The following is a 112,447-nucleotide window of genomic DNA, read 5'->3' on the forward strand; positions in this document are numbered from 1 at the left end:
GTCACTGGTGCAGACACAGACGCGGTGTACACGACGATGCCGCCCTCGGCGACGCTCGGCGTGGCTGTCAGGGAAACGGTGCTGGTATCGATAGTGTCAGTGACATCAGTCACAGCTGGCGCTGGATTGGTGACCAGGTTCTCGAAGTTGCCACCGTCCGCTTTGGTAATGGTGGTTTCGACTTTGCCAGCGTCTTTATAGACGTCATCGGCCGGTGCAGCCACGGTAGTGGAGCCAGAGGTGGCGCCAGCGGCAATGGTGATTACCGCGCCATTGCTCAAGGTCACGGTGACCGGCGTACCTGCCGCATTACTCAGTGTCGCGGTATAGACAATGGAGCCGCCTTCAGCCACGGAGTCGGTGGCCGAAAGGCTCAGTGTGGTTGTATCCGGAGTATCGGTAACGCTGGTTTCAGCGGGCTTGTCGCTGATCTCCAGCTTCTCGTAGTTACCGCCGTCGGCTTTGGTGATGGTGGTGCTCAGGGAGCTACCGCCAGCCAGGGCATCGTTCGGTGCGGTGAAGTTCACGCTGCCGGACGATTCGCCAACCGGAATAGTGATGGTCTGGCCATTGGACAGGGTCACCACAACCGGCGAACCGGTCACCGGAGCGGTGACCGAAGCGGTGTAAACGACAATACCGCCTTCGGCCACGCTTGGAGTCGCGGTCAACGAAACGGTGCTGGTATCGATAGTGTCGGTGATGTCAGTCACAGCAGGAGCTGGATTGGTAACCAGGTTTTCGAAGTTGCCGCCGTCCGCTTTGGTGATAGTGACTTCAACCTTGCCGGCGTCCTTATAGACGTCATCAGCAGGTGCAGCGACGGTGACGGAACCTGTGGTTTTACCGGCCTCAATGGTGATAACTGCACCGTTGGACAGGGTCACGGTGACGGGAGTACCGGCAGCGTTGGTCAAGGTAGCGGTGTAAACAATCGAGCCGCCCTCGGCCACAGTATCGGTAGCGGTCACGCTGAGGGTGGTGGTGTCTGGTGTATCGGTAACCGAGGTTTCAGCCGGCTTGTCGTTGATCTCCAGCTTCTCGTAATTACCACCGTCAGCCTTGGTGATGGTGGTGCTCAGGGAGCTGCCGCCAGCCAGTGCATCGTTAGGCGCGGTGAAGTTCACAGTGCCGGAGGACTCACCGACTGGAATGGTGATGGTCTGGCCATTGGACAGGGTTACTACGACTGGCGAACCAGTGACTGGTGCAGACACCGAAGCGGTGTAAACGACAATACCGCCTTCGGCCACGCTCGGCGTGGCGGTCAACGAAACGGTGCTGGTATCGATAGTGTCGGTGACGTCAGTCACAGCAGGAGCTGGATTGGTAACCAGGTTCTCGAAGTTGCCACCGTCAGCCTTGGTGATAGTGACTTCAACCTTACCGGCGTCTTTATAGACGTCATCGGCTGGGGCCGCGACGGTGGTGGTGCCGGAGGTGGCACCTGCTGCGATGGTGATCACCGCACCGTTGCTCAAGGTCACGGTGACGGGGGTGCCAGCAGCATTGGTCAAGGTCGCGGTGTAAACTATCGAACCACCTTCGGCCACCGAGTCGGTAGCGCTCAAGCTCAGAGTGGTGGTGTCTGGTGTATCGGTAACCGAGGTTTCAGCCGGCTTATCGTTGATCTCCAGCTTCTCGTAATTACCGCCGTCCGCTTTGGTGATGGTGGTACTCAGGGAGCTGCCGCCAGCCAGTGCGTCGTTGGGCGCAGTGAAGTTCACTGTGCCGGAGGACTCGCCAACCGGAATGGTGATGGTCTGGCCATTGGATAAGGTCACCACAACTGGTGAACCGGTCACAGGTGCCGAAACCGAAGCGGTGTAAACGACAATGCCGCCTTCCGCGACGCTTGGCGTAGCGGTCAGGCTGACAGTCGAAGTATCGATAGTGTCGGTGACGTCAGTCACAGCAGGAGCTGGATTGGTGACCAGGTTCTCGAAATTGCCACCGTCAGCCTTGGTGATAGTGACTTCAACCTTACCGGCGTCTTTATAGACGTCATCGGCTGGGGCCGCGACGGTGGTGGTGCCGGAGGTGGCACCCGCTGCGATGGTGATTACCGCACCGTTGGAGAGGGTCACGGTCACTGGTGTGCCAGCAGCATTGGTCAGCGTGGCGGTGTAAACGATGGACCCGCCCTCAGCCACGGTATCGGTGGCCGTTACGCTCAGAGTCGTGGTGTCTGGTGTATCGGTAACCGAGGTTTCAGCTGGTTTGTCATTGATCTCCAGCTTCTCGTAATTACCACCGTCAGCTTTGGTAATGGTGGTGCTCAGAGAGCTGCCGCCTGCCAGAGCATCATTGGGTGCAGTGAAGTTCACCGAACCATGGCTTTCGCCAACTGGAATAGTGATGGTCTGGCCATTGGACAAGGTCACCACAACTGGCGAACCGGTCACTGGTGCAGACACAGACGCGGTGTACACGACGATGCCGCCCTCGGCGACGCTCGGCGTGGCTGTCAGGGAAACGGTGCTGGTATCGATAGTGTCAGTGACATCAGTCACAGCTGGCGCTGGATTGGTGACCAGGTTTTCGAAGTTGCCACCGTCCGCTTTGGTGATGGTGACTTCAACCTTGCCGGCGTCCTTATAGACGTCATCAGCAGGTGCAGCGACGGTGACGGAACCTGTGGTTTTACCGGCCTCAATGGTGATGACTGCACCGTTGCTCAAGGTCACGGTGACGGGGGTGCCAGCAGCATTGGTCAAGGTCGCGGTGTAAACAATCGAGCCGCCCTCAGCCACTGTATCGGTAGCGGTTACGCTCAGAGTCGTGGTGTCTGGTGTATCGGTAACCGAGGTTTCAGCAGGCTTGTCGTTGATCTCCAGCTTCTCGTAATTACCGCCGTCCGCTTTGGTGATGGTGGTGCTCAGGGAACTGCCGCCAGCCAGTGCGTCGTTTGGCGCGGTGAAGTTCACAGTGCCGGAGGATTCACCAACCGGGATGGTGATGGTTTGACCGTTGGACAAGGTCACCACAACTGGCGAACCGGTCACAGGTGCGGATACCGAAGCGGTGTAAACGACGATGCCGCCTTCGGCGACGCTTGGCGTAGCGGTCAGGCTGACAGTCGACGTGTCGATAGTGTCAGTCACATCGGTGACCGCAGGAGCTGGGTTGGTAACTAGATTCTCGAAGTTGCCACCGTCAGCCTTGGTGATGGTGACTTCAACCTTGCCGGCGTCCTTATAGACATCATCAGCAGGTGCAGCGACGGTAGCGGTACCGGAAGTGGCGCCCGCTGCGATGGTGATTACCGCACCGTTGGAGAGGGTCACGGTGACGGGAGTGCCAGCAGCATTGGTCAGCGTGGCGGTGTAAACGATGGAACCGCCCTCAGCCACGGTATCGGTGGCCGTTACGCTCAGCGTCGTGGTGTCCGGCGTATCGGTAACGCTGGTTTCAGCCGGCTTGTCGTTGATCTCCAGCTTCTCGTAATTACCACCGTCAGCCTTGGTGATGGTGGTGCTCAAGGAGCTACCGCCAGCCAGTGCATCGTTAGGCGCGGTGAAGTTCACGGTGCCGGAGGACTCGCCAACCGGAATGGTGATGGTCTGGCCGTTGGACAGGGTCACTACGACCGGGGAACCGGTGACAGGTGCAGACACTGAAGCGGTGTACACCACGATGCCGCCTTCAGCGACGCTTGGCGTAGCGGTCAGGCTGACAGTCGAAGTATCGATAGTGTCAGTCACATCGGTGACCGCTGGCGCTGGATTGGTGACCAGGTTCTCGAAATTGCCACCGTCAGCCTTGGTGATAGTGACTTCAACCTTACCGGCGTCTTTATAGACGTCATCGGCTGGGGCCGCGACGGTGGTGGTGCCGGAAGTGGCACCTGCTGCGATGGTGATCACGGCACCGTTGCTCAAGGTCACGGTGACGGGAGTACCGGCAGCGTTGGTCAAGGTAGCGGTGTAAACAATCGAGCCGCCCTCAGCCACAATATCGGTAGCGGTCACGCTGAGGGTGGTGGTGTCTGGTGTATCGGTAACCGAGGTTTCAGCCGGCTTGTCGTTGATCTCCAGCTTCTCGTAATTACCACCGTCAGCTTTGGTAATGGTGGTGCTCAAGGAGCTGCCGCCTGCCAGGGCGTCGTTTGGCGCGGTGAAATTCACGGTGCCGGAGGACTCGCCAACCGGGATGGTGATGGTTTGACCGTTGGACAAGGTCACCACAACTGGCGAACCGGTCACAGGTGCAGATACCGAAGCGGTGTAAACGACGATGCCGCCTTCAGCGACGCTTGGAGTCGCGGTCAACGAAACGGTGCTGGTATCGATAGTGTCGGTGACGTCAGTCACAGCAGGAGCTGGGTTGGTAACCAGGTTCTCGAAATTGCCACCGTCAGCCTTGGTGATAGTGACTTCAACCTTACCGGCGTCTTTATAGACGTCATCGGCTGGGGCCGCGACGGTGGTGGTGCCGGAAGTGGCACCTGCTGCGATGGTGATCACGGCACCGTTGCTCAAGGTCACGGTGACGGGAGTACCGGCAGCGTTGGTCAAGTTAGCGGTGTAAACAATCGAGCCGCCCTCAGCCACAGTATCGGTAGCGGTCACGCTGAGGGTGGTGGTGTCTGGTGTATCGGTAACCGAGGTTTCAGCTGGTTTGTCATTGATCTCCAGCTTCTCGTAATTACCACCGTCAGCTTTGGTGATGGTGGTGCTCAGGGAGCTACCGCCAGCCAGTGCATCGTTGGGCGCGGTGAAGTTCACGGTGCCGGACGATTCACCAACCGGAATGGTGATGGTCTGGCCGTTGGACAGGGTTACTACGACTGGCGAACCAGTGACTGGTGCAGACACCGAAGCGGTGTAAACGACGATGCCGCCTTCAGCGACGCTTGGAGTCGCGGTCAACGAAACGGTGCTGGTATCGATAGTGTCGGTGACGTCAGTCACAGCAGGAGCAGGGTTGGTAACCAGGTTCTCGAAGTTGCCACCGTCCGCTTTGGTGATAGTGACTTCAACCTTGCCTGCATCTTTATAGACGTCATCGGCTGGGGCCGCGACGGTGGCAGTGCCGGATGTGGCGCCGGCGGCGATGGTGATCACCGCGCCATTGGACAGGGTGACGGTCAACGGCGTACCGGCCGGGTTGGTCAAGGTCGCGGTATAGACGATGGAGCCGCCCTCGGCCACGGTGCCGGTGGCCGACAGGCTCAGGCCGGTGTCGTCGATCGTGTCGGTGACCGTGGTGACCGCTTTGTCGGCGCTCGGCTGCAGGTTCTCGAAGTTGCCGCCTTCGGCTTTGGTTATGCCGACCTCGATGGTGCTGCCGTTCTTGTAGACGTCATTGGCCGGAGCCGCTACGTCGACCGAGCCGCTGGACTTGCCCGCTTCAATGGTGATCACCGCGCCGTTGGACAGGGTGATGGTCACAGGCGTCTGTGCCGGATTGGTCAGGTTGGCGGTGTAGGTGATCTGCCCGCCTTCGGAGACGCTGGCATCGGCGGTCAGGGTGACGGTGGTGGTGTCGATGGTGTCGGTGATCTGAGTCACCGCCGGAGTGGGATCTACCGTGACCACCAGGCCGCTGCCGCCGGTGGTGCCGGTTACGCTCACACTGATCTGACCAGGGTCGATATAGACGTTGTCCTGGGGCGCCAGAGGGACTTGCACGCTGCCAGTGGTCTGGCCTGCGCTGATCACGATGACCGCGCCATTGGACAGGGTGACGGTCAGGTCGGTCAGCGGAGCCTGGGTCAGGGTGGCGGTGTACACCAGCACACCACCGGCCTCGGTAATGGTCGGAGTGGCGCCCAGGGTCAGGGTTGCCGGGCGCAGCGAATCACTGCCGTTGCCGTTGGTGGTGGCCAGGCCGTTGTTGGTCAGTCCACCAAGGTTGTTGTCCACGGCCGAGGTGGCTTGACCCAAGCCGGCCGTCGGGAAGCCGATGGTCGGGTCTACCCGGGCTGCGGTTTCTTCCAACTGGACGAAGCTGTGGCCGCCGCCCGCGGCGCCTCCGGTGCCGGCAGCGGTCGGGCCGGCTGCGGTGGCTTCCATATCGGTGGTCGGGTCGGCACCGGCGGCGATCGCCTGCTGCAACTCTGCCACCGAAGGGGCGGCTTGCGCGCTGGCCTGAGCCAGATCGGTGCCGGAATCCGGCGCGGCGCCGCTCCACTGAGTGTCACGACCAAGATCGAGTGTGCGCCCGTCGGTCAATTCCAGGGTGACCGCACCGGCCGGGCCGGTATCGACCTGGTCACCCACGAACAGGCGGTCGCCTTCGATGAGTACGCGCCGGATTCCTTCCGGGGAAACTACGAAAACCTGACCGACAATGCTTTTGACGATGGCAACAACACTGCTCATTGGGGACTCTCCGATGTACCGCTTAATCGACTTCCATGTACCGGCTTGGGCTCGGGCCGCAACTCAGTCAGGAGGTACATTGCTGTGTAATTGAAAACGGGTATTTGACAGTATAGCTGTCAATATATTGGCTAGTTTTTTTCGAAATTAACTTTATGCCAAACTATTGACCTTATGGGTGCCATCCTAAACAATCGCTGAATTAATGTCACATTGATATTCGTGCAGTAACCTGACTTGAAGTATGTGAACCAGTTCTTAGTTTGAACTTTCCGACGGACGGTCGTTAATGGTTGTAATCAATCAATGTGGCGCCACGTTTTGACGTGTTTCTGGACATGCTGTCCGAGGGAAATTTCTATCATGCGTTTTCACCTGTTAAAGGCCCTGCCGTTCGCCTTGGCCGCGAGTTTCGTGCAGGCACAGACACTCCCCGAAGCCATGCAGAAAGCACTGGATGTGCACCCGGAAATTCAAGCCGGGGTCAACAGCCGTCTAGCCGCTGACTATCAACTCAAAGCCGCCAAAGGTGGCTATCTGCCACGTGTCGACATGCTCGCCGGCTATGGTCGCGAGGGTACCGATAACCCCAGTACTCGTGCGGGTACTGGCAGCAATCACTGGGAGACGCTGAATCGCGGAGAGTCAAGTTTACGTCTCCAGCAGATGGTTTTTGACGGTTTTGCCACGTCCAGTGAAGTTGGGCGTCAACAAGCCACCGTCAATTCCCGGGCCTATTCCCTGCTCGGCACCTCCGAGCGCACGGCGTTGACCGTCGCCCAGGTGTACCTGGACGTGCTGACCCGCCGTCAATTCGTACAGTTGGCAGAAGACAATCTGCGCAATCACGAACGCATCTACGACCAGATCAAGCTGCGCACCCAGCGTGGCGTGGGCAGCGGCGCCGACCTCGATCAGGCCGAAGCGCGCATGGCCCAGGCCCGCAACAACCTGATCACCGAGCAGACCAACCTGGCCGACGCCCAGACCAACTACCTGAGTGCGGTAGGGCAGATGCCGGATCAGTTGGAGCGTCCTGCCAGTTTTATGGCGATGATGCCGGCCAACCTCGATGAGGCCCGCCGCCAGATGCTGGAAAACAGCCCGATCCTGCGCTCCGCCGAATCCGACATCGTGGCTGCCGAGAAGCAGTACGACGCCGCCAAGTCGGCGTTCTACCCACGTTTCGACGCGGAGCTGGGCCGTACTGCAGACAACGACCTGGACGGCCAGAACGGCCACAACAATGAATGGCAGGCCATGCTGCGCATGCGCTTCAATCTGTTCGCCGGCGGCAGCAACAAGGCCGACCTGGAGTCCAAGGCCTACCAGTCGAACCAGGCCCTGGATATCCGCAACAACGCCCTGCGGGTGCTGAACGAAGAACTGGGCCTGGCCTGGAACGCCTTGAACAATGCCAACGCCCAGGTGCCGATCGCCCAGCAATATGTTGATCGCAGCACTGCGGTGCGCACCGCCTATCAGAAGCAGTTCAGCCTGGGCGAACGTACCCTGCTGGACTTGCTCGACAGCGAAAACGAGTTGTTCACCGCGTCCCGGCGTTTGGCCGAGATCAAGAACATTCAGTTATTTACTCAGTATCGAATCAAGGCGACCATGGGCGAGTTGCTCAAGAGCCAGGGAGTGGTCGCACCTATGGCTTCCGTCGTGCAGAACGATGCGAAGCCCAAGGTCCAGCTGCCTGGGATGAATTGAGCTATTTTCATCCAACAGCCAGCCAAGAGTGTCCAGCGTGGAATCAGAAGCCAGTCGAGCGCAATTCAGTCATGATCCACGCGGTATGCATGACGACCCCTTGCTGGATGGATTGCTGACCCTTTGTTTCCTGCATCAAAAGCCCGCGAGTGCGGCAATGCTGACCACCGGTCTGCCATTGCCGTCACAGCGCCTGAGCGCCGAGTTGCTGCCCCGCGCAGCGGCCCGGGCGGGGCTGCAGGGGCGCGTGTTGCGCCGCAAGCTCGAGCAGATTCCGAGCATCGCCATGCCCGCCCTGTTGTTGCTCAAGGACGGTCGCAGCGCCGTGCTCCTGGGCTGGCAAGGTGAAGACCAGGCGCGCCTGCTGCTCAGCGAGAGCGATGGCGGCGAGGTGTGCGTCGATCGCCAATTGGTGGCCGAGGACTACAGCGGGCGGGTGTTCTTCGCCCAGCCCCAGCACAAGTTCGACGTCAACCACGGTTCGCTGATTCCCCGGGCCCGCTCCTGGTTCCGCGACACCCTCAAGCGCTCGCGCTGGCTGTATGCCGACGCCATCGCCGCCAGCCTGTTGATCAACATCATCGCCATGGCCGCGCCGCTGTTCGTGATGAACGTCTACGACCGGGTGGTGCCCAACCAGGCCACCTCGACCCTGTGGGTGCTGTCCATCGGCATCATGGGCGCCTATATCTTCGACCTGATCCTCAAGAGCCTGCGCAGCCTGTGCCTGGATCTGGCAGGGAAAAAGACCGACCTGATCATTTCCGCCACGCTGTTCGAGCGCATCGTCGGCATGGCCATGAAGTACCGCCCGGCCCGGGTCGGCAGCTTCGCCCAGAACATCCATGAGTTTCAGAGCCTGCGGGACTTCCTCGCGTCCCTGACCCTCACCAGCCTCATCGACCTGCCCTTCACCCTGCTGATCTTCCTGGTGATCGCCATCCTTGGCGGCCACCTGGTGTGGATCCCGGTGCTGGCCTTCCCGATTGCCCTGGGCATCGGCTACGCCTTGCAGAAGCCCCTGGTGGCGACCATGGAAAAAACCATGGCCCTGGGCGCCGAGCGCCAGTCGAGCCTGATCGAAACCCTGGCCGGGCTGGACGCCGTGAAGGTCAACAACGCCGAGAGCGAGCGTCAGTACCAGTGGGAGCAGACCATCGGCACCCTCAGCCGTCTGGAGCTGCGGGTGAAGATGCTCTCCAGCCTGGCGATGAACATCACCTTGCTGATCCAGCAACTGGCCGGGGTGACCATGATCGTCTTCGGTGTGTACCAGATCATCGACGGCAACCTCAGCATGGGCGGCCTGATCGCCTGCTACATGCTCAGCGGCCGGGCCCTGAGCCCGCTGGCTTCGCTGTCCGGCTTGCTGACCCGTTACCAGCAGGCGCGCGTCACCATGACCTCGGTGGACCAGATGATGGAGCTGCCCCAGGAGCGCAATTTCGATGAGCGCCCCCTGAGCCGCAGCGTGCTGCAGGGCGCTATCGAATGCCGGCTGCTGAATTTCACCTACCCGGGGCAGCAGAACCCGGCGCTGAAGAACATCAACCTGGTGATCAAGCCGGGCGAGAAGGTCGGCATCATCGGCCGCAGCGGCTCCGGCAAGAGCTCCCTGGCCAAGCTGCTGGTGGGGCTCTACCAGCCTGACTCCGGGGCCTTGCTGGTGGATGGTGTGGACATCCGCCAGATCGACGTCAGCGAATTGCGCCACAACATCGGCTACGTGCCCCAGGACATCCAACTGCTGGCCGGCACCCTGCGTGACAACCTGACCTCCGGTGCCCGTTACGTCGAAGACGAACTGGTGCTGCAAGCCTCCGAACTGGCAGGAGTGCATGAATTCGCCCGGCTGCATCCACAGGGCTATGAACTGCAGGTCGGCGAGCGCGGGCAAAACCTCTCCGGTGGTCAGCGCCAGAACGTCGCCCTGGCCCGTGCCCTGCTGCTCAATCCGCAGGTCCTGCTGCTCGACGAGCCCACCAGCGCCATGGACAACACCGGCGAAGAGCGCCTCAAGCAGCGCCTGGAGTCGGTGGTGCAGAACAAGACCGTGGTCCTGGTGACGCACCGGGCGTCGCTGTTGTCCCTGGTGGACCGGTTGTTGGTGGTGGACCGTGGACAGATCCTGGCCGATGGCCCGAAAGCGGTGGTGATGGAAGCGTTGAAGAAGGGGCAGATCAGTGTTGCTTAAGCCGGGATTCAAGGACTCGATCCGCCGCTATTTCAAAGGCAGCGATTCCCTCAAGGGGCAGCCACTGCCCGAAGTCAACAAGGCCCTGATCGAGGATGCGCCGCGGGTCATTCGCCTGACCATCTGGGGCATCATCGCCTTCTTCCTGTTCCTGCTGCTGTGGGCCAACTTCGCGGTGATCGACGAAGTGACCAAGGGCGAGGGCAAGGCCATTCCGTCGTCCAAGGTGCAGAAGATCCAGAACCTGGAGGGCGGGATCGTCTCCGAGCTGTACGTCAAGGAAGGCCAGGTGGTGGAGGCCGGTGCGCCGCTGATTCGCCTGGACGACACGCGCTTCCAGTCCAACGTCGGCGAAACCGAGACCGTGCGCCTGTCGATGCTGCTGCGGGTCGAGCGCCTGAGCGCCGAAGTGGATGAGCGCGAACTGAACTTCCCCGCCGACGCGGTCAAGGAAGCGCCCGGCCAGGCGGCCAGCGAAAAATCCCTGTACCAGAGCCGTCGCCAGCAACTGCATGACGAAATCGGCGGCCTTCAGGAACAGCTGATCCAGAAGCAGCAGGAACTGCGCGAGTTCACCTCCAAGCAGGCCCAATACCGCCAGCAACTGGGCCTGCAGCGCCAGGAAATCGCCATGTCCGAGCCCCTGGTGGCCCAGGGCGCGGTGTCGCCGGTGGAAGTGCTGCGGCTCAAGCGCGCCGAAGTGGAAACCCGTGGCCAGCTGGACGCCACCACCCTGGCCATTCCCCGTGCCGAGTCGGCGATCAAGGAAGTGCAGCGCAAGATCGATGAAACCCGCGGCAAGTTCCGCAGCGAAGCCCTGACCCAACTCAACGAGGCGCGCACCGAACTGAACAAGGCCAGCGCCACCGGCAAGGCCCTGGAAGACCGGGTCAGCCGGACCCTGGTGACCTCGCCGGTGCGCGGTATCGTCAAGCAGCTGATGGTCAACACCATCGGCGGGGTGATCCAGCCGGGCAGCGACATGGTGGAAATCGTGCCGCTGGACGACACCCTGCTGGTGGAAGCCAAGATCCGTCCCCAGGACATCGCCTTCCTGCACCCGGGGCAGGAAGCGGTGGTCAAGTTCAGCGCCTATGACTACACCATCTATGGCGGTCTCAAGGCCCGCCTGGAGCAGATCGGCGCCGACACCATCACCGACGAAGACAAGAAGACCACCTACTACATGATCAAGCTGCGCACCGACCGCAGCCACCTGGGCACCGATGAGAAACCGCTGCTGATCATCCCCGGGATGGTGGCCTCGGTGGACATCATCACCGGCAAGAAAAGCATCCTCAGCTACCTGCTCAAGCCGATCATCCGCGCCCGCGCCGAAGCCCTGCACGAGCGCTGATACCGGGTAAAGGCCTTGTAGGAGCTGGCTTGCCAGCGAAGGGGCCCGTGAGAGCGCCTTCGCCGGCAAGCCGGCTCCTGCAGTTCGTCCCATCGAACCGTCGACAGCGCAGCGTCCCCAGGCATCGCGTCGCCCGATTCAACATATCGTTATTCACTAACGGTATTTAAATTCGATTTCTTATACCTATAAAGTCGACTCCCTGCGTACCTGCCGACCAATCGGCGCGCCGCACGAAATGAACCCACACGGGATCTCCGTGAGTTTCTGATCGACGCGCGCGCCCTTGGCGCGCCTGCGCGGGAGTTTCAGTCATGTCTGCATCAGCCAGTGCCGCGCCCATCGCCGCACAAGCCTTCGAAATCCGTCCATTCAACGACGCTGTCGGCGCCGAAATCATCGGCCTGGACCTGTCCCGGCCGGTCAACGACCAGGACTTCGCCCGCATCCATCGCGCCCACCTGGATCATCATGTGGTGGTGTTCCGCGACCAGCGCATCAGCCCCGAACAACAGATCGCCTTCAGCCGTCGCTTCGGTGTGCTGCAGATCCATGTGCTCAAGCAGTTCCTGCTGGCCGGGCACCCGGAAATCCTCATCGTTTCCAACATCATCGAGAACGGCCAGTCCATCGGCCTGGGAGATGCCGGCAAGTTCTGGCACTCGGACCTGTCCTACAAGGAACTGCCAAGCCTGGGCTCGATGCTGCACGCCCAGGAACTGCCGGCCGAAGGCGGCGACACCCTGTTCGCCGACATGCACAAGGCCTGGGACAACCTGCCCGAGGCGCTGCGCAAGGCGGTCGAGGGCCGCAGTGCCGCGCATTCCTACACGGCGCGCTACAGCGAGACCAAGTTCGAGGGCAACTGGCGTCCGACCCTGACCCCGGAGCAACTGGCCCAGGTCGCCGAGGTGGTGCACCCGATCGTCCGCACCCACCCGGAAAACGGCCGCAAGGCGTTGTTTGTCAGCGAAGGCTTCACCACCCGCATCATCGGCCTGCCGGAGGACGAAAGTGCCCAGGTGCTGGCCGAGCTGTACGCCCACAGCGTGCTGCCGGACAACGTCTACCGCCATCAATGGCAGCCCCATGACCTGGTGTTCTGGGACAACCGCTCGCTGATCCACCTGGCCGCCGGTTGCCCGAGCCACCTGCGCCGCAAGCTGTATCGCACCACCATCCAGGGCGACGCCCCTTACTGATCGGCCGGCACGGCAGGAGAATCACCATGTCCTTATCCATTCCCTTCATTCCCCGTCTCGGCAAACTGGCCACGGCCGTTGGCCTGGGTTTCAGCCTGCTGGCCGGCAGCCTGGTGGCGCCCGCAGCCGCCCAGGCCGAAGGCCAGATCCGCATCGCCGAACAGTTCGGCATCGTCTACCTGTTGCTCAACGTGGTACGCGACCAGAACCTGATCGAAAAACACGGCAAGCAAGAGGGCATCGACATCCAGGTCGACTGGACCCAGCTGTCCGGTGGCGCAGCGGTCAACGACGCCTTGCTGTCGGGCTCCATCGACATTGCCGGGGCCGGCGTCGGCCCGCTGCTGACCATCTGGGATCGCACCCACGGCCGACAGAACGTCAAGGCCGTGGCCTCCCTGGGTAACTTCCCCTACTACCTGGTGAGCAACAATCCCCAGGTCAAGACCATCGCCGACTTCACCGAGAAGGACCGCATCGCGGTGCCGGCGGTGGGGGTCTCGGTGCAGTCGCGCTTCCTGCAATACGCCGCGGCCAAGCAGTGGGGCGACCAGGAATTCAATCGCCTGGACAAATACACCATCGCCGTACCGCACCCGGACGCCACGGCGGCGCTGATTGCCGGTGGCACCGAGCTGACCGGGCACTTCTCCAACCCGCCGTTCCAGGACCAGGCCCTGGAGAACCCCAACGTGCACGTGGTGCTCAACACCTACGACCTCTTGGGCCCGAACTCGCCGACGGTGCTGTTCGCCACCGAGAAATTCCGCAACGACAACCCCAAGACCTACAAGGCCTTCGTCGAAGCCCTGGCCGAGGCGGCCGAGTTCGCCCAGAACGACAAGGGCGCGGCCGCCGATACCTACATCCGCGTGACCAAGGCCAAGATCGACCGCGCCGCCTTGCTCAAGATCATCGACAACCCGCAGTTCGAATTCAGCGTGACGCCGAAAAACACCTATCCGCTGGCAGAGTTCCTGTACCGGGTCGGCGCCATCAAGAACAAGCCGCAATCGTGGAAGGACTACTTCTTCCAGGACGCCAAGCCGCTGCAAGGGAGCTGATAGCCATGAATGCCCCCTTGCCAGGCCACACGGCCAGCAACTCCACCGCCACCGCCGAAGCGCTGCTGGCGGTGGATCGAGTCAGTTTGGAATACCGCACCCCGCAGCGCGTGGTGCGGGCCACCCACCAGGTCAGTTTTGAAATCGATCCGGCTGATCGTTTTGTCCTGCTGGGGCCTTCGGGCTGCGGCAAGTCGACCCTGCTCAAGGCCGTGGCCGGGTTCATCCAGCCCTGCGAGGGCGAGATCCGCCTGCAAGGCCAGCGCGTCAGCCAGCCCGGGCCGGACCGCATCGTGGTGTTTCAGGAGTTCGACCAGTTGCCGCCCTGGAAAACCGTGAAGCAGAACGTGATGTTTCCCCTGCTGGCGTCGAACACCCTCGGCCGTCGCGCAGCCGAGGAGCGCGCCCTGCATTACCTGGAGAAAGTCGGACTGGCGGCCTTTGCCGATGCCTACCCGCACACACTGTCCGGTGGCATGAAGGCCCGGGTGGCGATCGCCCGGGCCCTGGCCATGCAGCCGAAGATCCTGCTGATGGACGAACCCTTCGCCGCCCTCGACGCCCTGACCCGGCGCAAGATGCAGGAAGAGTTGCTGCTGCTCTGGGAAGAGGTGCGCTTCACCTTGCTGTTCGTCACCCACTCCATCGAGGAGGCACTGGTGGTGGGCAACCGCATCCTCTTGCTGTCGCCGCATCCGGGGCGGGTGCGGGCGGAGGTCCACAGCCACCAGTACGACCTGCAAAGCCTCGGTGGTGTGGACTTTCAGCAGACCGCGCGGCGTATCCACCGTCTGCTGTTCGATGAAGGCCAATCGCCGGAAACTGAAACCGAGCTGGATTTCGCCGATATCCGCATTGCCTATTGAGCCGTCAGGCCACCGTTGAACGAGGAACGCCCGATGAGCCATTCATCTCCCGCGCGCGAAGAATACGAAGTTGTCCTGCAGCCCCTGTTGCAAGTCCCCCTGGAACGGGAACTGCCCCTGGCCCAGCGACTCTGGCAACAGGGCTGGCTGCGCAAGGGCCTGATCCTGGTCCTGCTGGCGCTGCTCTGGGAAGCCGTGGCCCGCTACCAGAACAACGACCTGCTGCTGCCGAGTTTCCTGCAGACCGCCAGCGCGCTTTACCAGGGCCTGCTCAGCGGCGAATTGCTGGGCAAGGTGGGCATTTCCCTGGTGGTGCTGCTCAAGGGCTACCTCATCGGCATTGTCCTGGCCTTTGCCCTGACCACTCTGGCGGTGTCGACTCAGTTCGGCCGCGACCTGCTGAGCACCCTGACCTCGATTTTCAACCCGTTGCCGGCCATTGCCCTGTTGCCCCTGGCACTGCTGTGGTTCGGCCTGGGGCAGAACAGCCTGATCTTCGTGCTGGTGCATTCGGTGCTCTGGGCCCTGGCCCTGAACACTTACGCCGGGTTTCTCGGCGTCTCGGAAACCCTGCGCATGGCCGGGCGCAACTACGGCCTCAAGGGCCTGCGCCTGGTGCTGTTCATCCTGATCCCGGCGGCGCTGCCGTCGATCCTTGCCGGGTTGAAGATCGGCTGGGCCTTCGCCTGGCGCACCCTGATCGCCGCCGAACTGGTGTTCGGCGCCACCAGCGGCAAGGGCGGCCTGGGCTGGTACATCTTCCAGAACCGCAACGAGCTGTACACCGACAAGGTATTTGCCGGGCTGGCGGTGGTGATCCTCATCGGCCTGCTGGTGGAGAACCTGATCTTCGACACCCTGGAGCGGATCACGGTGAAACGCTGGGGCATGCAGCGCTGAGCTGCCTCGTCCGCCAGAACCACCCCCGACCGTAGGAGCTGGCTTGCCAGCGAAGGCGTCCTCAAGGGCGATGCAAGGTTCGAGGGCCCATTCGCCGGCAAGTCGGCTCCTACGCGGCTAGTGGGTTCATGGGTCAGGATTGATCTCCCTCATTTTCCTCGGCGCCAAGCCTGCTAGCATTGCGTCCGGATCAATCCTGATCAGCCATGAGTGCTCAGCATGCAACTTCCGGACATGAACCTTCTGGTGGCCCTCGACGCCCTGCTCGACGAGGGCAGCGTGGTCGGCGCGGCGCGGCGCATGAACCTCAGCCCGGCGGCCATGAGCCGGACCCTGACGCGAATTCGCGACGCCCTGGGCGACCCGGTGCTGGTGCGCGCCGGGCGCGGCCTGGTGCCCACCCCCAAGGCGCTGGAGCTGCGCAGCCAGGTGCGTGATCTGGTGGAGCAGGCGGCGCTGCTGTTTCGCTCGGCGGATCAGGTCGACCTGCTGGCGTTGCGCCGGCGCTTCAACGTGCGCGCCAACGACTTTTTCATCGGTGTCTACGGCGGACGCCTGATCGACACGCTGGAGCGGCAGGCGCCGTTGTGCGAACTGCGTTTCGTGCCCGAAGGCGACGGCGACGACGAGGCCCTGCGCGAAGGGCGGATCGATTTGCGCATCAGCAACACCCGGCCGCTGACCCCGGAAGTGAAGGTGCAGAACCTGTTCACCACCGCCTTTGTCGGCCTGGTGAGGGAAGACCATCCGCTGCTCGATGACGAGATCACCGCCGAGCGCTTTGCCGCGTTCCCCCATATCAGCATGTCGCGCCGCGGCATTGCCCGCGGACCGATCGACGTGGCCCTGGCGGAGCAGGGCCTGGAGCGGCGGGTATCGCTGATTGCCCCGAGCTTTCATGCGGCCATGTTCATGCTGCCGGATTCGGACCTGATCCTGCCGGTGCCCCAGGAAACCCTGCTCAGTGTTTCGCGCCTGGGCTTGCGCCTGCGTTCGTTCGTGCTGCCGATTTCTCTACCGACCCTGGTCCTGACCCAGGCCTGGCACCCGCGCTACGACAAGGATCCGGCGCACAAATGGTTCCGTGAAACCCTGCGCAGTTCCTGCCAGGCCACCTGGCGTGAAGCCCAGCCAGCCGCCTCGTAGGAGCCGGCTTGCCGGCGAATGCGTTCTTGAGGCCCCTTCGCTGGCAAGCCAAGGCCTGCGATCAATAGCTCTAATCGTTGCGTCTGGCGCACTTATAACCTGTCGATAAGTCAATTTTCGTCAGTACTGGCTGTTCATAAACTGCTCTGGTTTTCTTGTCTGGAGCAGTACTTCCATGAGTTCCCTCGCTGTCGCTGCGCCTGCTTCGGTTGAAGCCGCCAGCAAGCCGGCAGCCATTGCCCCACCGCTGTTCGGACCGCGAATCATCATCGGCCTGGTGGGGGTGCTGCTGGCGGTGCTGGTTTCCGGTCTGAACGAGATGGTGACCAAGATCGCCCTGGCAGATATCCGCGGTGCGTTGTTCATCGGATTCGACGAGGGCACCTGGCTGGTGGCGTGCTACACCGCTACTTCTGTGGCGGCCATGGCCTTTGCGCCCTGGTGTTCGGTGACCTTTTCCCTGCGCCGTTTCACCCTGTTTGCCATTGCGCTGTTCACCCTGCTGGGGGTGCTGTGTCCCTTCGCCCCGAACTACGAAAGCCTGTTGCTGCTGCGCACCCTGCAAGGCCTGGCCGGGGGCGCGCTGCCGCCGATGCTGATGACCGTGGCCCTGCGCTTCCTGCCGGCCAACGTCAAGCTCTACGGCCTGGCCGGCTACGCCCTGACCGCCACCTTCGGCCCCAGCCTGGGCACGCCCCTGGCGGCGCTCTGGACCGAATACGTGGGTTGGCAGTGGGCCTTCTGGCAAGTGGTGGCGCCCTGCCTGCTGGCGATGGCGGCGGTGGCCTACGGCCTGCCTCAGGATCCGCTGCGTCTGGAGCGCTTGAAACAGTTCAATTGGCGGGGCCTGCTGCTGGGCTTCCCGGCGATCTGCATGCTGGTGATCGGCACCCTTCAGGGCAATCGCCTGGACTGGTTCCAGTCGCCTTTGATCAGCGGGCTGCTGGGGGGCGGGCTGGTGCTGCTGGTGCTGTTTCTGATCAACGAATGGACGCAGCCGGTTCCCTTTTTCAAGCTGCAGATGCTCGGCATCCGCAACCTGTCCTTCGCCTTGCTGACCCTGGCCGGGGTGCTGGTGGTGCTGACCGCGGTGATCATCATCCCCTCTGCCTACCTGACCCAGGTCCAGGGCTATCGCCCATTGCAGACGGCGCCGGTGATGCTGGTGATGGCCCTGCCGCAACTGCTGGCGCTGCCCCTGGTGGCGGCCCTGTGCAACCTGCGCTGGGTGGATTGCCGCTGGGTGCTGGGGATCGGCCTGGGCATGCTGGTGCTGTCCTGCCTGGGCGGCACGCACCTGACCGCGGCCTGGATTCGCGACGACTTCTATGTGCTGCAACTGCTGCAGATCTTCGGTCAGCCCATGGCGGTGCTGCCGTTGCTGATGCTTTCCACCGGCAGCATCACCCCGCTGGATGGTCCCTTTGCCTCGGCCTGGTTCAACACCGTGAAAGGCCTGGCGGCGGTGATCGCTACCGGGGTGCTGGATGTGCTGACCACCCACCGCCTGCATTTCCACTCGACGATGCTGGTGGACAGCCTGGGCAACTCGCCCCTGGTGGACGACCGGCTGGCCGGGCTGGCCCAGCGCCTGCACCAGCAAGCCGTGGTGCTGACGTCCGCCGATCTCTACTTCTGCATGGCGGGAGTGGCCGCTGCGCTGATCCTGCTGATTTTCTGGATGCCGACGCGGATCTATCCACCGCGGGCAGCCACTTGAACGAGAAGGTTTTTATGACGATCCAGAGCAAAGACAAAATCGCCATCACCGTGGTGGCGGTGGCCGCCCTCGGTGCGCTGGCCTATGTGGCCGCGCCGGGCCTGTTCGGCCGTGGCAGCGAACAGAGCACCAACGATGCCTTCATCGCCGCCGACTACACCCTGGTGGCGCCGCGGGTGGCCGGGTTCATCAAGGAGGTGCTGGTGGAGGACAACCAGCAGGTCAAGGCCGGGCAACTGCTGGCGCTGATCGACGACCGCGACCTGCGGGCCGCAGCCCAGGCGGCGGATGCCGAAACCCTGGTGGCCCAGGCCCAGTTGCAGAATGCCCGGGCGACCCTGGACCGGCAGAGCTCGGTGATTGCCCAGGCCCAGGCGGCCTTGAGCGCGGCCCAGGCCGAGCGCGCCTTTGCCGAGCATGAGTTGAACCGCTACAACCACCTGGCCGGGGTCGGCGCCGGCACGGTGCAGAATGCCCAGCAAGCCAGGACCCGCATCGACCAGGCCAACGCTCGCTTGGCCACCGCCACCGCGGCCCTGGCGGCGGAGCGCAAGCAGGTGGAGATCCTCACGGCCCAGCGCGACGCCGCCGAAGGTGGCCTGAAGCGGGCCCAGGCAGCCCTGGAAATGGCCAGCTACGAGCTGTCCTACACCCGCATCGTGGCACCGGTGGACGGCATGGTCGGCGAGCGCGCGGTACGGGTCGGCGCCTATGTCACTCCGGGCAGCAAGATCCTCGCTGTGGTGCCCTTGCAGCAGGCCTACGTGCTGGCCAACTTCCAGGAAACCCAGCTGACCGCCATGCACGCTGGGCAGAGGGTCGAGGTGCGGGTCGACAGCCTGGGTGGTGAAACCCTGCATGGCCGGGTCGAGAGTCTGGCCCCGGCCACCGGTGTGACCTTCGCCGCGGTGAAACCGGACAATGCCACCGGCAACTTCACCAAGGTGGTGCAGCGCATTCCGGTGAAAATTGTCCTGGAGCCCAACCAGCCCATGGCCGAGCGCCTGCGGGTCGGCATGTCGGTGGAGGCCAGCGTCGACACCCACAGCTCGGCCACCAATGCGCGCGAGGTGACCCAGCGATGAGCACCTTACGCCGCCAGTACACAGGCTTCTCGTGGCGAGGGAGCTTGCTCCCGCTGGGTAGCGCAGCTACCCCGGAACCGCTCGCCGCGGTGGCCCAGGCCGCCGACCAAGGCTGCCTGGCGAGTGCTCCGCACTCGAACTGGAGCAAGCTCCCTGGCCACGGGCTCCGCACCCTGCTGGCGCTGAGCCTGCTGGCACTGGCCGCCTGCAACGTCGGTCCGGATTTCCAGCGGCCCCGGGCGACCCAGGTCCAGGCCTGGTCGGTGCCTGCGCAAGGCGCCGCCAGCCGGGCGGTGGACAGCCCCATACAGGAGCACTGGTGGGAGGTGTTCAACGATCCGCAACTGTCGGCCCTGAGTCGGCGGGCCCTGAGCGACAACCTAGACCTGCAGCTGGCCAGCAGTCGCCTGCAACAGAGCCGGGCGGCACGTCAGGTGATCAGCGCCGAGCGCTACCCGAGCACCTCCGCCAATGGCGGCTACGCACGCAAACGCAACAGCGCCGAAGGCCTGAACGACCCTTCGGGGAACAGCGGCAAGTCGGCGTTCAATCTCTGGGAAGCGGGTTTCTCCGCGGCTTGGGAGCTGGATCTGTGGGGCCGGGTCCGGCGCGAAGCCGAGGCCGCCGACGCGACCCTGGAGGCGGCGGAAAACGATCGCCGCGGGGTGCTGCTGTCGGTGCTGGCGGAAGTCGCCCAGGACTACATTCAGTTGCGCGGTGTACAGAACATCCTGGCCGTCACCGAGCAGAACCTGGAGGTTGCCCGGCACAGCCTGAAGCTCTCGCAATTGCGCCTGGCCGATGGCGTGGCCACCGACCTTGACGTGGCCGAGGCCGCCGCCCAGGTCGCCACCATCGAGGCGCAACGGCCTGCGCTGCAACAGCGTCAGGCGCAGTTGATCAATGCCCTGAGCCTGCTGCTCGGGGAGCCGCCCCAGGCCCTGCACCAGCAGCTGGCCAGCGCCGCACCCGTGCCGCAGCCGCCGTCTCGTGTGGCTATCGGCCTGCCTTCGCAACTGGCCGAGCGACGCCCGGATATCCGTCAGGCCGAGGCCCGGCTGCACGCGGCCACGGCCAGCATCGGCGTGGCCAAGGGCGATTTCTATCCGCGGATTACCCTGTCCGGCAACGTTGGCTCCCAGGCCCTGCAACTGGCGGATTTCGGCACCTGGGGTTCGCGCCAGTTCGGCATCGGGCCGCAGTTCAGCCTGCCGCTGTTCGACGCTGGTCGCCTGCGGGGCATGCTCCAGTTGCGCGAGGCCCAGCAGCAGGAAGCGGCCCTGGCCTACCAGCAGACCGTGCTGCGGGCCTGGCATGAAATCGACGACCAGCTGACCCGCTACAACGCCAGCCAGTTGCGGCGCGACAGCCTGGCCGAGGCGGTGCGGCAGAACCAGATTGCCCTGCGTACCGCGCAGCAGCAGTACGTCGAGGGCGTGGTGGATTTCGTCAACGTCCTGACCGTGCAGGGCGCCTTGCTGGCCACCCAGGAGCAGTGGGTGGAAAGCTCCGCCGGGGTGTCCCTGGCCATGGTCGGGCTGTACAAGGCGCTGGGCGGCGGCTGGGAGTCGGTGTACCCGTTGCAGGTCGCCAGCCAACCGCACTGAAAAGCGTTTTGCCTGGATTGAGAAAAAAGTGTAATGATAATTGCTCTCAATCATGTGCGCAGTTTCATTCATGCCAGCCACCACTGACGGCAACGCTCAGCTCCATCGTCTGTATCAGGATCACCACGGCTGGTTGCAGGGCTGGTTGCGCAAGCGCCTGGGCGATCGCGAGCATGCGGCGGATGTGGCGCAGGACACTTTTCTGCGCCTGCTGCTGTCGGGACGCTTTCCCGGGCAGCAGGAAAGCCGCAGTTACCTGGCGCAGATCGCGCGCAATCTGGTGATCGACCAGTGGCGCCGCGCGCGCATCGAGCGCGCCTACCTGGACAGCATCGCCCACTTGCCGGAGCCGCAGACCCCTTCCCTGGAAAGCCGCGCGCTGATCCTGGAAACCCTGATGCAGATCGACACCATGCTCGATCGCATGCCGGACAAGGTGCGCCAGGCCTTTGTCATGTCGCAGTTCGAAGGTCTGGGTTATGCGCAAATCGCCGAGCGCCTGGAGGTGTCCGTCAGTTCGGTGCAGAAGTACATGACCCGCGCGATCCAGGCCTGCTATCAGGTGCTCTACGCAGAATGAAAGCCCATCAGGCCCCCATTGCCCCCAGCATCGTCGAGCAGGCCAGCGAGTGGCTGATGCTGCATTGGGGCGGCCAATTGAGCCCGCAGCAGCGCGCGGCCTTCGAGGCCTGGCAACAGGCTGATCCCGAGCACCTGCGGGCCTGGCAACGCTTGCAGCAATTGCAGCAGACCTTGCAAGGCGTACCGGAGCAGGGCGCCCATGTGCTGCTGGCCAAGGCCCCGGACCGGCAGCGCCGGGCGGCGCTGAAGCTGCTCGGCTTGCTGCTGGTGGCGGGCGGCAGTGGCTATCTGCTGCAAGGCAGCCAGCCCTGGCGCGCGACCTTTGCCGGGGAGCGCAGCGCCACCGGGCAGGTGCGTCACCTGACCCTGAGCGACGGCAGTCGCCTGGACCTCAACAGCGCTAGCGCCGTCGATGTGCTGTTTACCGCCAGCGAACGGCGGATTCGCCTGATCGAGGGCGAGATCCTGCTCACCAGCGGGCATGACCCGTCGCGGCCGTTGATCGTTGAAACCGCCGCCGGCGATATCCAGGCCCTGGGTACGCGCTTTGCCGTGCGCGAGCTGGCGGGCGGCACCCGGGTCGATCTTTACCAGGGCGCGCTGCGGGTCAGCCCACGGCATGCCCAGGCCCTGCAACTCAAGGCCGGCGAGCGCCTGTGGTTCAGCGCTGAGCGGGTGGCCCCGCGGCAAGTGGCCGAGATCAACGCCAGCAGCTGGAGCGAGGGCCGGCTGATAGCCGAGCGCCAGCCCCTGGGGCAGTTCATCGCCGAGCTGGCGCGCTATCGACCAGGGGTGCTGCGCTGCGACGAGCAGGTGGCGGGCCTGTTGCTCACCGGCGTCTTTCCCCTGGCGGACAGTGACGCGGTGCTTGCGGCGCTGGAGCGTTCGTTGCCGGTGCGGGCGCACGCGGTGACGCGCTACTGGGTGACCCTCAAGCCACGCGCGTGAATAAAAATTCGCCAGGCCGTTGTCGGTTCTGCCGAGTTGTTCGGGATACCCCATGAAAGCCGATCAAGACGCATTCTCATGGGGAGTTCAGGAATGCCTTACCAGACCACAGCATCCATTTTGACCTTGGGCACCGCTGCCCGCCGCCATGCCCTTGTCGCGCTGCTGGCCATGGCCCCGGTGTGCCCGGGCCTTGCCCAGGCCGCCGGTGACAGCCTCAGCCAGGCGCGGGACTACCAGATTGCCGCCGGCAATCTGGATCAGGTCCTGAACCGTTTTGCCGGTGCCGCGGGGATTCTCCTGTCGGTGGATGCGAGCCTGACCGCCGGTAAGCACAGTGCCGGTCTGCAGGGACGCTACGAGGTGGCGCAGGGCCTGCAGACCCTGCTCGCCGGCAGTGGCCTGCAGGCGGTACAAACGGGTGCCAGCTGGGGCCTGCAAGCGGTGCCCCAGGACGGCGTCCTGCAACTGGCTCCGACCCGGATCGGCGTTACTCAAATCGATGAGAATGCCTGGGGCGCCGTGCCGGGCATCGTCGCCAAGCGCAGCGCCACCGGGAGCAAGACCGACTCGGCGCTGGTGGAGATTCCGCAGACCATCAACGTGATCGGCGCCAAGGAAATCAAGGCCCGCGGCGCCCAGAGCGTGACCGAGGCGCTGCTCTATACCCCGGGCATGACCGGCGGTGGCTTTTCCGACCGGGTGAAGATTTTCGACGAGCCCACCTCCCGTGGTTTCTCCCCGACGCCGATGTACCTCGATGGCCTGCATTTGCCCTACGGCGGCGGCAGTACCGGCGGCGCCCTGCAGATCGATCCCTATGCCCTGGAGCGCATCGAAGTGCTCAAGGGCCCGGCCTCGGTGCTCTACGGGCAGAACCAGCCGGGCGGGATCGTCAACATGGTCAGCAAGCGGCCCACCGAAACCCCCTTGCATCAACTGGTGCTGGAAGCCGGCAGCTATGACCACAAGAGCATCGGCCTGGACCTGGGCGGGCCGCTGGATGAGCAGGGGCAGTTCCTCTATCGCCTGACCGGGTTGGCCAGCGACAGCCAGGACGCTGTCGACTACGTGCAGCGTCAGCGCCAGTTCATCGCCCCGAGCCTGACCTGGCGGCCCGATGACGACACCCAGCTGACGCTGTTCGCCCAGTTCCAGAAGGACAACGACGTGCCCGAGGCCCAGGGCCTGCCCAGCGTCGGCACGGTGTTCGCCAACCCCAACGGCAAGATCGATCGCGACCTGTTCCTCGGCGAGCCTGGGGTCAATGCCTACGATCGTGACCAGTTTGTCCTCGGCTACGAGTTGTCCCATCGCCTGAGCGATGTCTGGACCCTGAAGCAGAACGCCCGTTACGCCGACGTCGATGACCGCTACCGCGCGCCGCTGCACGGCTACAAGTTCGTCAGCAACCCCAAGACCGGGCTCAACGACCAGCGCTACATGACCCGCTACGGCGTCGACTGGAAGCAGCACAACAAGGTCTATGGTGTGGATAACATCGCCCAGGCCCAGTTCGACACTGGGCCGTTCAGCCATACCCTGCTGGTGGGTCTGGACTACTACCACTTCAATTCCAAGTTCGACGGCAAGTACGACTTCAACCCGCCGATCCTCGACATGTTCACTCCCACTTACGGTCAGTCGCTGAATTTCGCCAACCCTTACCGGTGGGACAACACCATCACTCAGACCGGCCTGTATGTGCAGGACCAGATCAAGTACGAAAAATGGGTGCTGGTGCTGGGCGGTCGCAACGACTGGGCGGAAACCGATAACAAGACGCCGCTCAACGGAGGGCATACCAACGCCAAGCGTCAGTCCTTTACCGGGCGCGGTGGGCTGGTGTACCTGTTCGACAACGGGCTGGCGCCCTTTGTCAGCTATTCGGAATCCTTCTTGCCGTTGAGTGGCACCAGTGTCCAGCGCAGCGCTTTCGAGCCGTCCACGGGCAAACAGTACGAAGTGGGGGTGAAGTTCCAGCCACCGGACCAGGAGAGTTTCGTTCAGGTGTCGGCCTACCAGCTGGACCAGGAAAACATCCTGACCTCCGACCTGGCCAACCCCGGGTTCAGTATCCAGAGTGGCGCGGTGCGCTCCCGTGGCATCGAGCTGGAAGCCAAGGCCAGCCTCGGCGAGTCGCTGGACGTGATCGCCTCGGCATCGCGCAACGACATCAAGTACACCAAGGACAATGACGGTCGCCAGGGTCGGCATCCTGCCGGCATGCCGCCGTTGACCGCGTCGCTGTGGCTCAACTACACCCTGCTTGGCGACACGCCGCTGGCGGGCCTGGGCGCGGGTATCGGCACCCGCTACGTCAAGGGCAGCTACGGCACCGATTACGACGGCGCTTTCCAGATCCCGTCCTACACCGTGTACGACGCCAGCCTGACCTACGACCTGGAAAAATCGCCATTGCAGTTCAAGGGCGTGAAGCTGGCGCTGAACGTGAAGAACCTCACCGACAAGACCTACGTCGCCAACTGCACCAGCATCTGGGACTGCTACTACGGCGAAGGCCGGACCATGGTGTCGAGTTTGACCTATGACTGGTAAGGGGACGCCTTGCTCTTAAGGATTCTGCAAGAACACCACATAGCCCCTGAACCAGGGGCTGTCGCGCAGGGCCTGGGGTTCCTGCCAGTCGCCACCCTGGATCAGGCCGACCTTGTAGGGCAGGCCCATGCGGTCCAGGCGCGGCAGGTAGGCGGTGTAGTTGGAAATGCTCCGGCGGCCCTGATAGGTCTGCACCACCACCTCGTCCACCACGCCTTTGAGCTGGCCGATGGCTTGCGGGTCGGCGTTGCTGCTCCAGTCCATCAGGCCAGTGATGCTCAGGCGGTACTGCGCGGGCAGGCGCTGGCGTAGATCGCGGAGGAAATGGCCGTAGCGTTCGAGATCGTGGGTGCTGCTGTCGAAGTCGATCTGGATGCCCACCACCGCGCTGCCCGTGGCCTGCCAGCGCTGCACCTGGTCGAGCAACTGGCGATACACCGGCTCGGTCCAGGCCAGGGTGTGGGCGCGGTATACCACCCACACCTGTTCCTGGGGCAGGCGCGACACTGGCAGGCCCTGGGCGATGAGCTCGACACCGCGCCCGGGATGGCGCCGTGAGCGGCTGATCTGGCCCTGGAGGATGTACAGGGTCTTGGCCTGGCCCAGCACCGGCTGGGTTTTGACCCCGCTCCACAACCAGAAGGCGTTGTATTCGGCGGCGTCCACCACGGCGTTCGCCGGTGTTGCCCAGCACAGCCATAACGGCAGCAGGCCAAAGCCCAGGCGCCTCATGCCTACCAGTAGTAACGCTGTGACTGGCCCCATTGGGTATCTCCCAGCTTGGTCTTCAACTGACGGAACCAGGCCTTGCGCACCGCCGGTTCGACCCCGGCGCCGCCACAGTTGTTGTGGCCCGAGGAGGCATAGCAGTTGATGGCCCGGTACAAGGCGTAGGCACGATCATCACGGCTGGCCTTGGGGTTGTTGATGACCACCTGATAGCCGTCGAGCCGCGAGAACGGCTTGCCCGGAAACGCATCCGGGGTACCACCCAGGTTCTGGGCCGGTGGCGGGGTATCCAGGGGCATGCGGTCGAAGCCACTGAAGCGCATGAACTCGCCGAGGCAGAGCAGCCCGGCCGGGGCCTTGGGGTCACGCTGCAGGAGGGCGGCCGTCTCCACCAGGCTCGGGCAGCGGTAGTCGGGGTTTTCCTCTTCGGGCTGTGGGCCATTCCAGTGGAAATCCTGCAATGGCGGGGTACTGAGGTAGATGTAGCCCAGGCTGGCGGGAAGACTGGCGTCGGGCAAGGTGGGCGGCAGTTGCTCGTAGTCTTGGCCGAAGGCCGCGTACTGGCCGCGGGTCAGGTCCTTGTACAGCAGGATAAAGCGTGCGGCGTTGCGTTCCGCTGCCGAGTCGGCCTTCTGTGCCTGTTGGCGCAGCAGTTTGGGCGAGGCCACCTGGCGCAGGAGAATGGCCCGCACTTGGGCGGTCTTGATCGGCGAGTCGGCGGCGAACACCTTGGCTAGCTGGCCGCTGCGCTCGTAGGTGTAGGCCAGGGCCAGTTCCAGCTGTTCCCGTTGCAGCGGTTGCTGGGCCAGGGGCAGCAATTGCAGCCACAGCGCCTCGGCGCCTTTCCAGTCCTGCTGGGCCTGCAGGGCCAGGCCGCGCAGGGTCTGCTGGCTGAAGCTCAGGTAGTCCAGTTGCGCCGGCAACTGGCTGGGCAGTTGCTTGAGCGCCGCGGCCGGTTGCTGTTCGACATACAGGCTGAAAGCGGCCTGGAGGTAGTCGAACAGCGCCGGTTGGCTGGCGAACAGGGCCTTTTGCTGCTGCAGGGTGTCGCGGGTCAATGCCGCCGGCGTGGTGCCGCGCATGTGCATCAGGTCCTTGACTGCCAGCAGCAGCGGGGCCTTGAAGTGGTCTTCGGGCAGGCTCAGCAGTTTGTAGTCGACTTCTTCCACCAGATCGTCCAGCGGCATGTTGCGCGGGGTGCCCGGCGCCTCGGTCAGTTGCCGGGCATAGTCATCGGCCAGGGCCTGGGTGTCGCCCGTCAGCCAGTGCACACGGCGGATCAGGCCTCTGGCGGACACGGTGTAACGGCCCTGTGGATAAGCCTTCAGGTAGGCCTCGAAACCGGCCTCGGCCTGTTGCAGGACGGTTTTGTCCACATGCTCCAGATTGACCATGCTCCATTCATCGAAGGCGTTCTGCTGGGCCAGGTTGAGCGTGGTACGCGGGCTCATATAGGCCGCGGTTTCGGCCAGCCAGGGCTGGGGATTGTCCTTGAGCGCGGCAAAACCGTTGCCGGCTTCGCTGAAGCGACCGCTGTAGAAGTCGGCGGCGGCCTGCAGGTAGCTGGCGAACGCCTTGGCCGTTGCCGAGTTCAGGTTGCCCGGCAGCAGCCGGCTCATTTCGCTGGCGTTCCAGCTGCAACTGGCCAGCAGCTGCACCCGGGCTTCGGCCAGGGCCTGGCGTTCTTCCGGGCTCAGTGACGCCTGGTTGAGCTGCTCGACAAAGGCCAGGGCGCTGGGGTCCGAGTTGCTGCGGCAGCGGCTGCCCTCCCCGGATAGAAAGGCGTCTCCGGCGGTTTCCTTGCTGTCGCGTCGCAGGCCCACGGCCTGCAGCAGGCTGTCGAGCTGCTCGGTGGCGGGCGAGGGGCCGGGCTTGGGTGGGTTGCCGGTGTCGGGGTCGAGCTTGGGTTCCGCTGGGTGCAGGCGATAGTGCATGAAGGGCACGGGACCGTACCCCATGCCCAGCTCGTCCTGGCTCAGGGGCTGAGGCGTCAGGGGCAGGCTGCCCTGGTCGGCCAGCAGCAGCCGCAGGTTGACCCGGCTATCGTTGCCCGGGCTGAGAAAGGGCAGGTTGCTGCAACCGTCCAGCTGATTGGTGTACAGCTTCCAGGTCGGTGAGCAGATGTCGTCCGAGCTGGCTTGAGCCTGGCCGGCGCAGAGCGCCGCGAGGGCCAGGGGCAATGACGGGAGCAGAAGCTTGCGCATGAATTGTCCTTAATTCAGAAAAGCCGGGAGGGCAGGTTCCGAGTGTGGCGAAAATCATACAGAAGGCGCCGGCTGGCACCTACGTCGCTGATTAGAAAATCTGCCGTTCTGTGACGCGACTTTGCTGTCCTCCGGTCTATGTTCATCCATGGCCGGTGATGGCCGGGCCTGGCTCCGGACCACGGTGCCCGAGGGCAATCGGCAGGAGTCGCGCATGACATTCGATGAGCGGCTTTTTGCCCGCGTGTCTGAGCTTTGCGGTTTTCCAGGCAAAGGACGATGCTGTCGGGGTTTGAGCGACCAGATCATGCGAATTTATGGGGAGCAAGGAATGGATTTTCGCAGAGCGCCGGAGTTGATCGGGCGTTTGCAAGAGCAGGCCGTCGTGCCTCGGGAGCAGGGTGCGCAGCGGCTGATGCGCCGGGTGCTTGAGTACTGGTTGCTGCCGGTGTTGCTGTTGGCGACGGCCGTCCGCTTTTATGACCTGACCGCGGCGGCCATCTGGGGCGATGAAGGCTCCAGCCTGGTGCTCAGTCAGTATTCGCTGAGCGATATCTGGGTTCATGCGGCCCGCGACGTGCATCCCCCGCTGTATTTCATGCTGTTGCGCGGCTGGATCGAACTGTTTGGCGACGGGATCTTTTCCATTCGCACCTTCAGCGCGCTGCCGGGGATCGTTACCGTGGGGCTGGGCGTCTGGCTGGTGGCGCTCATGGCGACCCGTCGCGCGGCGATTCTCGCCGGTGTGTTGCTGGCGCTGCTGCCCACGGCCGTGCGCTACAGCCAGGAAGTGCGCATGTATGCGCTGCTCGGCCTGTTGCTGTTGGGGGCGACCCTGGCCCTGGTGTACTGGCTACGCCAACCCTCGCGCCGGGGCTATCTGGTCAGCTACGCGCTGCTGATGACCCTGGCCTTCTACACCCATTACTTCACGGCCTTCTGCGTGCTGGCGCACTGGTTGTACCTGGCCGTATCGGGCGTACGCGGCGAGGGCGACGGCCGTCTGATCGTCCGTCCGGCCTGGTGGCTGGCGAATGCGGCGATCGTGCTGCTGTACCTGCCCTGGGTGCCGGAGTTGCTGGACCTGCTGCGGCATATGGACGAATTGAAGGCCAACGGCGATGTCGGCTGGGAGCCTCCGGTGACCTGGTCGTCGCTGCCGGCGATGGTCTGGCAGTTGCTGATCCAGGACGAGGGCGACGACCTGCCCGGGGCGCTGTTCGTGGGCATGCCGCTGCTGTTGCTGGCGCTCTGCAGCGTACCGGCCTGGCGTAAGTGGGCACCGGTCCGCTTCGGCGGGCTGCTGGCGAGTTTCACCCTGCTGCCGTTGTTGCTGGTGTTTGCGGTGTCGTTTGCCTCCCCGGTGTTTATCGAGCGCTACCTGACCGCCTATGCCCTGGGTATGCCGATGATCATCGCGGTGCTCGTCGATCGCTGGCTGAAGTCGGCCCGGCTGGCGGCGCTGGCGCTGTTGTTGGGGTTTGTCGGGCTGGAAGCGGTGGGGCTGAAAAACAACGTCGATGTCGACGCCAATGACCAGATCAGCGTGATGGTCGACTACGTCAACCGGCACTACGTGGCCGGCGATCGCATCGTGATCAGCGACATGCTCTGGTACCTGAGCTACATCTACTACAACCGCACCGATGCCCAGCCGATGCTCTACACGCCGCCGCTGCCGGGAGGCGCCTCCAGCAGGCCGAACGCCTACGGCTTCGGCACCCTGATCGACCACCCGGAGCAGGTCTACCTGGATCAGTTGAGCGCCTTGCCAGTGGGCAACGGGCGCTACTGGCTGGTGGGTTCGGACGATCAGTCCGAGGAGTTCGCGCCGTTGCCACAGGGCTGGCACAAGATCGTTCAGTTCGCCGCAGGCGGTACCCGGGCGCGGCTGTTTGTCCTCTGTGGCCCTGCAACGGGCGCGCCCTGCGCCGGGCAATGAGTGCGCAGGGTGCCGTTCGGAAGTTCGGGGCATTGAGTTCCGCGGCGCGACCTAGACTTGCATCAGGAGTCACAGTCCTGTCCCCGTTCGCGGGGCACCGAGGTGCATCATGCGTATGGCAAGAACCGTGCAGCGCAGTCTGGAACAGGCCGCGTGCGAGTTTGATCTGGTGACCCACCCCCATTCCGCCAGCAGCCTGGAAACGGCGCGGGTGGCGGGGGTGCCGGCGGAACGGGTGGCCAAGTCGGTGATTCTCGATGATCACCACGGCCACTACCTGATGGCGGTGTTGCCGGCCAGTCGTCACCTGGACCTTGGCAAGGTGCGCGGCAGCGGCGAATGGCAGATCACCCGGGAAAGCACCCTGGCTCACCTGTTCAACGATTGCGAGCGCGGCGCCGTGCCGGCCCTGGGCGAGTCCTATGGGCTGGACGTGGTGATCGATCCGCTGCTGACCCGGCAGAAAGACATCTACCTGGAAGCCGGCAACCACCACAACCTGGTGCACTTGAGCATGGCCCAGTACCTGAAGCTGGTGCCTCACGCCGAAGTCTGCGAAGTCTCGCGCTGATCAGGAGCCCGACCATGGAAGCACCGACCCACAATCTGCCGGCGTTGTTCAAGCAGCTGGGGCTGGCCGATGACCCGGAGAGTATCGATCGTTTCATCGCCACCCATTCGCCGCTGAAACCGGAGCTGCACCTGGCGGATGCGTTCTTCTGGAGCAAGAGCCAGGCGGATTTCCTGCGCGATGAAGTGCTCGATGATGCGGACTGGGCGGAGGTGGTGGATCAGTTGGATGTGTTGTTGAGGAAGGGGCGTGGGGGCTAGGTCGGTGGCGGCCATTGGCGAGCGGTGTGGACCAGGGCCAGGATCCAGACGTGGTCCTGGCTTATCTGATAGACCAGGCGATAGCTCGGGTGGGGAATCAGTTCACGGGTTCCTGCCACCAGTCCCGTGGAGCCGATCTGCGGGTTGAGGATCAGATGACCGACGCATTCGCTGAAGCGCCTGTCCATGTCGACCGCAGCCCTCGGGTTGAGTGCATGCAGGTAGTCCCAGATATCCATGCGGTCCTGTACGGCTTCGGGAACCCAGACAACCTTCATTCCAGCCTCGATGCCCGAGCGCGACGGGCAGCGAACTCTGCCTCTACCTCTTCATGGTTGTGCCCGCGTTGAGCGTCTACGGAGGCTCGAGCCAGCAGGACTTTCTGTTGCAGGAAGGCCTCGTACTCTCGGGATTCGTGCTGTTTTTGCACGAATTCGCGCATCAACTCACGCACGATCTGTGAGGCTGGGCGATGTGCGGCCTGTGCCTCCGCCATAAACTGATCCCGCAGTTCAGTTTCCAGTTTCATCGTAAAGATGGCGTGCTTGGGCATGAGCCTGCTCCTCAAAAAGTACTGAAAAAGTATATACCATTTCAGTACTTTCTCTGTCTTGTAGGCGCTGGATCCAAGGCTTGGCCGAGGTATTTGTTACAAAACTTGACTGGATTTATTCGTCGATGCCATATTGATAGTTAGCAAACTAACAGTGTGCGAACAGTCTTGTGCCCAACTCCCTTGAATCACTCCACATGAACATCAGCAGTGGCATGGTGGTCGCGTCGCGGCATTGGCGGCGGATCTGCCAGAGCACCCTGGTCAATTTCGGCATTTCCGAAGCCTGCGCGGTGCCCCTGCTGATGATCGGGCGCCTGGGCGAGGGCGTGCGCCAAGTCACCGTGGCCCAGGCCGCGGGGATGGAAAGCCCGTCGCTGGTGCGCCTGCTGGACCAGTTGTGCAGCGCCGGCTACGTGTGCCGCAGTGAAGACCCCAACGATCGTCGGGCCAAGTGCCTGAGCCTGACCGACAGCGGCCGCGAGTTGGTGCAGGCGGTGGAAAGCGAGCTGGTGCGCCTGCGTCATGAAGTCCTGGAAGGCATCAGCAGCACCGACCTGGAAGCCGCGCTGCGGGTGATCCGCGCCTTCGAGTCCGCCAGCCATGGGCCGGTGCTGCCATCTTGAAAGGCTTCTTTACCGGCATGCCCCCCGCACGGGACTGGTTCTACGGCGTGCGCACCTTCGCCGCCTCGATGATCGCCCTGTACATCGCCATGCTGATGCAGATGCCTCGTCCCTATTGGGCCATGGCCACGGTGTACATCGTTTCCAGCCCCTTTGTCGGCCCCACCAGCTCCAAGGCGCTGTACCGGGCGATCGGTACTTTTATTGGTGCGGCCGCCGCCGTGCTGCTGGTGCCGATGTTCGTGCAGAGTCCCTATGTGCTGGTGCTGATCATTGCCCTGTGGACCGGGATCCTGCTGTTCCTGTCCATGCACCTGCGCACCGCCAACAACTACGCCCTGATGCTGGCCGGCTACACCCTGCCGCTGATTGCCCTGCCGGTGGTGGACAACCCCCTGGCGGTGTGGGACGTGGCCGAGGCGCGGACCGAGGAAATCTTCCTCGGCATCATTTGCGCCGCGGTCATCGGCAGCCTGTTCTGGCCCCGGCGGCTGGCCCCGGTGTTCGTCGACTCCGCCGGCAAGTGGTTCGCCGATGCCGCGCTCTACAGCCAGCGCTTCCTGGCTCGCAACGTCCAGCCTGAGGAAGTCAGCGCCTTGCGTGCATCGATGGTGGGCACCTTCAACACCCTGGAGCTGATGATTGGCCAGTTGCCCCACGAAGGCGCCCGGCCACAGACGGTACGCAACACCAAGGAGTTGCGCGGGCGGATGATCCACCTGCTGCCCGTGGTGGATGCCCTGGATGACGCCCTGTATGCCCTGGAACGACGGACCCCGGAACTGGTGGCGCAGTTCGCCCCCTTGCTGGCCAAGGCCGAGGCCTGGTTGCAAGGCACTGCCCGGGACGCCTCAGTGGAGCACTGGCAAGCCCTGCGCAGCGAACTCGAAGCCCTGCAGCCCAGCGCCGAAGCCCTGGATGACCGGCGCCAGTTGCTGTTCTCCAATGCCCTGTATCGCCTCGGCGAGTGGATCGACCTCTGGCAGGACTGCCGTAGCCTGCAGCACGCCATCCAGTGCGAAAGCCAGGACACCTGGCGCGCGGTCTACCGGCATTGGCGGCTGGGCCGGCTGACGCCGTTTCTCGACCGCGGGCTGATGCTGTATTCGGCGGGCTCGACGGTGCTGGCGATCATCGTCGCCTCGGTGCTGTGGATCCTCCTGGGCTGGACCGACGGCGGCAGCGCAGTGATTCTCGCGGCGGTGGCCTGCAGCTTCTTCGCCTCGATGGACGACCCGGCGCCGCAGATCTACCGGTTCTTCTTCTGGACCGCGATGTCGGTGCTGTTCGCCAGCCTCTACCTGTTTTTGATCCTGCCCAACCTGCACGACTTTCCGATGCTGGTGCTGGCCTTCGCCGTACCTTTTATCTGCGTCGGCACCCTGACGGTGCAGCCGCGGTTCTACCTGGGCATGCTCCTGACCATCGTCAACACCTCGTCTTTCATCAGCATCCAGGGTGCCTACGACGCGGACTTCCTGAGCTTTGCCAACTCCAACCTGGCCGGGCCCATGGGCCTGCTGTTCGCCTTTGTCTGGACCCTGATCGCCCGGCCGTTCGGCTCGGAGCTGGCGGCCAAGCGCCTGACCCGCTTCAGCTGGCGCGACATTGTCAGCCTTTCCGAGCCGGCGACCCTGGCCGAGCACCGGCACATGGCCGCGCAGATGCTCGACCGGCTGATGCAGCACCTGCCGCGCCTGGCCATTACCGGCCAGGACACCGGCGCCGCCCTGCGCGAGCTGCGGGTGGCGCTCAACGTGCTGGACCTGCTGGCCTACGCGCCGCGGGTGCAGGGCGCGGCCCAGGCCCTGCTGCGCCAGGTAGTGGCCGAGGTCGGCGACTACTTCAAGGCCTGCCTCAAGGCCGGCGAGCGCCTGCCGGCTCCCGGCGGCCTGTTGATGACGCTGGATCGCACCCGCCGGGCCTTGGGCAGCCAGGGCCTGCAAGGCGACGACGAAACCCGCCTGCACCTGTTGCACGCCCTCAGCGGCCTGCGCCTGGCGCTGCTGCCGGGGGTGGAATTCGTCGCCACCGGCGAGCTTGAACAACCCTTTCCCCATGGCATCGATGGAGCGCCCTTGTGATCGGTGATCTGGATATCAGCGGGGTGTTCCTGCCCACGCTGCTGGTGCTGATGGGCATCACTTATGGCTTGTACCTGCTGGTGCACGGGGTGCTGACGCGCTTGCACTTTTATCGTCTGGTCTGGCACCGGGCGCTGTTCAACGTCGGTCTTTACGCGCTGCTGCTGGGCGCGGTGGACTCTCTCAGTCGATACCTGATGACATGAAAAAACCCTTATTGACCATTGGCCGTGTGGTCCTGACGTTATTGGTGGTGACCTTCGCGGTCGTGGTGGTCTGGCGCATGGTGATGTACTACATGTTCGCGCCCTGGACCCGGGACGGGCACATCCGCGCCGATATCGTGCAGATCGCCCCGGACGTGTCCGGGCTGATCCAGCAAGTGGAGGTGCGCGACAACCAGTTGGTCAAGCGCGGCCAGGTGCTGTTCAGCATCGACCAGGACCGCTTCAAGCTGGCCCTGCGCCAAGCCAGGGCGGCCCTGGCCGACCGTCAGGAAACCCTGGCCCAGGCCCAGCGCGAGGCCAAGCGCAACCGTGGCCTGGGCAACCTGGTGCCGCGCGAGCAACTGGAAGAAAGCCAGTCCCGCGAGGCCCGCGCCCAGTCGGCCCTGGCCGAGGCCCAGGTGGCGGTGGACAGCGCCCAGCTCAACCTCGATCGTTCGGTGGTGCGCAGCCCGGTGGACGGCTACGTCAACGACCGTGCGCCGCGCACTCAGGAATTCGTCACCGCCGGCCGCCCGGTGCTGTCGGTGGTGGACAGCAATTCCTTCCATATCGATGGCTACTTCGAAGAAACCAAGCTCGATGGCATCCATCTCGGCCAGGCGGTGGATATTCGCGTGATCGGCGACCGGGCGCGGCTGCGCGGGCATGTGGAAAGCATCGTCGCCGGGATCGAGGACCGTGATCGCAGTAGCGGCTCCAACCTGTTGCCCAACGTCAATCCGGCCTTCAGCTGGGTGCGCCTGGCGCAACGGATTCCGGTGCGGATCGCCTTCGATGAGGTGCCGGCGGACTTTCGCATGATCGCCGGGCGTACCGCCACGGTGTCGATCCTCGACGATCAGGCCAAGCGGGAGCCCGGCCAATGAACTATGGCGCACGTTTGGCCCTGGCCGGGCTCGGCCTGCTGCTTTCGGCCTGCCAGATGGTCGGGCCGGACTACCGGCTGCCCAAGGATGCGGCGCTGCAACGCCAGGACCTGCAGGGCGCATTGAGCGCCAAGGGCGCCAATGTGGTGTCGGCGCCGGTGCCCGCCGACTGGTGGCGGCTGTACCAGGACCCGCGCCTGGACCAGCTGGTGCAGCAGGCCCTGGCGTCCAACACCGACTTGCGGGTGGCCGCGGCCAACCTGGCTCGCGCTCGGGCCCAGGTGGATGAAGCCCAGGCCGCCGGCGGCTGGAGCGGCGGGGTCAAGGCCGGGGTCGAGCGCCTGCAGGAGTCCGGCGAAGCCTTCCTGCTGCCGGAAAAGGTGCCGGTGGCCAACGTCGGCAACCTGTCCATCAGCACCTCTTACCAATTCGACCTGTTCGGCACCCTGCAGCGCGGCATCGAGGCGGCCCAGGCCAATGCCGACGCGACCCAGGCCGCGGCCGACACCGCGCGCATCACCCTGGTGGCGGATGTGGTGCGGGCCTACACCCAGGTCTGCGCGGCCAACGAAGAACGGGAAATCGCCGAGCACTCCCTGAGCCTGCAAGCCCAGAGCACCGAACTGACCCAGCGTCTGCGCGACGCCGGGCGTGGCGACGAAACCCAGGTCACCCGCTCCCAGACCCAGTTCAAGTCCCTGCGCGCCGAGCTGCCGCGCTATGAAGCCGCGCGCCAGTCGGGGCTGTTTCGCCTGTCGATGCTGCTGGCCAGGCCGGTGGATCAGTTGCCCGCTGGCACCAGCAGTTGCGCCGAGTTACCGCACATTGCCCAACTGTTGCCGGTGGGCGACGGCGCGGCGCTGCTCAAGCGCCGTCCCGATGTACGCCAGGCCGAGCGCCAGCTGGCCGCGGCCACCGCACGCATCGGCGTGGCGACCGGGGCCCTGTACCCGGACATCAGCATCGGCGCGACGGTCGGCACCGTGGGCATTCTCGACAACCTAGGCAAGCCGTCCACCAACCGCTGGGGCTTCGGCCCGCTGATCAGCTGGACGGTGCCGGCCAACGGCGCCCGCGAGCGCATTCATGAGGCCGAGGTCGCGAGCCAGGGCGCCCTGGCGCATTTCGACGGGGTGGTGCTCAACGCCATTCGCGAAACCCAGACCGGCCTGGCCCAGTACAGTGCGCAACTGCAACGCCGCGAGGCCCTGGCAGACGCCGAGCAGTCGGCGCAACGGGCGGCGGACCAGACCCACCGCTTCTTCCAGGCCGGGCGCGCGTCCTTCCTCGCCGACTTGCAAGCCACCCGCACCTACACCGACATGCGCGCGCAACTGGCGGCAGCCAATACCCAGGTGGCAATGAGTCAGATCGATCTGTTCCTGGCCCTGGGTGGTGGCTGGGAAAGCGGACGAACGCAAGCCTCGCAGCCGATCAAACCCTGAGGCCGTTGCTATGCTTTGAACAGTTGCAAAGCCCGCGGTGCAACGGGGTTTGCAACCGATCAAAGCATGTGATGGTCATGGGGATTCCAATAATGAAAAACCCTTATGCTCCGGGCTTCTGGTGCGCGCTCTGTGCGCTGGTGCTGCTCTCTGCCACCTATTTCTACGGCATCATGCTGGCCCATCAGATCGACAAGGCCATGGTCTTTCTCGACAGCGCCAGCGCGCTGATCGCGGTGATGGCCATCGGCGTAGTGGCCTGGGCCTCCTGGCAGAATCAGAAAATCAAGAAGCGACAGCTCGAACAGAGCAAGACCCTGGTGGTGATCTGGGACACCAAAGTGGCCCTGCGCCGGGTCGAAACCGTGTTCGACCGCTATTTCTGGGGCAGCTACTGGCAACCGGGGCGGACCTTCGCCGAAGTCATGGGCGAGCTGACCGGCACCCCGCTGGAAAAGAGCCTGGAGGCCTTGAAGAAGCAGTGCATCCTGCTCGACAAGCAGGCCGACGACGGCCACCACTGGCTGAGCAATGCCCGCGAGCTGTCGGACGTCGCCACCGCCATGGCCCGGGAACGCTATCAGCTGGACTTCTGCGACCCCCGGGGCGAGTCCCGGGGCAACAGCATGGTGATCGACCGGGATTTCGAGGTCCTGGTGTACACCTGGAGCGCGCGTCTCAAAAGCTTCGACCATCAACTCGATGCCCTGGAAGTCCAATACTCCTGAGCCGCAAGTCGCAAGTCGCAAGCCGCAAGCCGCAAGCCGCAAGCCGCAAGCCGCAAGCCGCAAGCCACAAGCCACAAGCCACAAGCCACAGGCTACCTGCTGCCTCTGGCTTGCAACTTGAGGCTTGCAGCTTGCAGCTGGTTTAGCTTTGGCCGCCAATGGTAATCTGCGCCGGTTTTACGCGGAGTCGAGCCGCGACCCGTCATGGGTTCAGGGAAGACCAGCACACCTTCAAACAACGGATATTGATCGGGTCAGACATGAATAAATCAGCAGGCGTACTGTTAGGAATCGTCGTCGCAATAGGTGCAATCAGTGCGGGCGGCGCCTGGTACACCGGCACCAAGCTGGAAGGGGTCCTGCAGCAACAGGTGATCGAAAGCAACAAGGAGCTGCAAGCGGCGCTGATCGGCTACGACGCCACCGCCACTCTGGAGCTGGTATCCCTGGAGCGTGGCGTGTTCAGCAGCAACGCCCGCTACCGCCTCAAGGGCCAGGGCGAAGTGTTTCGTGGCGATCTGGAACTTCTGATCGCCGATCATATCGAGCACGGCCCGCTGCCTTTCTCGCGCCTGATCCGTCTCAAGTTGCTGCCGGTCATGGCTGCCAGCCATTACGAGCTGGAGAAGAGCCCGCAGACCGACAAATGGTTCGCGGCGACCAAGGGCGTTGCGCCGTTCAAGGGCGTGGTCAACGTTGGCTACGACCTGTCCGCCGAAGGCACCCTGGATTTCGCGCCGATGGAGCTGGCCCTGGATGAGCAGAACAGCCTCAAGTTCTCCGGCCTGAACTCCACCTTCAGCGTCAGCGACAACCGCCAGAAGGCCAAGGTCGATGGCTACATGGACAGCCTGAGCCTCTCGTTCAACTCGCCGGACAAGGCCCCGGGCAAGCTGGAAATCAACGGCCTGACCCTGGCCAGCAACCTGCAAAAGAGCAGCTTTGGCTACTACCTGGGGCAGAACACCCTGGAACTGACCGGCACCAAGGCCACCTTTGGTGACAAGCAGTCGGTGCTGACCCTGAAGAACTTCGAACAGAAGACCTTCAGTGAAGAAACCGGCAGCACCGTGGCCGGTCGTGCGGACTACCGGGTGGGCGAGATCACCTTCGACGGCAAGGCCGTGGGTTCGGCCGAGATGCTCTGGAGCATGAAGAACCTCGACAGCCAGGGCATGCTCGATCTGCTGCAGATCTACCAGACCGTGCTGCAGCCGTATCAGCAGGCTGCCACCGCGGCCACTGCCGAGGGTGAGCCGGCGCCGGAACTGCAGATGAGCGAAGCTCAAGAGGTCAAGGTACGTGCGGCGGTGAACAAGGTCCTGGAGGCCAAGCCGCAGATCGCCCTGGAAAGCCTGGCGTTCAAGACCGCTGGCGGTGAAAGCCGTTTCAGCCTGAGCCTGGACCTGGCCAAACCGCAGAACCTGGAGCTGCCGCCGGCCGAGCTGGGCAAGCAACTGATCAGCCAGCTGGATGCCAAGCTGTCGCTGTCCAAGCCAATGGTGGCGGACGTAGCGGCCTTGCAGGCCCAGGCCGAGGGCCTGACCGATGCCAAGCAGATTGCCGAGCAGAGCGCGGCCACCGCGGAAATGCTCAGCGCCATGGCCCTGGCCACTCAACTGGCCAAGCTGGAAGGCAATAACGTGGTGTCGGCGCTGCACTACGCCAACAACGAGGTGAATTTCAACGGCCAGAAGATGAGCGTTGAACAGTTCGTTGGTTTTGTCATGAGCAAGATGGGCGGTGCTGGCGCCCTGCAATAAGTTCGTACAGGGCGGCTTGGCCCGCCTCCTGCCCCTCAACGCCCGGTGCTGTGTGACACAGCCCGGGCGTTGTGCTGTCTGCAGCCCCGTGCCTGCGACCGGTGAACACCGATTGCTCTGGCGCGGGGGTTGCACAGGCCCTAAAAACTGATTCTGAACAAATATGGTGTTTCAAATTCTCGACTACCCTTCGTGGAAGAATTTCCCGGACAGCTTTGCCGGGTCATGCGTTCCCGTTACCTGACGTCTACAAGGGCGAGGGTCCGGGCAGAGCTTTGGCTTGCTATGTAAGGATGCTGACGAAATGCCACGTACTGCTCATCCCGCTCGCCGTTGTAATCTGCGCCCGCTGTTTGGTCTGGCGTTGTGCGGCCAACTGCTCTGGTCCGGTGGGGCCTGGGCCGATGCGGCCTATGACCAGTTGATCATCCAGGCTCGGGCCGGCAGTTATGCCCCGGCACTCGACCATCTGCGGCAGGTGCCAGACAGTGCCTTGAACAATGGGCTGGTCAGTGATCACTTGCAGATCGCCAGCTGGGCCGGGCTCGATGCCGAAGTGGTGAAGGTCTATGAAACCCAGGGGCGCAATCGCGTGCTGCCGTTGCAGGCGCTGACGGCCACGGCCCGGGCCTATCGCAACCTCAAGCAGTTTGACAATGCCACCCGGCTTTATCGCCTGGCCCTGGAGCGCGAGCCGCAGAATGCCGACCTGCAACTGGGCCTGGCCCTGACCCAGGCCGATGCCGGTCTGCCGGCCCAGGCGGTGGCCCAGGCCCGGGCGTTGGTGGCGGCCAAGCCCGATGATCCGTCGCGGCGCCTGGCGCTGGGCTATGCACTGACCCGGGCCAATCAGCCCTACGAAGCCCTGGCCGAGTACGACCAGGCCTTTGTTCGCGCCGGCGACAAGCCCGAGGTCCTGCGTGAATACATCTACGCCCTGCAACGGGCGCGCTTGCCAGAACCGGCCCTGCGCCTGGCCCAGCAGCATCCCGGGTTGATCGATCCGGTCATCCAGCGGCGGATCCAGGCTGATCTTGCGGCCGAACGGGTGCGTTTGTCGGAGCTGGCCAGCCGTGGCGAAAAGGAACGGTTCGTGGTGGCCGACCGCGCCCTGGCCGACTACGACGCCCTGTTCGCGGCCTGGGGCCAGGACCCCAAGGCCCAAGACGAGTTGACCCGCTGGCGCATCGACCGGCTGGGGGCGCTCAAGTCCCGGGCGCGTACCGCAGAGGTGATCAGCGAATATGAGCAACTCACCGCTGCCGGTGCGGCCATTCCTCCCTATGCCCTGCGCTGGGTGGCGGCTTCCTACCTCGACCAGCGCCAGCCGGAAATGGCCGCGGATCTGTATCGGCGCGTACTGTCGGCCCCGGATGGCGATGCCGCGTACCGTCTGGAAGACACCACCGCCCTGTACTACGCGCTGTTGGAGAGCGAACGGCCGGAAGAGGCGTTGAAGCTCGCCAATGACTTGGCCGACAGCACGCCGCGGCGGATTCAACTCACCGGGCAAATCGTCGGCGACCCCAATGACGATTGGGTCGATGCCCAATTGCTGGCGGCCCAGGCCGGTGCTGCCGGCGCTTCGGGGGCCGACCTGCCGGGCACCGAGCAACGCCTGGAGGACCTGGCCGCGCAGGCGCCCGGCAATATCAGCGTGCGCCTGGCCCAGGCCGACCTGTACCGGGTACGCGACTGGCCGCGGCGGTCGGAAAGCCTGCTCAAGGAAACCGAAAGCGTGGCGCCCCGCGATGTCAGCCTGGAAGTGTCCCAGGCGCACACTGCCCTGGATCTGCAGGAATGGCGGCAACTGGATGCCTTGACCGACGATGTGCTTGAGCGCTTCCCGGAAAGCCGTCAGGTGCAGCGCCTGGCCCGTGAGCGCGAAGTGCATGACATGGCCGAGTTACGCGTCTCGACCTACGGCGGCAAGAGCTATGGCGGCGGCAGCAGCGGTGCCGGCGCAGTGGCCGGAAGTCGGGATTTCGGTATCGAAAGCCGGCTCTACACACCGCCCATTGCCGAGGACTGGCGCCTGTTCGGCGGGCTTGGCTACGCCATGGGCGATTTCCCCGAAGGCATCGGCCACCACCGCTGGCAGGTCCTGGGGGTGGAGCGGCGCACCCGCGACATGACCCTGGAAGCCGAAGTCTCCAACCACTCCTACGGCTACGGCGACAAGACCGGTGCCCGGGTGTCCCTGGCCCGCGACATCGACGATCACTGGCAATACGGCGGCAGCCTCGACTATTTATCGGCCAACACCCCGCTGCGGGCGCTGAACAGTGACATCAGCGCCAATGGCGGCAGCGCCTTCCTGCGCTGGCGGGCCAATGAAAGCCGGGAATGGAAACTGTCCCTCAGCCCGTCGCATTTCAGCGACGGCAACAACCGTTTCGAGGCGCTGCTCACTGGCCGTGAAGGGGTCTACCGCTCACCCAAGGTGCAGGTCGACCTTGGCCTGGAAGTGGGCGCCAGCCACAACACCCTGAAAGACACCCCCTATTACAACCCCGAGGCGGATCTCAGCGTGCTGCCCACGGTTACCGTCAACCACGTGCTCTATCACCGCTATCAAACCGCCTGGAGCCAGCAGTTCCAGGCCGGCGCCGGGACTTACAGCGAACGCGGCTACGCCACCGGAGCGGTGGGGCTGCTCAGCTACGGCCAGCGCTACAGCTGGAATGACGTGTTCGATATCGCTGGGGTCTTGAGCGTAATCAACCGGCCCTACGACGGCGATCGGGAAACCGATCTGCGTCTGGCGGTCGACCTTACCTATCGTTTCTAGAGACGAGCGTGATGATGCGCCTGATCAACCGTTGCATCTTCCTGCTGGGAGTCCTGATTCTCAGCGCCTGTTCCCGGCCCGCGGCGGAATTTGTCGTCCCGGCGCAGCGCCCCTTGCCTCATAGCGAGGCGCCGTGGCCGAAAAACCACGTGCTGGGCATTGCCTACCACGACATCGAGGATCGCGACCCGGACCAGCGGGTGGTGGCGGTGCGCACCGAGCGGATGATCGAGCAACTGGCCTGGCTGCGGGAGAACGGCTACCGGCCGGTGACCGTGGACCAGATCCTGGCGGCGCGCAAAGGTGGGCCGGAACTGCCGGCCAAGGCCATCTTGCTGACTTTCGACGATGGCTATTCGAGCTTCTACACCCGTGTGCTGCCGGTGCTGCGCGCCTACCACTGGCCTGCGGTGCTGGCGCCGGTGGGCGTGTGGATCGACACCCCGGCCAACCAGCCGGTGGATTTCGCCGGTGACCTGCGGCCCCGTTCGCAGTTCCTGACCTGGGCACAGGTGCGTGAGATTTCCCGTTCCGGGCTGGTGGAAATTGCCGCCCATACCGACCACAGCCACCTGGGCATTCTCGCCAACCCCCAGGGCAACCTGCAGCCGGCGGCGGCCACCCGACGCTATGACGCTGCCACCGGTCGTTATGAAAGCGAGGCGGATTTCCAGGCGCGGATGCGCCAGGACGTGACCAGCATCTCGGACAAGATCCTGGCGGTGGCCGGCTATCGCCCGCGGATCTGGGTCTGGCCTTACGGCACGGCCGACGGCTCGACCCTGCAAGTGGTCGACAGCCAGGGTTTCAAGATGGCCCTGACCCTGGACGATGGCCTTGGCACCCTCGATAACCTGATGAGCAGCCCGCGCTTCCTGGTGGTTTCCGACCCGGACGGCATGCACTTCTCCAACAGCATCGTCGGCACCGAGGCCAGCGCCCCGATGCGCGTGGCCCACGTGGACCTGGACAATGTCTACGACCCGGACCCCAAACAGCAGGAAATCAACCTCGGCAAGCTGGTCCAGCGCATGGCCGATCTGGGGGTCAATACCATATTCCTCCAGGCGTTCGCCGATCCCAAGGGCGACGGCCTGGTGCAGTCGCTGTACTTCCCCAACCGCCACCTGCCCATGCGCGCCGACCTGTTCGACCGGGTCGCCTGGCAATTGCGCACCCGGGCCCACGTCAAGGTCTACGCCTGGATGCCGGTGCTCAGCTTTGCCCTGGATGCCCACCTGCCGCGTGTCACGCGCTGGGACCCGGCCACCGGCCAGAGCACAATCGACCCGAAACAGTATCAGCGCCTTTCGCCCTTCGACCCGCAGGTACGGCGCCTGATCGGCGACCTGTACCAGGACCTGGCGCGGCTGACCTCGGTGGACGGCATCCTGTTCCACGATGATGCCGTGCTCTCGGACTTCGAAGACGCCAGCCCCGAGGCCTTGCGCGCCTATGCCGCCCAGGGGCTGCCGGATTCCATCGCCGGCCTGCGCAATGACCCGGCGACCCTGCAGCGCTGGAGCCGTTTCAAGAGTCGCTACCTGATCGATTTCACCCATGAGCTGACGACCAAGGTCCGGGCGATCCGCGGGCCCCAGGTACAGACTGCGCGCAACCTGTTTGCCGAACCGATCATCAATCCGCAGAGCGAAGCCTGGTTCGCCCAGAACCTCGACGACTTCCTGGTCAGCTACGACTGGACCGCGCCCATGGCCATGCCACTGATGGAAGGGCAGAGCCTGAAGCAGTCCGGGCCCTGGCTGGAGGCCCTGGTGGATCAGGTGCGGACCCGCCCCGGTGCCCTGCAGCGCACGGTGTTCGAGCTCCAGGCCCGGGACTGGCGACACAAACCCGCCAGCGAGCTGTCGGCCCAGCAGATGGCTGACTGGATGGGCCGGCTCAAGCGCCAGGGGGCGACCCACTTCGGTTACTACCCGGACAACTTCCTCGAGAACTCACCGGACCTGAAAACCCTGCGGCCCGCGCTCTCCAACAAATGGAGCCCATGAATCATGATGGATCGTATATTCGCCCTGGTGGTGCTGGCGCTGGTCCTCGGGGTGCCCCTGGGGCTGATCTTCCTGGTGACCGGCGAGTTCCTCATGGACTTCGTCTTCTATTACCCGCTGTTCATGTCGGCGCTGTGGATCGCCGGCGGCCTGTATTTCTGGCTGCACTGGGAGCGCCACTGGCCCTGGTCCGATGACACATTGCCGCCGCCGCTGGCCGGTGAGCCGCTGATCAGCATCCTCATCCCCTGCTACAACGAAGGGGACAACGTCACCGATACCATCCACGCGGCCCTGGCCCAGCACTACCCGAACATCGAAGTGATCGCCATCAACGATGGTTCCAAGGACAACACCGCCGAGATCCTCGACGCGATCGCAGTCCAGGACCCGCGCCTGCGGGTGTTGCACCTGGCGCAGAACCAGGGCAAGGCCGTGGCCTTGCGCATGGGCGCGGTGGCGGCACGCAGCGAGTACCTGGTGTGCATCGATGGCGATGCCTTGCTGGCGCCCAACACCGCCGCCTACCTGGTGGCGCCGATGCTGGACAACCCGCGCCTGGGCGCGGTCACCGGCAACCCGCGGATCCGCACCCGCTCGACCCTGGTGGGCCGGGTCCAGGTAGGCGAATTCTCCTCGATCATCGGCCTGATCAAACGCACCCAGCGGGTGTTCGGCAAAGTCTTCACCGTCTCCGGAGTGATCGTCGCCTTTCGCCGCACGGCCTTGCACCGGGTGGGCTACTGGAGCCCGGACATGATCACCGAAGACATCGACATCAGCTGGAAGCTGCAACTGGATCACTGGTACGTGTTCTACGAGCCCCGGGCGTTGTGCTGGATTCTCATGCCGGAAACCTTGCGCGGCTTGTGGAAGCAGCGACTGCGCTGGGCCCAGGGCGGCGCCGAAGTGCTGTTCAAGAACATCCGCGGCATCTGGGAATGGCGCCACCGCTACCTGTGGACCCTGCTGTTCGACTACTGCCTGTCCACCGGCTGGGCCTTCACGTTCTTGCTGTCGATGATTTTCTGGGTGCTGGGCAAGTTCATCGTCATGCCCGAGGCCATCGCGGTGCACTCCATTTTGCCGCCGGCCTTTACCGGCCTGGTGCTGGCGATGGTGTGCCTGGTGCAGTTCGCGGTGAGCATCCTGATCGACCGGCGTTATGAGAAGGACCTGTGGAAAACCATGTTCTGGGTGGTCTGGTATCCGTTGGTGTTCTGGTTCATCAGCCTGCTCACCACCCTGGTGAGTTTTCCCAAGGTGCTGTTTGGCGAGCATCAGAAGCGGGCGCGTTGGGTGAGCCCGGACCGGGGTATCAAGCCCATTGATGACGAAGAGGAAGCGCGCTGATGAAAATCATCAGAACTCGTCAACGGCCCTTCATGCTCGTGGTGGATATCATCCTCACCGTGCTGGCTTGGGTCGGCTTGTTGTATTTGCTGATCCGTGGGCTTATCCCCTTGCTGGACAAGCATGAGGGGCCGCGTATCGAAGTGGGCATGCTCGATGCTCTGACCACCTTGCAGTTCTATGGCCTGGTCGCGGTAATCAATGCCCTGCTGCTGGTTTCCTGGGCCCGCTATCGCCAGCGTCGCAACCGCAACTACCCGCCACGGCTGCCGGCGCCGGTGGTGGACGACAAGCGCTTGAGTGAAAGCTTCAAGCTCAGCGATGAAACTTTCACCCAGATGCGCCAGCCCGGGGTCATCACTGTGTACAACGATGAAGAGGGGGGCATCATGCATGTCGCCACGCAGTTCTACCGTATTCGGCCCGAGGATCAGCAACACCCTCCATTGGTGGTGGAGCGGCCGCCGCGGGTGATTCATCTGCATTCGGAGGAGGGGGAGAAGTAGGCAGGTCCTTGTTCTGGACTTGATCTGGCGAGAATCGTGAAGGTGCGGCACTGGAGAGCTCGGCTCATCACCCAATATTGCCGGAGGGTCAGAGCCGCTCGACCATGATGGGATATTCCCGCTCCTGAGGAAGCCGGCTGTAAGCCTTCCCCAAATCCCCATCCTCAACCAGTCGATGAATTTCGTGAGCCAGGGGCGTGACATCGGTGATGCGCTTGATCCACTGGTTTACATACAACTGCACGGCCTCCTTGCTCAGGCCGATCTGGATCGCGCGGTGTTCCTGGGGCCGCAGGTACAGATCCCGTTCCGGGTCCCACTGAATGCGCACCGGCGATTGGTCTTTCAACTGCAACCACTCTTCCTTGCTCATGGACTCGTCGGCATGGCTCAAACAGCCGTTGGCCAGGGCCCATTCGAAGCCCTCGCGGCTGATGTCGATGGCCAGGATGCGGGTCTGTCCGGCGTCTTTGTAGCCCCAGCCGGCGCGGTACATCATCCAGAGGAAAGACGGCTTTATCCAGGTCATGCGCTCCATCTTGAACGGTGGGGAGACGAAGGTGCCGTGGGCCAGGGCGGCGTCGGCAATGCTGTCGGAGTAGGCCTGGTAGACGCGGATGGTGTCGGTGTCGTAGAGCGCGCGGATCTGGCGCTGGGGGAGTTCTGTTGCGGGTTTATGCATGGCATTTCCTTATGAAAAGCGGGCGGCCGCTAAGCCGCCCGGGGTGTTTAGAGTACGGCCTGCGGTTGCAGGCGCCGTGATGTCACATCCAGCAGATCACAGCCATCGCGCAGCAGGATGCTGCACACCAGGGTCAGTTCCTGCAGCACCACCGGTTCGCTGCGCAGGGTGTCAGCGGCGAAGTGCTCCAGCAGTTGGGTCGCGGCGCGGATGCGAAAGGCTGCGGCGTCGTGCAGCACATCGATGGGCGCCTGGGTGTCGATCAGCAGGGAAGGAATCAGGCAGTCGTGGCCGGTTATCGGCATGTAGCGGTTCATGATCAGTTCTCTCTATTCCGTTAGTTGAGCGGCTGTCCACTTACCGTCGCCAAACAATAGGTGGCAGTTGTGCGCAGGTTGGCGAGCCGGCAATAGAGAAAACCGACAGACCCGAAGGTCTCCCACGCACAACCGCCATAGAGCAATCATGCGGGCGCAAAAAAACCTGCAAGCAGGTTGTTTGCATTCTCTATATGTCGGGTCGCCAAACCCGAGTCGCCATAGGGGCGACGGCCGGACTATAAGCCGCCAGCTTCCAGCGGTGCAAGGCAAGTGTGGTGGCGTCTTTTCCGAGAACGTTGTAAGGCTTTTTCCGTACACATCCATCCCGCTGCGACTGTATTTCCAGGTATTTACCCAGAGCGCTTTTGGCGAACGCTCGGCTAGTCTGTATGTACATTTGTAAATACGGAAATGCTCATGTACTTTGAATGGGACGAGGCCAAGAACCACGCCAACCTGCTCAAGCACGGCATCGATTTCAACGATGCGGTGTTGATGTTCCAGCGTCCGGTGCTGTCCTTGCGCGATGAGCGCCTGGACTATGGCGAGGAGCGCTGGGTCAGCCTCGGTTGGATCAGGACCCTGGTGGGCGTGGTGGTCCATACCGAGCGGCGGGGTCATGCGGTGCGCATCATTTCGGCGCGCAAAGCCACTAAACGGGAGGCTAAACACTATGTCCAACGGATCGAAAACTGACGGATCGAAAACGGATTGGGAGCGCCTGGCGAAAACCGATGACCAGGACATCGATACCTCGGATATCCCCGAGCTGGATGACGATTTCTTTCGCCGCGCCGAGGTGCATCTGCCGGGCAAGAAAGCCGTGACCATTCGCCTGGACGCGGATGTGCTGGCCTGGTTCAAGGGCCAGGGCGCGGGTTACCAGACGCGGATCAACCAATTGCTGCGTCAGTACATGCAGGCCCATCAAGGCTGAGGGCCTGCTGTGTCATTTCAGGCGCAGTTCCTGGCGGGCGGTGAACCGTGCCCGCTATTGCGGTTAGCGTCTGAAATATCCATTTACAACTACCCCTGTCCTCAAGCTCAATCTGCCCCGCGCCGTGCACGAAGCGGCGCGCTCTGTCCTGCAGGCTATAGTCTTTTGGCTCATCCCGATCTCATCCGCAAAAAGGTGCTTTCGTATGTCTCGCTTTGCCTCCCGCAATACTTGGCTGGCCGCTGGTGCCGTGCTGCTGTGTCTGCAGTTTCCGGTGCAGGCCCAGGAGCGTTTTACCCTGAACATTCCCGGGGTCTCGGATGACCGGCTGTTCACCACCGGCAATGCCAGCGATGCCAAGGGCTGTGGCGGGCACAACAATTCTCCGGCCTTGAGCTGGACCGCCGGGCCCGAGGGCACCTTGAGCTACGCCATCGTCATGCACGATCCGGACGGCGCCAAGGGCCAGGGCGTGGACCACTGGGTGCATTACGGGATCAAGCCGACCACCCGCCAGTTGCCGGCCGGCGCCGGCACCAAGCCGACCCTGGAAGGACTGGCTGGGCTCAACAGTCGCAACGGCACTTTCTACATGGGGCCGTGCCCGCCGGTGGGCGATAGCGCTCATCACTACATCATCCAGATCTTTGCCCTGGACCTGGCGCCCGACGTGCTGCCCGCCGGGCTGACCCGCGCCCAGTTGCTGGAGAAGATCAACGGCCACGTGTTGCGCAATAGCAGCGTGGTGCGCCGTTATTCGCGCTGAGTGAAATTTTTTTCCGGGGCTTAACCCGAATCGCCAAGGGGCTTCGTCTGAAGGGGGGAATGGATCATTTCTTCCCGAGGTCAGCCCCCATGTCCCTTCCTCTGCATTTTCTTCGTCCGGCCGCCCAGGGTTTCGCCGCCGGTCTGCTGCTGGCGGTGGCCGGCTGCGGTGTGTCGTCCAAGCCTGAATCCGCCGCCGGGGCTTCGACCCAGGGCGCGCTGCAGGTCGCGCCCGAAATACAGTACGAGGTGCAGCGCGCCGATGCCGCCATGGCCAAGCGCGTTGCGCATCCCATGGGGTTGTCGGCACCGATGCCGGCGCCCATCGCTGCCCGTGATTCGATCATCGCCGGTTACCGCGATGAGCCCCGGGAGCAGTACCAGAAGCTGGCGGACAACCCGATCCACAGCGTTGCCGAAGCGCCAGTGTCGACCTTCAGCGCCGACGTTGACACTGGCGCCTATGCCAATGTCCGCCGTCTGCTCAACCAGGGCAGCTTGCCGCCGCAAGGCGCGGTGCGCCTGGAGGAGCTGGTCAACTATTTCCCCTACGATTACGCCCTGCCCAGCGATGGCTCGCCTTTCGGCGTGACCACCGAGCTGGCGCCTTCGCCGTGGAATCCCCACACCCGCTTGCTGCGCATCGGCATCAAGGCTTCGGACCGCGCGGTGGCGGAACTGGCCCCGGCCAACCTGGTGTTTCTGGTGGACGTTTCCGGCTCCATGGACCGCCGCGAAGGCCTGCCCCTGGTGAAAAGCACCCTCAAGCTGCTGGTGGATCAACTGCGGGATCAGGATCGGGTGTCGCTGGTGGTCTACGCCGGTGAATCGCGGGTGGTACTCGAGCCCACTTCCGGACGCGACAAGGCGAAGATTCGCACGGCCATCGACCAGCTCACCGCCGGCGGCTCCACGGCCGGCGCCTCGGGCATCCAGCTGGCCTATCAGATGGCCCAGCAGGGTTTTATCCACAAGGGCATCAACCGCATCCTGCTGGCCACCGACGGCGACTTCAACGTCGGCATCAGCGATTTCGACAGCCTCAAGGCCATGGCCGCCGAGAAGCGCAAGAGCGGTGTCTCCCTGACCACCCTGGGTTTCGGTGTGGATAACTACAACGAGCACCTGATGGAGCAACTGGCCGATGCCGGTGACGGCAATTACGCCTACATCGATAACCTGCGCGAAGCACGCAAAGTGCTGGTGGACCAGCTCAGCTCGACCCTGGCGGTGGTGGCCAAGGACGTGAAGCTGCAAGTGGAGTTCAACCCGGCCCAGGTCAGCGAATACCGCCTGCTGGGTTATGAGAACCGTGCCCTCAAGCGTGAAGACTTCAGCAACGACAAGGTCGACGCCGGGGAAATCGGCGCTGGGCATACGGTGACCGCGCTCTATGAAATCGTCCCGGCAGGCGAGAAGGGCTGGTTGGAGCCGCTGCGTTATACCCAGGCCAAGGCGCCGCAACAGACTGGCAAGCAGGGCGAGCTGGCGATGCTGCGGGTGCGCTACAAGGCGCCGGAAGGTGGCAGCAGTCGCTTGATCGAACGGCCGATCAGCGCGCAGCAGCCGGCTAAACTGGCCGAGGCCAGCCCGGACCTGCGCTTCGCCGCCGCGGTGGCGGCGTTTTCCCAGCAACTCAAGGACGGCCGCTACACCGGCAACTTCAGCCTGAGCGACACCGCCAAGCTGGCCCGCGGCGCCAAGGGCGACGATCCTTACGGGCTGCGGGGCGAGTTCGTACAACTGGTGGAACTGGCGCAAAGCCTGCAAACTCAGGCGCCGAAAGCCCAGGCCGGGAATGCGCCCCAGGCCGAGGCTCAGCCCGTGGACATGAGCCAGTTGCAGAGCCGCCTTGAATAGCCCCCTCACGAGCAGTGAACAGGAGTTCATCCGTCCCATGTCTGCTCCCCAAGTGTCCACCGATGCCAGCAGCGATGAAGCGCTGCTGGCGCGTTATCGCGCCGGAGATCCAGCGGCTTTCGAGGTGCTGTACCAGCGCCATCGTCAGGGTTTGTATGGTTTTGTGCTGGGCTTGTGCGGCAAGGCCGAGCTGGCGGAAGAGGTCTACCAGGACACCTGGCTCAGCCTGATCCGCAGCACCAGCCAGCCCCAGGGCCGGGCCAGTTTTCGCACCTGGCTGTATCAGATCGCGCGCAACCGCCTGATCGACCACTGGCGCAAGCACGGCCAGCGCAACCCGCTGCACGACAGTTACGACGAACAACTGCACGGCGAAGCCGACCAGGCTCCAGGTCCCGAACAGCAACTGAGCCTGTGCCGCGACCAGCAGCGTATCGAAGCCGCCTTGCAGGATTTGCCCGAAGACCAGCGCGAAGTGTTCCTGCTGCGGGCCCACGGCGACCTGGAACTGCCAGAGATCGCCAGCCTGACCCAGGCGCCGCTGGAAACGGTGAAAAGCCGTTTCCGTTATGCGCTGAAAAAATTGCGTCGGCTCCTGGCCGAGGAGGTACTCACATGACTGACGCCCGACAGACCCCGTCCCCTGAAGAGCAGATGCTGGCGCACATTCGCCAACACGGCGCCCAGGAGCCACCGGCCCATCTGGATGCCCTGATCCTGGCCATCGCGCGCCGCGAAGCCCCTGCGCCCAAGCCGAGCCTCTGGCAGCGCTGGATGCAGGCCTGCCAACGGCCGCGTTATCAACTGGCCTTTGCCAGCCTGTTTGGCGTGGCGCTGGTCATTGGCTTGCTGCGGCCTTCCCCGGAGCACTATCCACAAGAGCAGGCCTTTATCCCCGCCCCCGCTCCAGCGCCTGCTGCGCCCATGGCGCGCCAGGCGGCGCCCCGCTCCGCCGAGCTGGCGGGGGCCTTGAGTGCCCCTGAGCCTGCTGCCTCTTCGCCCATCGCTCCGGCGGCCCCTGTGGGCAGTTTTGCCGCAGCGCCAGAGATGGAAGCGCTAAGCGATGCAGCACCAGCTGCGGTGGCCAAACCCAGGGCGGAGTCGAGCAAGTTGGCCCAACGCATGTCGGCCCCGGCCGAGCCGCGGACCATCAAGCGGCTGGATAAGCAACTTCAGGCGGTCTTGCGCCTGTGGGAAGGTGGCCAGAGCCGCGAGGCGGCCGAGCTGCTGCTCCAGCTGCATGAACAGTACCCACAGGAGGATCTGGACGCGCGCCTGCAAGCCTTGCGTCGTCAATAAAGAGCGGGAGTTGGCTGTCGCCGGGGAAAGCGCGCACTATCTGCCCAGTTTCCAGCAAGTGAGAGGCCGGTCATGGCACCCCGCATCGACCGTATAGCGGCAATGTTGAACTGCCCGATCAAGGGCGCGGATATCCGTCAGGCCATCAAGGAGAGTCGCAAGGACTTTGGCCTTGAAGAGGCTGAAGAGGGCGCCGACCCCGAGGCGCAGGACGAAGCCGAGCAAGCACAGCAGGACGCCAACGCCGCCGAGGATGAATAGTCCAGGCGGCTGCCGGATTCAGTTGTAGGGCAAGGCGGGCAGGTCGATGAACTCGGCGCAGGCACCATCCGCGGTCATGCGCCGGGCTCGTTCCGGCAGCAGCCGGGCGTGGTTTTCCACCTGCCAGCGATACCAGCTCAAACGCTGCACGATGCGCCGCCGGCAAGGCTCCGGCAATTGCCCCAACAGATCGATGCTCTCGGGCGCCCAGTGGGTCCGGGTCGAGTAGTAACAGAACAGGTTTTCCCGCAGGCCGAAGCAATCCTCGATGGTTTCCACAACGCTGTAGACGTAGAGCTCGAAGGCACTGCTCAGTTGTTGTGCACCGTCGGCGTGGTCCCGCAGGTAGGCGAAGATCCCCGGCCAGTTGATGCAGTACAGGTGCTCGTCCCAATCGCCGTCTCGGGTCAGGTACTGGCCCTGGCCGCGAAAGAACTGGGGCATTTCCTGACGCTCCAGGGCCACTTCAAAATTGCTTTTCATCGCGTATTCCTTCGACATCGGTGATGCTCACGGACAGCGCCACGCATTCGATCACGCAGTCGAAGCCGATTTCCAGGCGCAGGTAATAACCGGGATTGAGACGGGTGAGCTGGGTGCGCAGGCGGCCATCGAAACGCGTACCGCTGACCGCCAGTTCGCTGATGCCCTGGACCTTGAGCAGCAAGCGGCAGTGGGTCGGGGCCTGGCTCGCCGGCCAGGTGCAAGGCACGGACAGACGCCCCAGATCGCCGGCCAGCTGCAGGCTCAGTTGCTCGCCTTGAAACACCGGGCCCTGGGTATTGAGGTCATAGGGCGTGGCCGCTTCATTGAAGACTGCCCGCCAGGCTTCGGCGTTGTCGATGTTGAACAGCCAGTCGCGGGTGCCCCGATCCCGCTCCGGGATCGCCCGGCACTCTGCCAGTGAGGGTAACTGCGCGCGGGTCAGATCTTCGTGCCATAGCTCCCGGGCCGCGATCAGCAGGCGCTGGAAGAAGTCCCGGCTGTCGTCGATCACCGCTGGCCAGCCGCTGGGCCATTGATCGTATTCGTCGTCCTCCTCGACCGGCTCCCAGACACTGTCGAAAGCGTAGTCCGGGTCGTCCAGGGCTGCTTGCAGGACCTGCACCAGCCGTTGCCGATGACGGAAATTCTGCTGGGGGTAATCGCGCCTCAGCGCGTAGTGGCGGATCAGGTATTCGCGGTCTTCGGGGTCGTTGGGGTTGAAGCGGCTCAGTTCCGCATCCCGCTCAGGGGGCATGTCATAGCCGGTGAAACAGCTGACCCAATCACGGAGTTCTGGCTCGAAGGGCTGGTTGCACAACGGATGGCAGAGCATGGGGACCTCCTGTCCGGGGGCGTGGAATGTAGCAAGTTGCGCCTTGTCGGGACAGCCACCCGGCGTCGTTCGGGTTCCGGTTGTCGATGATGGCTGCGGCCGGAAACCTTGAAGCCCGAAAACAAAAAAGCCCCAGGCCATCAGACCTGGGGCTTTTTCGCTAAAGCTGGCGCACTCGGCGGGATTCGAACCCACGACCCCTGCCTTCGGAGGGCAGTACTCTATCCAGCTGAGCTACGAGTGCAGTGCGGGCGACATCATACCTATGTCGACTCGGGGCGTCCACGCCGGTTTTCATTGGCGTGCGGTTGTCCGTCGCCACCCGAGGAAACCCGGGCCGTAGCGGCAGTTTTTCCCGCTGCAGTGTCTTCGTACCTGCGCGCAACCTGCAGCCATATCCGTGCGGTCACGGGGCACAGGGAGGTGCGGGAGATGAACTGTTCGATGCAAGAGGGCCTGCCGACACGGTTGGCGGATCATCTGTTCGAGGCCAGCTGGAAGGCGGTGCTGCCCGGGTTGCAGCGTCGCGCCCGGCAGTTGGCGCGGGGTAACGCCGATGGCGCCCAGGAGTGGCTGGCGGCCACGGCGATCAAGGCGCTGCTGTTCTTTCGCCGTTCGCCGGAGCGGATTCGCGATCCCCAGGGCTTTCTGTTCCTGGTGCTGGATCATGTGTTTGTCGACAGCTGTCGGCGGCGGGCGCGGGAGCAGCGTCTGTTCGTGGATTTCGCCGATTTCGAGGACGACCCGCTGCAGCAGCTGGAGGCCCCGCAGATGTCGGTGCTGGAGCAGGTGGAGCTGCTGGAAACCCTGGCCCTGCTGAGTCGGCGGGTGGCGCAATTGCCCGTTAAGAAACGCCGCTTGTTTGAACTGAAGTTCGTCGACGATCTGCCCTACCCGAACATTGCCGCCGAGCTGGGGATGAACCAGCCTCTGGCGCGCAAGCACGTGCAATTGTTGCGCGAGGCCCTGCGTTGAGGTCGTGACAGGATTCACAGCAGGCCCGCCGGGACGTTCTTGTTCAGTGAGCCTGTTTTCGACGCTGTAGCCGGTGCCGCCGCCTTCTGCGGTGGGCCATTCCATCTAAGGAGAGATGTATGCCAGATCCAATGGTCAACTCGCAGATCACCGACGCGGTGACCCAGACCAACGTCAAGGTGGTGGCCGAAGCCCCGGCCCAGGCCATCGCCTCGTTGTATCAGGTGGCCAGCCATTCGACGGGCCTGTCGTTGCAGAACGCGGTCAACAGCCAGCAAGCGCTGAACCAGATCTCCAACGCGGTGGTGTCCAAGGCCGTGGCGTTGATCATGGCGATCGGCGAGTAGGGCTGACAGCCCGGGAGAATCGTCATGGCATGGTTCAAGAAGAAAACCCCACCCGCGGCCGCGGCCGATGAAACCGCGAGCGCGGCGGCCGACCCCAGTTCGGGGGAGCAAGCGACAGAGCCTCGGGCGGCGCCCCGTGAGGCCGCGTCGAACGGCACCGATCCGGCGCCCGAGGCTGCACCTTCTCCGCCATCCGCCGCCGCGCAACCTTCGGTGATGGAGACGATGAACGCGCAGTTGCTGAAGCAGGCCGGCAGCCCCAGCACCGACAGCACCGATGCCCTGAACAGTCAGATCGTCCAGGCGGTGCAGTTCACCAATGCCCAGACCTTCAGTTATGCCCCGGCGCAGATCGCGATCGCTCCCGACATGATGATCAGCCAGGCCGCCGGCCTGGTGGCGCAGTCGGCGGCGGGGTATTTCGACGGGGTCAGCAAGCTGGCCCTGGCGGCCCAGGCGGTACTGCTCAAGCAGATGACCGAGAACATCGTCAAAGAGAACGTCAAGGGCGCCGCCGAGGATGCCCTGGGTGTGCTGGCTACCGACCTGATGGTGGGCGCCGCTGCCGCCGTGGCGGCGGCGGCCGGTGCCATGGAAGCCGACGCAGCGGGCATGGCCATCGACAAGATCGACGCCAGCATCGCCAAGTACAGCGCCACCCTGGCCAATCGACCGTCGTCTTCCTGAATGCGCCCCTCGGGCGCGCAAGGCGCCCGGGGCTGTCGTGCAAAAGGCGCCGGCGTTCCCCGGCCGCTCTGTTCACCCCAGGCGTTGAAGTTCGACGGACCCGGTGCCAGCCCTTCAACGCCATTCATCGATAAAGGAGCAAGCAATGGCGAATGAAGAGCAAACCCCGATGGCGACGATACTTCTCTTTGCCGAGAGGTACCTGAAGCGTCCGTTGACCCAGGTCGAGCGCCAGGTACTGGAGGCGTTTGTCCAGGACAAGCCGCTGGACATGTCCAAGTCTGCGCAACAGAGCGTTGATCAGGCGCGGCAGCGAGCCGCCGAGCTGATACAGGCCGATGAACAGCGCACGCGCAATATCATCGAGCAGTTGTCGGGTTTCGGTGTCGGCAGGGCCGATCCCCAGGCGCGCGAGTTGGTACTGCGTCAGCTACTGGCGGCGGCCGAGAGTCAGGCCGCGGCCTCCACTTCAGCCCCGACTGGCACCTCGGAGCCGGCGGCGCCGAGTTCGGGCCAGACCGGGGGCGCGGTTTCCGCCCCCACCCCCAGCCCGGCCCCTGCCGACGATCCAGCCCTCAAGGCGATGATCAGCGCCCAGGTGCAGCAGGAGGTGAAAGCCGCCGTCGAGGCGCGCATGGCCGAGTTGTCGCAGAAAGTCGAAGACACCCTCAAGCAGGTGCTCGCCGCTGCAGGGCAATGAGTCCCCCCTGAAATAAGCCGAGAGTCCCAGGCCCCACGGTTCACAGGAAAACGGCTGCCACGTTCACTCAAAGACACGGAATGCTCCGTGTGCCTAACAAAGGAAGTTGAGCCATGCCACTTGTAAACGAACAAATCACCGATGCCGTCACCCAGACCAACGTCAAAGTCGTCGCCGAAGCGCCGGCCATGGCGATGGGCACCATCTACCAATCCATGGCCCAGGCCACCGCGATCCTGTTCCAGAACTCGGTTTCGGCGCAGCAGCAGCAAAATACCCTGGCCCAGGCCGCGACCAACCAGGGCGTGATGCAGATCTACAGTGTCGACACCACCGCCGGCGCGGCGGCCACCGAGAAGGTTGCCCAGGGCGGCGTATCCGACAACCTCACCAGCCTGCTGACGGTGCTCAAGTCCTTCCAGGGCTGAGTGGCTGAACGCCAGATTTCCCGTTGAACTTTCCTGCTGAAAAAATGGAGTTTTTATGAGCACAGTCAGTCCGCAAATCACCGATGCCGTCACCCAGACCAACGTCAAGGTGGTTGCCGAAGCACCGGCCATGGCCATGGGCACCGTCTACCAGTCCATGGGCCAGTCCGTGGCCATCCTGTTCCAGAACTCGGTGTCGGCGCAGCAACAGCAAAACACCCTGGCCCAGGCCGCGACCAACCAGGGCGTGATGCAGATCTACAGCGTCGACACCACCGCCGGTGCCTCGGCTACCGAGAAAGTCGCCCAGGGCGGTGTGGCCGACAACCTCACCAGCCTGCTGACGGTGCTCAAGTCGTTCAGCAGCTGATCCTTCCCCAGGCGTCACGCCAACGCCCCCGCGGTCTGCAGACCGCGGGGGCGTTGTCTTTTGCCCGGCGGCATGGGAGGTTGAAGCGGATTTTTTACCGCTAGGCGCCTTTACGTTCTTTTTTTCGAACAGCCTATTGTCCTTTACCCCCGTTGACCCTAGGATTCGTTTGAGATTTCAAACGCTCTTGCCTGGGTGCCCAAGCGCACGTCTATCCTTGTGTGCGACATTTTCGTGCTTTTACCCAGTGAACGATTTTCCTGACGGCAGCTTTGTCCCGGCTTTCGGACGCGCCAGCGCGGTCCGTGCCTCACAGGGCGCCTTTTCAACAATCACAATTCGCCCCGCGTATGCGCGGTGCTGTTAAGGAAGCCGACATGCAGCTCAAAGACGCCCAGTTGTTCCGCCAGCAAGCCTTCATCGATGGAGCTTGGGTCGACGCGGACAACGGCCAGACGATCAAGGTCAACAACCCCGCTACCGGTGAAATCCTCGGTACCGTACCCAAGATGGGCGCCGCCGAAACCCGCCGCGCCATCGAAGCCGCCGACAAGGCCCTGCCGGCCTGGCGTGCGCTGACCGCCAAGGAGCGCGCCACCAAGCTGCGCCGCTGGTATGAATTGCTGATCGAAAACCAGGACGACCTGGGTCGCCTGATGACCCTGGAGCAGGGTAAGCCGCTGGCCGAAGCCAAGGGCGAAATCGCCTACGCCGCCTCCTTCATCGAATGGTTCGCCGAAGAAGCCAAGCGCATCTACGGCGACGTGATCCCCGGCCACCAGCCGGACAAGCGCCTGATCGTGATCAAGCAGCCGATCGGCGTCACCGCGGCCATCACTCCGTGGAACTTCCCGGCGGCGATGATCACCCGTAAAGCCGGCCCGGCCCTGGCCGCCGGTTGCACCATGGTCATCAAGCCCGCTTCGCAAACCCCGTTCTCGGCCCTGGCCCTGGTGGAACTGGCGCACCGCGCCGGCATCCCGAAAGGCGTGCTCAGTGTGGTCACCGGCAGCGCCGGCGACATCGGCGGCGAGCTGACCAGCAACCCGATCGTGCGCAAGCTGTCGTTCACCGGCTCCACCGAAATCGGTCGCCAGCTGATGGCCGAATGCGCCAAGGACATCAAGAAAGTTTCCCTGGAGCTGGGCGGCAACGCGCCGTTCATCGTGTTCGACGACGCCGACCTGGATAAGGCCGTCGAAGGCGCGATCATCTCCAAGTACCGCAACAACGGTCAGACCTGCGTCTGCGCCAACCGCCTGTACATTCAGGATTCGGTGTACGACGCCTTCGCCGAGAAATTGAAGGCGGCTGTGGCCAAGCTGAAGATCGGCAACGGTCTGGAAGAAGGCACCACCACCGGCCCGCTGATCGACGAAAAAGCCGTGGCCAAGGTCCAGGAACACATCACTGACGCCCTGAACAAAGGCGCGACCCTGCTGGCTGGCGGCAAGTCCATGGAAGGCAACTTCTTCGAGCCGACCATCCTGGTCAACGTGCCCAAAGACGCGGCCGTGGCCAAGGAAGAAACCTTCGGCCCGCTGGCGCCGCTGTTCCGCTTCAAGGACGAAGCCGAAGTCATCGCCATGTCCAACGACACCGAGTTCGGCCTGGCCTCGTACTTCTATGCCCGCGACCTGGGTCGCGTGTTCCGTGTGGCCGAGGCCCTGGAATACGGCATGGTCGGGGTCAACACCGGCCTGATCTCCAACGAAGTGGCGCCATTCGGCGGCATCAAGGCCTCGGGCCTGGGCCGCGAAGGTTCCAAGTACGGGATCGAGGATTACCTGGAAATCAAATACCTCTGCCTGGGTATCTGATCCGGTTTCAAGCGCCGGGGGCACGAGAGCGCTGCCCCCCGGCGCGGCTTTAAAAAACGTACTTTTCAAGGTGGCCCGGGAAGGTCCCGACAGTCGATCAACGCATGCTGTCGCAGCCTCTTCCCCGCCCCGCAACCCTTGAATCACACCGCTGTAGCCGCGGTGAACGAGGACACTATGAGCAAGACCAACGCATCTTTGATGAAACGCCGTGAAGCCGCTGTACCACGCGGTGTTGGCCAGATTCACCCAATCTTCGCCGACAGCGCGAAGAACGCCACCGTTACCGACGTTGAAGGCCGCGAGTTCATCGACTTCGCCGGCGGCATCGCGGTACTCAACACCGGTCACGTGCATCCGAAAATCATCGCGGCGGTGACCGAGCAACTGAACAAGCTGACCCACACCTGCTTCCAGGTCCTGGCCTACGAGCCCTATGTGGAACTGTGCGAAAAGATCAACGCCAAGGTCCCGGGTGACTTCGCCAAGAAAACCCTGCTGGTGACCACCGGTTCCGAAGCCGTGGAAAACGCCGTGAAAATCGCCCGTGCCGCCACTGGCCGCGCTGGCGTAATCGCTTTCACCGGTGCCTATCACGGCCGCACCATGATGACCCTGGGTCTGACCGGCAAGGTCGTGCCTTACTCGGCCGGCATGGGCCTGATGCCTGGCGGCATCTTCCGCGCGCTGTACCCCAACGAACTGCATGGCGTGAGCATCGACGACTCCATCGCCAGCATCGAGCGCATCTTCAAGAACGACGCCGAGCCTCGTGATATCGCCGCGATCATCATCGAGCCGGTACAGGGCGAAGGCGGTTTCTACGTTGCCCCCAAAGAGTTCATGAAGCGCCTGCGCGCCCTGTGCGACCAGCACGGCATCCTGCTGATCGCTGACGAAGTACAGACCGGCGCCGGCCGTACCGGCACCTTCTTCGCCATGGAACAGATGGGCGTTGCCGCCGACCTGACCACCTTCGCCAAGTCCATCGCTGGCGGCTTCCCGCTGGCCGGTGTCTGCGGCAAGGCCGAATACATGGACGCCATCGCTCCAGGCGGCCTGGGTGGCACCTACGCTGGCAGCCCGATCGCCTGTGCCGCCGCTCTGGCGGTGATGGAAGTGTTCGAGGAAGAGCACCTGCTGGATCGCTGCAAGGCAGTGGGCGAGCGTCTGGTGACCGGCCTCAAGGCCATCCAGGCCAAGTACCCGGTGATCGGCGAAGTGCGTGCCCTGGGCGCGATGATCGCGGTGGAACTGTTCGAAAACGGCGACAGCCACAAGCCGAACGCCGCGGCCGTGGCCCAGGTCGTGGCCAAGGCTCGGGACAAGGGCCTGATCCTGCTGTCCTGCGGCACTTACGGCAACGTGCTGCGGGTGCTGGTGCCGCTGACCTCGCCGGACGAGCAGCTGGATAAAGGCCTGGCCATCATCGAAGAGTGCTTCGCTGAGCTCTGAGTGGTTGCTGCCGTGACCTGATCGACAAAAAAACCCGCTTCGGCGGGTTTTTTTCATCCCCAGGCGGTCCATAGGGGATTTGCGCTGTATGGAAGCCCGCGCATTGACTAAGGTGCAAGGGATTGCCTAGGGAGCGTGCTGCATGACCGCTGTTGATCTACCCGCTGTACCTCGCGTGCTGATTGCCGAGGCTGACCCCTGGTCCCGCGATTTGCTCAAGCAAGTGCTGCTCAACGTGCGCTGTGACGCGCGCCTGGACCTGTGTGGCGATGGTCAGGAAGCCCTGGAGCTGTTGAGCGAAAAAACTTATGACCTGATCATTGCCGACTGGGAGCTGCCGGGCGTCGATGGCCTCTCAGTGTTGCGCGCAGTGCGTCAGCGCAAGCGTAACCCGCTGCAGCCGTTCATTCTGCTCAGCGCTCGCAACGACAGTGCCAGCGTGCGCGAAGCGTTGCCCCTGGCCCCCACTGCCTACCTGACCAAACCCTTGAACATGGAAGGCCTGACCCAGCGCCTGCAGGGCTTGCTGCTGGACGCTGGCCAGGAAGTCTCCTGCGAGGTGCCGGCTCTGGCCCCGGGCATGAGCCTGTGGACCTTTCTCGAGCGCCGGCGCGAGGTCGCCGATGGCGCGCCGTTGCTGACCGATGTGCAACAGGCGGTCAAGCGCAGCCTCAATCCCGACGGTCTGGACCTCAAGCAACTGGAGGAAGAGATCCGCACCGACCCCCAGGTCACCGCGGTGCTGATCGCGGCCGCCAACAGCGCTGCGCAGCACCACGGCGACGGCGTGCAGACCCTGTCCCAGGCCCTGCACCGGCTTGGCACCGGACAGAGCATGAACCTGATTCTCGGGCTGACCCTCAAGCGCAGCGCGCGCCTGAGCGATCCGGCCCTGGCCGACTACGCCGAGCGCTATTGGGAGCTGTCGCTGCATACCGCGGAATATGGCCGTACCCTGGCGCGCCTGCTGGATCTGGACCAGGAGCGTTGCTACTGCGCCGGGCTGTTGCATCGCCTGGGTGATCTGGCGCTGCTGCGCTGCCTGCAGGAGTGGCAACAGGCTGGCGGCGAGCTCGACGATCAGGAAGAGATCGGCGATGCCCTGGAGCGTTTTGGCGCGGCCTACGGCTCGGCGCTGCGCACCCGCTGGCGCATGCCCCTGGAACTGCGGGAGCTGATTGCCTCGACCTACCAGTTGGGCGGTGGGGTGTACTCCCGCGAGGCGCTGGTGATGAACCTGGCGGCGCAGCTGGCGCGCTTGACCGAGCATGAGGGGATCGAAGAACTGGCCCGCAGCAAGACCGCCCGCCTGCTGAAAATCGGTCTGCCGGAGCTGTCCCGCCTGCGCAAGGGCTGAGCCGCCGTAGGAGCCGGCTGGCCGGCGAAGAGGCCCGCCAGCCATGTGCACGCCTTGAAGATGCCTTCGCTGGCAAGCCAGCTCCTACGAGTGCGGGCCGGGTGCTTATCCGCTGACGATGCGGTTCTTGCCCTGGCGCTTGGCGTGGTACATCGCCGCATCGGCGCGGGCGAACAGGCTGTCGAGGCTTTCGTCATCGCGCCGCAGGTCGGTCAGGCCCTGGCTCACGGTGATGGTGAAGACCTGGCCCTGGTGGCTGAAGCTCTGGCGCTGGATTTCCCGCTGCAGGCGTTCGGCAACCTGATGCGCCATGTCTGCGCTGCAGCCGGGAAACACCGCGGCAAATTCCTCGCCGCCAATACGCCCGAACAAGTCGCCACGGCGCAGTGCGGCGCGCCCGCTTTCGGCGATGCGCTGCAGGACGATGTCACCTTCGGGGTGGCCGTAGGTGTCGTTGATCACTTTGAAGTCATCGATATCCAGCAGCAGGAAGGCCAGGGGCGAGCCTTGCAGCCGCGCTTGCTCGAACTCGCGGTTGGCGCATTCGAAGAAGTGCCGGCGGTTGCTGCTCTGGGTCAGCACATCGGTGGTGGCCAGGCGTTGCAGTTCGGCTTCCAGCCGCTTCTTCTCGGTGATGTCTTCGGCGATGCCGACCACGATCAACCGTTGCCCGGGCTCGGCATTGCGGTTGATGAAGCATTTGTCGCTGAGCCAGCGCACCTGGCCCTGGGCATCGATGATGCGGTATTCGCGATCTTCCACCGCGCCCCTGTCCAGGACCTGGGCCAGGCTGCGTTCAGCGTATTCCAGGTCATCGGGGTAGATGCTGTCGCGCCACTGGTTGCAGTCCGCCAGCAGCAGTCCGGCGGGGCGACCGAAGATCCGTTCATAGGCCGGGCTGACGTACAGCACCTGGCGGTTCTCCCAATCGAAGGCCCAGAGCACGGCGTTGACGCTGACCAGCAAGGAGCTGAACAGCTGCTCGCGTTCGGTCAGGCGGGCTACTTCGCCCTGTGCATGCATCAGGGCCATCAGGGTTTGCGCGGCCTCGGGCCACTGGGGAAGCGAAGATGGAGTGTGTGGGTTCTTGTTGACCATCGGCACAGATCTCAAAGGGCGTGCCGCGCGATGTTCGACAGCGGCTACAACCAAGCCCGCCTGGGTGGCGAAGTGTTCAGTGAGATAGGGGATCGGACGCTAAGTTCCCAGCCGTTGCGGCGATACCTGGCGCGCCCGCCGGACGGTCGCAGTCGCCCCTCGCCAGCTTGTGGCGAGGGGCTCTGGCTCAGGCTGCGGTGGGCCGCAGAGAGTAGGTTTTCAACTGATGGGCAAAGTCCCGCAGCGACTGGATGCCGCTGGCTTCGGCCTCGTGCACCCAGTCCTTGATCGCCGCCAGCATGTCGTGGCCGTTGGCGCTGGTCTTGACCCAGATCTGCTGCAGGGCCAGGCGTTTTTCGTAGATCACCTTCAAGGCCTGGCTGTGTTCCAGCATGTTCTGGATACGCAGGTGGTGGCGCTCTTCCAGCAGGCTGGTTTCCCGCGATAGCAGGCGCTTGGCGCGATGGAACTGGTGGCGCACCGAGTGATCGACCTTGGCCAGTTCCTGTTTCACCAGCGGGCCGATCACCAGCTTGCGGTACTGGGCCATGATCTGGAACCGGTTGTTGAGGATGGCCATGGCGGTGTCCATGTCCAGGTGCCCCTTGCCTTCGACCCGATGGGCGATCGGCGCCACCCGCTGGACCTTGGCCAGCCGTAGCAGGCTGAACAGCTTGATCCAGGCCCAGCCCATGTCGAACTCCCATTTCTTCACCGAGAGCTTGGCCGAGTTGGGGTAGGTGTGATGGTTGTTATGCAGCTCTTCACCGCCAACGATGATGCCCCAGGGCACCAGGTTGGTGGCGGCGTCGCGGCATTCGAAGTTGCGGTAGCCCACCGCATGACCCAGGCCGTTGATCACACCGGCGGCCCAGAACGGAATCCACATCATCTGGATGGCCCAGATGGTGATGCCGATGGTGCCGAACAGCAGCAGGTCGATGACCGCCATCAGCGCGATGCCGCCCAGCTTGTAGCGGCTGTAGAGGTTGCGCTCGATCCAGTCTTCCGGGCAGTTCTTGCCATAGATGCGCAGGGTTTCCGGGTTCTTCGCCTCTTCGCGGTACAGCTCGGCGCCCTTGCGCAGCACGGTGGACAAGCCCTTGATCACCGGGCTGTGGGGGTCGTCGACGGTTTCGCATTTGGCGTGGTGCTTGCGGTGGATGGCGGTCCACTCACGGGTGTTCTGCGCCGTGGTCAGCCACAGCCAGAAGCGGAAGAAGTGTTTCAGGCCGGCGTTGAGTTCCAGGGAACGGTGCGCGGAGTAGCGATGCAGATAAATGGTGACCGCGACAATGGTCACGTGGGTCATCAAAAGAGTGACTGCCACCAGTTGCCAGGCGGACAAGCCAAGTAAACCTTCGTACCACATAGGCGATAAGGCCCTCGATAAAGAAAAAACAGCTCAGGCATTATCACTATGCCCACTGAGAAAACCAGTCGCCCTTTCAGATAAGAGTGGCGGCATGTTTCTTCCTCTATAATCCCGAACTTTTCGTGTGGAAATAGACGGACTTATGTCGGTTTCTTATCGCAATGGCTTGCGTGCCGCGCTGCTTTACCTGCTGCTGTCGCTGATCTGGCTACAGTTCAGTGGTTATTTACTGAGCAGTTTCTTCGATGAATTCTCCGATCAGGCGCACTGGCACCAGATCAGTGGCTACGCCTGGGCACTGGTCAGCGCGGTGCTGATTTTCTTTGCCCGGGCTCGCCTGTTGCGGGTCATGGGGGCCGATCGCTGGTTGCGCCATCAACAGACCGATCGCGAGCGTCTGCGCCAGGCGGCGGCGGTGTTCGACTGCACCCGCGAAGGGGTGCTGGTCAGCGACACCCAGGGCCAGATCGTCCACGTCAATCGCGCCTTTATCGAAATCACCGGCTACCAGAGCGAAGAGGTGCTGGGGCGCCAGCCGAGCCTGTTCAAGTCCGGCCATCATTCGGCGGATTTCTACAAGGCGATGTTCGATTCGCTGCAGAAGACCGGAGAGTGGAGCGGCGAAATCTGGAACCGGCGCAAGAGCGGCGAGATCTACCCGCAGTGGCAGAGCATTCGCGCGATCCGCGATGAGCAGGGTGAGCTCACCCACTATGTCGCGGTGTTCTCCGACATCAGCGCAATCAAGGACTCCGAGCACGAACTGGCGCACCTGGCCCACCACGATCCGCTGACCGACCTGCCCAACCGCCTGCTGTTCACCGACCGCGCCGAACAGGCCCTGGCCTCGGCGCAGATCCACAAGCGCGGCTGCGCCATGCTGATGATAGACCTCGATCACTTCAAGATGATCAACGACAGCCTTGGTCACAACGTCGGCGACCAGTTGCTCAAGGCCGTGGGCGAGCGCCTGGGAGGCATGTTCGGTCCAGGCATGACCCTGGCGCGCCTGGGCGGCGACGAGTTCGCCGTGCTGGCCGAAAGCTGTCCGCAGCTGGTGCAGGCCGCGGCCCTGGCCCAACGCATCATCGACGGCCTCAGGGAACCCTTCCAACTGGGCGAACAGCAGGTGGTGATCAACGCCAGCATCGGCATCAGCCTGTTTCCCAGCGATGCCCTGAGCGCCAGCCAGCTGCTGCGCAACGCCGACGCGGCGCTGTTCAAGGCCAAGAGCGCCGGACGCAACGGTTACGCGTTGTACACCGAAGAACTCACCGCCCATGCGCAGCAGCGAGTGGAAATTGCCTTCGAACTGCGCCGGGCCCTGGAACAGCAGGAACTGCGGGTCTACTACCAGCCGGTACACGATCTCAAGAGCAGCCGCCTGATCGGCGTCGAGGCCCTGGTGCGCTGGGAGCATCCGCAGCGTGGCCTGGTATCCCCGGCGGAGTTCATCCCCATCGCCGAACGCACCGGGATGATTGCCGAGATCGACGCCTGGGTCATGCAGCAGGCCTGTCGGCAGATGTGCCAGTGGCAGGCCGACGGCGTGGTGCTGTCGTTTATCGCGGTGAACGTTTCGACCCGGCTGTTCGCCCGCAGCGAGCTGTACCAGCAGGTCGCCCAGGTGCTGCACGACACCGGCCTGGACCCGGCCTACCTGGAGCTGGAGGTCACCGAGAGCGCGGTGATGGATGACCCGGAAGTGGCCCTGGAACAGATGCACCGGCTGCGCGAGCTGGGCATTCGCCTGGCCATCGACGACTTCGGCACCGGCTATTCCTCGCTGTTGCGGCTCAAGCGCCTGCCGGTGCAGAAGCTCAAGATCGACCAGGGCTTTGTCGCCGGCCTGCCGCTCGATGAAGACGATGCGGCCATCTCCCGGGTGATCATCGCCCTGGCCCAGAGCATGGGCATGCAGGTGCACGCCGAAGGCATCGAACAGGTGGAGCAGGCGCGCTTCCTGCTCGAACACGGCTGCGACCTGGGCCAGGGCTACTGGTTCGGTCGGCCGATGCCGGCGCAGGAGTTGAACTGGAGCAACGCACCGCCGATTCACTGACGGCCATACCTCAGGCTGTTATCCGCTTGCAGCTTGCAGCTTGCAGCTTGCAGCTTGCAGCTTGCAGCTTGCAGCTTGCAGCTTGCAGCTTGCAGCTGCAGGCCGCGATCCACCTGCAAATCGCTCCTGGTTATATAAAAATTCTTAAATAGTATTTTTAAGAATATCCCTGCCTATCTACTATTGCTCCCACGCCGCAAGCAGTGCCGCCACTGCCAGGCACATCTCACTCAGGAGCAGCACCATGAGCGCATCTCTACGTAGCGTTGACGGCCAGGACGAAGCAACCATCTTGCGTGAAATTCAAAGCGCCCTGCGCGACCTGCGTTTTGGCGCGGTGGAAATCACCGTGCACAACGCCCAGGTCGTGCAGATCGAACGCAAGGAAAAATTCCGCCTGCAACAGCCCGGCCACAAACCCGGCTAATGCCGCCCCGCGCAATACCGCATCACCCTCTCGCCATCGAGAGGCCCGACTGGACAACCGGAGGGCGTCATCCATGACCCCCAGTCTGATTCCCAGCGTTCACCCACGAATGCGGGCCTGATTCGCCATAAGAAAAATGCCAGCACTTTAAAAAATTCGGGAGCTCCATCATGTCGTCGATTCGCCGTTATGCCCTGGCCGCCCTCGCCAGCGCCGTTTTTGCCGGTTCCGCCGTTGCCAAGGATTACGAGCTGCTCAACGTGTCCTACGACCCGACCCGCGAGCTGTACCAGGACTACAACGCCGAGTTCACAAGCTTCTGGAAGCAGTCGCACCCCGGCGACAACGTGAAAATCCAGCAATCCCACGGTGGTTCCGGCAAACAGGGTCGGGCGGTGATCGACGGCCTGCGCGCCGACGTGGTGACCCTGGCCCTGGCCGGCGACATCGACGAAATCGCCAAGCTCGGCAAGACCCTGCCGGCGGACTGGCAGAAGCGCCTGCCCGACGCCAGCACCCCCTACACCTCGACCATCGTGTTCCTGGTGCGCAAGGGCAATCCCAAAGGCATCAAGGACTGGGGCGACCTGATCAAGAAAGACGTCTCGGTGATCACCCCCAACCCGAAAACCTCCGGCGGCGCGCGCTGGAACTTCCTTGCCGCCTGGGCCTACGGCCTGAAAACCGGCGGCAGCGAAGCCAAGGCTCAGGAGTATGTGAAGGAGCTGTTCAAGCACGTGCCAGTGCTGGACACCGGTGCTCGCGGCTCGACCATCACCTTTGTCAACAACGGTCAGGGCGATGTGCTGCTGGCCTGGGAAAACGAAGCCTTCCTGGCCCTCAAGGAAGACGGCGGCGCCGACAAGTTCGACATCGTCGTGCCTTCGCTGTCGATCCTCGCCGAGCCGCCGGTGGCGGTGGTGGACAAGAACGCCGAGAAGAAAGGCAACACCGAGATCGCCGAGGCCTACCTCAAGCACCTGTACAGCCCGGCCGGCCAGGAAATCGCCGCGAAGAACTTCTACCGTCCGCGGGACAAGGACGTCGCCGCCAAATATGCCCAGCAGTTCCCCAAACTGGAGCTGGTGACTATCGACAAGGACTTCGGCGGCTGGAAGACTGCCCAACCGAAATTTTTCAATGACGGTGGCGTGTTCGACCAGATCTACACCGCGCAGTAAGCAAGAATCAGTGCAGGCGCCCGCCTGATGTGGCGAGGGAGCTTGCTCCCGCCGGAGTGCGCAGCACTCCCAAACCGGTCGAGCGGTGCACTTGATGCACCTCGGTCTCTGGTCTGGGGTCGCTGAGCGGCCCAGCGGGAGCAAGCGCCCTCGCCACTGGCATTGGCGCCTGTGCTGGAGAATATCCGTTAACCAAGGACTTTTATGTCGCGTCGTATCTCCCCCGTCATACCCGGCTTCGGGCTGACGCTGGGCTACACCTTGGTGTACCTCAGCCTGATTGTGCTCATCCCCCTGGCGGCGATGTTCGTGCATGCCGCGCAACTCACCTGGGAACAATTCTGGGCGATCATTTCGGCGCCACGGGTGCTCGCCGCACTCCAGCTGAGTTTCGGCACCGCGTTGTACGCGGCCATCATCAACGGCGTCATCGGCACCCTGCTGGCCTGGGTCCTGGTGCGTTACACCTTCCCCGGGCGCAAGATCATCGACGCCATGATCGACCTGCCCTTTGCCCTGCCCACCGCCGTGGCCGGCATCGCCCTGACCGCGCTCTACGCGCCCACCGGCCTGGTGGGGCAGTTCGCCACTGACCTCGGCTTCAAGATCGCCTACACGCCCCTGGGCATCACCCTGGCGCTGACCTTCGTCACCTTGCCGTTCGTGGTGCGTACTGTGCAGCCGGTGCTGGCGGACATTCCCCGCGAAGTGGAAGAGGCCGCCGCCTGCCTTGGCGCCAAGCCGTGGCAGGTGTTCCGCCATATCCTGGTGCCGGCCTTGCTGCCGGCCTGGCTCACCGGCTTTGCCCTGGCCTTTGCCCGGGGCGTCGGCGAGTACGGTTCGGTGATCTTCATCGCCGGCAACATGCCGATGAAGACCGAGATCCTGCCGCTGCTGATCATGGTCAAGCTCGACCAGTACGATTACACCGGCGCCACTTCCATCGGCGTGCTGATGCTGGTGGTTTCCTTTGTCCTGTTGCTGCTGATCAACCTGCTGCAGCGGCGCATCGAACGTCCATAAGGAGGCGCGATCCATGTCTCAATCGTCTATCGCCGCCTCGTCGGCCAACGCCGCCCGCCGTGGCAGTGCCACCTCGCGGCGGGTGCTGATTGGCCTGGGCTGGCTGATCTTTGCCCTGTTCCTTTTGTTGCCTTTGTTCATCGTGGTGTCCCAGGGCCTGAAGCTGGGCATCGGTGCGTTCTTTGAAGCGATCTTCGAGCCCGACGCCCTGTCGGCGCTGAAGCTCACGGTGATCGCGGTGCTGATCTCGGTGCCCCTGAACCTGGTGTTCGGGGTCAGCGCCGCCTGGTGCGTGAGCAAGTACTCGTTCCGCGGCAAGAGCATCCTGGTGACCCTGATCGACCTGCCGTTCTCGGTGTCGCCGGTGATCGCCGGCCTGGTCTATGTGCTGATGTTCGGCGCCCAGGGCCTGTTCGGCCCGTGGCTTTCGGATCACGACATCCAGATTGTCTTCGCCTTGCCGGGCATCGTCCTGGCCACCATCTTCGTCACCGTACCCTTCGTCGCCCGGGAGCTGATCCCGCTGATGCAGGAGCAGGGCACCCAGGAAGAGGAGGCCGCCAGGTTGCTGGGGGCCAACGGCTGGCAGATGTTCTGGCACGTCACGGTGCCCAACATCAAATGGGGCCTGATCTACGGCGTGGTGCTGTGTACCGCCCGAGCCATGGGCGAATTCGGCGCGGTGTCGGTGGTGTCCGGGCATATTCGCGGGGTCACCAACACCCTGCCGCTGCACGTGGAAATCCTCTACAACGAGTACAACCACGTGGCCGCGTTTGCCGTCGCCAGCCTGTTGCTGATCCTTGCGCTGTTCATCCTGCTGCTCAAGCAGTGGAGCGAATCCCGAATCAACCGCCTGCGCGCCAGCGCCGCGGAGGAATAACTCATGTCGATCGAAGTCCGTAACGTCAGCAAGAACTTCAATGCCTTCAAGGCCCTGAACAGCATCAACCTGGATATCCACAGCGGCGAGCTGGTGGCGCTGCTGGGGCCGTCCGGCTGCGGCAAGACCACCCTGCTGCGGATCATCGCCGGCCTGGAAACCCCGGACGACGGCAGCATCGTGTTCCATGGCGAGGACGTTTCCGGCCACGACGTGCGTGATCGCAACGTCGGTTTCGTGTTCCAGCACTACGCGCTGTTCCGCCACATGAGCGTGTTCGACAACGTCGCCTTCGGCCTGCGCATGAAGCCCAAGAACCAGCGCCCCAGCGAGAGCAGGATCGCCGAGAAGGTCCATGAACTGCTGAACATGGTGCAGCTGGACTGGCTCTCCGACCGCTACCCGGAGCAACTGTCCGGTGGCCAGCGCCAGCGTATTGCCCTGGCCCGCGCCCTGGCGGTGGAGCCCAAGGTGCTGCTGCTGGACGAACCCTTCGGCGCTCTCGACGCCAAGGTGCGCAAGGAGCTACGGCGCTGGCTGGCGCGGCTGCACGAAGACATCAACCTGACGTCGGTGTTCGTCACCCACGACCAGGAAGAAGCCATGGAAGTGGCCGATCGCATCGTGGTGATGAACAAGGGCGTGATCGAGCAGATCGGCTCCCCGGGCGACGTCTACGAGAACCCGGCCAGCGACTTCGTCTACCACTTCCTCGGTGACTCCAACCGCTTGCACCTGGGGGAGGACCACCACGTGCTGTTCCGTCCTCACGAAGTGTCGCTATCGCGTTCGGAACTCGAAGACCACCACGCCGCTGAAGTGCGCGACATCCGTCCCCTGGGCGCTACCACCCGGGTCACCCTCAAGGTGGAAGGGCAGAGCGAGCTGATCGAAGCCGAAGTGGTGAAGGACCACGACAGCCTGATCGGCCTGGCCCGTGGCGAGACACTGTTCTTCAAGCCGAAGGTCTGGCAGAAGCACACCAGTCTCTGACCCCGCCGACATCACACCCGCTGTAGGAGCTGGCTTGCCAGCGAAAGGGTCCTTCAGGCTTGCACCTGGCTTGAGGGCTCCTTCGCCGGCAAGCCGGCTCCTACAGCGGTCCGGCTCAATCCTCCCGCAGCGTGCCAGGGCTTCAGATCATGGCTTTCTTGTGCCGCAGGGCCACCGGGCCCGAGCGCTGCTCGATGGCCTGTTTCAAGTCATGGCGCAGCCCCAGCAGGAACGCCAGTTCGGCCACCACGAACAGCGGGCCGACGATCAGGCCCGACAGATCATCGACAAAGGCCGGCTTGCGGCCTTCGTAGTAATGGCCGATGAACTGGATCACCCAGCCGACCACGAACAGCCCCAGCCCGCAGCTCAACCAGAGCCCGGTGCCTTGTGCCGCCAGCACCTGGCCGAGCCATACCGACAGCCCCATCAGCGCCGTCATCAGTACACCCAGGCGCAGTTCCAGGCGCAGGTAGAACACCGACGCGGCCAGGGCCAGCAGCAGCGCTGGCGACAGCGTCAGCCCGGCCAGTGGCCAGGCGGGACGGGACAAGAGCACGGCCACCGCCACCACAATCAGCGGAATGCCGATAAAGTGGCTGGCGATATTGCGCGGGTCGCGGTGGTAGGCGGCGTATTGACTGAGATGATCAACGAGGCTTTTCATTGTTGTTCCTCCGTTAGGGTGGCCCGATCATGCCCGGCGCTGGTTTGCGGTTCTGTCAGCTAGGCGACAATCATTGCGATGCCCTGAGGGAAAGACCTGTTCATGGACCTGCACCCGTGGCGTGAATGCCTGATGAACGGCCAGTGGTTCAGCCACTTGCCGGTTTCCTTACAGAATAGTTTGCTCGACAACGCCCGCCTGCGCCGGCTGGCGGCGGGGCAGTGCCTGTTCCTGCGCGGCGATCCGCCCTGCGGGTTGTACGCGGTAGTCGAGGGCACGGTACGGGTGGGCGCGGTCAGCGAACAGGGCAAGGAGGCGTTGCTCAGCTTGATGCAGGCGCCTCACTGGTTCGGCGAGATCAGCCTGTTCGACGGCCAGCCACGCACCCACGATGCCTACGCCGAGGGCGCCTGTACCCTGCTCCAGGTGCCGCAGGCGAACCTGCTGCAACTGCTGGAGCAACAGCCGCAGTACTGGCGCCAGTTCGCCCTGCTGATGAGCCACAAACTGCGCCTGGCCTTTATCAACCTGGAGCAGTTGAGCCTGATGCCGGCCCCGGCGCGTGTGGCCAGCCGCCTGCTGGCGATGGCCACCGGCTACGGCGAAGTCAGCCAGTGCCGCAGCCTGCTGCAATTGCCCCAGGAGCAGTTGGCGCTGATGCTTTCGCTGTCGCGCCAGACCACCAACCAGATCCTCAAGGACCTGCAGCACCAGGGCATCCTGCGCCTGAGCTACGGCGAGATCGAAATCCTCGACACCGAGCGCTTGCGCGCCCTGGCCGGCCTGTAGGAGCTGGCTTGCCAGCGAAGGAGCCCGCAGACCGCCCTCGCCAGCAGTCCGCTCCTACGAGCCGCGATAGGTCGAGAAGCCGTAAGGGCTGAGCAACAACGGAATGTGGTAGTGCTGCTCGGTCTGCTTGACCTCGAAGATCACCGGAATCTCCGGGAAGAAGGTGTCGCGCTTGGCCTGCTTGAAGTAATCGCCGGTCTTGAATACCACTCGATATTCGCCGGCGGTCAGCGCCTGGCCCGTGGGAAACAGCTCGCTGATCCGACCCTGCTCGTTGGTCACGCCTTCGGACAAGGCTTTCCACTCCTGGCCCACATGCTGCTCCAGGGTCACCTTGACCCCCGGCGAGGGCAGGCCGTTCTCCAGGTTCAGCACATGCACGCTCAACGGATTGCCCGCCGCCAGGGCCAGGCTCGACAGGCCGCAGAGGCCGACAGCGGCCAGGCTATTACGCAAAAAATTCATGCAAGACTCCTCATTACACTGATCAAACAACACACACGCCGGCCGCGTTACAACCCGGCCCGCAAACCGATGTTCTGCGCTGCTTTGAGCGCACATTCTTCGTCCTGCGCGGCGCCACCGGCACCGGCAATGCCCATGGCGCCCACCAGCTCGCTTCCGGCGAACAGCGGAATCCCGCCCCCCAGCAGCAACAGCTCGGGCAAGGTATTGAGATTGGCCGCCTCGGGGTTGTTGCGCGCCCGTTCGGCGAACAGCCGGCTCGGGGTCTTGCTGGACAGCGCGGTATACGCCTTGCGCTGGCTGGCGACGGTGTTGTGCGGGCCGACGCCATCGGCGCGCAGGGTCACCAAGAGGTTGCCGCCACGGTCCAGCACCGACACCACGGCCGTGCACTGGGCCAGGCTGGCGTCCGCCAGCTGACGGGCGGTGGCCAGGTCCAGCTCGGCGTGGCGAGGCAGTTCCGGGGCCGCCAGGGCGCTGCCGGCAAGGCCCAGACCAATGCTTAGAACCAGGGGTTTGAAGATCATGGGAAGGCTCCTGAAAGACAGGTCGCCACCTTAGCCAGCGGTCCTCGTCAGAACCTCGTCAGTTGGATTACAAGTTTGTAATGGGCAAGCGCGCGCCGGGCGCCTAGCCTGTGCCGATCATTTCCGAGGTGCGCCATGCGTTTGCTGGTAGTTGAAGACGAAGCCAAGACCGCGAATTTCCTTGCCAAGGGCCTGGGAGAGTCCGGATTCGCCGTGGACGTGGCCCTGAACGGCCTGGACGGGCGCTATTTCATCGAGCAGCAGGAGTACGACCTGATCATCCTCGACGTGATGCTTCCCGGCCTCAATGGTTGGCAGTTGCTGCAACTGATCCGCCAGCGCGGTGCCACCCCGGTGCTGTTCCTCACCGCCAAGGACGCCATCGAAGACCGGGTTCGCGGCCTGGAGCTGGGCGCCGACGACTACCTGCTCAAGCCCTTCGCCTTCGCCGAACTGCTGGCCCGGGTGCGTACCCTGTTGCGTCGTGGGCCGCTGCGCGAGGCCGAGTCCTTCAGCATCGCTGACCTTGAGATCGACGTGCTGCGCCGCCGCGTCAGCCGCGGCGGCCAGCGCATCGCCCTGACCAACAAGGAATTCGCCCTGCTGCACCTGTTGGCCAGCCGCCAGGGCGAAGTGCTGTCGCGAACCCTGATCGCTTCCCAGGTGTGGAACCTGAATTTCGACAGCGACACCAACATGGTGGAAGTGGCGGTGCGCCGGCTGCGGGCCAAGGTCGACGATCCCTACATGCCCAAGCTGATCCACACCGTGCGTGGCGTCGGCTACCAGCTGGAAGCCCCGGATGCAGCGCTCTAGTTCCATTGCCTGGCGGCTGGCCCTGGCCTTTGCCGCGGTCTGCGCCCTGGTGCTCAGCATGATCGGGGTGTTTCTCTACCGCTCCCTGGCCGGGGAGATCGCCTACCGCGACGACCTTGCCCTGATGGGCCGACTGGAACAGGTGCGGGCCCTGCTGCAGGACAGCGACAGCCTGGACGCCCTGCAAGCCCGGCCGCGGCTGTACCAGAACATGCTGGGCAACCAGGAAAGCCTGCTGCTGGTGCTGCGGGCCGATGGCTCGACGGTGATCGGCATCAACCCCCGGCAGCAGCGCTTGCCCGAGTTGCAGCCGATCGCCCAGGAACTGCGTCCACAACGCCGGGACATTCTCCTCTGGCCGGGCAGCGACCAGGTCCCGGTGGCGTTGCTGGCGGGGCAGGCCAGCGGCCCCGAGGGCGAGGTCCTGACGGTGATCGCCGGGAAGATCCTCAGCGAGCGCGAGCAGATGCTCGCCAGCTACCGCCTGCGCCTGTACCTGGCGGTAGGCCTGGGGGCCTTGCTGGCCTTTGCCTTGGGCCTGCTGCTGTTGCGCCGGGGCCTGCAGCCGCTGCGCCAGCTCAGCGAGGCGGTGCGCGAGATCGATTTGCGCAGCCTGGACCGACGCCTGCACAGCACCGGCATCCCGGCCGAATTCCACGAGCCGGTGCAAGCCCTGAACGCCATGCTGGCGCGCCTGGAAGAGAGCTTCCAGCGCCTGTCGCAGTTTTCCGCCGACCTGGCCCATGAAATTCGCACGCCGTTGCACAACCTCCTGGGCAGCAACGGCCTGGCCCTGAACCAGCTCCGCAGCGCCGCGGAGTACCAGGAAGTGCTGGCCTCCAACATGGAGGAATTTGAGCGCCTGGGACGCATGGCCGAGAACCTGCTGTTCCTGGCCCGGGCCGAGCAGGCCGATGCGGCGCTGGACCGCCAGCTGCTGTCACTTTCAGGCGTCGGCGCGCAGTTGTGCGACTACTTCGAGGCCCTGGCCGATGACCGGCAGATCCGCCTGGAGAACGGTTTTTACGGCGAGCTGCTGGCCGACCAGCAACTGCTGCAACGGGCCCTGGGCAACCTCCTGGCCAACGCCGTGCGCCACGCCGACCCGGGTTCGCTGATCCGCCTGCGACGCCGCGACGAAGCCGGCTGGTGCTGGCTGCAGGTGCACAACCAGGGCCCGGCGATTGCCCCCGAACACCTGCCGCGGTTGTTCGACCGCTTCTACCGGGTCGACCCCTCCCGCGCCGAACCGGGAGATTCCGGTGGCCTGGGGCTGGCCATCGTGCGCTCGATCATGCTGCTGCATGGCGGTCAGGTGCGGGTAGCCAGCGAGGGACAGGCCACGGTGTTCGAGTTGGGTTTTGCCGTGCTTTGACGGTCACTGGATCAGCTCGTCAGGCTGCGCGCCACACCGGTTTTCCAGGCCTCGCTCATGGCTTCGGCCATGCCCTTGAAGGCGGGATGGGCAGCGGTATAAATCCGCATTTCGCTCATCGCCTGTGCCATGCCGTGCTCGACCTGTTGCAACAGTTCATGGCTGCGACCTTCGCTGAGGTTGCAGGCCGTGCGGGCGAAGCGCAGCAGCGCCTTGCGTTTGGGCCAGGCCTTGGAGCCTCCCAGCAATAGCGCCAGGCTGTCTGCCTTGATGTAGACCGAGGTGGTGACCAGATCAAAGGCCGGGGCCAGGCTGACGGGGGCATCCATATCCGTGTCGGGGTACAACACGCCGAAGTTCTTCAGATGCGCATCGCCGTTTCTCAGCCCGGCCGACAACGCCACGATCTTGAAGAACGACTCCAGGGCCTGGTTCAGCAGAGGGGGTGAGACAAAGGCCTTGATCTGTTTCGCCGCGCCTTCGTAGGAGCCGTCGTACTTGGCTTTTGCCGGCCAGGCGTTGAGCACGCAGAAATCCTCGAAACCCAGGTAGCCCTGGGCGCTCAGGTCGAAACGTTTGACCACCAGGAACTGGCCATTCTGGCTGAGCTCGATCTCCGGTACTTGCAGGCCGGCATGCAGCGCCGCACGCATGCAGAAGAATTCGTTGGTGGCCAGGTGCGGGTATTGATCGGCGCGGAAAGCCTTTACCAAATGCGTGGCGCCGCGATGGGTCAGGCGTTCGACGCTGCTGGCGCTGTCGCGGATCAGGACTTTGGGTTGCACCCCGGAAACGCCTGAATACCGGCCATAGGTCGCCAATAGATCCTCGAACAGGCCCTCGGCACCGTCATGCACTAACAGGTCCTCCAGGCTGGTTTCCGGCAGCGGCGACTGGAGGGCTTGCGCTGTGCTGATGGCCACCCGGCCCAGTTGGTGCGGCCCCACGATCGAGAGCAGGGCGAAGTCGTCGAAACCCCGCACCGCCTTGCTGAAACGGCGCAGCAGTTCTTCACGCAGCGAACCTTCCGGCAGGTGCATATCGAACACCGGTGGCAGGCCCTGGTCCCAGTCATAGCTCGCCAGGCGTGGCGGCATGGTCAGGGAGATCGCGTCGCGGGGCGAGGTGCTTTCGCTGTAGGTGAACACCGAATCCGCTCGTGCCTGACCACGGCCGAGGGTGCCCACCGCCGTGTTGGCCACGCGGATGTGCAGCCGCTGTTCTTCAGTCATGGAAATGCGCCTGCTTCAGGCTCTCCAAGGTCGGATGTTGCCGAGGCCGGGGCACGGCGCTGAGCTCGTAGCCAAAACCATTGAGAATGGCTTCGACCTTGCGCAGGCCTATTTCCGTAATGGTGTTGTTCTCAATCCCCGAGATGGTGGCGCGGCTCATGCCGTATTGCTCCGCCAATGCTTGCTGCGAGAGTTTTCGCTCTTTGCGCAAGGTTCGGATCAGTTGTCCAAGGCTTTCCATTAGCTTCATTCCGCATCATATGCGATGCATTTTTATCGAAAATTATTTAATGCATCGTATTTGATGCATTTTCAGTGTAGGCCAGGTGGAGGTCTCGCGACGATTTTCATGGGGGACGTTTTCATCGGCCGCTTCGCCTGCGGGCGCCGGCAAGCCGGCGCAGGGGGCTCAGCGCAAACCGTCGCGAAACTGCCCCGGGGTCATCCCGGTCCAGCGCTTGAAGGCCCGGCTGAAGCTGCTGGCGTCGGCGAAACCCAGGAGGTAGCTGATCTCGCTCAGGGAGCATTCCAGGTCCCGCAGGTGCAGCAGGGCGAGGTTTTCCCGGCATTCGTTGAGCAGGGTGTCAAAGCGCGTGCCTTCATCCGCCAAGTGCCGTTGCAGGCTGCGCAGGCTCAGGTGCAGGGCCTCGGCCACGCGCTCGGCGGAGGGTTCGCCTTCGGGCAATTGGGCTTCGATCACCCCGCGCACCTTGCGCTCCCAGGTCAGGGGCCGCAGTTGCAACAGGGTGCGCTTGAGCACCGCTTCGTTGTGCTCGGCCAGTTCCGGGTTGGCGTCGTCCAGGTGGCTGTCGAAATCGTGCAGGCCGAATTCCAGGCAATCATCGCTAGCGGCAAAGTGCACCGGACAGCGGAACACCTTGTGCCACTGGCTCGGGTCCGCCGGTGCCGGGCGCCGCAAATGCACGGCCAGCGGCGCGTAGTCGCGGCCCAGGCGATTGCGGCAGGTGCGCACGTAGATCGCGGCAAACGCGTCGATCGCCTCGATGGCCGGCTGCGGCGCGCCTTCGGGCACCTTGAGGAAGAACCGGTAGCGGTCCGGCTCCCGGGTCAGGGCCAGCTCCAGGGCGTCGCTGACCACCTGGTGATAACGCACGATGCGCTCGAACACTTCCCGCAGGCTGCCGCTGGCCACCAGGGCGTAGCCCAGGGCATGAAAGGTGGTGGGGCTGACAAAGCGCGAGACGCGCAGACCAATCGCCGGGTCGCCGCTGGCCTGCACGGCCAGATGCCACAGGCGGGTGGTGGCCGACAACGGGTAGCGGGCGTTGGGGTCGTCCATCAATTGCGGGTCGAGCCCGGCCTCGCGGCACAGCGCGCCGCTATCGAGGTCGAGGGCGTCCAGTTGCTTGCGCAAGGCGCGGGTCCAGCTGGCAAGGGAAGTGGCTTCGGTCATGCGATTGGCGCGTCCGGTCAACAGGTTGGCGTTTACGGCTAGCGCCCGGAGCCGGGGCTCGGGGCAGGATGCACACATCACTGACCAGAGGATGGAATCATGCAGGGTACTTCTGCAAGCCCCGAACGGATGAACGTACAGCAGCGGGCGGCGCATATTCGCCAGGTGGTCCTGGCTCGGGGCGATGAGCTGCGCCGGCGTTTCCCCGTGCTGCGACATCAGGACGCCCTGGGCGCTGGGATCCTGTTCGTGGCCTTGTCCGGGATGCTGGGGTCAGCGGCGCTCTATGTCGGTGGCTACCTGGCCTGGTGGACGTGCCTGCTGCTCAACGCGTTCTTCGCTTCCCTGACCCACGAGCTGGAACACGACCTGATCCACAGCATGTATTTTCGCAAGCAGCGCCTGCCCCATAACCTGATGCTGGCGCTGGTCTGGCTGGCGCGGCCGAGCACCATCAACCCCTGGGTGCGGCGTTATCTGCACCTGAATCACCATAAGGTTTCCGGCAGCGAAAGCGATATCGAGGAGCGCGCCATCACCAATGGCGAACCCTGGGGCATCGCCCGCCTGCTGATGGTGGGGGACAACATGATGGCGGCCTTCATCCGCCTGCTGCGGGCGCCGGGGGCCAGGCGCAAGCTGGGCATTCTCATCCGCACCCTGGCGGTGTACGCGCCCCTGGCGCTGCTGCACTGGGGCGCCTGGTACCTGTTCCTCGGTTTTCATGGGGCCAACGCCGTCGCTGCCTTGCTCGGCAGCCCGATCCCGTGGTCACAAGACACCCTGGCGCTGATGCACGGCATCGACATCGCGGTGGTGGTGCTCATTGGCCCCAACGTGCTGCGCACCTTCTGCCTGCACTTCGTCAGCTCCAACATGCACTACTACGGCGATATCGAACCGGGCAACGTGATCCAGCAGACCCAGGTGCTCAACCCCTGGTGGATGTGGCCGCTGCAGGCTTTCTGCTGCAACTTCGGCAGCACCCACGGCATCCATCATTTCGTGGTCAAGGAGCCGTTCTACATCCGTCAGATGACGGCGCCGGTGGCGCATAAAGTGATGGCCGAGATGGGCGTGCGCTTCAATGATTTCGGCACCTTTGCCCGGGCCAACCGCTTTCATCCCCGGGAGCAGGTGCAGGAGGATGCGGCGCGCGAGGTGCGGGCGTAGGGCCTGTCGTCAACCAAACGCACTCCGTAGGAGCCGGCCCGCTCTTGCATGGTCCGGTTCAGAGCCAGCTCCTACAAGCTCAATCCGGCTGGAACGGCGATTCGCTGAGGATCACCCCGGTTTCATCCACATAACGCTGCCATTCCTCCAGCAGCGTGCGCAGTTTGTCCGGCTGGCTCTGGGCCAGGTCGTGGATCTCGCCCGGGTCCTGGCCCAGGTCGTACAGCTGCCAGGTCGCCGGGCCCACCGGCCCGGGGATGTACACCGCCTTCCACTGGCCCTGGCGAATCGCCCGGCGGCCGAACAGCTCCCAGCCGGTCACCGTGTGCTGGTCATGCACCTGGGCGGTTTCGCCGGAAAGAAAGCCCAGCCAGGACTTGCCCCGCAGCGGCGCCACGTCGCGCCCGTGCCAGCGCTTGCCGGGGTGGCGCACGCCGGCCAGGTCGAGCAAGGTCGGGGTGATGTCCATCACCGTGCCAAAGCCGTGGCTGATCTGCCCCTTGAGCGGCAGTTGCGGGTAATGCAGCAGCGCCGGCACGCGAATCCCGCCCTGGGTAGTGAAGGCCTTGAACAGCCGCGACGGCGCTGTGGCCGCCTGGGCCCAGGCGGGGCCGTACCAGACGTAGGAGTTGGCCCGGCCGATGTTTTCCAGGCGGTTGTCGTAGTGCTGGTTGAGGTAGGTCAGAAGCTCCGGGCCGAACTTGGGAAAGGCTTCCAGCAGCGCGCCCTCGGCGCCGTTATCGGACATGAACAGGATCAGGGTGTTGTCCAGCTGACCCTGCTGGCGCAGGTAGTCCACCACCCGGCCGATGTTCCAGTCCATGCGCTCGACCATCGCCGCATACACCTCCATGGCCCGCGCCGAAACCTGTCGCTGTTCATCGCTGAGGGCGTCCCACTCGGCGTTGAGGTTGATCAGCGGATGGGGTTCGACCTCGGCATCGATCAGGCCCAGGGCCTTGAGTTTTTCCAGGCGCTCGCGGCGCAGCACCTCGGGGCCGGCGTCATAGCGGCCGCGGTATTTGGCGACGATTTCCTCGGGTGCCTGCAGCGGCCAGTGGGGCGCCGAGAACGGCAGGTAGGCGAAGAACGGCCGGGTCTGGTCGCGCTCTTTCAGGTACTGCAAGAGCTTGTCGCCAAAGGCGTCGGAGGAATAGAAATCCGCCGGCAGTTCATCGATGAAACAGTCGTCCTCGATATACAGCGCTGGGGTGGATTTCAGCAGCCCGGGGGTGTGTTCGTCGTAGGTCGGCTCGAAGCCGTAGTGGTTGGCCGCCCCCGGCAGCAGCGAGAACGAACGCTCGAAACCCCGGGCATGGGGCGCGCGCTCGGCGGTCAGGCCCAGGTGCCATTTGCCGCTCATCAGGGTCTGGTAGCCGGCTTCGCGCAGCAGCTCCGGCAGGGCCACCACGCGGTCATTGAGGTAACCCTCGTAGCCCGGCTTGCCGATCAGGTCGGGGGTCAGGGCTTCGGCCATGGTGCCGATCCCGGCAATGTGGTGGTCGGTGCCGGTGAGCAGCATGGAGCGGGTCGGCGAGCAGGTGGGGGCGGTGTGGAAGTCGGTCAGGCGCAGGCCACCTGCGGCCAGCGCATCGAGGTTCGGCGTGGCGATCTCGCCACCGAAGGCGCCGAGGTCGGAGAAACCCAGGTCGTCGGCCAGGATCACCAGAAAGTTGGGACGTTGCGGCATCGCGGCACTCCTGTTCAGCAAGCAATGAAGGTCAAGGGCAGGTCGCGGATCTGTACCGGCTGCGGCGCCTGGTAGTGATCATCGCTGGTCAGTTCGTGGAGCAGTTCTTCGCGCAACTGGTGGAAGTCGAAACTGCTGCGCTGGCGCGGGTGTGGCAAGGCCACCTGAACCACGCGCTTGATCCGCCCCGGGCGCGGCTCCATCACCACCACCCGGTCGGCGAGGAAGATCGCTTCCTCGACATCGTGGGTCACCAGCACGGTGGTGATTCTTGCCCGCTCGCGGATCGCCAGCAGCTCGTCCTGCATCTGCTGGCGGGTCAGGGCGTCGAGGGCGCCGAAGGGTTCGTCCAGCAGCAGAATGCGCGGGCTGGCCACCAGCCCACGGGCAATGGCCACCCGTTGCGCCATGCCGCCGGAGAGCTGGTGGGGATAGGCTCGGGTAAAGTCCTTGAGCCCCACCAGCTCGATGAAATCGTCGATCCGCCGCTGGCGCTCGGCGGCGCTCAAGGGTTCGTTGACCAGGCCCAGGCCGATGTTTTCGGCCACGGTCAGCCAGGGGAACAGGCGGTGTTCCTGGAACACGATGCCGCGTTCGCTGCCGATGCCGCTGACCCGCTGGCCGTCGACCCGGATCTCGCCGCGAAACTCGGTGTCCAGGCCGATCAGCAGGCGCAGCAGAGTGGACTTGCCACAGCCGCTGGAACCGACGATGGCGACGAACTCGCCTTCGGCGATGTCCAGGTTGAATTTGCGGATCGCCTCCACCTCGCCACCGGTGACGGTGAAGGTCTTGCCCACGTGATTGAAACTGACCAGGGGTGCGTTCATGCGTGTCTCCAGCGGGTGGCGCGAATTTCGAGCTGTTGCCCGATCAGGTTGAGCAGGGCTCCGGTAAGGCCCACCAGGAGCATGCCGGCCATGATCAGGTCCATGCGCAGCAGTTGCTGGGCACTGATCATCTGGCTGCCGATGCCGCCGTTGGACGGCATGAAGTATTCCGCGCCGATGGTGCCCAGCCAGGCATAGATCAGGCTGATGCGCAGGCCGGCGAAAATCCCCGGCGCGGCGCCGGGCAGCACCAGCCGGCGCAGCCGCTGCCAGAGGTTCAGGCGCAGCACCTGGGCGGCTTCCGCCAGTTGCGGCGAAAGCTGGGCGACGCTGCGCTGGGTGGCGATGAACAGCGGGAAGAACGCGGCCAGGGCGACGAACACCCACTTGGCCAGTTCCCCCAGGCCGAACCAGGCAGTGAGCAGCGGCACCCAGGCGAAGATGGCGATCTGACGGATGGCGGCCAGGGTCGGCCCCAGCAGTCGTTCGCTGAGCCGTGACAGGCCCAGCAGCAGTCCAAAACCCAGGCCCAGGCCGCCGCCCAGCAGCAGGCCGCCGAGGGTACGCCCCAGGCTCAGGCCCATGCCGCCCAGCAGGCTGCCATCGAGCAGGCCGGTGCCAGTGGTGGCGAGCACCGCCAGCGGGCTGGGGAGAATGTTCGGGTCGACCCATTGCTGGTCGCTTGTCGCCTGCCACAGGGTCAGCAGCGCCAGGGGCAGCAGCCAGGGTTGCAGGCGCTGCCAGCCCTGGTAGCGCGGGCCACGACGGAACTCGGCGGTGGCCGGGTGCGGCCAGTACACCAGCTTGCGGTCGAGCCAGCCGATGCCGCGGTCCATGAAGACCCCCAGCAGGCCGATCACCAGGATGCAGACGAAGACGATGTCCAGCATGAACAGCTGTCGCGCCCAGACCATCAGGTAGCCGATGCCTTCGCTGGAGGCCAGCAGTTCCACCGCCAGCAGCGAGGTCCAGCCGGTGGCCAGGGCCAGGCGCACCCCGGCCATGAACGCCGGCAGCGCGGCGGGCAGCACCAGGCGCCGGATCAGCAGCGCGGGGGGCAGGCGCAGCACCGCGGCAGCTTCCCGCAGCTTGGGCTGGGCATCGCGCACGCCCACCAGCGTATGCAGGGTCACGGGGACCACCACGGCCTTGATCAGCACCACCAGCTTGAGCACTTCACCGATGCCGAAAAACACCATTAACAGCGGAATCCAGGCCAGGGTCGGGATCTGCGACAGGGCGCCGAAGGTCGGAAACACCAGGCGCTCCAGGCGTCGGCTGAAACCCAGCGCGCCGCCCAGTAGCGCCCCGGCGGCGATGCCCGCCAACAAGCCCCAGAACAGCCGTTGCAGGCTGATTGCCAGGTGGCTCCACAGTTCGCCGTGAGCCAGTTCCAGGGCGCTGCTCCAGACCAGCGCCGGAGCCGGCAGGATCTGCTCGCTCATCCACAGGTTGCGGCTGGCCAGCCACCACAGGACGAACAGGCTCAGGGGCAGCAGCCAGGGCAGCAGGCGCTGATGGATGGCGGGCCAGCCCGGGCGTCCGTTGGACGGTGCCGCCAGGGGCAGGCTGAGCAGGGAAACACGGGCCATGGATGACCTCCGTCGTCGGGTTCTGCATGGCGTGGGTCGATGCCGTGGGGGGCTGGCATGTCGGCGAATCAGCCCTTGAGGGCGACGCAGGGCTTGCGGGCCTGTTCGCCGGCAAGCCGGCGCCTACGGGATATGCATTTGTGATCTATTAAAATTCTTATCGATTCAATTGGGAGATAAGAAAGGCCATTTAAGGCTTCTCGCCGACACGCATCCAATGCATTTGAAGAATATTTTTCATGCGTTTCATGCATGTCGCCGGGGATGCCCGTGGATGCTGGTTTATTCGAATCGGTTCTTAAAATGTGAATTTATAGTATTTAAATGTTGATCAATTCCGTGCCTACCTTCTGCGCCTCACCGCCTTTGTCAGCAGGAGCCGCACCTATGAACCTTCCCTTCAAACGTGTCATCAGTCTGTTCGCCGCGCCGGCCCTGGCGGGGCTTCTGGGCTGCCTGCCGCTGCTGGCCCAGGCCGCCGAACTCAAGGAGATCCGCATCGCCGTGCCCGACCTCAGCGCCGGCACCCAGCACAGCGGCGGCGGGGTGGTGGACGTGTTGCGCCAGCAGCAGATCTTTGAAAAGGCCTTCGCCGACCAGGGCATCAAGATCCAGTGGAATTTCTTCAAGGGCGCAGGCCCGGTGATCAACGAAGCCTTCGCCAACGGCCAGGTCGACCTGGCTTATCTCGGCGACCTGGCGGCCATCATCGGCAAGTCCAATGGCCTGGATACCCGTTTGCTCAGCGCCTCGGCCCGTGGGGTCAAGCACTACCTGGGGGTGGTGCCGGGCTCCGGGATCAAGACCCTGGAAGACCTCAAGGGCAAGCGCGTGGCGGTGTTCCGTGGCACGGCTACCCAGCTGTCGTTCGACGCGGCCCTGGCCAGCCGGGGCCTGAGCGAGAAGGACCTGAAAGTGGTCAACCTCGACTTCAATGCGGCGGTGGCGGCCCTGGCGGCCAAGCAGATCGATGCTTCCTGGGGCAGCACCGGGCTCTCGGCCCTGCGCAGCAAGGGGCTGGCCGAACTGCCCCTGAGCACCAAGGACCTGGGCGGCGCCGGCAGCGTGCAGAGCGTGCTGGTGGGCGCCGGCACGTTTGTCGACGAGCATCCCGAGGCCGTGGAAAAACTGCTCAAGGCCCAGCAGCAGGCGGTGCAGTGGCTGACCCAGGACAGCAACAAGGACGCCTATATCCAGCTGGTGTCGGGCCTGGCCAGCTACCCGCCGGTGATCTTGCAGGAGGACCTCAAGGACCAGCGCTTGAGTGAGATCTTCCCCTCGACCCTGGACCCGGTGTTCCTCGGCAAACTGCAGGAATCGGTGGACCTGGCGGCCAAGGAGCGGTTGATCCGCAAGCCGTTCAAGGTCGATGCCTGGGTGGCGCCGCAACTGGCTGCTGCCGGTCTTTGAAGTCGATACCATGCGCCGGCAAGCCGGCTCCTGCGTAGCCCTGTAGGAGCCGGCCTTGAGGGCCTCTTCGCTGGCAAGCCAGCGCCTACGGTCGGCGGGGATATCGTGCGGGATCTTGCCGACGAAGCCGTTCTACACGGCGATGGCGTGCCCCTGCCGATCCACCTCCACCAACACCTCGATCAACTTGCGCGCCGCCGGCGACAGGCGAAAACCGCTGCGGCTGACGATGCCGCAGCGGGCATTCAGGCTGTCGAGGTTCTGCGGCAGGTTGCGCCAGTGCAACAGCACCAGCGATCCCTGCTCGATGTCCTCGGCAAAGGCCTCGGCGGTGCCCACGCCAATGGCGTTGGACTGGCGGACGATCTTCACCAGCGCCGGAAAGTGTTCGGTTTCGATGCTCGGTGAAAAGTCGATGCGTCCGCTGAGGTTGGCCAGCAGTTTGCGAATCCCCGGGGGGATCAGGGTGGCGGCCAGGGGGTAATCGAACATGTCGTTGGTGGACAGGCTTTCCTTGGCCAGCAGCGGGTGCCCGGGGCGGCAGAAGAACACCCCGCGCTTGGGCGTCAGCGGTTGGGTCTGGTAGTTCGGATCGGCCTCGAAATGGCGGATGTCGGCGATGAAGAATTCAATCTCTTCACGGTTCAGGCTGCGGCTGAGTTTCTCCCAGTTATCCACGGCAAAGCAGGTGCGCACCTTGGGGTGGGCACTGGTGAATTGCGCCACCGCGTCGGGCACCAGTTTCACCGCTGGCGCCGGGCCGCAGCCGAAGCGCACCTCACCGGCGTCGAGCTTGGTCATCTGCGTCACTTCACTGCTGAGCAAGGCCGCGCCCTGGACCAGGCTCAAGGCGTGCTGCAGCACCACCTGGCCTTCCGGGGTGGGGCGCAGGTCCTTGTTGCCGCGGTCCACCAGCACACAACCGAACTCCTGCTCCAGGCCCTGGATACTGCGGCTGAAGGCCGGCTGGGTAATGCCCATGGCATCGGCGGCACGGACAAAACTGCGGTGTTCATTAAGGGCGATGAAGTAACGCAATTGGCGAAGATCCATATGCTTTCCCGGCATCCGAAAAATAGCTCGAAGGCATTTGCGACGAGTGAGGCATGAGGTTTTAAATGCAAGCTCTTATTCCGTCAACGAAGCATGTGGTTATCTATTAGATCTAAATTGAATATAGATAGAGCGTTGTTTCGCGGCGGTTCCAACCGTAAGCAGTCGATGAGGGTGTACCTGATGAGCAATGCCGCCTTAGCCGTTAAACCCGCTGTCCATGCCCTTGATATCCACCCGGTGGCCGGTCGCATCGGCGCCGAGATCCGTGGCGTGCAACTGTCCGGCGAGCTGGACGCCGCCACCGTGGAAGCCATCCAGCAGGCGCTGGTGCAGTACAAGGTGATCTTCTTCCGTGGCCAGACCCACCTCGACGACCAGAGCCAGGAAGCCTTCTCGCACCTGTTGGGCGAGCCGGTGGCCCACCCCACCGTGCCGGTGCGCGACGGCACCCGCTACCTGCTGGAACTGGATGGCGCCGAAGGCCAGCGGGCCAACTCCTGGCACACCGACGTGACCTTCGTCGACGCCTACCCCAAGGCCTCGATCCTGCGCTCGGTGGTGGCCCCGGCCTCCGGAGGCGACACGGTGTGGGCCAACACCGCCACCGCCTACAACGAACTCTCGGCAGAACTGCGGGAGCTGGCGGACAAACTCTGGGCGGTGCACAGCAACGAATACGACTACGCCGGGGCCAAGCCCGATGTCTCGGCGGAGAAGCTGGAGCGCTACCGCAAAGTCTTTACCTCCACCGTATTCGAGACGGAACACCCGATCGTCCGCGTGCACCCCGAGAGCGGCGAAAAGAGCCTGGTGCTGGGGCATTTCGTCAAGCGCATCAAGGGCTATTCCCAGGCCGATTCGGCGCACCTGTTCAACCTGCTGCAAAGCCACGTGACCCGCCTGGAAAACACCGTGCGCTGGCGCTGGAGCGCCGGTGACGTGGCGATCTGGGACAACCGCTCGACCCAGCATTACGCCGTGGACGACTACGGCACCCAGGACCGTATCGTGCGCCGCGTGACCCTCAAGGGCGATGTCCCGGTGGGTGTCCACGGCCAGCGCAGCCAGACCATCAAGGGCCTCTGACCCGTCCCATTTACCCGATGAGCCCGCCTGCCGTAGGAGCTGGCTTGCCAGCGAAGGCGTCCCTGAGCGCGAGGCAAGGTTTCAGGGCCTGTTCGCCGGCAAGCCAGCTCCTACGGTGGGAGGTGCGGTTGGGCCTACCACACGCCGATCGGCACCAGCTTTTCGCTTTCCGGTTCGCCGTAGCGAAAACGCTGACCGCGCAGGTCGATCTCTTCATGGCTGATGGTGGTGCGGCGTTTCAGGCCACGCAGCCACTCCAGCAGATACCCCAGGTGTTCTTCACGCACCGCGGCGTAGGCCGGGTCGGCCCCCAGGTCATGCAGTTCCTGGGGGTCGTTGTGCAGGTCGAACAGCTGTGGGCGCAAGCCGTCATAGGCCAGGTACTTCCAGCGTTCGCTGCGCACCATGGTCATGCGGCAGCGGTCGATGGGCTGGCCCAGGCGCTCCCGGGCCGGGGCCTGGAAGGCGTAGTCGTATTCGCTGATGGCGTAGCGGCGCCAGTCCGCTGTCGCGCCGTGCAGCAACGGGATCAGCGAGCGGCCTTCCAGGCGGTGTTCGGCCCCCGGCAGGCCCAGGGCATCGAGGAAGGTCGGCAGGGCGTCGATGGTTTCCACCAGGCGCTCGTCCACGCTGCCACGACGGCTGTCCGCCGCCGCCCGCGGGTCGCGGACAATCAGTGGCACGCCCACCGCCGGCTCCAGCAGGAACTCCTTTTCTCCCAGGTAGTGGTCGCCGAGGAAGTCGCCGTGGTCGCTGGTGAAGACGATCAGGGTGTCGTCCCAGCGGCCGTTGCTCTGGAGGAAATCGAACAGCCGGCCCAGTTGATCGTCCACCTGCTTGATCAGGCCCATGTAGGTCGGCACCACGTTCAGGCGCACCTCATCCCGGGAAAAATTCAGGCTCTCTTCATGCTGGCGAAAGGCAGCGTAGACCGGGTGGTCGCTGAGCTGCCCGGGCGCGGCGCGCACCGCCGGGATCACCTGCTCGGGGCCATACAGCGCGTGGTACGGCGCCGGGGCGATGTAGGGCCAGTGCGGCTTGATGTAGGACAGGTGCAGGCACCAGGGCTGCTCGCCTTGCTCATTGATGAAGTCGATGGCGCGGTCGGTGGTGTAGACGGTTTCCGAGTGTTCTTCGGCGACCCGGGCCGGCAGGTGGGCGTTGCGCATCTTCCAGCCGCTGAGGATCTGCCCCTGCGCGCTGGCCCCGGCGTTGGCCCAGTCGTGCCAGGGGTTGAGCCCGTCGTAGCCGAGGCTGCGCAGGTAATGGGTGTAGGGCGCGGCATCGCGCTTGTCGTCGAAGATCGGGTCGTCGGGGTAGATGCCGTCGTGACGCAAGTAGGGTTCGAAGCCGACCTCGTTGAGCGCCTCGGCCTGGGGGCTGTCGGGATCGATGGCCAGGCGTTGCAGGGCATCGAGATTGGGCGTGGCGTGGGTCTTGCCCACCAGCGCGGTGCGGATGCCATGGGGCCGCAGGTAGTCGCCCAGGGTCAGTTCTTCCAGGGGCAGGGGCACGGCGTTCCAGGCCACCTGATGGCTGCTGACATAGCGCCCGGTGTAGGCCGACATGCGCGAAGGGCCGCAGATGGTGCCCTGGGTGTAGGCGCGGCTGAAGCGCACCCCGGCGGCGGCCAGGCGATCGATGTTCGGGGTGTGCAGGTGCGGGTGGCCGTAGCACGAGAGGTAATCCCGGCGTAGCTGGTCGCACATGATGTAGAGCACGTTGCGCACGGGCGGATGGGTGTTGGACATAAGGTTCACCGAAGGGAAGACAGGCGAGGTTTTTCGCCTTCGGCGGGGGCTTCCGGCAAGCGCATTTGCCGAATAGTTTTGATGCAGGGCGTGCATAACCGCAGGCGTTGGCGTCTCAGGGTTACGAAAGCACTTCAGTGTGAGGTGCGGGCTTGTTATCCGTTGAGCGTCTGTTGGCAGAGCAAGCTATTATCCGACGTTATGTTTCTGTGTGATTTCAGCGTCATTCAAACCTTGATAACAAGATTTACCAAGTAAGACTCCTGACAGTGTTAACGTCTGCCGGCGGCTAATTTTCACATCGCCATCGCTCTTATCTCGAGGAAAGCATGCTCAAACGACTCCACATCAAAAACTTCACAGTCTTTGAAGAGGCCGATCTGCAGTTCAGTAAACAGCTGAATGTGATCGTGGGGGAGAATGGCGCGGGAAAGACGCATCTGTTGAAGCTGGCGTACGCCGGGCTCGCGACCAGTTCCGAGGAGCGCAACCGGCCGAATGCGGCATCCATGGAACCGACAAAATCTGTTTTGCAGTTGCGAATGGCCGATAAGCTGGTGGGGGTTTTCCGTCCTGAGTCACTAGGAAGACTGGCCCGGCGCAAGCGAGGCCGCGAGCGATGTGATGTGAAGTTTTTCTTCGATAAGAGTGAATACGACCTGGCTTTCAGTTTCGCCACTAACAGCAAGACCGAAGTCAGTGTCGAACATCTGCCCAAATGTTGGCTCAAGGCAACACCTACGTATTTACCGACGCGTGAGTTGTTGAGCATCTACCCAAACTTTCTTGCGGTTTATGAGAACCACTACCTGGAGTTTGAGGAAACCTGGCGTGACACCTGCAGGCTACTTGGCGGGTTATTGCGTAAGGGACCTACCGAAGATCGTATTCGCGAGTTGCTCAGCCCTCTGGAAACCGCGATGCAGGGCAGTATTGAGCTGGATAAAAATGGGCGTTTTTATCTACGTAATGTCAGCGGCAGAATGGAAATTCCACTGGTAGCGGAGGGCTTGCGAAAGTTGGGCATGCTGGCACGTCTGATCAGTACGGGGGCCTTGCTGCATCAGGGGTATCTGTTCTGGGATGAACCGGAAGCGAACCTCAACCCTCGCTTGATCAAGCAAGTGGCCAAAACCATCGTTGATTTGAGCGCGAGTGGCATCCAGATATTCATAGCCACCCACAGCCTGTTTTTACTACGTGAGCTGGACATTCTGTTAACTGAAAAGCCTCAGGATGCAGCGTTTTTTGGTCTTCACAGCAGTGAAGGCGGGATTACCGTGAAACAAGGTGGGAGTTTGGAAGATATCGGCGATATCACCGCTCTTGAAGAAAGCCTGCAACAGTCCGACCGTTATCTGGCATTGGAGTGAAGGGCATGTCGGTTTTGCAGATTGAGAGGCTGACCTTTACGTTTCCGGCCCATTGGCAAGCCAGCAAGTTCGATGACTGGGGTTTCTATCGCAATCATTTCGTTAGGCAGCGCAATGATATTCAAGCTGTAGATATCCTGGCGCTGTCCCCGGATCAAATAGCCTTTTTCATCGAGGTCAAAGATTATCGTCACCCTCAGGCGCTCAAGCCATCGGCCTTACCCGAAGCGATTGCCAACAAGGTGTTTTGCACTTTGGCAGCTTTGCTGCCGGCCCGTCTGAATGGCAATACCTTGGAGCATGAGCGGGCGCTGAGCCAAGCCGTTCTCAATTGTCACAGGTTGCATGTGGTCGTTCACATCGAACAGCCTGCCGCACACCAGCCCAAGGTCGAACTTGCGGACATCAAGCAAAAGCTTAAACAACTACTGCGAGCTATAGACGCTCACCCAAAGATAGTCAGCATGCAAAGGCCTCAAGCAATGGCGTGGCTTGTTACGGCCCGTTAATCAAAGCTTTCGCGAGTATTTCATCACGCCGTCATTTCTTCTCACGCTGCCTTCAGCTGGTGTTTATCAGCATACGCCTGCAATTTCCCTGCTCTTCACCTTCGAAGACAGTCCTGAAACCCATCAGACCGCGAGCTTGTCCAGGCTGCACACGTCCTCGTCCTGTTCGTCTATGGCCTTGATCTCGTCGATCATCGCCGCGGCCAGGGGCGACAGGCGGTAGCCGGCGCGGCTGACGATGCCGTAGCGGGTGTAGAGCTCTTCCAGGTCGTCGGCCAGGCCGTCGATCTTCAGGCACACCAGTTCGCCCTTGGCGTTGTGCAAGGCGTCGCTGTAGGAGCCGACGATGCCGATGGCGTCTGAGCGCAGCACCACCCCCAGCAGGCTGTAGCTGTTTTCGCATTCCACATTGGGCGTGTAGTCCGGCTTGCCGCAGAGGTCGACGATGACCTTGCGCAGGTTCGGCGGGCGGATGGTCACCGCCAGCGGGTAGCTCATCAGTTCGCTGGCGCTGACGCTGTCGCGCTGGGCCAGCGGATGCCCGGCGCGGCAGCAGAAATGCCATTTGCGCGGGCGCAGGCGGTGAGTCAGGTAGTCCGGGTCGGCCTCGAAGTGGCGGGTGTCGGCCACGAAGAATTCGAACTCTTCGCTGAGCAGGCGCTTGCTCAGGCTTTGCCAGTCATCCACCTGGAACTGCACCCGGGCCTTGGGGTAGCGCCCGATGAAGCGGCCGATGGCCCGGGGGATCAATCCCGAGGCCGGCGCCGGGCCGCAGCCGAAGCGCAATTCCCCCGCCTCCAGGCCATTGAACTGACTGATCTCGTTGGCCATCTGCTGGGCGCCGCTGACCAGCCGGCGGGCGTGCTCCAGCAATAGCTGGCCCTGCTTGGTCGGTGCCAGGTCCTTGCGCCCGCGATCCACCAGTTGGCAACCGACGCTGTGTTCCAGGGCCTGGATGCTGCGGCTGAAGGCCGATTGCGAAAGGTTCACCGCCGCTGCGGCCGCAACAAAGCTGCGCTGTTCAGCGAGGGCAATGAAGTGACGGAGCTGGCGCAGGTCGATATGCATTTTTCACATAAAAAATATCGGGGAAATGCATTGGCTATGCATTAGGTCGACTCCTTATAAAGGCAATCTCTTATGCAGTAAATCTTTGTAAAAACATAAATAAATAACTTTAAGGAATATACGAGGCTGTATATTTTCTGACCAGGAGCCGCCCATGAGTCCGTTGTCCCTCGCTTCACCCCTCTCGCCCCGGCGGCTCAAGCGCCTGCCCCTGGCCCTGTTGCTGGCCGGCAGCGCGAGCTGGACGCCAAGCTGGGCCGAAGACGCCCAGGCGCCGGACACCACGCCGGCCAAGAGCAGCGCGAGCAAGGTTAAGGCCGATGATGGCCAGTTGCAGACGGTGACCGTGACCGCGCGGCGCCGCGAGGAAAGCTCGCAGAACGTGCCCACGCCCATGAGCGTGGTGGGCGGCCAGGCCCTGGAGAGCCAGCGGGTGTATCGCATTCAGGATCTGCAGCAACTGGTGCCCAGCGTCAACGTCGCCTACATGCATGCGCGCCAGTCCAGCGTGTCGATCCGCGGCCTGGGCAACAACCCGGCCAGCGATGGCCTGGAAGGCAGCGTCGGGCTGTACCTCGACAACGTCTACCTCGGCAGGCCGGGGATGGCGGTGTTCGACCTGATGGACATCGAGCAGTTGGAAGTGCTGCGCGGCCCCCAGGGCACCCTGTTCGGCAAGAACACCACCGCCGGGGTGATCAACATCAGCACCCGGGCGCCGAGCTTCACCCCGGAGCGCAGCATCGAAACCTCCCTCGGCGAGGACGGCTACTTCCAGACCAAGGGCACGATTTCCGGGCCGCTGACCGATGAACTGGCGGGGCGTTTCTCGGCCTATCGCACCCGCAGCGATGGCGACATCAAGAACGAGTTCGACGGCCACGACCTCAACGGCGGATCGCGCCAGGGCTTTCGCGGGCAACTGCTGTACAAGCCCAATGAAAGCTTCAACCTGCGCTGGATCGGCGACTACAACGAAGAGGACTCCAGCGCCGGCACCCGGGTGCTGTACAGCACCGGGCCGACCATCAACGGCACCAACGTCTACCAGTCCCGTGCGGCGGCGGCCGGGGCGACCCTGGTCAACGGCTCGCACCGCAAGGTCAACCTGGACAACGACCAGCATGTCACGGTGTTCCAGGGCGGCACTTCGCTGGAAGCCAACTGGACCCTGCCCAGCGATTTCACCCTGACCTCGGTCAGCGCCTACCGCTGGTGGAACTTCACCCCGCGCAACGACGACGGCCTCAACGTGCCGGCCAGCTACAACGCCGGGGTGTCGGTGGAAGACAAGCAGTGGTCGCAGGAATTTCGCCTGGCCTCGCCCACCGGTGGCTTCTTCGACTACGTGTTGGGCGCCTACTACTTCGGCTCCGACCTGGACAACAAATCCTTCGCCTATTACGGGCCCCAGGCGGACATCTGGAACGGCACCCCGGCCGGGGCCCTGAGCAACGTCACCAGCATCGGCAACGGGCATATCCAGACCAACAGCTTCGCCCTGTTCGCCCAGGGCACCTGGCACCTGACCGAGCGCCTGGATTTCACCGCCGGGCTGCGCGGCACTTACGAGGAAAAAAGCGCCTGGGTCAGCCGTAACGCCCCGCTGGGCGGCGCAGCGGTGGCCGGTGCCGCCGCCAACGCCCGTCGCGGCCGCACCGGGGCCTATGATTCCGGCGACCTCAACCAATACAGCACCAGCCCTTCGGGCCTGCTCAACCTCAGCTACCGCTTCACCGATGACCTGCTGGGCTACGCCACCTTGTCCCACGGCGAGAAGTCCGGCGGGGTCAACCTGGCGGTCGGCTCGGCGCCGACCGCCGGGGCCGACTCGCTGCTGATCGGCACCGAGCGCGCCAACAACGCCGAGCTGGGGTTCAAGAGCACCCTCTGGGATCGCCGTCTGCAACTCAACGCCAACCTGTTCTGGACCCAGGTCAACGGCTACCAGACCAACGCCTACGACAATGCCAACCGCGTGCAGTACCTGACCAACGCCGGTTCGGTGCGCTCGCGCGGGGTGGAAGTGGAAAGCACCCTGGTGCCGATTCGCGGCCTGACCCTGAACCTCAACGGTTCCTACAACGACGTGCGCTACCTGTCCTACAAGGATGCGCCGTGCCCACCGGAAGTCAGCCTGCGCCCCGGTGCACCGGCCTCCTGCGACCTCAGCGGGCACCAGGTGGTGGGCGCCTCGAAATGGATCGGCAACGCCAACGGCGAATACAAGTGGAACCTGGACAACGGCCTGGAAGAGTACGTCACCGCCAGCTACGCCTTCCGTTCCAAGGCCGTGGGCACCGTGGAGGATTCCGCTTACGGGCAGATCCCCAGCTACGCCGTGGTCAACCTGTCCACCGGCCTGCGCGGCAACTACCAACAGGGCCAGTGGGACGTCTCGCTGTGGCTGAAGAACGCCTTCGACAAGACCTACTACACCACCCTCTGGACCGCCGGCAACGGCGGTTACGAAGGCCTGCTGGGCACCCCGCGGACCCTCGGCGTGACCGGTCGCTACGACTTCTGATACCCGGCTTTTCGCACCTTGCGCCGGGTTCGCCGGCGCCTTTCGACTTGAACAGGAGTGCTTGTCATGTTGCGCCTCACCACCGCGTTGCCCCTGCTGTTGTCCACCGCCCTGCTGGCCTCGGCGGTGCAGGCCGCCCCCAGCGTCTACCCCACCGGAGTGACCCGCTACGATCCGGCCAGGGCCTATAACCAGTACGTGATCTTCAGCGGCGCCGATAAACAGACCCACCTGATCGACATGAACGGCAACGAGGTGAAGAACTGGCCGCAAGCCGGTTTTCCCTCGGCGATCATCGACCCGCAACTGGTGAACGGCGAGCGTGGCCGGGTGCTGTTGCAGCTCAAGGACAAGGAGCCCGGGCCCCTGGGCTCGGCCGGCAACGGCCTGGGCAACCAGAGCGTCGGTGAGCTGGACTGGAATGGCAAGGTGCTCTGGCAGTGGGGCGACCAGGCCCCGGGTGGCGCCGCCCAGCAGCACCACGACCAGCGCCGGCTGAGCAACGGCAACACCCTGGTGCTGGCCAACAAGGTGCACAAGGTGGCGGGGTTCAAGGTGCCCCAGGTGATCGACGATGCGATCTATGAAGTCAGCCCCGAGGGCCAGGTCAAATGGCAGTGGCTGGCCTCCGAGCATCTCAGGGAGTTCGGCTTTACCCCGGCGCAACTGAAGCTGGTGTACGGTACCGACAACCCGGACTACCTGCACATCAACAACCTCAGCGTGGTGGGCCCCAACCACTGGTTCGACGCCGGTGACCAACGCTTCGCCCCGGACAACCTGCTGATCGATTCGCGCAACGCCAACTTCATCGCCATCCTCGACAAGCACAGTGGCAAGGTGGTCTGGCGCCTGGGGCCGAACCTGGCGCCGATCAACCCCAAGACCGCGGGCAAGGTGCCGCGTCCGGTGGATCAGTTCGTCGGCCAGCATGACGCCCACATCATTCCCGCCGGCTTGCCGGGGGCCGGCCACCTGCTGGTGTTCGACAACCAGGGCACGGCCGGTTACCCCTCGGTGCCTCTGGGGCTGATCGCCGGCTCCCGGGTGCTGGAGATCGACCCGATCAAGAATGAAATCGTCTGGCAGTACAGCGCCGCCAGTTCCCGGCAGCCGGGCTGGGCCTTCTACAGTTCGTTCATCAGCAGCGCGCGGCGTTTGCCCAACGGCAACACGCTGATCGACGAAGGCATGAACGGGCGCTTCTTCCAGGTCACCGCCGGTGGCGAAATCGTCTGGGAATACGTCAGCCCCTACCTGGGCAAGGCCCCCGGCAGCGAGGCCATCAGCAACTGGGTGTACCGCGCCTTGCCAGTGAATTACGACTGGGTGCCCGAGGGCACGCCGCGTTCGCAAACCGCGGTGAGTGTGCCGGAGTCTGGGCTGAAACAGGCCAGTGCCAGCACGGGGATTTGAGCTAGAGGCCGTGCTGCGGCTGCGGTCAGGTTGGGCTGGCAGCCCAGCGGGAGCAAGCTCCCTCGCCACAAATGAGGTGCGGGAGCAGCTCTGGGGGAGGCCTTCAGAAGTAGAAGAACAGGCCGGTGTCCCGTTCCAGGGCCAGTCGATTCAGGGCGATGAGCTTGTGGATAAGTTCATCCTCCGCCGCCGCGGTCTGGGTGAGGATCGACAGCGCCGTGGCCAGGGCGGCCCGACCCTGGATCGAAGCGTCTTCGTAGTCGTCGATCAGAGTGCCCAGGGCGTGGTTCAGGCTCGGTAACAGGTCGCTGCTGCACAGGGCGGTCCACTGCTCCGCGGACAGCGCCAGTTCCTCCAGGTCCCCCGGCAGGCACTGGTCCAGATCCAGGCGTTGCATGGCGTCCTTGCTGGTGGGCACGACTATCCATTTGCGCGGTGTGTTCATGGCTGCCAGCGCTCGACGAAGGCCTTGAAGTCGGCGGCCACCGGGTAGCGGCTGGCGTTCTCGGGGTCGAAGATTTCCACCGCCACCTGCGGGCTGTTGAAGTCCAGGCAGATCAGCAGGCCGCCGGCATCCCGGGCGATCGGCAGGCAACCGGCGGGCAGCCCCGGCACGCGGCCAGGGCTGGCGTACCAGAGCAGGGTCCAGGGCTGGTTGCTCAGGCCGAACTCGAAGAACTCGCTGATGCAGGTGTAGCCGCCGCCATAGGCGAAGCCGCCGATCCCCGGGGTGGCGGCCTCGGCGTATTGCACCAGCTCCAGGTACAGCGCCGGGAACTCGACGCCGAGGCGTTGTTGCACCTGGGCGATCAGCTGTTGGTCCACTGCAGATCCGGGTTCTATTTCCCAGGCATTCCAGTCCGTGGTCATGTTCGACATGCGCCTTGTGATTGAAGACATGCGCCCGCGCGCGGGGGCGAGCGGGCGATTGTAGGCGTGTCGTCCGGTGCGCGGTAGGCGCTAGTTGCAGCTCTGGCCTTCGGGCAGGGTGACGCTGTATTTGCGTTGCACGCGGTTGCGAAAGTCCAGGTTGTCGAGGCTTTCCTGCACCAGGAAATCCTCGACCTTGGCGTCCTGGCAGTCCTCGTTATAGGACGAGGCCCGCAGCAGGAACACCGTGCGCCGGCTCTGCTCGTCCTTGGCCTTGATGTTGAAGGTCGAAAGGGTGGTGTAGCCGGTGCGCTCCGAGGAGCCGATGGCGCGGTAGGACATCACCGGGGTGCTGGTGCACACCGTCTGCTGGTGCTTGCCGGGTATGCAGGTGGTTTTGGTGCTGCTGGGCACCTGGCCGTAGTCGGTGGCGGTGTAGCGGTAGCTGGTCTTTTTACTGCCCACGGCAAGGGCGATGTTCATGCGAAACGGCGGGTGGTTTTTCGGCAGCGACGATTCGGTATACACCTGGGTAAAACCCATGCCATGCAGGGCGGCGACCATGTCGCGCAGGTAGTAGCTGGCCTTGAGGCCCTGGGCATCCTTGGCGCCGTCGACGGTTACCAGCACCGGTGCCTTGGGGTCGAAGTAATAGTCTTGGGCCGGGGTGGCGTCGATCGCCACTTCCAGTTTGTTGGCGCAGCCGGTCAAAAAACAGGCGAGCAAAAGCAGCGGGCAGAGCAGGTAGCGAGTCATGAATAAGCCAATGTGCAACGTGAGGAATGGATAAGGCTTTAACGATCGAGACTCGGTTCGAACAAACGCGGGGGGTTACGCAGGCTCGCTGGCCTGATACTCCAGCAGGTCGCCGGGTTGGCAGTCGAGTGCAGCGCAGAGTTTGTCCAGGGTCTCGATTTTCATCCCCTTGACCTTGCCATTTTTCAGCAACGACAGATTCGCCTCGGTAATGCCCAGGATGGCGGCCAGCTCTTTGGAGCGAATCTTGTTTTTAGCCATGACAACGTCAAGCCGAACGATAATGGTCATCTCATTGTTCTATATGTAGTGACTGTGCTCATCACTGAGGACTTTGGCGTCGCGCATGATAATGGAAAACGAGCAGAGCAAGATTCCTTTGACCACCTCGTAAGCGGCGTAGGACGAGAAGCCCGCGGAGATCTGCAGAATGCGCTGGCCGGGCGGCAGGTCGATGGACAGGGCCAGGCCTTGCAGGGTTTCCATCATCGGGAAAGTGGCCGGGGCGACGATCCACAGCATGCCCACGCGCCAGAGGATGCGGATGTTGCGATCGCTCCAGGTTTCGCCGCGCGACAGCCGCAGGAAGAACACCCCGGTCAGGTACAGGGCGAAGCTCGACAGCAGCAGGGGCAGGAAGTCGAGGATCACTAGCAGGGTGAAGCTTGCGGACGACAGCTTGAAATCGGCTTCCAGCAGGCGCGGCGAGTGTTCGGCGAATACGCTGAGCAGGGCACCGAGCATCTGGTCCTTGTTGTAGATCCACATTCCGGCATTGCCGCCGACCTCGACGACACCCATGACCCAGGCCAGGATCGCGGCCAGCAGGCCGACCCGTCGCAAGCGGTATTGGGCCGAGCCGTTGATTGGGGAGTGCATGCGTTATTCCTTGCAAAACGGGGGAGGTGGCTGATTATTGATAAAAAATTATCGAATTACAATAATTTATTTCTCTGGGATTGTTCTCGTCTAGTCGCCTGGAATGATGTTGTGGCGAGGGAGCTTGCTCCCGCTCGGGCGCGTAGCGGCCGTAGAACCTGAGGTTGCGATCTTGTTGGTGTACATATCCGTTGCTGCGGGTGCGGCGGCTGGCGGTTTCGCTCTTACAGCGACTCACTTTTGAAAAGCGCAAAAGTAAGCAAAACGCTCCTGCCCCTCCACTCGGTGCCTCGCCTAGGCTCGGCATGCCCTCCCTCCGGCATTGATCCGTGGGCCGCCGCCACAGGCCATCCATGGTCTGGGGCGGCTAACCCGGCGTCCTGCCGGGTTACCCACGGCTCAATGCCTGCGTTCGGCCATCGTGTCTAAGGGGGCAGGCAGATCAAAAGCCAGAGCAAGATCAACAGCTGACGGCGGCCTGCCGGCCGGCCTATTTCTGGCGTCCTCCACGTTCCCTGTAGCCGCTGCCGAGCCTGCGAGGCTGCGAAAAGGACCGCAGGGCCTTGCTTGGCGATCTCACGCCGAGCCTCTAATGCCTACCGGATCGCCGCAAGTCTCCAAGAGCCACGCGGTGTCGCGCGAATCAGTCGCGCTGCGGCTCGAGCAAGTCGAATGACAGGACTTTGATTGTCAGGTCGACGCTATAGACGAAACCCACCCGCGCGCTCGGGTGGAGATGCTCCGGCAGGCGGTAGCTCTCCCAAGCGTTGAGCATGTATTGCCCATCTGCTGATGGCCTACGTTCCCCCGAGCGCAGGGGCGTGCCCAGCAGCTCGCGAATGTCGGCGTGGGTCATGCTGCGTGAGAACGGGGCGGGCAGTTCGCCGCTGTAGAACGAGCGCCCCTGTTCAAGGGGCATGAGTTCGATCAGCACCTTTTCCAGGGCCAGGCTGTCTTCCCAGAAGTCCAGCATCAGGCCGGGCTCGACGACCACGGTCAGCCATTCGAATTCGTCGTAGAGCTTGCCCATCGGGCGCTCGATGCGCTCTCCCCGGGCGATCAGTGCTTCATGGCTGAGCCCGAGGCTGCTTACCCAGCGGCTGATCGTTTTAGCGTCCATGGTTTCTCCATTGTCCTGTGCTGAGTGGGGGCTCGTTGGCGGCCGATCTTAGCCGGTTGAAAAGACCAGTGGCTCCGTTGGGACACAAAGAAAGCCGCCTGCAATGTCGGCAGGCGGTTGGTTTGAGGCGCGCTGTCAGGTCGGTTGTGGTGCTGTGTCGAGCTGCGCCCGGCCCTGATAGCTGGCCGGGCTGAAGATTCGCGTCAACAGCAGCATCGCCAGGACACCGACGATCAGCACCCACCAGGCGCTGACAAAACTGCCGGTCACTTGCCGCAGCCAGCCGCTCAACCACGGTGAGATGGCATTGATCAGAAAGCCCACGCCCTGGACAAAGGCCGCCAGTTGCCCGGCTTCCCGGGGATCGCGGTGATGATCCAGGGTCAGGATCAGGCTCAGGGCAAAGCACGCTCCGAGGCCGAAGCCGATCAGCGCCACCCACAGGTGCGGGCTCTGTAAAGGCCACAGCACCAGCCCGAGAAACCCCACGGCCTGGGCCGCAAGGCTGATGCCCAGCAGTGGGCGGCGGTCGCTGCTGCGCTGGGCCAGGGCGGGCATCAGCAGGGCGGCGGTGACTTGGAAAATCGTCATGAAGGCCAGCAGCGAGCCGCTCTGGGTGGCGCTCCAGCCCAGCTGCAGGTAGTAGGCCGGCAGCCAGGCCACCATGCTCATGTAGCCGCAGTTCACCAGGCCAAAATACAGCGCCAGCAGCCAGGCGCGGCGGTTGCTCCAGAGCCCGGCCATGGGCGTCGGAGTGCTTGTACGGCGGCCGGCACCCAGAGGCAGACACAGCCACAGCAGCAGCGCCGCCAGGGCCGGCAGCAGCCAGACGCCCAGCCCGATTTGCCAGTCGGCGAAGTGGCTGGCCACGTGGGGGCTGAGCAGGGCGGCGAGACCGCCACCGCCCATCAGCGAGGCCGAGTAGACGCCCATGGCCAGGGCCACGCGCTGCTGGAACTGACGCTTGATCAGGGCCGGCACCAGTGCCTGGATCAGGGCCACGCCGGCACCGCCTAGCAGCGCGGTGGCGAGCAAGGCCGTGGCTTGGCCGAAGCACAGCCGCACCCCGCAGGCCAGCAGTACCAGCAGCAAACCCAGGGACACACCGTGGCGTTCGCCGAGGCGGGCTTCGATCCGTACCCCGAGCAAGGCCACCAGGCCCATGCAGATCACCGGCAGGCTGGTGAGCCAGGCGCTGCCCTGGAAACTCAGGCCGGTGGCGCCGCGAATCTCGTTGAGCAGCGGGCTGACCGAGCTGAGGATCGGTCGCAGGTTCAGGCCCAGGCACACCAGCAGCACCCAGCCGGCCCAGCGCTGGAAGGTGGATTCAGTTCGCGGCATGGCGCTGCTGCCAATCCTGGTAAAGGGCGATCATCGCCGCCTGGGGCAGGTGCAGCAGCGGCAGGTGCTGGGCTTCCAGCGGTTTGCTCAGCTGTTGGTAGATGGCCGCGGTAGACAGGCCGAACGGCTGCGCCTGTTCATTGCTGGCGGCGAACACCGCGCGGGACACGCCGCACAGGTACATGGCGGCCAGGCACATGGGGCAAGGCTGGCCGCTGGCATAGATCACGCAGTCGTCCAGACGCGGGCCCAGCTGCTGGCTGGCCGTGCGGATGGCGAGCATTTCAGCGTGGGCGGTGGGGTCCTGGCTGAGGTGGATTTCATTCACCGCTTCGGCCAGTACTCGGCCGTTACGCACCAGCAGCGCGCCGAACGGGCGCCCGCCCTGTTCGACGTTGCGCCGGGCCAGTTCAACGGCCCGTTGCAGGTAGTGTTGATCGTCGTTCATCAAGGTTTCCGTGGAAGAGGAGGCAGGAGCACGCACTGAAGTTGCGTCAGAAGCGCTGGTTCCGGTTGCTGGAGGGGCAGTATGGTGAGCGGCCTTGGTATTCTGAAATTAAATATAACCATGCCAATCAGTGGCATTGAGGATGGTGAGTGAACATGCTGGACCCCGTGTTGCTTCGCAGTTTTGTCGCGGTGGCCGACAGCCAGAACTTCACCCGCGCCGCCGAGCGCCTGCACCTGACCCAGTCCACCGTGAGTCAGCAGGTGCGGCGCCTGGAAGAGAGCCTGGGCTGTCAGTTGCTCGATCGCGACCAGCGCCGGGTGGTGGCCACGGTGGAGGGCGAGCGCCTGCTGGCTTATGCCCGGCGCATCCTGGCGCTGCATGAAGAAGCCTGTGATGTGCTGCTCAACCAGCGCGGCGAGGAGGTGCTGCGCCTGGGTGTGCCGGAAGACTTCGCCGCCGAGCGCCTGATGCCGATGCTTTCGCGCTTTGGCCTGGACTACCCGGCGGTGCGCCTGGAGGTCACCTGCGGCCTGGGGCCGGAGCTGCTGCGCCAGTTCCGCCGTGGCGAATTCGATCTGTTGCTGGTCAAGCAGATGGGCCACAGCGACGACTGCCTGGAGTCCTGGCCCGAGCCTTTGTGCTGGGTCGACAGCTTGCACCAGCCGGCCTTGGGCCGCGATCCGCTGCCGCTGGTGGCTTTTCCGGTGGGCGGGTTGTATCGCCAGGAAATGCTTCACCACCTGGAGGTCGGCGGCTGGCCGTGGCGCATCGCCTATTCCAGCGCCAGCCTGGCCAGTGTCTGCTCGGCGGTGGCGGCGGGTCTGGGCATCAGCCTGTTGCCGGTGCGGGTGCTGGGCAAGGGCCATCGGCTGCTCGACGCCGCCAGCGGCCTGCCGGATATCCAGGGCGTGCGCCTGGCGCTGTACGCCGGCAGTGGCCTGAGTCGGGCCGGCAAGGCATTACAAGAGCAGTTGAGGGCAGTGGCCAGCGTCAAGCCGCAAGTTGAAAACACCGGGAAGTTATAAGTGCTTTTGTTTCGGTCATGGCTTGAAGAGCGCCGGTGGCGGGCGATGGCTGGCAAATCGGTTATTGCCCACGTGTGTGGCTATTGAAGTCCGCGGCGAGTGCGCTTGGAGCCGCTTGTTTTTCTGTACTGACCGCTCTGTTTCGATGCTTTGCGGGAATATTTTCGATGCCTGCAAGGCATGGCGTTTTCCCCTCTTGGCTGCAGCCCTTGAATCACGGGGGCTGGGGTATTTCCGGTCAATCAAATATTCCCTTTCGATCTATATATAACTTGAAAGATTACTTTAAGAGATAAGCGCGGGGCGCCGATCATTGAGCCCGCGGCACCGTTGTGTGGGGGTTGTTCAAACGCCGGTGCCGGGCTTTTCAAAAAGATCGTAGGGAGTGAATCCATGGGCAATGTCCAGACCGCCGCCAGTGCACACGAGGTGCTGTGGCGCCAGGCACCGAGCGGCGAGTTGGTCGACCTCGGCCGGCCTCACCGCTCGCCGCTGGGCCAATTGCGTCTGCAACGCACGCCCAAGGGAGTATTGCGTCGTCGTGAGGCGATCCTCCTGGGCGTTGCGGCCCTGGTATTGCACGGTGCAGTGATCTACTGGTTGAGCCAGAAGCCGACCCCGGTGCTGCCCATCGTGCCGCCGGAGATTCCGCCCATGACCATCGAATTCTCCCACCCGGCGCCGCCCGTGGTGGAGCCGCCTCCGCCTCCGCCTGTGCCGGTACAGCCCGTGGTGGAGCCGCCGCCTCCGGTGGAGGACGAGCTGGCGGTCAAGCCGCCACCGCCCAAGCCGGTGCCCAAACCCAAGCCCAAACCGGTGCCCAAGCCCGAGCCGAAACCCGCGCCCAAGCCGGTGCAGCAGACGCCGGCGGCGCCGCAACCTGCAGCGCCAGTAGCCGCCCCGGCAGCGCCCGCGCCACCGGCCCCCGTGACCCCGGCTTCGGCCAGCGCCGCGTACCTGAAGAACCCGGCACCGGAATACCCGTCACTGGCCCAGCGCCGGGGCTGGGAAGGCACGGTGCTGCTGCGGGTGCACGTGCTGGCCAGCGGCAAGCCGGGGGAGATCCAGATCCAGAAGAGCAGCGGTCGCCAGCAACTCGACGATGCGGCCCTGGCCGCGGTCAAGCGCTGGAGCTTCGTCCCCGCCAAGCAGGGTGACGTGGCCCAGGACGGCTGGGTCAGCGTACCCATCGACTTCAAGATTCATTGAGCCGCAAGGCCGATCAAATAACGCGCGCTAAACGCTTACACAGAGGGAACACATCATGACGTTACTGGCATCTCCACTGGAATCCATCGAAAGCGCGGTGATCTGGCTGTTGGTGGTCTTCTCCGTCGCCACTTGGGGCCTGGCTTTGGTCAAGGGCGTGCAGTTCGCCCGCCTCAAGTCCCAGGATCGCAAGTTTCACAATCAATTCTGGGCCGCTTCCAGCCTCGACTCCGCCGCCGCCCTGAGTGAAACCGCGCCCGGCGCGGCGGCCCGGGTGGCCCAGGCCGGCTATGCGGCGATCCAGGTCGGCGACGCGCCGCATGCGGCGGACCTGAGCCAGGCGATCAATCATCAGGACCGCCTCGAACGCGCCTTGCGCCAGCAGATCGTGCGGGAACGCCGCTCCCTGGAAACCGGCCTGGCGGTGGTCGCCAGTATCGGCAGCACCTCGCCCTTCATCGGCCTGTTCGGCACCGTGTGGGGGATCATGGAAGCCCTGAAAGGCATCAGCGCCGCCGGCTCGGCGAGCCTGGAAACCGTGGCCGGCCCGATCGGCGCGGCGCTGGTGGCCACCGGCGTGGGGATCGCCGTCGCGGTGCCGGCGGTGCTGGTCTACAACTACTTCCTGCGGCGCCTGAAGCTCACCGCCGCGGACCTCGACGACTTCGCCCACGACTTCTACAGCCTGGCGCAGAAGAGCTCGTTTCGCGTGCTGATCCACCCGAGCGCGCACAAGGTGGCGGCCCAGGGCGGCCAGCAGAAAGTCAAGGAGGCCTCCTGACATGGCCTTCTCCACCCAAGACAGCGATGAAGTGCTGAGCGAGATCAACGTCACCCCGTTGGTGGACGTGATGCTGGTGCTGCTGGTGGTGTTCATCGTCACCGCGCCGCTGCTGACCAACGCCATTCCGATCAACCTGCCCAAGACCGAGGCCGTGGCCCCGGTGGAGCAGAAGGACCCGCTGGTGGTGAGCATCGACGGCACCGGCAAACTCTTTATCAACAAGGACCAGATCCAGCCGGACCTGCTGGAAACCAACTTGCAAGCGGCCAAGGCCAAGGACCCGCAAGTGCGGGTCCAGCTGCAGGCCGACGATGGCGTCAACTACGGCGAAGTGGCCCGTGCCATGGCGTCCATCGAGCGTGCGGGCATCACCAAGCTTTCGGTGATTACCGCACGCTGACACCGAGCAACAAAGCCACGACTTTTCAGGCCGTCTCCTTGGCAGGGTGCGGCCTTTTTTTTGCCTGACGAAAAAGCCCCCGCAGAGCCCCCTTCGCCGGCGAGAACACCCCCGCAATCGCGCCAACTGTAGGAGCTGGCTTGCCAGCGAAGGCGTCCTCAAGGTTGCGCAAGAGCTGATGGCCTCTTCGCCGGCAAGCCGGCTCCTACGGAGGGCAGGGGATGTTTTATATTCGTTTAAGGTATTAATAAATAGCTTCTTATTCCTTAACGAATATAAATCCCCTCCCTATACTCGTTCGGGAACAGACACGCAGCAGGAGAGTTCCCCATGCGCAACGAATCCATTCGCTACTTGATTGTGCCGGGCTGGCAAGGATCGCCAGAAGATCATTGGCAAACCCATTGGCAGAACAGCCTGCCCAACAGTGCGCGGGTGGAGCAGGCCGATTGGCTGACGCCGCGCCGCGAGGACTGGGTGGCGGCCCTGGCCGAAGCCATCGCCGCCGACGACACCCCGGTAATCCTGATTGCCCACAGCCTGGGCTGCATCACCGTGGCCCATTGGGCAGCGCGGGCGCCTCTGGCCGCCCTGCGTCAGGTGCGTGGCGCGCTGCTGGTGGCTCCGGCGGACGTCGAGCGCCCGGCCTGTGCCCCGGCCCTGCGCAATTTCGCGCCCATCCCTCGGGACCTGCTGCCGTTCCCCAGCCAGGTGGTCGGCTCGGACAACGACAGCGCCGTGAGTGCCCCGCGGGCTCTGCAGCTGGCCCGCGACTGGGGCGCCGAGGCCGGGATCCTGGCCGGTGCCGGGCATATCAACGTCAAGTCCGGCCACCAGCGCTGGGAGCAGGGCTTCGCCTATCTCTACCGTCTGCAGAACCGCATGGAGCAACACGCGCGGCGTCGTGCCTGATCGTCCTTTTCCTGTTTAAGCGCCCCCGTCCCCAGGCGGCCTGGGGCGGGAGTCTGCCATGAGTCCTCACACCCCTTTCGGCCAGCCGTTGCTGACCTTTCCCGATGCGGAAAAAAGCCCCCTGAGCATCCGCGCCAAGGCGCTGGTGTTCGTCGACCCGCGTTCGCGGCAACTGCGTGAAGAACTGGAGCAACTGGCGCCGCGCGCGGTGTCGGTGCTGATCCGTGGCGAAACCGGCACCGGCAAGGAACTGCTGGCCCGGCATATTCACCGCGCCAGCGATCGCAGTGGCCTGTTCGTCTCGGTCAACTGCGGCGCCATCAGCCCGACCTACGCCGACGCCGAACTGTTCGGCTATGCCGCCGGCAGCTTCAGTGGCTCGGCCAGCAGCCGCGCCGGCTGGTTCGGCTCGGCCAATGGCGGGACCCTGTACCTGGACGAGATCGGCGATCTGCCGTTGCCGATCCAGACCAAGCTGCTGGCGGCCCTGGAGAACCACGAAGTGACCCGGGTCGGCGCCCAGCAGCCGAGCCCGGTGGACGTGCGCCTGGTGGCGGCCACCAGCATCGACCTGGCCCAGGCGGTGGCGGCGGGCAAGTTCCATGAGCGCCTGTATCGCTACCTCAGCGAGGGCCAGCTGGAATTGCCGGCGCTGCGCGAGCGAGTGGGGGACATCGAGTCCCTGGCCGAGTACTTCCTGGGCATTTACAGCCAGCGCCTGGACCTGTCGGTGCCGCTGATCAGCGAAGCCGCGCAGCAGGCCCTGGAGCGCCATAGCTGGCCGGGCAATACCCGCGAGCTGGAGAACGTCATTCACTTTGCGCTGCTGGTCAGTAGTGGCGAAGAGATCCTGCCGGAGCACCTCAACCTGCCGTCGGCGCCTTCGCCCCTGGAGCAGATCGAGCAACTGCTGCGGCAGATCGGCGACAGCGGGTCCGCCGCCGAGCGCCAGGCGTTGCAACAGTTGTTGCAACGCACCGCCCTGACCTGAAACCCCGGCCATCGTAGGCACTGGCTTGCCAGCGAAGGCGTGCGCCAGAGCGATGCAAGGCTGAGGGCCTGTTCGCTGGCAAGCCGGCTCCTACGCAGGTTGGCCCGGCAGACGGGAGGTCGCAGGCCAGAGCCTTGGGTTGCTGTATGAACAAAATGGAATATGAACGTGAATAAAAGATATTTTTAGGGAATAAAAAATCTCGGTATTGTCCGCTTCACGCCAGCAGTGGCACATCACTGGCACCTCAATCAGTTCCCTATTTGAAGCCGTCGGCGATTCCGACCCCTAAGGACCTTGCATGAAAAAAGTTCTGTTGTTCACCGCACTGGCGGCAGCCCTGAGCGCCGGTATTGCCCAGGCCGCCGAGAAGCTGGTGGTCGCCGCGACTCCGGTGCCCCACGCCGAGATTCTCGAGCTGATCAAGCCCACCCTGGCCAAGGAAGGCGTGGACCTGGAAATCAAGGTCTTCACCGACTACGTACAACCCAACGTGCAGGTCGATCAGAAGCGTCTGGACGCCAACTACTTCCAGACCCTGCCGTACCTGAATAACTTCAACGAAGGCAAGGGCACGCACCTGGAAACCGTGATCGGTGTGCACGTCGAACCCTTCGGCGGCTACTCGAAGAAGGTCAAGTCCCTGGCCGAGCTGAAAGACGGCGCCACCATCGCCATCCCCAACGAAGGCAGCAACAGCGGCCGGGCCCTGATCCTGCTGCAGAAGGCCGGGCTGATCGAGCTCAAGGATCCGAAGAACGCCGTGTCCACGCCCAAGGACATCGCCAAGAACCCGCACAACTTCAAGTTCAAGGAACTGGAGTCGGCCATGCTGCCGCGGGTCCTGGATCAGGTTGACCTGGACATGATCAACACCAACTACGCCCTGGAAGCCGGCCTGAACCCGGCCAAGGATGCGCTGGTGATCGAAGGTGCCGATTCGCCTTATGTGAACTACCTGGTGGCGCGTCCGGACAACAAGGACAGCGCGGCGATCCAGAAGCTGGCCAAGGCCCTGACCAGCCCCGAGGTGAAAGCCTTCATCGAGAAGAAGTACAACGGCGCGGTATTGCCAGCGTTCTGATGAACTAGGCTACTGACCCGATAAACCCCTTCAAGGTTTGAACGCCGACGGCTAGCACAGCGTCGGCGTTTTTTATTGCGCCCGCGCAAGCGGCAGGAGCCGGCCGGGCGGCGTTCCGCTTGCCAGTCCCTACAGTGGAGCGCTTTTGGCGGTGGCTTGGAGGGCCCGGCGCAAGGCCGTCAGCCATTTCACCAGCTCATGGGGATCCAGCGGTTGCGGGGTCTTCGCGTCGGCCATGGTGATTGTCCTGGTCAGGCTCAAGGGCAGAAAAGGTAGTTGCTCGGCGCCAGCCCGGCAAATCCGCGGGTTAGGTTTTTGAGTGATATCAATATGCCGTAACGGTATTTAAATTCTGCTTTTTATAGCTATAAAGTCGCGGCAGCCGGGCGGTTACCCACTGCCCCACGGACTGCACCACCGCCGCTGTACCCCAGCGGCGTCCAGGACTTTCAATGACCCTCGATTACGCTTTTATCCTCAGCACCCTGCCGGCCTTTCTCAAAGCCGTGGGGGTGACCCTGCAGGTCGGCCTGATCGCCATCGGCACTTCCTTGCTGGTAGCCCTGATCAACGCCACCATCCTGGTGTTTCGCACCCCTTACCTGCGGCGGCTGATTGGCCTGTACGTGGAGCTGGCGCGCAACACACCGCTGCTGATCCAGCTGTTCTTCGTCTATTTCGCCTTGCCGGCCCTGGGCATCAAGGTTTCCGGTTTCGCCGCGGCGATCATCACCATGACCTTCCTTGGCGGTGCCTACCTCACCGAAGTGCTGCGCGCCGGGGTCGAAGCCGTGCCCCAGGCGCAGCTGGAATCGGGCCGCTCCATCGGCCTGTCGCAGTGGCAACTGCTGCGCTACGTGATCCTGCCTCAGGCCGGGATCCTCAGCCTGCCGTCGCTGTTCGCCAATTTCATTTTCCTGCTCAAGGAAACCACCGTGGTTTCGGCGGTGGCGGTGCCGGAGATTCTCTACACCACCAAGAGCTACATCGCCCTGTACTACAAGACCTATGAAATGCTCGCGGTGCTGACCCTGATCTGCGTGCTGCTGTTCTTGCCGCTGTCGCTGTTGCTCAGCCGTCTGGAAAGGAGGTTGCAACATGGCCAGTTCGGGTCTTGAGCTGTTGCTGGTGTCCCTGCCGCAACTGGCCCGGGGCGCCGCGCAGACCTTGTCGATTTCCCTGTTGAGCATTGCCTTCAGCACCTTGGGCGGGGTGCTCTACGGCGTGTTGCGCAGCCTGCAACGCAAGGTGCTGGACGTGCCGCTGCGGATCTACCTGGAGCTGTTCCGGGCGATTCCGGTGCTGGTCTGGCTGTACCTGTTGTTCTTCGGCTTTCCGATCTTCTTCGGCCTGAGCATTCCCAGCTTCACCTGCGCGGTGCTGGTGCTGTCGCTGTGGGGCGCCAGCGAGGTTGGCGAGGTGGTGCGCGGCGCGTTGCAGTCGCTGCCTCGGGGCCAGCGTGAAGCCGGCCTGTCCATCGGTCTGTCCGGGGCCCAACTGTACGGCTACGTGTTGCTGCCCCAGGCGCTGAAACGCATGACGCCACCGACCATCAACGTCTACACGCGGATCATCAAGACCAGCTCCCTGGCGGTGCTGATCGGCGTGGTGGATGTGATCAAGGTCGGCCAGCAGATCATCGAGCGCACCTATGAATCGGTGCTGATCTACGGCGTGCTGTTCCTGTTTTTCTTCTTTATCTGCTACCCGCTGTCGGCCGCCTCCCGCGTGCTGGAGCGGCGCTGGACGCAAGCATGAGCGCATTGATCGAGTTCCAGGGTTTCAACAAGTTCTTCGGCCCGCAGCAGGTGCTCAAGGAGGTCGACCTCTGCGTGGCGGCGGGGGAGGTGATCGTCATCCTCGGCCCCAGCGGCTGCGGCAAGAGCACCTTGCTGCGCTGCCTCAACGGCCTGGAAACGGCCCACAGCGGGCACCTGCGTTTTGCCGGGCGCGAGCTGCTCGGCCCCGCCACCGACTGGCGCCAGGTGCGCCAGCAGATCGGCATGGTGTTCCAGAGCTACCACCTGTTCCCGCACATGAACGTGCTGGACAACATCCTCCTGGGGCCGCTCAAGGTGCAACAGCGCGAGCCCCGCGAAGCCCGGGCCCAGGCCGAAGCGCTGCTGGAGCGGGTAGGCCTTCTGGACAAGCGCGAGGCCTTTCCCCGGCAGCTGTCCGGTGGCCAGCAGCAACGCATCGCCATCGTCCGCTCGCTGTGCATGAACCCCCAGGTGATGCTGTTCGACGAGGTCACCGCGGCCCTTGATCCGGAAATGGTCAAGGAGGTGTTGCAAGTGATCCAGGGCCTGGCCCGGGACGGCATGACCCTGTTGATCGTCACCCACGAAATGGCCTTCGCCCGGGCCGTGGCCGACCGCATCGTGTTCATGGATGGCGGGCGCATCGTGGAACAGAACACCCCCGAGGCTTTCTTCACGAACCCGCAGAGCGCACGCGCGCAGCAGTTCCTGGAGAAGTTCTCCTTCGTTGAAGCACTGCCCAAGAAAGCCCCTAAAAAGGAACCGGAGCTCTTATGAAAACTGCCAAGTCTTCGCTGTTGTTACTGCCGCTTTTCGGTCTGGCCCTGCTGGCCGGCTGCGATAAATCCAATGATGCGCCCAAGCCGGCGGCCAGCGCTGCCAGCGCCGCGCCGGCGGCCGGTTACCTGGACAAGATCAAGGCCCGGGACAAGCTGATCGTCGGCGTGTTCACCGACAAGCCGCCGTTCGGTTTCGTCGATGAAACCGGGCGCTACGTGGGCTTCGATACCGACATCGGCCGCCAGTTCGCCAAGGACCTGCTGGGGGACGAGAACAAGGTGGAGTTCGTCGCCGTGGAACCGGCCAGCCGCATTCCCTTCCTGCAGAGCGACAAGGTCGACCTGATCCTGGCCAACATGACCGTGACCCCGGAGCGCAAGCAGGCGGTGGAGTTCACCAACCCCAACCTCAAGGTGGCGGTGCAGGCCCTGGTGCCCGAGGGCAGCGCGGTGAAGAGCCTGGATGACCTGGCGACCCGCACCACCATCGTCACCACCGGCACCACCGCCGACCTGTGGCTGACCCAGAATCACCCGGACTGGAAACTGCTCAAGTTCGAGAAGAACACCGAATCCCTGCAAGCCCTGGCCAATGGTCGCGGCGATGCCTATGCCCAGGACAACCTGATCCTGTTCAGCTGGTCCAAGCAGAACCCTGGCTACCGCGTGCTGCCGCAGACTTTGGGCGAACAGGCGCCGATTGCCCCGGCGGTGAAGAAGGGCAACCTCGAACTGCGCGATTGGGTGAATGCCGAACTGGCCAAGCTGGGCGAAGAGAAATACCTGCTCAAGCTGTATGACCAGTACGTGCGCAAGGAACTGAGCGACGACACCAAGCCTGAGAGCGTGATTGTCGAAGGCGGCAAATGGCAGGGTTGAGACGTACCGCTGGCGGCTACAGGGTCTGGGAGGCGCGATTTTCAGTCCGGCCAGTACCATGCCGGTTCGTCCAGCGGGCGCTGGCCGACGATGCCGGTCTGGCCCAGCTCTTTCTCCAGCACGATGCAGTTGCATTCGGGGTCTTCCTGCAGGGCCGCGATCAGGCGCCGGGCGTGGGACACCACCCACACCTGGCACTGCTGCGAGGCGCGAATGATCAGGCGCGCCAACGCCGGCAGCAGGTCCGGGTGCAGGCTGGTTTCCGGTTCGTTGAGCACCATCAGGCTCGGCGGACGCGGGGTCAGCAGGGCCGCTACCAGCAGCAGGTAGCGCAAGGTGCCGTCCGACAGTTCCGCTGCCGATAGCGGCCGCAACAAGCCTTCCTGGTGCAGTTGCACGCCGAACAAGCCCCCCGGAACGGCATCGATCTCCAGCCGCGAATCCGGGAAGGCGTCGCTGATGCTCTCGTGCAATGCCTGCTGATCGCCCACCTCGATAATGGTCTGCAACGCGGCGGCCAGGTCCCGGCCATCGTGGTGCAGCACCGGGGTGCGGGTGCCCAGTTGTGGTCGGCGCGCGGGAGCCTGGCTGTCGGTGCGCAAGTGGTCATAAAAACGCCAGCCACGGATCTGCTCGCGCAGATGCAGAACCTCGGGCGATGAGCTCAGGTTGCCCACCCGGTCGAACAGGCTGTCGCCGCTGCTCGTATGCTGCGCCAGCACTTCCCACTGGCGGCCCGCGCGGGCTCGTATCATCGGGCCCTGGCGGTCCACCAGGGCACTGGCCGTGCGATACAGGGGCCCGCCCCAGATGCTCTCGCGCTTGATCCACGGGTCGAGGGTGAAGCGCGAGGCAATCGGCAAGCTGTGCCCGGGCAACATGAAATGACCGCTGGAATCCGGCAGCCCCAGGCTGATCGCGTACCCGAAGTCTTCACCGGCAAAGCCCAGTTGCAGGCGTCTGGCGGCCTTGCGCGGCCCGCCCTGGATCGGCACCTCGCCCTGGCGCATGCGCCGGCTGATCTGTTCCGGCCCGGCCCAGAAGGTCGAATCCAATCCGCCTTCCTTGGCCAGGGCATTGACCACCCCGCCCTGGGCCGTCTCCGCCAGCAGGCGCAGGGCGCGGTACAGGTTGGACTTGCCGCTGCCGTTGGCGCCGGTGATCAGGTTCAGTCTGCCTAAGGGCATCACCAGTGTGTTGATGGAGCGGTAATTGGCCACCGCCAGGGTCTTGAGCATGTCGAGTCTCCTGTTGCGTGGCGCGCAGTGTGCCTGATTTGTCGGGAGGCGGCTTGCTCCCCGCCGCCCTCGAAACCGCTGTTGCGCTTGCCTGGTCAGAGCGTGCCAAAGGCTCTGGCAACAGCTGCGCTCCGGGTCGCGCAGGAGGCCGCGCCTTCGTCTTCTGGGCCTGCTTCACAAGAGCCGCGTGCAAGGGTTGAACCCTGTTCTACGCTCACAGTCGTAACGTCACTGACGCGACGAACAAGCACAAGGAGCCTGCATGGCCGGTCTCAAATCGAGGTGGATAGTGGGGCTGAGCCTGCTGGCTCTGCTCGGTGGCTGCGGGGCGGAAAAGCCGACCGAGAAGGAGCGCCCGCGGGTGCGAATCCAGTCGGTGCAGCGCAGCGATTTCGCGCCTTCGGTAACCCTCACCGGCGACATCCAGGCCCGGGTGCAGACCGAGCTGTCGTTCCGCGTCGGCGGCAAGATCATCCAGCGTCTGGTGGATGTCGGCGACCGGGTCAGCGCGCAGCAGGTACTGGCCAGGCTCGACCCGAAGGACTTGCAGACCCAGGTCGACTCCGCCGCCGCCTCGGTGTTCGCCGAGCAGGCCCGGGTCAAGCAGGCCAGCGCGGCCTTTGTCCGCCAGCAGAAACTCTTGCCCAA

The 112,447-nt window shown here is 63.8% G+C and carries 104 protein-coding genes and 1 tRNA gene (1 of these 105 cut by a window edge); 72 read left to right on the top strand and 33 right to left on the bottom strand.

Annotation, left to right across the window (positions count from 1 at the left end; translation table 11 throughout):
• On the bottom strand, positions 1–6,326 hold a 6,326-nt coding region (locus DNK59_RS05280), incomplete at its 3' end, for a retention module-containing protein (RefSeq protein ID WP_146249882.1).
• A 363-nt stretch (positions 6,327–6,689) separates the two neighbouring features.
• Between DNK59_RS05280 and DNK59_RS05285 the strand changes: the two genes are divergently transcribed.
• From DNK59_RS05285 to DNK59_RS05355, 14 genes are all read left to right on the top strand, one after another.
• Complete coding sequence (locus DNK59_RS05285; protein WP_060836916.1) at positions 6,690–8,042, top strand: TolC family outer membrane protein; 1,353 nt, start codon at positions 6,690–6,692, stop codon at positions 8,040–8,042.
• A 37-nt stretch (positions 8,043–8,079) separates the two neighbouring features.
• Positions 8,080–10,236, top strand: coding sequence for a type I secretion system permease/ATPase (locus DNK59_RS05290; RefSeq protein ID WP_110722500.1), 2,157 nt, complete (start codon positions 8,080–8,082; stop codon positions 10,234–10,236).
• The gene (locus DNK59_RS05295) at positions 10,226–11,593 is read left to right on the top strand and encodes an HlyD family type I secretion periplasmic adaptor subunit (protein ID WP_110722501.1); all 1,368 of its coding nucleotides are present in this window, start codon (positions 10,226–10,228) and stop codon (positions 11,591–11,593) included. The genes DNK59_RS05290 and DNK59_RS05295 overlap by 11 nt, the downstream gene beginning before the upstream one ends.
• 314 nt (positions 11,594–11,907) lie before the next feature.
• Positions 11,908–12,795: a TauD/TfdA family dioxygenase gene (locus DNK59_RS05300; protein ID WP_092318371.1), complete on the top strand. Its 888-nt coding sequence runs from the start codon at positions 11,908–11,910 to the stop codon at positions 12,793–12,795.
• A 26-nt stretch (positions 12,796–12,821) separates the two neighbouring features.
• A complete protein-coding gene (locus DNK59_RS05305; protein WP_110722502.1) occupies positions 12,822–13,859 on the top strand; it encodes an ABC transporter substrate-binding protein in 1,038 nt (345 codons plus the stop codon).
• 5 nt (positions 13,860–13,864) lie between these two features.
• Positions 13,865–14,725, top strand: coding sequence for an ABC transporter ATP-binding protein (locus DNK59_RS05310; protein WP_110722503.1), 861 nt, complete (start codon positions 13,865–13,867; stop codon positions 14,723–14,725).
• Between the two features lie 33 nt (positions 14,726–14,758).
• A complete protein-coding gene (locus DNK59_RS05315; protein ID WP_110722504.1) occupies positions 14,759–15,625 on the top strand; it encodes an ABC transporter permease in 867 nt (288 codons plus the stop codon).
• A 219-nt stretch (positions 15,626–15,844) separates the two neighbouring features.
• Complete coding sequence (locus DNK59_RS05325; RefSeq protein WP_110722505.1) at positions 15,845–16,771, top strand: LysR family transcriptional regulator; 927 nt, start codon at positions 15,845–15,847, stop codon at positions 16,769–16,771.
• Between the two features lie 175 nt (positions 16,772–16,946).
• Complete coding sequence (locus DNK59_RS05330; protein WP_110722506.1) at positions 16,947–18,491, top strand: MFS transporter; 1,545 nt, start codon at positions 16,947–16,949, stop codon at positions 18,489–18,491.
• Between the two features lie 14 nt (positions 18,492–18,505).
• Complete coding sequence (locus DNK59_RS05335) at positions 18,506–19,576, top strand: HlyD family secretion protein (RefSeq protein WP_110722507.1); 1,071 nt, start codon at positions 18,506–18,508, stop codon at positions 19,574–19,576.
• Positions 19,573–21,183, top strand: a complete 1,611-nt coding sequence (locus DNK59_RS05340; RefSeq protein ID WP_256596296.1) for an efflux transporter outer membrane subunit — start codon at positions 19,573–19,575, stop codon at positions 21,181–21,183. The genes DNK59_RS05335 and DNK59_RS05340 overlap by 4 nt, the downstream gene beginning before the upstream one ends.
• Positions 21,184–21,253: 70 nt before the next feature.
• On the top strand, positions 21,254–21,763 hold the full coding sequence (locus DNK59_RS05345; RefSeq protein WP_110722508.1) for a sigma-70 family RNA polymerase sigma factor: 510 nt from the start codon (positions 21,254–21,256) through the stop codon (positions 21,761–21,763).
• The gene (locus tag DNK59_RS05350; protein ID WP_110722509.1) at positions 21,760–22,713 is read left to right on the top strand and encodes a FecR domain-containing protein; all 954 of its coding nucleotides are present in this window, start codon (positions 21,760–21,762) and stop codon (positions 22,711–22,713) included. Before DNK59_RS05345 ends, DNK59_RS05350 begins: the two co-directional genes overlap by 4 nt.
• A gap of 93 nt (positions 22,714–22,806) precedes the next feature.
• The gene (locus DNK59_RS05355) at positions 22,807–25,272 is read left to right on the top strand and encodes a TonB-dependent siderophore receptor (protein ID WP_110722510.1); all 2,466 of its coding nucleotides are present in this window, start codon (positions 22,807–22,809) and stop codon (positions 25,270–25,272) included.
• Positions 25,273–25,287: 15 nt separating this feature from the next.
• Here DNK59_RS05355 and DNK59_RS05360 read toward each other — a convergent pair whose 3' ends face one another.
• Both DNK59_RS05360 and DNK59_RS05365 read right to left on the bottom strand, forming a co-directional pair.
• Entirely contained in the window at positions 25,288–26,037 is a 750-nt protein-coding gene (locus DNK59_RS05360) for a DUF3142 domain-containing protein (RefSeq protein WP_092318398.1), read from the bottom strand.
• The gene (locus tag DNK59_RS05365; RefSeq protein ID WP_110722511.1) at positions 26,007–28,205 is read right to left on the bottom strand and encodes an outer membrane assembly lipoprotein YfiO; all 2,199 of its coding nucleotides are present in this window, start codon (positions 28,203–28,205) and stop codon (positions 26,007–26,009) included. Before DNK59_RS05365 ends, DNK59_RS05360 begins: the two co-directional genes overlap by 31 nt.
• A gap of 331 nt (positions 28,206–28,536) precedes the next feature.
• Between DNK59_RS05365 and DNK59_RS05370 the strand changes: the two genes are divergently transcribed.
• The 3 genes from DNK59_RS05370 to DNK59_RS05380 all read left to right on the top strand — a co-directional run bounded on the left by DNK59_RS05370 (position 28,537) and on the right by DNK59_RS05380 (position 30,978).
• Entirely contained in the window at positions 28,537–30,147 is a 1,611-nt protein-coding gene (locus tag DNK59_RS05370) for a glycosyltransferase family 39 protein (protein ID WP_110722512.1), read from the top strand.
• A gap of 109 nt (positions 30,148–30,256) precedes the next feature.
• Entirely contained in the window at positions 30,257–30,718 is a 462-nt protein-coding gene (locus DNK59_RS05375) for an aminoacyl-tRNA deacylase (RefSeq protein WP_092318404.1), read from the top strand.
• A 14-nt stretch (positions 30,719–30,732) separates the two neighbouring features.
• Positions 30,733–30,978, top strand: a complete 246-nt coding sequence (locus DNK59_RS05380; RefSeq protein WP_092318406.1) for a DUF2789 domain-containing protein — start codon at positions 30,733–30,735, stop codon at positions 30,976–30,978.
• Here DNK59_RS05380 and DNK59_RS05385 read toward each other — a convergent pair.
• Both DNK59_RS05385 and DNK59_RS05390 read right to left on the bottom strand, forming a co-directional pair.
• The gene (locus DNK59_RS05385; RefSeq protein WP_016967887.1) at positions 30,975–31,256 is read right to left on the bottom strand and encodes a type II toxin-antitoxin system RelE/ParE family toxin; all 282 of its coding nucleotides are present in this window, start codon (positions 31,254–31,256) and stop codon (positions 30,975–30,977) included. The two genes, DNK59_RS05380 and DNK59_RS05385, sit on opposite strands and share 4 nt — an antisense overlap.
• On the bottom strand, positions 31,253–31,531 hold the full coding sequence (locus DNK59_RS05390) for a hypothetical protein (RefSeq protein ID WP_016967885.1): 279 nt from the start codon (positions 31,529–31,531) through the stop codon (positions 31,253–31,255). The genes DNK59_RS05385 and DNK59_RS05390 overlap by 4 nt, the downstream gene beginning before the upstream one ends.
• A gap of 197 nt (positions 31,532–31,728) precedes the next feature.
• Here DNK59_RS05390 and DNK59_RS05395 point away from each other — a divergent pair, with 197 nt between their 5' ends.
• The 11 genes from DNK59_RS05395 (at position 31,729) to pgaD (ending at position 45,932) form a co-directional block, all read left to right on the top strand.
• Positions 31,729–32,157: a MarR family winged helix-turn-helix transcriptional regulator gene (locus DNK59_RS05395; protein WP_110722513.1), complete on the top strand. Its 429-nt coding sequence runs from the start codon at positions 31,729–31,731 to the stop codon at positions 32,155–32,157.
• Positions 32,154–34,241: an FUSC family protein gene (locus tag DNK59_RS05400; RefSeq protein ID WP_110722514.1), complete on the top strand. Its 2,088-nt coding sequence runs from the start codon at positions 32,154–32,156 to the stop codon at positions 34,239–34,241. Before DNK59_RS05395 ends, DNK59_RS05400 begins: the two co-directional genes overlap by 4 nt.
• A complete protein-coding gene (locus tag DNK59_RS05405; RefSeq protein WP_011058538.1) occupies positions 34,238–34,447 on the top strand; it encodes a DUF1656 domain-containing protein in 210 nt (69 codons plus the stop codon). Before DNK59_RS05400 ends, DNK59_RS05405 begins: the two co-directional genes overlap by 4 nt.
• Positions 34,444–35,334, top strand: coding sequence for an HlyD family secretion protein (locus DNK59_RS05410; RefSeq protein WP_092318414.1), 891 nt, complete (start codon positions 34,444–34,446; stop codon positions 35,332–35,334). The genes DNK59_RS05405 and DNK59_RS05410 overlap by 4 nt, the downstream gene beginning before the upstream one ends.
• Entirely contained in the window at positions 35,331–36,779 is a 1,449-nt protein-coding gene (locus tag DNK59_RS05415) for an efflux transporter outer membrane subunit (RefSeq protein WP_110722515.1), read from the top strand. The genes DNK59_RS05410 and DNK59_RS05415 overlap by 4 nt, the downstream gene beginning before the upstream one ends.
• A gap of 92 nt (positions 36,780–36,871) precedes the next feature.
• On the top strand, positions 36,872–37,507 hold the full coding sequence (locus DNK59_RS05420) for an NADH:ubiquinone oxidoreductase subunit N (protein WP_110722516.1): 636 nt from the start codon (positions 36,872–36,874) through the stop codon (positions 37,505–37,507).
• 260 nt (positions 37,508–37,767) lie between these two features.
• Positions 37,768–39,270, top strand: a complete 1,503-nt coding sequence (locus DNK59_RS05425; RefSeq protein WP_110722517.1) for a YdgA family protein — start codon at positions 37,768–37,770, stop codon at positions 39,268–39,270.
• A gap of 304 nt (positions 39,271–39,574) precedes the next feature.
• Complete coding sequence (pgaA, locus tag DNK59_RS05430) at positions 39,575–42,061, top strand: poly-beta-1,6 N-acetyl-D-glucosamine export porin PgaA (protein WP_110722518.1); 2,487 nt, start codon at positions 39,575–39,577, stop codon at positions 42,059–42,061.
• A gap of 14 nt (positions 42,062–42,075) precedes the next feature.
• Positions 42,076–44,073, top strand: a complete 1,998-nt coding sequence (pgaB, locus tag DNK59_RS05435) for a poly-beta-1,6-N-acetyl-D-glucosamine N-deacetylase PgaB (RefSeq protein WP_110722714.1) — start codon at positions 42,076–42,078, stop codon at positions 44,071–44,073.
• 3 nt (positions 44,074–44,076) lie between these two features.
• Complete coding sequence (gene pgaC, locus DNK59_RS05440; protein ID WP_092318424.1) at positions 44,077–45,426, top strand: poly-beta-1,6-N-acetyl-D-glucosamine synthase; 1,350 nt, start codon at positions 44,077–44,079, stop codon at positions 45,424–45,426.
• Positions 45,426–45,932, top strand: coding sequence for a poly-beta-1,6-N-acetyl-D-glucosamine biosynthesis protein PgaD (pgaD, locus tag DNK59_RS05445; protein ID WP_110722519.1), 507 nt, complete (start codon positions 45,426–45,428; stop codon positions 45,930–45,932). The genes pgaC and pgaD overlap by 1 nt, the downstream gene beginning before the upstream one ends.
• Positions 45,933–46,020: 88 nt before the next feature.
• Here pgaD and DNK59_RS05450 read toward each other — a convergent pair whose 3' ends face one another.
• Both DNK59_RS05450 and DNK59_RS05455 read right to left on the bottom strand, forming a co-directional pair.
• On the bottom strand, positions 46,021–46,614 hold the full coding sequence (locus DNK59_RS05450) for a DUF4291 domain-containing protein (RefSeq protein ID WP_110722520.1): 594 nt from the start codon (positions 46,612–46,614) through the stop codon (positions 46,021–46,023).
• A gap of 47 nt (positions 46,615–46,661) precedes the next feature.
• Positions 46,662–46,931: a hypothetical protein gene (locus DNK59_RS05455; RefSeq protein ID WP_110722521.1), complete on the bottom strand. Its 270-nt coding sequence runs from the start codon at positions 46,929–46,931 to the stop codon at positions 46,662–46,664.
• A 420-nt stretch (positions 46,932–47,351) separates the two neighbouring features.
• Between DNK59_RS05455 and DNK59_RS05460 the strand changes: the two genes are divergently transcribed.
• From DNK59_RS05460 to DNK59_RS05490, 7 genes are all read left to right on the top strand, one after another.
• Entirely contained in the window at positions 47,352–47,630 is a 279-nt protein-coding gene (locus DNK59_RS05460) for a BrnT family toxin (protein ID WP_092318432.1), read from the top strand.
• Positions 47,608–47,871, top strand: a complete 264-nt coding sequence (locus DNK59_RS05465) for a BrnA antitoxin family protein (RefSeq protein WP_092318434.1) — start codon at positions 47,608–47,610, stop codon at positions 47,869–47,871. Before DNK59_RS05460 ends, DNK59_RS05465 begins: the two co-directional genes overlap by 23 nt.
• Before the next feature lie 205 nt (positions 47,872–48,076).
• Positions 48,077–48,637 (top strand): YbhB/YbcL family Raf kinase inhibitor-like protein, encoded by a 561-nt coding sequence (locus tag DNK59_RS05470; RefSeq protein ID WP_060836947.1) that lies wholly within the window; start codon positions 48,077–48,079, stop codon positions 48,635–48,637.
• An 89-nt stretch (positions 48,638–48,726) separates the two neighbouring features.
• The gene (locus DNK59_RS05475) at positions 48,727–50,496 is read left to right on the top strand and encodes a VWA domain-containing protein (RefSeq protein WP_110722522.1); all 1,770 of its coding nucleotides are present in this window, start codon (positions 48,727–48,729) and stop codon (positions 50,494–50,496) included.
• A gap of 37 nt (positions 50,497–50,533) precedes the next feature.
• On the top strand, positions 50,534–51,115 hold the full coding sequence (locus tag DNK59_RS05480) for an RNA polymerase sigma factor (RefSeq protein ID WP_110722523.1): 582 nt from the start codon (positions 50,534–50,536) through the stop codon (positions 51,113–51,115).
• Positions 51,112–51,795, top strand: a complete 684-nt coding sequence (locus DNK59_RS05485; RefSeq protein WP_110722524.1) for a hypothetical protein — start codon at positions 51,112–51,114, stop codon at positions 51,793–51,795. The genes DNK59_RS05480 and DNK59_RS05485 overlap by 4 nt, the downstream gene beginning before the upstream one ends.
• 72 nt (positions 51,796–51,867) lie before the next feature.
• Positions 51,868–52,056, top strand: a complete 189-nt coding sequence (locus DNK59_RS05490) for a hypothetical protein (RefSeq protein ID WP_110722525.1) — start codon at positions 51,868–51,870, stop codon at positions 52,054–52,056.
• A gap of 18 nt (positions 52,057–52,074) precedes the next feature.
• Here DNK59_RS05490 and DNK59_RS05495 read toward each other — a convergent pair whose 3' ends face one another.
• From DNK59_RS05495 to DNK59_RS05505, 3 genes are all read right to left on the bottom strand, one after another.
• Positions 52,075–52,539: a hypothetical protein gene (locus DNK59_RS05495; RefSeq protein ID WP_110722526.1), complete on the bottom strand. Its 465-nt coding sequence runs from the start codon at positions 52,537–52,539 to the stop codon at positions 52,075–52,077.
• Positions 52,523–53,374 carry a hypothetical protein gene (locus tag DNK59_RS05500; protein ID WP_110722527.1) on the bottom strand — a complete coding sequence of 284 codons (852 nt, stop codon included), beginning with the start codon at positions 53,372–53,374 and terminating at the stop codon, positions 52,523–52,525. The genes DNK59_RS05495 and DNK59_RS05500 overlap by 17 nt, the downstream gene beginning before the upstream one ends.
• 167 nt (positions 53,375–53,541) lie before the next feature.
• Positions 53,542–53,618 (bottom strand) — tRNA-Arg (locus tag DNK59_RS05505).
• Between the two features lie 188 nt (positions 53,619–53,806).
• Here DNK59_RS05505 and DNK59_RS05510 point away from each other — a divergent pair.
• From DNK59_RS05510 to DNK59_RS05550, 9 genes are all read left to right on the top strand, one after another.
• A complete protein-coding gene (locus tag DNK59_RS05510; RefSeq protein ID WP_110722528.1) occupies positions 53,807–54,349 on the top strand; it encodes an RNA polymerase sigma factor in 543 nt (180 codons plus the stop codon).
• A 119-nt stretch (positions 54,350–54,468) separates the two neighbouring features.
• Positions 54,469–54,696, top strand: a complete 228-nt coding sequence (locus DNK59_RS05515; RefSeq protein ID WP_092318452.1) for a RebB family R body protein — start codon at positions 54,469–54,471, stop codon at positions 54,694–54,696.
• A 24-nt stretch (positions 54,697–54,720) separates the two neighbouring features.
• On the top strand, positions 54,721–55,383 hold the full coding sequence (locus tag DNK59_RS05520; RefSeq protein WP_110722529.1) for a hypothetical protein: 663 nt from the start codon (positions 54,721–54,723) through the stop codon (positions 55,381–55,383).
• A 169-nt stretch (positions 55,384–55,552) separates the two neighbouring features.
• On the top strand, positions 55,553–56,083 hold the full coding sequence (locus DNK59_RS05525) for a hypothetical protein (protein ID WP_256596297.1): 531 nt from the start codon (positions 55,553–55,555) through the stop codon (positions 56,081–56,083).
• Positions 56,084–56,196: 113 nt separating this feature from the next.
• Positions 56,197–56,511 (top strand): RebB family R body protein, encoded by a 315-nt coding sequence (locus DNK59_RS05530; RefSeq protein WP_025128569.1) that lies wholly within the window; start codon positions 56,197–56,199, stop codon positions 56,509–56,511.
• 55 nt (positions 56,512–56,566) lie between these two features.
• On the top strand, positions 56,567–56,881 hold the full coding sequence (locus DNK59_RS05535; protein WP_092318458.1) for a RebB family R body protein: 315 nt from the start codon (positions 56,567–56,569) through the stop codon (positions 56,879–56,881).
• Between the two features lie 377 nt (positions 56,882–57,258).
• The gene (gene gabD / locus DNK59_RS05540; RefSeq protein ID WP_110722531.1) at positions 57,259–58,701 is read left to right on the top strand and encodes an NADP-dependent succinate-semialdehyde dehydrogenase; all 1,443 of its coding nucleotides are present in this window, start codon (positions 57,259–57,261) and stop codon (positions 58,699–58,701) included.
• 177 nt (positions 58,702–58,878) lie between these two features.
• Positions 58,879–60,156, top strand: coding sequence for a 4-aminobutyrate--2-oxoglutarate transaminase (gene gabT, locus DNK59_RS05545; RefSeq protein ID WP_102862579.1), 1,278 nt, complete (start codon positions 58,879–58,881; stop codon positions 60,154–60,156).
• Positions 60,157–60,298: 142 nt separating this feature from the next.
• Positions 60,299–61,513: a response regulator gene (locus tag DNK59_RS05550; protein WP_110722532.1), complete on the top strand. Its 1,215-nt coding sequence runs from the start codon at positions 60,299–60,301 to the stop codon at positions 61,511–61,513.
• Positions 61,514–61,618: 105 nt separating this feature from the next.
• On the opposite strand, the gene DNK59_RS05555 is transcribed toward DNK59_RS05550, so the two are convergent.
• Both DNK59_RS05555 and desA read right to left on the bottom strand, forming a co-directional pair.
• Positions 61,619–62,611, bottom strand: coding sequence for a sensor domain-containing diguanylate cyclase (locus DNK59_RS05555; RefSeq protein ID WP_110722533.1), 993 nt, complete (start codon positions 62,609–62,611; stop codon positions 61,619–61,621).
• A 187-nt stretch (positions 62,612–62,798) separates the two neighbouring features.
• Complete coding sequence (gene desA, locus DNK59_RS05560; RefSeq protein WP_092318468.1) at positions 62,799–63,983, bottom strand: delta-9 fatty acid desaturase DesA; 1,185 nt, start codon at positions 63,981–63,983, stop codon at positions 62,799–62,801.
• Between the two features lie 145 nt (positions 63,984–64,128).
• Here desA and dibA point away from each other — a divergent pair, with 145 nt between their 5' ends.
• The 6 genes from dibA (at position 64,129) to DNK59_RS05590 (ending at position 70,555) form a co-directional block, all read left to right on the top strand.
• The gene (gene dibA, locus DNK59_RS05565; protein WP_092318471.1) at positions 64,129–66,048 is read left to right on the top strand and encodes a phosphodiesterase DibA; all 1,920 of its coding nucleotides are present in this window, start codon (positions 64,129–64,131) and stop codon (positions 66,046–66,048) included.
• Between the two features lie 244 nt (positions 66,049–66,292).
• On the top strand, positions 66,293–66,475 hold the full coding sequence (gene oscA, locus DNK59_RS05570; RefSeq protein ID WP_016965985.1) for a sulfur starvation response protein OscA: 183 nt from the start codon (positions 66,293–66,295) through the stop codon (positions 66,473–66,475).
• 170 nt (positions 66,476–66,645) lie between these two features.
• Entirely contained in the window at positions 66,646–67,656 is a 1,011-nt protein-coding gene (locus DNK59_RS05575; RefSeq protein WP_103740190.1) for a sulfate ABC transporter substrate-binding protein, read from the top strand.
• 204 nt (positions 67,657–67,860) lie between these two features.
• Positions 67,861–68,679, top strand: a complete 819-nt coding sequence (gene cysT / locus DNK59_RS05580; protein WP_110722534.1) for a sulfate ABC transporter permease subunit CysT — start codon at positions 67,861–67,863, stop codon at positions 68,677–68,679.
• 13 nt (positions 68,680–68,692) lie between these two features.
• Positions 68,693–69,562: a sulfate ABC transporter permease subunit CysW gene (gene cysW / locus DNK59_RS05585; RefSeq protein ID WP_016968484.1), complete on the top strand. Its 870-nt coding sequence runs from the start codon at positions 68,693–68,695 to the stop codon at positions 69,560–69,562.
• A 3-nt stretch (positions 69,563–69,565) separates the two neighbouring features.
• Positions 69,566–70,555 carry a sulfate/molybdate ABC transporter ATP-binding protein gene (locus tag DNK59_RS05590; protein WP_110722535.1) on the top strand — a complete coding sequence of 330 codons (990 nt, stop codon included), beginning with the start codon at positions 69,566–69,568 and terminating at the stop codon, positions 70,553–70,555.
• Between the two features lie 142 nt (positions 70,556–70,697).
• Here the strand turns inward: DNK59_RS05590 and DNK59_RS05595 are convergent, their stop codons facing one another.
• Complete coding sequence (locus DNK59_RS05595; protein WP_110722536.1) at positions 70,698–71,222, bottom strand: DUF962 domain-containing protein; 525 nt, start codon at positions 71,220–71,222, stop codon at positions 70,698–70,700.
• A 102-nt stretch (positions 71,223–71,324) separates the two neighbouring features.
• Between DNK59_RS05595 and DNK59_RS05600 the strand changes: the two genes are divergently transcribed.
• The gene (locus tag DNK59_RS05600; protein WP_092318481.1) at positions 71,325–72,011 is read left to right on the top strand and encodes a Crp/Fnr family transcriptional regulator; all 687 of its coding nucleotides are present in this window, start codon (positions 71,325–71,327) and stop codon (positions 72,009–72,011) included.
• Between the two features lie 54 nt (positions 72,012–72,065).
• Here DNK59_RS05600 and uraH read toward each other — a convergent pair whose 3' ends face one another.
• Both uraH and DNK59_RS05610 read right to left on the bottom strand, forming a co-directional pair.
• Positions 72,066–72,476 (bottom strand): hydroxyisourate hydrolase, encoded by a 411-nt coding sequence (gene uraH / locus DNK59_RS05605; protein WP_110722537.1) that lies wholly within the window; start codon positions 72,474–72,476, stop codon positions 72,066–72,068.
• A 47-nt stretch (positions 72,477–72,523) separates the two neighbouring features.
• Positions 72,524–73,003, bottom strand: coding sequence for a heme-binding protein (locus DNK59_RS05610; RefSeq protein WP_110722538.1), 480 nt, complete (start codon positions 73,001–73,003; stop codon positions 72,524–72,526).
• Between the two features lie 135 nt (positions 73,004–73,138).
• Here DNK59_RS05610 and DNK59_RS05615 point away from each other — a divergent pair, with 135 nt between their 5' ends.
• Both DNK59_RS05615 and DNK59_RS05620 read left to right on the top strand, forming a co-directional pair.
• Entirely contained in the window at positions 73,139–73,819 is a 681-nt protein-coding gene (locus tag DNK59_RS05615) for a heavy metal response regulator transcription factor (RefSeq protein WP_110722539.1), read from the top strand.
• Positions 73,806–75,194, top strand: a complete 1,389-nt coding sequence (locus tag DNK59_RS05620) for a heavy metal sensor histidine kinase (RefSeq protein WP_110722540.1) — start codon at positions 73,806–73,808, stop codon at positions 75,192–75,194. The genes DNK59_RS05615 and DNK59_RS05620 overlap by 14 nt, the downstream gene beginning before the upstream one ends.
• A gap of 11 nt (positions 75,195–75,205) precedes the next feature.
• Here the strand turns inward: DNK59_RS05620 and DNK59_RS05625 are convergent, their stop codons facing one another.
• The 3 genes from DNK59_RS05625 to DNK59_RS05635 all read right to left on the bottom strand — a co-directional run bounded on the left by DNK59_RS05625 (position 75,206) and on the right by DNK59_RS05635 (position 77,840).
• The gene (locus tag DNK59_RS05625) at positions 75,206–76,426 is read right to left on the bottom strand and encodes a type II toxin-antitoxin system HipA family toxin (RefSeq protein ID WP_110722541.1); all 1,221 of its coding nucleotides are present in this window, start codon (positions 76,424–76,426) and stop codon (positions 75,206–75,208) included.
• The gene (locus DNK59_RS05630; protein WP_110722542.1) at positions 76,419–76,667 is read right to left on the bottom strand and encodes a helix-turn-helix domain-containing protein; all 249 of its coding nucleotides are present in this window, start codon (positions 76,665–76,667) and stop codon (positions 76,419–76,421) included. Before DNK59_RS05630 ends, DNK59_RS05625 begins: the two co-directional genes overlap by 8 nt.
• Before the next feature lie 168 nt (positions 76,668–76,835).
• Positions 76,836–77,840, bottom strand: coding sequence for an AraC family transcriptional regulator (locus tag DNK59_RS05635; protein ID WP_110722543.1), 1,005 nt, complete (start codon positions 77,838–77,840; stop codon positions 76,836–76,838).
• Positions 77,841–77,939: 99 nt separating this feature from the next.
• Here DNK59_RS05635 and DNK59_RS05640 point away from each other — a divergent pair, with 99 nt between their 5' ends.
• Positions 77,940–79,013, top strand: a complete 1,074-nt coding sequence (locus tag DNK59_RS05640; RefSeq protein ID WP_110722544.1) for a fatty acid desaturase — start codon at positions 77,940–77,942, stop codon at positions 79,011–79,013.
• Positions 79,014–79,092: 79 nt separating this feature from the next.
• Here DNK59_RS05640 and DNK59_RS05645 read toward each other — a convergent pair whose 3' ends face one another.
• The 3 genes from DNK59_RS05645 to DNK59_RS05655 are packed head-to-tail and all read right to left on the bottom strand — an operon-like array spanning position 79,093 to position 83,125.
• The gene (locus DNK59_RS05645; RefSeq protein ID WP_110722545.1) at positions 79,093–80,703 is read right to left on the bottom strand and encodes an arylsulfatase; all 1,611 of its coding nucleotides are present in this window, start codon (positions 80,701–80,703) and stop codon (positions 79,093–79,095) included.
• Positions 80,704–80,717: 14 nt separating this feature from the next.
• Positions 80,718–81,533 carry an ABC transporter ATP-binding protein gene (locus DNK59_RS05650; RefSeq protein ID WP_110722546.1) on the bottom strand — a complete coding sequence of 272 codons (816 nt, stop codon included), beginning with the start codon at positions 81,531–81,533 and terminating at the stop codon, positions 80,718–80,720.
• Positions 81,530–83,125: an ABC transporter permease gene (locus DNK59_RS05655; protein ID WP_110722547.1), complete on the bottom strand. Its 1,596-nt coding sequence runs from the start codon at positions 83,123–83,125 to the stop codon at positions 81,530–81,532. The genes DNK59_RS05650 and DNK59_RS05655 overlap by 4 nt, the downstream gene beginning before the upstream one ends.
• 387 nt (positions 83,126–83,512) lie before the next feature.
• Between DNK59_RS05655 and DNK59_RS05660 the strand changes: the two genes are divergently transcribed.
• Positions 83,513–84,535 (top strand): ABC transporter substrate-binding protein, encoded by a 1,023-nt coding sequence (locus DNK59_RS05660; RefSeq protein ID WP_110722548.1) that lies wholly within the window; start codon positions 83,513–83,515, stop codon positions 84,533–84,535.
• Positions 84,536–84,667: 132 nt separating this feature from the next.
• Here the strand turns inward: DNK59_RS05660 and DNK59_RS05665 are convergent, their stop codons facing one another.
• Positions 84,668–85,588 carry a LysR family transcriptional regulator gene (locus tag DNK59_RS05665; RefSeq protein WP_110722549.1) on the bottom strand — a complete coding sequence of 307 codons (921 nt, stop codon included), beginning with the start codon at positions 85,586–85,588 and terminating at the stop codon, positions 84,668–84,670.
• 183 nt (positions 85,589–85,771) lie between these two features.
• On the opposite strand from DNK59_RS05665, the gene DNK59_RS05670 reads away from it, so the two are divergent.
• On the top strand, positions 85,772–86,677 hold the full coding sequence (locus DNK59_RS05670) for a TauD/TfdA family dioxygenase (RefSeq protein WP_092318511.1): 906 nt from the start codon (positions 85,772–85,774) through the stop codon (positions 86,675–86,677).
• Between the two features lie 134 nt (positions 86,678–86,811).
• Here the strand turns inward: DNK59_RS05670 and DNK59_RS05680 are convergent, their stop codons facing one another.
• Positions 86,812–88,428: an alkaline phosphatase family protein gene (locus tag DNK59_RS05680; RefSeq protein WP_110722551.1), complete on the bottom strand. Its 1,617-nt coding sequence runs from the start codon at positions 88,426–88,428 to the stop codon at positions 86,812–86,814.
• Between the two features lie 329 nt (positions 88,429–88,757).
• On the opposite strand from DNK59_RS05680, the gene DNK59_RS05685 reads away from it, so the two are divergent.
• Together DNK59_RS05685 and DNK59_RS05690 are read left to right on the top strand one after the other, a co-directional pair.
• Entirely contained in the window at positions 88,758–89,801 is a 1,044-nt protein-coding gene (locus tag DNK59_RS05685; protein WP_092318515.1) for an ATP/GTP-binding protein, read from the top strand.
• Between the two features lie 5 nt (positions 89,802–89,806).
• The gene (locus tag DNK59_RS05690; RefSeq protein WP_110722552.1) at positions 89,807–90,310 is read left to right on the top strand and encodes a hypothetical protein; all 504 of its coding nucleotides are present in this window, start codon (positions 89,807–89,809) and stop codon (positions 90,308–90,310) included.
• Positions 90,311–90,433: 123 nt separating this feature from the next.
• On the opposite strand, the gene DNK59_RS05695 is transcribed toward DNK59_RS05690, so the two are convergent.
• Entirely contained in the window at positions 90,434–91,378 is a 945-nt protein-coding gene (locus tag DNK59_RS05695; protein WP_110722553.1) for a LysR family transcriptional regulator, read from the bottom strand.
• A gap of 154 nt (positions 91,379–91,532) precedes the next feature.
• Here DNK59_RS05695 and DNK59_RS05705 point away from each other — a divergent pair, with 154 nt between their 5' ends.
• Both DNK59_RS05705 and DNK59_RS05710 read left to right on the top strand, forming a co-directional pair.
• A complete protein-coding gene (locus DNK59_RS05705; protein ID WP_110722554.1) occupies positions 91,533–93,905 on the top strand; it encodes a TonB-dependent receptor in 2,373 nt (790 codons plus the stop codon).
• Positions 93,906–93,971: 66 nt separating this feature from the next.
• A complete protein-coding gene (locus DNK59_RS05710) occupies positions 93,972–95,321 on the top strand; it encodes an aryl-sulfate sulfotransferase (protein WP_110722555.1) in 1,350 nt (449 codons plus the stop codon).
• 103 nt (positions 95,322–95,424) lie between these two features.
• Here DNK59_RS05710 and DNK59_RS05715 read toward each other — a convergent pair whose 3' ends face one another.
• From DNK59_RS05715 to DNK59_RS05750, 8 genes are all read right to left on the bottom strand, one after another.
• Positions 95,425–95,766 (bottom strand): hypothetical protein, encoded by a 342-nt coding sequence (locus DNK59_RS05715; RefSeq protein WP_177431206.1) that lies wholly within the window; start codon positions 95,764–95,766, stop codon positions 95,425–95,427.
• Positions 95,763–96,191, bottom strand: a complete 429-nt coding sequence (locus DNK59_RS05720) for an SMI1/KNR4 family protein (protein WP_256596298.1) — start codon at positions 96,189–96,191, stop codon at positions 95,763–95,765. Before DNK59_RS05720 ends, DNK59_RS05715 begins: the two co-directional genes overlap by 4 nt.
• Before the next feature lie 90 nt (positions 96,192–96,281).
• Positions 96,282–96,947, bottom strand: coding sequence for a hypothetical protein (locus tag DNK59_RS05725; RefSeq protein WP_110722558.1), 666 nt, complete (start codon positions 96,945–96,947; stop codon positions 96,282–96,284).
• Between the two features lie 75 nt (positions 96,948–97,022).
• Complete coding sequence (locus tag DNK59_RS05730; RefSeq protein WP_016963103.1) at positions 97,023–97,238, bottom strand: helix-turn-helix transcriptional regulator; 216 nt, start codon at positions 97,236–97,238, stop codon at positions 97,023–97,025.
• A 9-nt stretch (positions 97,239–97,247) separates the two neighbouring features.
• On the bottom strand, positions 97,248–97,826 hold the full coding sequence (locus DNK59_RS05735; protein WP_092318529.1) for a hypothetical protein: 579 nt from the start codon (positions 97,824–97,826) through the stop codon (positions 97,248–97,250).
• Between the two features lie 643 nt (positions 97,827–98,469).
• Complete coding sequence (locus DNK59_RS05740) at positions 98,470–98,946, bottom strand: DUF6392 family protein (RefSeq protein ID WP_110722559.1); 477 nt, start codon at positions 98,944–98,946, stop codon at positions 98,470–98,472.
• Between the two features lie 135 nt (positions 98,947–99,081).
• Entirely contained in the window at positions 99,082–100,287 is a 1,206-nt protein-coding gene (locus DNK59_RS05745) for a CynX/NimT family MFS transporter (RefSeq protein WP_110722560.1), read from the bottom strand.
• A complete protein-coding gene (locus DNK59_RS05750) occupies positions 100,274–100,735 on the bottom strand; it encodes a nucleoside deaminase (RefSeq protein WP_110722561.1) in 462 nt (153 codons plus the stop codon). Before DNK59_RS05750 ends, DNK59_RS05745 begins: the two co-directional genes overlap by 14 nt.
• Positions 100,736–100,890: 155 nt before the next feature.
• Here DNK59_RS05750 and DNK59_RS05755 point away from each other — a divergent pair, with 155 nt between their 5' ends.
• The 11 genes from DNK59_RS05755 (at position 100,891) to DNK59_RS05805 (ending at position 110,561) form a co-directional block, all read left to right on the top strand.
• A complete protein-coding gene (locus DNK59_RS05755) occupies positions 100,891–101,763 on the top strand; it encodes a LysR substrate-binding domain-containing protein (RefSeq protein WP_110722715.1) in 873 nt (290 codons plus the stop codon).
• Positions 101,764–102,156: 393 nt separating this feature from the next.
• On the top strand, positions 102,157–102,972 hold the full coding sequence (locus DNK59_RS05760) for an energy transducer TonB (protein ID WP_110722562.1): 816 nt from the start codon (positions 102,157–102,159) through the stop codon (positions 102,970–102,972).
• A gap of 55 nt (positions 102,973–103,027) precedes the next feature.
• Entirely contained in the window at positions 103,028–103,753 is a 726-nt protein-coding gene (locus DNK59_RS05765) for a MotA/TolQ/ExbB proton channel family protein (protein ID WP_092318546.1), read from the top strand.
• Between the two features lies 1 nt (position 103,754).
• Entirely contained in the window at positions 103,755–104,156 is a 402-nt protein-coding gene (locus tag DNK59_RS05770) for a biopolymer transporter ExbD (protein ID WP_110722563.1), read from the top strand.
• A gap of 330 nt (positions 104,157–104,486) precedes the next feature.
• Entirely contained in the window at positions 104,487–105,068 is a 582-nt protein-coding gene (locus tag DNK59_RS05775; RefSeq protein WP_110722564.1) for an alpha/beta hydrolase, read from the top strand.
• Positions 105,069–105,126: 58 nt separating this feature from the next.
• Positions 105,127–106,059: a sigma 54-interacting transcriptional regulator gene (locus DNK59_RS05780; protein WP_110722565.1), complete on the top strand. Its 933-nt coding sequence runs from the start codon at positions 105,127–105,129 to the stop codon at positions 106,057–106,059.
• Between the two features lie 301 nt (positions 106,060–106,360).
• Complete coding sequence (locus DNK59_RS05785) at positions 106,361–107,143, top strand: MetQ/NlpA family ABC transporter substrate-binding protein (protein ID WP_110722566.1); 783 nt, start codon at positions 106,361–106,363, stop codon at positions 107,141–107,143.
• 452 nt (positions 107,144–107,595) lie between these two features.
• Positions 107,596–108,261: an amino acid ABC transporter permease gene (locus DNK59_RS05790; protein WP_092318554.1), complete on the top strand. Its 666-nt coding sequence runs from the start codon at positions 107,596–107,598 to the stop codon at positions 108,259–108,261.
• Entirely contained in the window at positions 108,242–108,901 is a 660-nt protein-coding gene (locus DNK59_RS05795; RefSeq protein ID WP_011058612.1) for an amino acid ABC transporter permease, read from the top strand. The genes DNK59_RS05790 and DNK59_RS05795 overlap by 20 nt, the downstream gene beginning before the upstream one ends.
• Positions 108,898–109,680 (top strand): amino acid ABC transporter ATP-binding protein, encoded by a 783-nt coding sequence (locus DNK59_RS05800; RefSeq protein WP_110722567.1) that lies wholly within the window; start codon positions 108,898–108,900, stop codon positions 109,678–109,680. Before DNK59_RS05795 ends, DNK59_RS05800 begins: the two co-directional genes overlap by 4 nt.
• Positions 109,677–110,561 (top strand): transporter substrate-binding domain-containing protein, encoded by an 885-nt coding sequence (locus DNK59_RS05805; RefSeq protein ID WP_110722568.1) that lies wholly within the window; start codon positions 109,677–109,679, stop codon positions 110,559–110,561. The genes DNK59_RS05800 and DNK59_RS05805 overlap by 4 nt, the downstream gene beginning before the upstream one ends.
• A 41-nt stretch (positions 110,562–110,602) precedes the next feature.
• Here the strand turns inward: DNK59_RS05805 and DNK59_RS05810 are convergent, their stop codons facing one another.
• Complete coding sequence (locus tag DNK59_RS05810) at positions 110,603–111,799, bottom strand: AAA family ATPase (protein WP_110722569.1); 1,197 nt, start codon at positions 111,797–111,799, stop codon at positions 110,603–110,605.
• A 262-nt stretch (positions 111,800–112,061) separates the two neighbouring features.
• Here DNK59_RS05810 and DNK59_RS05815 point away from each other — a divergent pair, with 262 nt between their 5' ends.
• On the top strand, positions 112,062–112,447 hold the start of the coding sequence (locus tag DNK59_RS05815; RefSeq protein WP_110722570.1) for an efflux RND transporter periplasmic adaptor subunit. It continues 709 nt past the right edge of the window; the window shows 386 of its 1,095 coding nt (coding positions 1–386); it begins with the start codon at positions 112,062–112,064; its stop codon lies off the right edge, out of view.

Origin of the sequence: Pseudomonas sp. TKO26, from assembly GCF_003225665.1 — a bacterium.
Classification (GTDB): Bacteria; Pseudomonadota; Gammaproteobacteria; order Pseudomonadales; family Pseudomonadaceae; genus Aquipseudomonas; species Aquipseudomonas saponiphila.

Coding starts and splice junctions, on each gene's coding strand:
- DNK59_RS05425 (WP_110722517.1), top strand. CDS start 37,768: ATGAATAAATCAGCAGGCGTACTGTTAGGAATCGTCGTCGCAATAGGT.
- DNK59_RS05645 (WP_110722545.1), bottom strand. CDS start 80,703: ATGCCGCAACGTCCCAACTTTCTGGTGATCCTGGCCGACGACCTGGGT.
- DNK59_RS05300 (WP_092318371.1), top strand. CDS start 11,908: ATGTCTGCATCAGCCAGTGCCGCGCCCATCGCCGCACAAGCCTTCGAA.
- DNK59_RS05360 (WP_092318398.1), bottom strand. CDS start 26,037: ATGGGGCCAGTCACAGCGTTACTACTGGTAGGCATGAGGCGCCTGGGC.
- DNK59_RS05745 (WP_110722560.1), bottom strand. CDS start 100,287: ATGCCGCGAACTGAATCCACCTTCCAGCGCTGGGCCGGCTGGGTGCTG.
- DNK59_RS05335 (WP_110722507.1), top strand. CDS start 18,506: ATGACGATCCAGAGCAAAGACAAAATCGCCATCACCGTGGTGGCGGTG.
- DNK59_RS05795 (WP_011058612.1), top strand. CDS start 108,242: ATGGCCAGTTCGGGTCTTGAGCTGTTGCTGGTGTCCCTGCCGCAACTG.
- pgaA (WP_110722518.1), top strand. CDS start 39,575: ATGCCACGTACTGCTCATCCCGCTCGCCGTTGTAATCTGCGCCCGCTG.
- DNK59_RS05495 (WP_110722526.1), bottom strand. CDS start 52,539: ATGAAAAGCAATTTTGAAGTGGCCCTGGAGCGTCAGGAAATGCCCCAG.
- DNK59_RS05325 (WP_110722505.1), top strand. CDS start 15,845: ATGCAACTTCCGGACATGAACCTTCTGGTGGCCCTCGACGCCCTGCTC.
- DNK59_RS05525 (WP_256596297.1), top strand. CDS start 55,553: ATGGCGACGATACTTCTCTTTGCCGAGAGGTACCTGAAGCGTCCGTTG.
- DNK59_RS05455 (WP_110722521.1), bottom strand. CDS start 46,931: ATGAACCGCTACATGCCGATAACCGGCCACGACTGCCTGATTCCTTCC.
- DNK59_RS05315 (WP_110722504.1), top strand. CDS start 14,759: ATGAGCCATTCATCTCCCGCGCGCGAAGAATACGAAGTTGTCCTGCAG.
- DNK59_RS05480 (WP_110722523.1), top strand. CDS start 50,534: ATGTCTGCTCCCCAAGTGTCCACCGATGCCAGCAGCGATGAAGCGCTG.
- DNK59_RS05380 (WP_092318406.1), top strand. CDS start 30,733: ATGGAAGCACCGACCCACAATCTGCCGGCGTTGTTCAAGCAGCTGGGG.
- DNK59_RS05625 (WP_110722541.1), bottom strand. CDS start 76,426: ATGACTGAAGAACAGCGGCTGCACATCCGCGTGGCCAACACGGCGGTG.
- DNK59_RS05725 (WP_110722558.1), bottom strand. CDS start 96,947: ATGACTCGCTACCTGCTCTGCCCGCTGCTTTTGCTCGCCTGTTTTTTG.
- DNK59_RS05395 (WP_110722513.1), top strand. CDS start 31,729: ATGAACATCAGCAGTGGCATGGTGGTCGCGTCGCGGCATTGGCGGCGG.
- DNK59_RS05685 (WP_092318515.1), top strand. CDS start 88,758: ATGCTCAAACGACTCCACATCAAAAACTTCACAGTCTTTGAAGAGGCC.
- DNK59_RS05720 (WP_256596298.1), bottom strand. CDS start 96,191: ATGACCACGGACTGGAATGCCTGGGAAATAGAACCCGGATCTGCAGTG.
- DNK59_RS05340 (WP_256596296.1), top strand. CDS start 19,573: ATGAGCACCTTACGCCGCCAGTACACAGGCTTCTCGTGGCGAGGGAGC.
- DNK59_RS05465 (WP_092318434.1), top strand. CDS start 47,608: ATGTCCAACGGATCGAAAACTGACGGATCGAAAACGGATTGGGAGCGC.
- DNK59_RS05790 (WP_092318554.1), top strand. CDS start 107,596: ATGACCCTCGATTACGCTTTTATCCTCAGCACCCTGCCGGCCTTTCTC.
- pgaB (WP_110722714.1), top strand. CDS start 42,076: ATGCGCCTGATCAACCGTTGCATCTTCCTGCTGGGAGTCCTGATTCTC.
- DNK59_RS05450 (WP_110722520.1), bottom strand. CDS start 46,614: ATGCATAAACCCGCAACAGAACTCCCCCAGCGCCAGATCCGCGCGCTC.
- DNK59_RS05590 (WP_110722535.1), top strand. CDS start 69,566: ATGTCGATCGAAGTCCGTAACGTCAGCAAGAACTTCAATGCCTTCAAG.
- DNK59_RS05805 (WP_110722568.1), top strand. CDS start 109,677: ATGAAAACTGCCAAGTCTTCGCTGTTGTTACTGCCGCTTTTCGGTCTG.
- DNK59_RS05600 (WP_092318481.1), top strand. CDS start 71,325: ATGGACCTGCACCCGTGGCGTGAATGCCTGATGAACGGCCAGTGGTTC.
- DNK59_RS05640 (WP_110722544.1), top strand. CDS start 77,940: ATGCAGGGTACTTCTGCAAGCCCCGAACGGATGAACGTACAGCAGCGG.
- gabD (WP_110722531.1), top strand. CDS start 57,259: ATGCAGCTCAAAGACGCCCAGTTGTTCCGCCAGCAAGCCTTCATCGAT.
- DNK59_RS05365 (WP_110722511.1), bottom strand. CDS start 28,205: ATGCGCAAGCTTCTGCTCCCGTCATTGCCCCTGGCCCTCGCGGCGCTC.
- DNK59_RS05420 (WP_110722516.1), top strand. CDS start 36,872: ATGAAAAACCCTTATGCTCCGGGCTTCTGGTGCGCGCTCTGTGCGCTG.
- DNK59_RS05370 (WP_110722512.1), top strand. CDS start 28,537: ATGGATTTTCGCAGAGCGCCGGAGTTGATCGGGCGTTTGCAAGAGCAG.
- DNK59_RS05555 (WP_110722533.1), bottom strand. CDS start 62,611: ATGGTCAACAAGAACCCACACACTCCATCTTCGCTTCCCCAGTGGCCC.
- DNK59_RS05650 (WP_110722546.1), bottom strand. CDS start 81,533: ATGAACGCACCCCTGGTCAGTTTCAATCACGTGGGCAAGACCTTCACC.
- DNK59_RS05375 (WP_092318404.1), top strand. CDS start 30,257: ATGCGTATGGCAAGAACCGTGCAGCGCAGTCTGGAACAGGCCGCGTGC.
- DNK59_RS05715 (WP_177431206.1), bottom strand. CDS start 95,766: ATGAACACACCGCGCAAATGGATAGTCGTGCCCACCAGCAAGGACGCC.
- DNK59_RS05785 (WP_110722566.1), top strand. CDS start 106,361: ATGAAAAAAGTTCTGTTGTTCACCGCACTGGCGGCAGCCCTGAGCGCC.
- DNK59_RS05710 (WP_110722555.1), top strand. CDS start 93,972: ATGTTGCGCCTCACCACCGCGTTGCCCCTGCTGTTGTCCACCGCCCTG.
- DNK59_RS05660 (WP_110722548.1), top strand. CDS start 83,513: ATGAACCTTCCCTTCAAACGTGTCATCAGTCTGTTCGCCGCGCCGGCC.
- DNK59_RS05575 (WP_103740190.1), top strand. CDS start 66,646: ATGTCGTCGATTCGCCGTTATGCCCTGGCCGCCCTCGCCAGCGCCGTT.
- cysT (WP_110722534.1), top strand. CDS start 67,861: ATGTCGCGTCGTATCTCCCCCGTCATACCCGGCTTCGGGCTGACGCTG.
- DNK59_RS05615 (WP_110722539.1), top strand. CDS start 73,139: ATGCGTTTGCTGGTAGTTGAAGACGAAGCCAAGACCGCGAATTTCCTT.
- DNK59_RS05330 (WP_110722506.1), top strand. CDS start 16,947: ATGAGTTCCCTCGCTGTCGCTGCGCCTGCTTCGGTTGAAGCCGCCAGC.
- DNK59_RS05385 (WP_016967887.1), bottom strand. CDS start 31,256: ATGAAGGTTGTCTGGGTTCCCGAAGCCGTACAGGACCGCATGGATATC.
- DNK59_RS05610 (WP_110722538.1), bottom strand. CDS start 73,003: ATGATCTTCAAACCCCTGGTTCTAAGCATTGGTCTGGGCCTTGCCGGC.
- DNK59_RS05695 (WP_110722553.1), bottom strand. CDS start 91,378: ATGCATATCGACCTGCGCCAGCTCCGTCACTTCATTGCCCTCGCTGAA.
- DNK59_RS05460 (WP_092318432.1), top strand. CDS start 47,352: ATGTACTTTGAATGGGACGAGGCCAAGAACCACGCCAACCTGCTCAAG.
- DNK59_RS05760 (WP_110722562.1), top strand. CDS start 102,157: ATGGGCAATGTCCAGACCGCCGCCAGTGCACACGAGGTGCTGTGGCGC.
- DNK59_RS05470 (WP_060836947.1), top strand. CDS start 48,077: ATGTCTCGCTTTGCCTCCCGCAATACTTGGCTGGCCGCTGGTGCCGTG.
- DNK59_RS05655 (WP_110722547.1), bottom strand. CDS start 83,125: ATGGCCCGTGTTTCCCTGCTCAGCCTGCCCCTGGCGGCACCGTCCAAC.
- DNK59_RS05530 (WP_025128569.1), top strand. CDS start 56,197: ATGCCACTTGTAAACGAACAAATCACCGATGCCGTCACCCAGACCAAC.
- DNK59_RS05810 (WP_110722569.1), bottom strand. CDS start 111,799: ATGCTCAAGACCCTGGCGGTGGCCAATTACCGCTCCATCAACACACTG.
- DNK59_RS05630 (WP_110722542.1), bottom strand. CDS start 76,667: ATGGAAAGCCTTGGACAACTGATCCGAACCTTGCGCAAAGAGCGAAAA.
- DNK59_RS05765 (WP_092318546.1), top strand. CDS start 103,028: ATGACGTTACTGGCATCTCCACTGGAATCCATCGAAAGCGCGGTGATC.
- DNK59_RS05285 (WP_060836916.1), top strand. CDS start 6,690: ATGCGTTTTCACCTGTTAAAGGCCCTGCCGTTCGCCTTGGCCGCGAGT.
- DNK59_RS05755 (WP_110722715.1), top strand. CDS start 100,891: ATGCTGGACCCCGTGTTGCTTCGCAGTTTTGTCGCGGTGGCCGACAGC.
- DNK59_RS05310 (WP_110722503.1), top strand. CDS start 13,865: ATGAATGCCCCCTTGCCAGGCCACACGGCCAGCAACTCCACCGCCACC.
- DNK59_RS05635 (WP_110722543.1), bottom strand. CDS start 77,840: ATGACCGAAGCCACTTCCCTTGCCAGCTGGACCCGCGCCTTGCGCAAG.
- DNK59_RS05510 (WP_110722528.1), top strand. CDS start 53,807: ATGAACTGTTCGATGCAAGAGGGCCTGCCGACACGGTTGGCGGATCAT.
- DNK59_RS05730 (WP_016963103.1), bottom strand. CDS start 97,238: ATGACCATTATCGTTCGGCTTGACGTTGTCATGGCTAAAAACAAGATT.
- DNK59_RS05500 (WP_110722527.1), bottom strand. CDS start 53,374: ATGCTCTGCCATCCGTTGTGCAACCAGCCCTTCGAGCCAGAACTCCGT.
- DNK59_RS05750 (WP_110722561.1), bottom strand. CDS start 100,735: ATGAACGACGATCAACACTACCTGCAACGGGCCGTTGAACTGGCCCGG.
- DNK59_RS05735 (WP_092318529.1), bottom strand. CDS start 97,826: ATGCACTCCCCAATCAACGGCTCGGCCCAATACCGCTTGCGACGGGTC.
- DNK59_RS05690 (WP_110722552.1), top strand. CDS start 89,807: ATGTCGGTTTTGCAGATTGAGAGGCTGACCTTTACGTTTCCGGCCCAT.
- oscA (WP_016965985.1), top strand. CDS start 66,293: ATGAGCGCATCTCTACGTAGCGTTGACGGCCAGGACGAAGCAACCATC.
- DNK59_RS05770 (WP_110722563.1), top strand. CDS start 103,755: ATGGCCTTCTCCACCCAAGACAGCGATGAAGTGCTGAGCGAGATCAAC.
- uraH (WP_110722537.1), bottom strand. CDS start 72,476: ATGAATTTTTTGCGTAATAGCCTGGCCGCTGTCGGCCTCTGCGGCCTG.
- DNK59_RS05705 (WP_110722554.1), top strand. CDS start 91,533: ATGAGTCCGTTGTCCCTCGCTTCACCCCTCTCGCCCCGGCGGCTCAAG.
- DNK59_RS05515 (WP_092318452.1), top strand. CDS start 54,469: ATGCCAGATCCAATGGTCAACTCGCAGATCACCGACGCGGTGACCCAG.
- DNK59_RS05550 (WP_110722532.1), top strand. CDS start 60,299: ATGACCGCTGTTGATCTACCCGCTGTACCTCGCGTGCTGATTGCCGAG.
- DNK59_RS05305 (WP_110722502.1), top strand. CDS start 12,822: ATGTCCTTATCCATTCCCTTCATTCCCCGTCTCGGCAAACTGGCCACG.
- DNK59_RS05535 (WP_092318458.1), top strand. CDS start 56,567: ATGAGCACAGTCAGTCCGCAAATCACCGATGCCGTCACCCAGACCAAC.
- DNK59_RS05520 (WP_110722529.1), top strand. CDS start 54,721: ATGGCATGGTTCAAGAAGAAAACCCCACCCGCGGCCGCGGCCGATGAA.
- DNK59_RS05670 (WP_092318511.1), top strand. CDS start 85,772: ATGAGCAATGCCGCCTTAGCCGTTAAACCCGCTGTCCATGCCCTTGAT.
- DNK59_RS05665 (WP_110722549.1), bottom strand. CDS start 85,588: ATGGATCTTCGCCAATTGCGTTACTTCATCGCCCTTAATGAACACCGC.
- DNK59_RS05345 (WP_110722508.1), top strand. CDS start 21,254: ATGCCAGCCACCACTGACGGCAACGCTCAGCTCCATCGTCTGTATCAG.
- DNK59_RS05350 (WP_110722509.1), top strand. CDS start 21,760: ATGAAAGCCCATCAGGCCCCCATTGCCCCCAGCATCGTCGAGCAGGCC.
- DNK59_RS05780 (WP_110722565.1), top strand. CDS start 105,127: ATGAGTCCTCACACCCCTTTCGGCCAGCCGTTGCTGACCTTTCCCGAT.
- DNK59_RS05680 (WP_110722551.1), bottom strand. CDS start 88,428: ATGTCCAACACCCATCCGCCCGTGCGCAACGTGCTCTACATCATGTGC.
- desA (WP_092318468.1), bottom strand. CDS start 63,983: ATGTGGTACGAAGGTTTACTTGGCTTGTCCGCCTGGCAACTGGTGGCA.
- DNK59_RS05410 (WP_092318414.1), top strand. CDS start 34,444: ATGAAAAAACCCTTATTGACCATTGGCCGTGTGGTCCTGACGTTATTG.
- DNK59_RS05475 (WP_110722522.1), top strand. CDS start 48,727: ATGTCCCTTCCTCTGCATTTTCTTCGTCCGGCCGCCCAGGGTTTCGCC.
- DNK59_RS05800 (WP_110722567.1), top strand. CDS start 108,898: ATGAGCGCATTGATCGAGTTCCAGGGTTTCAACAAGTTCTTCGGCCCG.
- DNK59_RS05355 (WP_110722510.1), top strand. CDS start 22,807: ATGCCTTACCAGACCACAGCATCCATTTTGACCTTGGGCACCGCTGCC.
- DNK59_RS05490 (WP_110722525.1), top strand. CDS start 51,868: ATGGCACCCCGCATCGACCGTATAGCGGCAATGTTGAACTGCCCGATC.
- DNK59_RS05390 (WP_016967885.1), bottom strand. CDS start 31,531: ATGCCCAAGCACGCCATCTTTACGATGAAACTGGAAACTGAACTGCGG.
- gabT (WP_102862579.1), top strand. CDS start 58,879: ATGAGCAAGACCAACGCATCTTTGATGAAACGCCGTGAAGCCGCTGTA.
- cysW (WP_016968484.1), top strand. CDS start 68,693: ATGTCTCAATCGTCTATCGCCGCCTCGTCGGCCAACGCCGCCCGCCGT.
- DNK59_RS05485 (WP_110722524.1), top strand. CDS start 51,112: ATGACTGACGCCCGACAGACCCCGTCCCCTGAAGAGCAGATGCTGGCG.
- DNK59_RS05775 (WP_110722564.1), top strand. CDS start 104,487: ATGCGCAACGAATCCATTCGCTACTTGATTGTGCCGGGCTGGCAAGGA.
- DNK59_RS05595 (WP_110722536.1), bottom strand. CDS start 71,222: ATGAAAAGCCTCGTTGATCATCTCAGTCAATACGCCGCCTACCACCGC.
- dibA (WP_092318471.1), top strand. CDS start 64,129: ATGTCGGTTTCTTATCGCAATGGCTTGCGTGCCGCGCTGCTTTACCTG.
- DNK59_RS05415 (WP_110722515.1), top strand. CDS start 35,331: ATGAACTATGGCGCACGTTTGGCCCTGGCCGGGCTCGGCCTGCTGCTT.
- DNK59_RS05740 (WP_110722559.1), bottom strand. CDS start 98,946: ATGGACGCTAAAACGATCAGCCGCTGGGTAAGCAGCCTCGGGCTCAGC.
- pgaC (WP_092318424.1), top strand. CDS start 44,077: ATGATGGATCGTATATTCGCCCTGGTGGTGCTGGCGCTGGTCCTCGGG.
- pgaD (WP_110722519.1), top strand. CDS start 45,426: ATGAAAATCATCAGAACTCGTCAACGGCCCTTCATGCTCGTGGTGGAT.
- DNK59_RS05620 (WP_110722540.1), top strand. CDS start 73,806: ATGCAGCGCTCTAGTTCCATTGCCTGGCGGCTGGCCCTGGCCTTTGCC.